We start from the raw sequence: 115343 nt of genomic DNA, 5'->3' as shown, positions 1-115343 counted from the left end.
TTCAGTTTTTGAACTTGAGCCTGGCGATTGCTTATCCGTTGAGAGTGAAAATCTTCTCGCTTTTCCCCTAGACCTTAAATACGATGTCCGCTTCATAGGGAGTGGAGTGTTGTCTCAAAAAGGCTTAGCAACAACCCTTCTCAGCAACACCTCAAATCAACCCCAACAAGTTGCCGTAGTAACAGATGGTAACCCACTCATGCTTGAAGCCCCCTGTGTGGTTGATCCTGATGCGATCGTGGCTTGGACAAGCGGGCCTAACGGGGGTGGAGATCCGAGTGTGGCCATGAATAATTTCAGCTGGAAGACTGCTATTGGACAAACATCCGGAGAATCTTATCAGTTCCAGTTTAGTCAATCTAACCAAATGGTTCTGGTTCAACCCTCGGAAAGATTATCCGGATTAAAGGTTAAGGTCGATTAGCATTATTAAGAGACATTGCTCTCTTGATTTTTAATCTAGTCAAGCCTGCTTTAAATTATAGCATTAATATACCTTCAACGTGTACTGAATCCCAATGAATTAATCAACGTTTCCATAAACCCAAGTAATATTGGACCAAGGTATCCAGAGGGAAATTTGATCATTTGTTCTATTGAGGTTTTACATCGGTAAATAACCTTACCATAATAAGGGTAGGTAATTCATGCATTTTGAATTACCTACCCTTATATTGTACTACGCAAGTTTTCTGCTCTATAGTTCGAAAACCTATTTACTATTTACTATTTACTATTTTCGCCACCCCAGAGCCCTAAAGAGAGCGGTTGCGGCCTCAGCTCGACTTACTGTTTCCGACGGAGCCAGCACTTGACCCTCCACTTTGAGTATTCCAGTGCTACTAGCTAAGGCAAAAAATCCCATATCATCAGGGTTAATTTGAGCGGCATCTAGGAACTTAACCTGATAAATATCCTTCAGCTCAGCAAACTTATCTAGTTGAATATAGCGTAACAGGACTTTAACTAAAATTTCTCGAGAAACTGGATCCCCAGGTTGCATTTCCTCTTTCAACCAACCTTGTTCTTTGGCCTTTTTAAGAATCTCAGTCTCCGTCAAGCCCGTATTTCCCCACTGACCAAATCGGTTGAGATACATTGCCCGCAATAGCGACCCCAAATTCATCTTCTCCAGGGGCTTAAAACTGTTTCCATAGTCGCCAAATAACCCGGCTTGCCCGAGGGCCGCAATCTCTGATGCACCGTTAACTTCCTCAAGATCCGTGAAATTATAAGGTTTTGGCCCTTTTTCCAGGGGCAGGCCCTGGTAATCAAGCAGTTCTCCGCTTTTTGCATCCACAATGTTGGAAATCGAAATACTGCGGTCTTGACTAACTGGGAGATAAACCAAGCGTAGATCTCCTGGCATTCCATTGGAATAGATTCGAACATAGTTCAGAGTTAGAGGACGTGCCTTCAGAAATGACTCTACAGCCCGATCTTTACTGAGAACTCCAGAAACACTTGGCAATTCATGTTCTGACCAGTTAAGTTCATAACTGGTAACCTTACCAGCGACAGGATCTACATTGACAATCATGCCATTATCCGGGAAATCTACCCCGTTGACAACTCTATGGTACGAGTAAGCTTGTATATTCCAAGGCTCCGGACTTATTTTATCCATTTGGTTACTGTTTTCAGTGTTAAACACGACTTGGCTAAACCGTTCAGGTTGTACTTTTTTTAGAAACTCTTCAGCCAGATTCTGTGCTGCTAGGCGGTCAAGCTTTGCCTCATTCTTCCCGCTCGGTTGATTAGAGATATCAAAACCATACAACTCACCGGTTGTGGCACTGACCCTAGCACTTAAATATTGAGGTGTGCCATCCCCTTTGTCCGACCCAGTGCTGTTCCAGTTAAAGCTCCAAATACGCTTGTCTGCACTACGCCAGTCAGTACCAAGATTTGCGCTACGTAGGGTTAGGTTAGCAGGTATCTCAATCCAGCGCTGTACTGCAGCTATGGCCTCATCCCGTTTAAGCAGCTTAGCATTGCTTTCCACTTCTAGTTGTTCCTGAGGGGTTAACACTGGAGCTCCATCTGAGATTGAGCCTGCCCTACCCTCTTTGACGTTCCCCATTCCTCCAGTTCCGAAGGAATCAGTCATAAGCCAATCTCCCTGATTGAGCTGAAGGGGTTCGCCTGTAAAGGCATCGATCGCCCCTCCATTTTGCCCTCTCAATTGGTAGACAAGCTTAGCAACCTGCTTTTGTCCTGCAACCAACGGTCTATAAGTCGAAGGAACCCAGTATTCCAGTTTAAAAAAAGGTGCCTTAATGAAAGCTTGCTTTGCCTGGGTGGGGTTGATCACGCCCTTACCTTCAGGTGCCTTCACTTCATTCCAGTTAAGAGTATAGGAAATGATGTGTCCATCAGTACTGGATACCTGCACATTGGCCCCATTGCTGAGAAAGGGCACCCCATCAATAAGTCGCTGGTATTGTAAATTATAATTGACAGGACTGTAATCTAAGGGCATAATCTCTGAATCACTAGGAATAAGTCTTAATTCCTCGCTAAGTGTGCCCAATAAACGCTTCAGTAAATTATCACCAATTTCTCTGGCTGCCAATTTAGTAATTGGAGGAATTGACGGGCTATTGCCCATTTGAGCGTCATTTTTCCAATAGTTCATACTCATAATAGTTCCGTTTATGGCACTAACTTCTGCAGCGAACTCTCCTGGTCGTTCCGTCGTTCCATTCCAACGCAGAGCCCATACTTGGCGATCATCGTAAGTGTTGTATGTAGAGTTAAAGTCTGTATACTCAATAGGCACATCGAAGTTGGATTTAACAATCAGAATAGCCTCTTCGAGGGTGACTTCAGGTACAGCCAAGCTCTCCATAGGTTTTGATAGCCTACTTTCTATAGGTTGTGGTAACGCACTTACTCCAGCTATTGCGACGGGAGCAGAAATCATGGGAGCTAGTAAAAAAGCAACAACGATCACGGCAAAGCTAGAATGCCACTTCTTCTTCATAATATTATCTACCTTCCTCTCTTCTATCCTTTTTCATTACGAAAGCTGCACCTCTTAATATCTTACTATATCACGCTCCCAACCTAGTTAATTTTTTGCTGGTCTCTTGGCTCATGGATTGTTAATTCACTTTCCATTCTATTCTATTTCCTACTTAGCTATAGACGTATAATAACTGTGTTAACTGACAAGAAAATTATTGACAAAGTTCTACATATTTCGCACTTTGTTCAAAAATAGGCAATCTGCATTACTTAAGCAGATTGCCTATACATGTTTTACACAGTAGTCACAGGAGTCGAGCCCTAGTAATAATCTTCTCGCCGTATTTCTCTTTCACTAAATCAAGGACTTTAGTGAGATTTTCGCGTTCCTGTTGAGGTTCTTCAAACAAAGACAATTGGTTGTCAATCTGATCAGTCAGGTTATGTAGGGTCACCCCAATTAACCTGAGGGGCTGTTTAAGCGATACCTCTCTTAAAAGGCTGCAGGCTTCTTGATAAATCACGTCTTCAAGATCCGTGGCCCGCGGTAAGGTACGAGAACGAGTTAAAGTACGAAAATCGTCGTACCTGACTTTCAAGGTGATGGTTTTACCTCTGAGGGTCTCTTTACGCAAGCTCCGACCAACATCAACTGCTAAGTCTAGCAAAGTCGTCTCCAACACCTCAAGATCGGCTATATCAGTAGCAAACGTAGTCTCTCGACCGATGGATTTAACCACCCTGTCGCTTTCCACGAGTCGATGGTCAATCCCTTGGGCCAAGTGATAAAGCTGACTTCCCAAAGTTCCAAACAGCTTGGTTAAGTACCCCAATTCCAAGCGACGCAAGTCCCTGACTGTTTTGACATTATAAGAGTGTAATTGTTCCGCCGTCTTTTCTCCGACACCCCAGATCCGTTCCACTGGCAGTGGGTCAAGAAACTCTTGAATCCTATCTGGTTGAACAACCACGAAACCATCAGGTTTTTTCAAGTCTGAGGCCAGCTTAGCCAAGAACTTATTGCAGGCCAAGCCAACTGAAGCTGTCAAGCTTAGTTCCTGCTGGATACGCTGTTTAATCGTTAAGGCAATTGTATCTGCAGGACCAAATAAGCTGGTAGAACCTGTAACGTCCAAAAAGGCTTCATCCAGAGATAGGGGTTCCACCATAGGAGTATACGTCAAGAATATTTGCCGAATTTGTAAGGATACTGCTCGGTATTTTTCTCCGTTTACTGGTAAAAAAACGGCTAGCGGACAGCGTCGGGCAGCCTCTGCCAGAGGCATTGCCGAGTATATTCCAAATTTGCGCGCTTCATAAGATGCAGCAGAAACCACACCCCGACTGTTAAGTCTGCCTCCCACCACAACAGGTTTACCCAGTAAGCAAGGATCATCGCGCTGCTCGACAGAGGCGTAGAACGCATCCATATCTACATGTACTATTTTGCGGCAGTTCGCCCAAACGTCCATTTTTCCCTCAACTCTAGGTGTTTATGATTCTTCCGATTCTTTCATCGGGCAAGAATTTGTTAAATCTATATCGGCAGTTATTTGCTTCCATTCAGCTTCTTTGATGTTGACGTTTTCGAGGATAAGAATAAGGTCTGCTCTGCCAAAATAAGCAGGTGCTCCCTGGGGATCTAAGGTCATGAGAACAATTGGCAGTCCTTTAAAGACAGGTAGCAATCCTTTGATAACCATAGAGGCATTAAACGAATTTTGGAATACCGTGGGCTGGACGGAAACAACGGCAATACTTTTTCCTTGTTCTGTTACAATAGCGCTTTCAAAATTAGTGTTCAAGAAATTCATCTCCTATTTCTAGTCGTTAACTCGTTTTCATTGAAGCTAAAACCCCTCAACCGCAGTAGATCATGAACCCCCACTTTGAGTAGCGGGAGTCTTTAATAGGGATAAAAACCCTCTTGGATTTAGAATTCGACAAGCACTCCCAAAACCCTGCAAAGGAAAGACTTGCTAAAGATGCGAGTATTAAGGTATTTATCCTCTGAAGTAATTAACTCCCCCCGCAAAAATAGGTTGATACTTATCCCCGGGGACATTTTTAGCTATATCCCGACCAGTCCTTTCCGAATGGGCCATTTTACCTAAAATACGTCCGTCAGGGCTGGTAATTCCTTCAATGGCTTCGTAAGCACCATTGGGCGTATAAATAACATCATTGCTCGGTTGACCGTCGAGATCCACATATTGAGTAGCAATCTGCCCCTTAGCAATTAACGATTGAATCACAGCTTGATTGGCTACGAATCGTCCTTCTCCGTGTGAGATGGGTACGGTATGAATGTCTCCCAGTTTCACCCCGCTAAACCAAGGGGATAAGACGGAAACGACTTTGGTTTCCACCATACAGGAAACGTGACGTCCGATTTTGTTATAGGTGAGGGTGGGAGAATCCTCCGTTAAATCAATAATTTCACCATTGGGAACGAGACCAAGTTTAATTAACGCTTGAAATCCATTACAAATTCCGAGCATCAACCCATCCCTTTGCTGCATAAGTTCCGCCACCGCTTCGTTAATCCTAGGGTTCCGGAACATGGTGGCGATGAATTTACCCGAACCGTCCGGTTCATCCCCGGCACTGAAGCCTCCTGGAAGCATGACGATTTGAGCCTGTTTTATCCTTTTAACCATCTCTTCAATAGATTGTTCCACATCTGTAGCCGTCAGGTTTCTAATCACCAAAGTTTCAACCAGCCCGCCGGCTTTCTCAAAGGCTTTCGCCGAATCGTATTCACAATTAGTGCCTGGAAAAACGGGAATAAAGATTCTTGGTTTAGCCACTTTAGTGGACGGTGCCTGATTATTCCTCAAGTTGTACCTCACTTTTTGTGGTTCAACAACCTTTTCCGTTTCAGTCGGAAAGACTTTTTCCAGGGGCTTTTTCCAAGCCTGTAAAGCCTCATCCAGCTCCACATCGACGCCATTAACTGAAATAACCTGTTTATCCTGGGTAACTCCCAGCAGCTGGTATTCCATATCGCCGAAGACCTCTGCTAAATCGATGGTTTCAGCAATTTCCAAGACTATTGAACCATAATCAACGGAAAATAGACTATGAATGTCCATCGGACTATTAAAGGTCATCCCGATTCGATTGCCAAAGGACATTTTGCTCAAAGCTGCTGCCAGTCCTCCCATCCTTACGGTATAGGATGATAGGACGCAACCGGAATGGATTAACTCATTAATTTTAGTATAGTTTTTGCTTAGCTGTTCAAAATTTGGAACTTCATGGTCATCCCGAAGGGCTTTGACTAAGACAACCTGACTGCCGGACTTTTTAAACTCCTGGGAAACAACCTTATCCGCCTCGATCAGATTGACTGCAAAGGCAACCAAGGTCGGAGGGACGTGCAGATCCATGAAGGTTCCAGACATGCTGTCTTTCCCACCGATGGCTGGAATGCCCAGTTTTTTCTGAGCATAAAAAGCCCCTAACAAAGCACTAAAAGGTTTCCCCCATTTTTCCGGGTCAGTTCCTAATCGTTCGAAATACTCCTGTAGGGTAAGTCTAACCTGGCGATAATCCCCACCTAGGGCTACTGTCTTAGTTACTGCATCAACAACGGCATATAAGGCACCATGAAAGGGACTCCAGGTGGCCAATTGCGGATTATAGCCATAGGTCATCATGGTCGCCGTATTCGTTTCTCCAGATAGAACCGGAAGCTTTGCCACCATACCTTCTGCCGGAGTGACCTGATATTTACCACCTAGGGGCATCAGAACGGAAGACATTCCGATGGTACTGTCAAACCTCTCCACTAACCCCTTTTGGCTACAGACGTTTAAGTCAGCTAGATTAGCCAGCCATGCCTCTTTTAATAATAGGCTTTCCTTCGTTTTATTTGCTAGATTTTCCGCAGCTATTTTTTGTTCCACTGCATCTGGCAGCTTACTAAAGTAGTTTCGACCAGTCTCGGGCAGAGTGACCTCAACCTTCATCGTCTGCTGAACTCCATTGGTATTGAGAAACTCTCGGCTGAGATCAACAATGGTCTGCCCTCGCCAAGACATTGTTAGTCTAGGATTGGCACTAACTCGAGCCACTAAAGTTGCTTCCAAGTTTTCCGCATCAGCATATTTAGCAAACGTCTCGAAATCATGAGCACGTATCACAACAGCCATACGCTCCTGGGATTCAGAAATTGCGAGTTCTGTCCCATCAAGACCTTCGTATTTTTTAGGAACTGCATCTAGGTTAATTTCTAAGCCATCCGTTAATTCTCCGATAGCAACGGATACCCCGCCTGCCCCAAAATCGTTGCAGCGTTTGATCAGTGTACTTACGTTTGGATTACGAAAAAGTCTTTGAATCTTCCGTTCGGTGGGTGGATTTCCTTTTTGTACTTCCGCACCACAGGTTAGAAGAGACTCTGTGGTGTGCTCTTTTGAAGATCCGGTTGCACCGCCACACCCGTCCCTACCCGTTCTCCCGCCGACCAGTACCACAATATCCCCTGGTTCAGGGACTTCGCGTACAACGTTTTTGCGAGGAGCTGCCGCGATCACTGCCCCAATTTCCATGCGTTTGGCTACAAAGCCTTGATCATAGACTTCCGTTACTTGCCCTGTAGCCAGGCCAATTTGATTACCATAGGAACTGTAACCAAAGGCCGCACCCCTCGTGATTTTTCTCTGAGGTAATTTTCCAGGTAGAGTATCCTCTAGCTTGGCCCTTGGATCACCACTCCCTGTAACACGCATGGCTTGGTAGACATAGGTACGACCTGACAAGGGATCTCGAATGGCACCCCCTAAACAGGTGGCCGCCCCACCGAAGGGTTCGATTTCCGTAGGATGGTTATGGGTCTCATTTTTAAACATCACTAGCCACTCTTCAGTTTGGCCGTTGATTTGTACATTCACAACAATACTACAGGCATTAATCTCATCGGATTCATCGAGGTCTGGTAATTGACCTCTCTTCTTTAACTCTTTCATCGCCAAAACGCCAATGTCCATAAGACTGACATCTCTATTTGAAGTGTTTTCTCCATAGACATAGCCCCGTGAAGTGAGATATTCCTGATAAGCCGTGTTCAGTGGCTCAGCAAAATCCCCCTCTGGAAAAGAAACTTCTTCAATCTTGGTATTAAACGTCGTATGCCGACAGTGATCCGACCAATAAGTGTCAATCACTCGAATCTCAGTGATCGTTGGATTTCGTTTTTCGGTATCTCGAAAATAGCCCTGACAAAATGCTAAATCCTCATAGCTCATCGCTAAACCGGCTTTTTGAAAGAACGATCTTAATTCAGTAGGGGTCTTCTCTAAAAAGCCAGCAATAATTTCAACATCTGCTGGAATCACAGGTTCAAAGTCTAAACTTTCAGGTTTTTCTAGAACGGCTTCCCGTGATTCAACAGGGTTAATGCAATAATCCTTAATTTTCTGGAAATCTTGTTCGGATAATTGACCCTTTAAAACGATCAGCTTTGCCAAAGCAATTATAGGCCGCTCTTTCTGAGTTAGGATCTGGACACACTGGGCAGCAGAATCTGCCCTCTGATCATACTGACCGGGCAGATATTCTATTGCAAAAACTCGGTCTTGAGAGGCAACTTCGAAATTTTCGTCATACACCAAATCTAGGGGAGGCTCGGCAAATATAATCGGGCGGGACTTGGCATACTCCTCATCCGTAATTCCTGAAATATCATAGCGGTTAATCACTCTTAAGCCTTGCAACCCTATGATTCCTAAATTTTCTATTAGGTCGCTGTAGATACCCTGGGCTTCAATATCATACCCCTGCTTTTTTTCCACGTAAATTCGTTTTACAGCTTGTGATCCCATATCGTCCTCCATAAGTTTCTTATTCCCATGCTTTATCTGCTTTAATGTAGGTACCAATAACCCTTCGCGTCCTTAAAATATGTATAAGGCCATAGCACTTGTCTATGGCCTTGTCGCGCATTTTAGTAGTTACTAAGAATTCTTTTATTATGCATAATATCATGATTTTGATCGAAATTAAAGAGTAGTGATAAAAGAATGCTGATTTATAGAGTGCCAAATTTGACAGCACTTTACTCTTCGCCATATAGCATAACCGCTGAACCTATGCTAAGCAAGAAGCTAAAATTGGCGGGAAGGCATCAATCACTCTCTGATCATACTCCCCCATTAAGCAAATCTGAAGCCAATTTCGCTTGAGCAGATAGGTGCTTCGATAGCTTAGGTTATAACATTGGGGGCAGCAAATTCATCTGCTGCTATAACTTTGATAAGTATATTGAGCTTCTCTGAAAGTTCAATATTGGTGAAACTACCATATTTTTCACTAATTTTCACAATTGCTTTTCTGACATCAGAATATTTCTGTATTTTGGTTCTTCTAGTAACCTCTTCTCGCGTAACACCAGCTTCTTTACATACAACATCGATAAGTGTATCATTTAACGTACATTTGCCCAAAAGAGAATATCTCAAGCCTGACCCCATTTGCCACTCTCTGCCTGTTATCACATTGAATCATATTTTAGATTTACTGGGTTTATTTTCCTGTCACCTAGATTGATCACGACTATTGCTACAATAACAAGTATCGCTCCAAGAATTTGATTGATAAACAAATTCTCTCCTAAAATGATTATGCTTAATATAACGCCCTCTATCGGTTCAAATGTGTTGATGATAGATGCTTTGGAAGCACCAATCATTTTGACGCCTGCCGATAACGCAATAATTGCAACAACAGTGGCAACCAATGCAATAAATACGATTCCCAGCCAAGCATTTGGAGTGATCTTAAAGCTATTTAAGTTTATTTCCCCTTTAATTAAGCCGTATGTAATAAATGTGAATGTGCTGAAGGTGTTTGTATATGCTGCAATGACGATTGAATTTACCTTTTTAATTTTCTTAAGCCCAAGCGCCAGAACATATGCACTATTGCAAACTGCAGCTAAAACGGATAATAAAATACCAATCATTTTAATATTTGAGTTTAAATCCGTAAGTACTAATAAAATACCTCCGAAAGCCACAAAAAGAGCAACCATTTGTTTTACTGACATTTTTTCTTTTAGGTAAATATATGAGAAGATATTGACCATGAACGGGTATGTATAAAAAATCATCACATGCAGTGATACCGGTAAATAATTGATGGCATCGAAATAAAAACTGGTTGTGAGGAAATAAAACAAGCCACCAATTAGAAACATGATTAACAATTGCTCTTTTTCGAGTCTATAGTCAATTTCCTTTCTTTTTACAATGATATATCCCCATATAAAAATAGATGCAATGAAAAACCGAACGGCTAACATAAAAATAGGTGGGATATCATAGGAGTAGAGAATTTTTGCAACCGGTGCCACTGCCCCAAAGCCAGCCGCTGCAATTAAGGTGAATAACGTGCCTTTAATCAGTTTTGTATCTTTCAATTTTTCTGTCTCCTCTTCTCAAGCATGAAAAGTAATAACGCTGTTCCAGTAATTATTTCATATTCAATATTAACACAATTCTACTCGTGGAATTAAGCAATTTACTCAAAATAAATTATTTATAAAAAGAAAGGAAAAGAAAATAAGCTAGGGGAAAACTCAACTCACCTAACTTTATAATATCCACATGCCTTTAGGCTAACGGCAATACGAAGATGATTTTATTCAAGATTTTGTGCACACGGGTAAGTTAGAGTACAATATAACTAATGGGGAGAAAAAATGAGTAAAAGGTTAGAAATAAATCAAGAAAGATAAAAAGGAAGGTATTTATGCTTGAGGAAAACGAAAACATTACAAGAATAAATTTAGATGGTAAGGAATTTATACTTATCGGAACTGCGCATGTCTCAAAACACAGCGCGGAACTAGTAAAGGAAGTTATTGAATCCGAAAGGCCTGACTCTGTATGTATAGAATTGGATGAACAACGATATAAGACAATTATTGAAGGCAATAAGTGGAAAGAGACAGATATTTTTAAAATTATCAAAGAAAAAAAAGCCACGTTGCTATTGTTAAATCTTGTAATATCCTCCTTTCAAAAACGTCTAGCAAAGCAATTTGGTATTAATGCTGGCCAAGAAATGATTCAGGGGGCTGAATCAGCAAAAGAGATTGGTGCTAACCTAGTCCTAGCTGATAGAAATATCCAGATAACCTTTTCTCGTATTTGGCATGGTGTAGGGTTATGGGGAAAAGCAAAGCTTCTGACGGGGATTTTCTTTAGTATTTTCGATGACGAAGACATCTCTGAAGAGGACCTGGAAAAAATGAAATCTCAAGATATGCTTAATTCTATACTTAATGAGTTCACCATAAACTTTCCTAAATTGAAGATTCCTCTGATTGATGAGCGAGATCAGTATTTATCCCAGAAAATCAAAGAGGCTCCAGGGAATAAGGTTGTTGCAGTCTTAGGGGCTGCACACGTTCCTGGAATAAAAGAAGAACTAAAAAAAGAACATGATTTAGCACGGTTATCTCAGCTTCCTGCTAAGTCCAAGGTTCTCAGTATCATTGGTTGGACAATTCCACTTCTTATACTTGCGGTAATTGCCTATACCTTTATTGCAAACCCTACTGCTGGAATCCAGCAAACCATAAGTTGGGTGCTATGGACTGGATCATTTGCAGCACTGGGAACTGCGCTTGCTTTTGGACATCCGCTTACTATTCTTACTGCCTTTGTGGTCGCTCCAATAACCACCTTACATCCCCTAATTGCAGCTGGATGGTTCGCGGGAATTGTACAAGCCTATATCCGTCGACCCAGTGTAAGAGACTTTGAAAATCTTTCTGAAGACGTTTTTAGCCTAAAAGGTTTTTGGAATAATAAGGTGACTCGGATTCTAATTATAGTAACGTTAGCTAATTTAGGGGGCTCAATAGGAACTATAATTGGCGGAGCCGATGTAGTCCGTTTATTCTTAGAAAATTTTTAGAGTCAAATAATGTCCGCCTCGACTTCGAACAGCTATCCATATTGTTCATGACAATAATCATAATTATTCGGTCCAAGTGCCTCTGGATTAATATTTATTCGCATAGCATCATAAGATTTAGGTCATCATAAAAAGGCAGTTATGATCGGATTGGAGTGAATATATTGGCCAAAACGGATAATCGGGCGGACTATGAGGCTCACCTGCAAGAACATATCAAGCACACTGAAGCTAATTTACAGGAAGCAGAGGAATACCCGGATGATCATGCAGGTGAAATTACTGCTGGCAAGAAGCATATTATTGAAGCTAAAAATTCTCGCCGCAAAGAAAGCATTAACGGTTTCATCGCGAGAAAAAATGGCGAAGCTCAACATTAAACACCTCATTCAATCTATGTTCCAACCACACAGGCAGCCCTTCAATTTAGGAAGAGGCTGCCTTTACTTTATCCTTCCCCTATTATTTTTTACATTTCTAAGGCGCTTAAACACTCAGGAGTAGGTACTCCTTCTTGGTCCCAACCCCGGACGATGTAATATTCTGGTAGCAACTCATCGAGGCGATGAACATGCCCTTTGGAGGGACCAGCTGAAATTGGCTCCTTAAAGAAGCGCTTCGGTAAGGTATCATCTGCTTTTGTATACCCTACACGCATGTTATGGAGCCGTTCGTTATTCCAAATCCGTTCGCCACAGGCCAGGAGTTCTTCATCCGTGTAATCAAAGCCTGTTATGGCATTGACCAATTTTTTGTAGTCGGATAATCCTAGGGCGAAGGACGAGAAGAGACATAGGCCAACAGAGTCTATTACAGCGCTTAGATCTTGGAAACTCTTAACCGATTGGGCTTTCCCTTCTATACTGAAGCGATCAATTTCTTTAAGACCTCCAAGAATTTCTGGGGAAACAACATAACCTCGGACATGACAGCCACCTCGATTACTGGTTGCATATGATAAACCCTGGCCTTGAACTCCACGTGGATCATAGGCAGGGAGTTCTTGTTTTTTGACACTCATGGAGAGTTCCACAGCTCCATAACTTTCAGCTAAGCGATAGGAGCCTAAGGCCATTTTCGCCCCTAGACCTTCCCGATAGGCAATCTTTCGAATCCACTCCACCATTCCTTTGGCATGACCAAATTCTAAGGGAGTACCATCGAGTTCTTCAGGCTTTATGTAGCCACGCTGGAATAACTCCATACCTGCTGCAATCGTGGCACCGACAGAAATAGTGTCCAAGCCAAACTTATTACACAAATCATTGGCTTGGTGAATGGCCTCATAATCTTGAACACCACAGTTTGAACCAAAAACCCAGACAGTCTCATATTCTGGTCCGCCACCTTCTCCTTCATCCCAATTACAATAGCGTCCACAAGCAATCGGACAACGATAGCAGGAATCTTTTTTCACAAGGTACTTTTCAGTCATGGTTTCTCCACTGATTTGATCGGCATTTGCGTCATACGATTCTTGGAAGTTGTTGACGGGATAGACTCCATTCTCGTTAATAATATTGACCAAGATTGCAGTTCCATAGGTCGGTAGACCTTGGCCCGTTACACCGTTTTCACGGATATTTTTAAGCACTTCCGTCAGAACTACTTTCAATGTATCAGGGTCAGCATGCTCAACTTTTCCTGTTCCTCGGACGATTACGGCCTTAATATTTTTAGAGCCCATCACAGCCCCTACTCCGTTCCGCCCAGCAGCCCGGTAAAGATCATTCATAACAGAGGCCATAAGAGAAAGGTTTTCACCAGCAGGTCCAATCGTCAAAACCTTTGCCTGATTATCTCCGAACTCGGCTTTAATAATTGAGGTCGTCTCATAGACGTCTTTTCCCCAGATATGTGCTGCATCTTTGATTTCAACGTTGTCATTATATATGGAGAGATAAACAGGGGCATCAGCCTTTCCTTCTAGCACTACCATGTCATAACCGGCAAATTTTAGTTGGGGTCCCCAAAATCCGCCGGAGTTTGAAGCTGCTATGGTTCCGTTGAGCGGTGATTTAGTAACAACCATAAAGCGACCGGATGTAGGAGCATTTGTACCCGTCAGTGTTCCAGCAGCAATAAACACTTTATTTTCTGCTGAGAAGGCTTTAACATTAGCAGGAACTTCGGCTGTAAACATCTTCCCTGCGAGCCCACGTCCACTTAAATATTTTTTTACAAGCTCAATATTAAGCGCTTCCGTCTTGATAGTTTTCTCTGATAAATTAACTCGCAAAATTTTTCCGATATACCCACCCATTTCATTATCTCCTCATACTATTTTTGACCAATAAACTAGGTTACTTCATTTCACACTAGATTATTCACTTCCCAGAGAGCTAAAGATAGTTCCAGAAGGGTAGCTAGGCCCAGTATTGTCCAGGATAACTAAGGTATCGCCAAGGCTTGGCGCCACCAAGCTCCCTTTAAAATAGACGAATTTTATAGCCTAATCCGGGAGATATTAATTTAACGTGTAATCGCAATCAGGAGTTGAAGCAATTGGATGACATCTCGAATCTAATCGATAAGTACCGTAGCAGCGATGGAGGTTTAGTACCATTACTGCAAGAAGCCCAGGACCAGGTAGGTTATCTGTCCAGGGAAATTTTGGAGCAGATAGCCGAAGGTATGAAATTATCCCTAGCTAAGGTGGTTGGCGTAACAACCTTCTACTCCCAGTTCCATTTAAAGCCTCGGGGCAAAAATATTATCCGCATCTGCATGGGTACCGCCTGTCATGTTCGAGGCGGAGCCTCCATTATGGCCAAATTAGAAGAGGAATTAGGGATTAAAACAGGCGAGACCACAAAGGATATGGACTTTACTTTGGAGTCCGTGGCCTGCATTGGCGCTTGCGGCTTGGCCCCAGTAATGTCGGTCAATGAGGAGATCTATGGGAAGCTAACCCCAGAAAAAATTCCCGATATCTTAGCCAAATACCGTAGGCAGGAGGCGGTCTCGTGAAAGGAATTCTCGTTTGCGGCGGGACCGGGTGTATCTCCAGCGGTTCCAGACTTGTCCACGATGCCATTGAACAAGAACTATCCCAACAAGGCTTGGAGGCCGAATTTGAACTTAAATATACCGGCTGCCACGGTTTCTGTGAACAAGGGCCGCTTATCCTAGTTACGCCGGAGGAAGAATTTTATTGCAGGGTAAAGCCTGAGGATGTGCCAAATCTAATCGACAGTCTCCAACAGGCAAAAGTCTACAAAGAGTTGCTTTATGTAGATCCGGCAACGAAGGTCAAGATAGTGACCCGTCATGATGTTCCCTTTTATAAGAAACAACAACGCCTGCTCCTTAAGAACTGTGGCATTATAGACCCGGAAATTATTGATGACTACCTAAGTTCAGGGGGATATAAAGCCCTGCAAAAAGTACTACTTAACATGCAACCTGAGCAGGTGATTCAAGAAATTAAGACATCGGGCCTCAGGGGGAGAGGCGGAGGAGGATTTTCAACAGGTACAAAATGGGAATTTGCCCAAAAAACCTCCGGTGATAAAAAGTACATAATTTGTAATGCCGATGAAGGTGATCCCGGTGCGTTTATGGACAGAAGTCTTTCCGAAGGTGATCCCCACGCAGTGCTGGAAGGAATGTTGATTGCCGGGTATGCTATCGGAGCTCAGGAGGGTTATATCTATATCCGAGCAGAATACCCCTTGGCAGTCAAACGTTTATCCATAGCAATTGAACAGGCTGAGTCAAGGGGTTACCTTGGGAAAAAAATATTAGGCAGTAATTTTAACTTTTCCATCAAGATTAAACAAGGTGCGGGGGCTTTTGTTTGCGGCGAAGAAACCGCCCTGATGGAATCAATACAGGGCAACCGGGGTATGCCAAGGCCGAGGCCCCCCTATCCTGCAGTTAAGGGGCTCTGGGACCGCCCCAGTAACATTAACAATGTGGAAACCTTGGCTAATGTTCCGGTGATCATCGAAATGGGAAGTGAAAAATACAGCCAGATCGGCACGGAGAAGAGCAAAGGCACCAAAATATTTGCTTTAACAGGTAAGGTTAACAATACCGGGCTGGCCGAAGTGCCTATGGGCATTACTCTCAGGGAAATTGTTTTTGATATCGGGGGCGGAATCAATGATGGTAAGAAGTTCAAGGCCGTACAAATCGGTGGACCATCAGGAGGATGTCTAACCGAGGAACATTTAGATCTCCCCATAGATTATGATTCTCTTTTAGAGGCGGGGGCAATGATGGGGTCCGGCGGTTTAGTCGTTATGGATGAATCCACCTGCATGGTCGAACTTGCTCGCTTCTTCCTCTCCTTTTCGAGGCATGAATCCTGCGGTAAGTGTACTCCTTGCCGGGAAGGAAATACCAGACTGTTGGAAATCCTTCAACGGATTGTAGAAGGCAAAGGAAAAATGGTAGATCTCGATCTGCTCCAAAGCTTAGGTGAAAACATTATTCTTTCCTCGCTTTGTGGCCTGGGCCAAACGGCCCCTAATCCAATCTTAAGTACCTTAAAATACTTTCGGCATGAGTATGAGCTGCATGTGGAGAAAAGCATCTGCCCAGCCGGGGTTTGCAAGGGAATGCTAAGTTATAAGGTCATTGAGGAAAAATGTAAAGCCTGCGGGATTTGTAAGAAACATTGCCCGGTCGAAGCCATCACCGGCGAAAAGAAACAGGCGCACAAAATCGACGTCTCAAAGTGCGCTCAATGCGGCGTTTGTATGGATAAATGTCCCTTTGACGCCATTATCAGGAGTTAGGAGCGTGATTTTCTGTGGTCTCAATTACGATGAACGGCAACCACTACAACGTTCCCGCCGACTATTCCATTTTAAAGGCGGCCGAGGAAAATGGAATAAATATTCCTACTCTTTGTTATGAGGAAGGATTAACGATCACCGGTGCTTGCAGAATGTGTATTGTCGAGGTTAAAGGGGCCAGGAAATTGCTTGCTTCCTGTGCCACTCCTGTGACCGAGGGCATGGAAGTGCAAACTGAGTCAGAACGGGTGGTTTCTGCCCGCAGGGATATTTTAAGGCTGCTCATAGCCAACCATGACCTTAGATGTCTGACCTGTGAGCGCAATGGGGACTGCAGGCTGCAGGACTACTGTTATCGCTATCAGGTAGAAGATACCCCCTATAAGGGGGATAAAAAGCATTATCCCATTGATACCGACAATCATTTTTTCATCAGAGACTATAGTAAATGTATTAAATGTGGCAAGTGTGTTTCCATCTGTGCGGAAGTTAACGGCGCTTATGTCTATGATTTTATGGAAAGGGGCTTTGATACTAAAGTCACCTCAGCCTTTGATGATAATCTCCAGGAGACAACCTGTACCGTCTGCGGGATGTGTGTTAATGTCTGCCCGGTGGGTGCTTTGGTGGAAAAATCTGTACTCTGGGAAGGCCGACCCTGGGAAGTAAAAAAAGTAACCACCACCTGCTCCTATTGCGGGGTAGGCTGTCAATTGAAGCTTAAGGTCAAAGACGATCGAATCATCGGTGTTGCAGCCGATAAATCCGGTTCTAATTTAGGACACCTTTGTGCCAAGGGACAGTTTGGCTGGGAATATGTTCATTCCAATGATCGTTTGACAGACCCCATGATTAAGCGGAATGGGGTTTTCGAGAAGGTCTCTTGGGATGAAGCGCTAAATTATGTCTCAAATCGGCTCAAAGCTATCTTGAGCGAACATAGCGGCCAAGCCTTTGCGGGCTTAAGTTCGGGTAAGTGTACGAATGAAGAAAATTATCTCTTTCAGAAATTTATGCGCACCATTCTGCAGACCAACAATGTCGATCACTGCGCCCGTCTCTGACACAGCTCCACCGTTGCCGGTCTGGCAACAGCATTTGGTAGTGGAGCAATGACGAACTCCATCAACGAATTGCTTTATACCGATGTAATTTTGTTAATTGGTGCCAATACCACAGAGGCCCATCCAGTTACAGGCTACCGCATTAAGCAGGCCGTCCGTAATGGACGGAAATTGATTGTGGCCGATCCGCGAAAAATTGAGCTCGTTAACTATGCAGATATCTGGCTGCGGCAGAGGCCCGGCACGGATATCGCTCTGATCAACGGACTTGCCCATGTCATATTTAGAGATAATTTATGGGATGAGCAGTTTGTCGAAGCCCGCTGTGAAGGGTTTGGCGGCTGGTGTGAACTAGTCGATGGGTATAATCCCAAGCGCGTAGAACAAATTACCGGGGTCAAGGCAGAACTAATTGAAGAGGCCGCCCATCTCTTCGGTAAAGCTGAGCGGGCTGCCATTGTTTATGCGATGGGCATCACCCAGCATACCTCTGGAACCCAAAATGTGCTTTCACTGGCTAATCTAGCGATTCTAACCGGCAATGTAGGCAAGGAAGGAACCGGACTCTACCCCCTAAGGGGCCAGAATAATGTCCAGGGTGCTTGTGATATGGGCTGTCTGCCTAATTATTACCCTGGCTATCAACTCGTCGATGCGCAGGAAAGCAGGCAGAAATTCTCTAAGTTTTGGGGCACGGATTTGCCGGATAAACCCGGGTTAACGTTATTAGAAATGATGGATGCCGCTTATTCTGGTGAGCTTAAAGCCATGTATATTATGGGCGAAAATCCCGTACTGGCAGACCCTGACTCTAACCACGTGGTTGAAGCCTTAAAGAACTTAGATTTTTTGGTTGTGCAAGATATTTTTCTGACTGAAACAGCGGAACTGGCAGAGGTAGTCCTCCCTGCCTCCAGCTTTGCAGAAAAGGTTGGTACCTTTACCAATACGGAACGCAGGGTTCAGCGGGTGAGACAAGCAATTTCCCTGAGGGGAAATTCTAAGGTTGACTGGGAGACTATTGTGGCTTTGGCTAATAAAATGGGCTACAACTGGACCTATTCCAGAGGTCCAGAAGAGGTCATGGAAGAAATAGCACGCTGTACTCCATCCTATGCCGGGATTAATTTTGAGCGGCTCGAAACTAGGGGAATCCAATGGCCCTGCCCGAGTCTAGATCACCCGGGAACCCCCTTCCTGCATAAAGACAGCTTTTCCAGAGGCAAAGGTAAATTCCACGGGGTTCACCACTTACCTGCGGCGGAAGAACCTGATCAGGATTATCCCCTCTTATTAACTACAGGTAGGAATCTTTATCAGTTTCACACCGGCAGCATGAGCCGGCGTTCAAAGTTAGAAAAGATGCGCCCAGAAGAATTGATGATGATTCACCCGGATACTGCTCGGGAATATAAGTTAAAAGATGGTGACTATGTTCAGGTAGAATCCAGAAGAGGTGAAGTTAAAACAAAAATCCAAGTAACGGACCACATCTCGCCCGGGATAGTATTCCTAACCTTCCACTATAAAGAAACTCCTACCAATCGTCTGACCAATAGTGCCAGAGACCCAGTCTGTAACATCCCCGAACTAAAAGTCTGTGCTGTCAAGATTAAGAAAGTTACTAACTCGACCGCCTCAATTATTTAATATGGCATTTTACTGCAACAGGGGAAACCAAAAGCAGGGTTTCCCCTGTTGCAGTTTATACGTGTTCAGATACCCCCATGAAGAGAGCAAGTCAACCAGTGGAGTTAGCACCAACCTATGTATATTTAGCCTCTGATGACTCAACCTATGTAACCGGCCAAATTCTTCATGTTAATGGTGGCGCTTTATAGGATCCAATATTAGGCCCCCCCTATTCAGTTCCCCTTGTACCCTTAAACGTTTAGGTATGAATCAATGACTTTCCATGAGATACTTCCATTATTAATATCGTACCTTAATAGCATATGATATTGAAGAACAACGAATAAAGAGATGGCTAATATTATCACTAGTAAGCCGATCCAGATGATTCGCTCCTTATTTTTCACATCCCCATCCCCTTCTAAGATGCATTAAAAAACTCATCCTCACATTGCTCATCTATCTAAGCAGAAGCCTGCTAGACCGTCCAAAACAACCTACTAAGTACGGGCTCAGCATTCGGAGCCATGACTTATGCTCAGCCAACTGGTTCTAAACTGTAATAAAAAATAATGTGAATGAGCTCACAAAAATATCTCATAAGAAACCGCATAATCTCGAAAGCCATTTTTCTCATATAATCTTCTAGCTTTGTTATTCCAAGAATAAGCATGTAATTTGTATTCACTTAATTTGACTGCAAAATCAATAAAAGTTTCTTTATCACTATTTACTGCTCTTCTAATGTTTACTTCCATAATTCACCTCACCCAACATCTCTTTCATTCGACTGGTTAGCCATGGACTGGATGTAAAACGCAAATGTCTCATCAACCAATCTAGCTAAATCCTCTATATAAAGCTGACTGAATCCAGCATCTCCCGATGGGGTTTGTCCCGATATATCCATCGAATACGGGTTAAAGGCGAGGGGTGAGAAGGTAGCTTAGGATAGCCTGACGAAGGTGATTAATGTAGAAAGTCAGCTAAAATATCAAAAAGTCACTTCACCCCCAATACTCCACCAACCATACATAGACCAAGATTCATTATTACTCCAAGTAATTGACCTTCCCATTTTTCAGCTTGTCTACGGGAAGATACCCATACTCCAGAAGCTGTCGTCCGATAAGCTCGTTGTGAAATTCCTATTCGTGATGAAATAGCATCAATAAGGGTTAAAGTTATTAAGCCAACAGTTCCAGAAATCATACCCAGATAGATCCGATCGTTAATTTTCCTCATTAATATGATCACATCCTTTTAACATATGATTTCCACTTGAAATAAAATAACACTGGAAATATTCGGATTAAAATTAAAAGGAATCCCGGCTTATACTTATAAGTATCTCTAGAATTTCGTTAAACCAATGTCTCACCCCGACCTTCAAGTCGTTTACCATCTCTTGCTCCAACCCTTTCTTTCGCACTTCACGAGTACTATCAAAGCGTTTACTCTTTAGTGATAGTCTAAACAATTTGGAATACTAAAGAGTCTTTGCTTAGAACTGGGAACTTCTGCTTTTGTCATATCAAGGATGAGGAGTGAGCCAATTAAAAATTGAAGGGATGTACTACTCATAAGATAAAAACTCTGAGATGACCAAACGCGAATGATGCTACTTACGAAATTTGAAAACCCAAGGTCTTTTACTCTTTCTAGGAATTTCACTTTATGACTGTTATTCAATTTCATAAATCGTCTTCCTTCACTATATTATGGCTCAATAACCGATGGCCCTACTAGATTCTCTTAACTCATAGTATGTGAATTTCCTTCCTACGTGTTTTTGAGTTTGCCGAACCTCATTAAAAATATTTGCAGCCTACAAAATAAGCCTAACCAAGGTGAACACTCACCCCAGTCGGCTTACTTTTTTGCTTTATACAAGCAGTGTAACTTTCAATTTTACTATTGGCAAACGATCTCTGGTAAACCTCTAATTTTGCTCAGCAAAAGTATCTTTAACGAAAAAGGTTCCTGTACCCTTGGCGATGATCTTACCTTTTTCATCCTCCAAACATGCTTCAGTAAAAAAAGCAGTTTTTCCTGCCCTAATGACCTGCCCAACAGCAATAATCTTATCGCCTACTTTTCCCGCCGCTAGGTAGGAGACATTGATGTTGCCGGATACAACTATGCTGCCCTTTGTAAAACAAGCCATTCCCATACATACATCGACCAGAGTCGCAGTTGCACCACCGTGTAATGTTCCTGCCATGTTTGAATTATGTTCTTCTACGACCATTTCGGCAATCAATTTGCCTGGTCCCATGGCAACGATTTTTATACCTGTTAGATGTGCATAACTGTTATCCTGGTATAACTCCAAGATTTTATTAAAAATGTTCGGATCTATACCCTGGTTTTCTGTTTTTGAATCGATTTCCTTTTGCGAAATACTCATTTTTTCCCCTCGCTTAATTTACTCCCAAGAAATAATAGTACGCTTGGAAACATAATAACCCATCAACTTTTTGAGGGATACTAAGTATCTTTCTCTTCCGTGAGAGGACTACTAAAGCACCCAGATTGTTCCACTCTAGCATTTCTACATTTTTCCCTCATATCCTTCTTGATATAGCAAAACTATTCTATTCCATAGCCAGCGAGAGGACAAAGCCGCATTCATTGGCGTCCATGCCCAGATGGTCATTTATATTATGGAGATAGAAAAAGGTCCCTCCGGCATTAAACGGAAGGACTAAGAACTTAACTACATGAAAAAGACTAAAAGCCTTTTATAACATATAATACATTTTTTCGCTATTTTTTGAGGGGGTTAGAGCTTTGGTAATATTTCGGGAAACATTCACTATAGAGCCTCAGATATACCCATCTATATCGTGCAAAGAAGCACTCCATTGGGCGATCAATCCTCCCCCCTCCTTAGCGTAAACGTACAAGCAAGCTAATTAGCCCATTGACAGCCCGTTCTGTCATACTAAAGATATCTCCGACAATAGTACGCAAAAGGCTGAATATTCTGCCTAGTATTGACAGTTGGTAAATCCTAGCGTACGATAAAAAATAAACAGCAGAAGGGGGGATCCTGGTTCTCTGCAGCAGAATTTACAAAACATTATAATAAGAATACTGCAAGAGGAATCCAGGTTATGCAAGTGAGAAATTTAGACGTTGTATTTAATCCAGCTAGCTTAGCTGTAGTCGGAGCAAGCCCTGATTCAGGTAGGATTGGTTATAATATATTGCAAAGTATCCTCGAGGGGGGCTTTCAGGGCGAAGTATATCCAATCAATAGTAAATACGAGCAGATCATGGGATTAACTTGTTATTCTGGATTAGCAGAGTTACCCGCTGTGCCGGAGTTGGTAGTGCTAGCGGTCAATCAATATGTGACTGTTGAACTTGTAGAATTATGTGCCCGCATAGGTGTTAAAGGGGTTATATGCTCGGCCGGAGGTTTTAAAGAGATGGGATCGGAGGGACATGCTTTAGAAAAACGTTTAATAACTGTGGCCAAGAATGCAGGAATTGCCTTGGTCGGGCCCAACACCTTAGGTTTGATTAATACAGCCTCGCCCCTTTATGCTACCTTTTATCCTATGACCTTAAACAAGGGATCTGTATCTGTGATTAGTCAAAGTGGAGGAATTGGACTATCCTTATTGGCTGAAATGCAGGATGAAGGGGTTGGGGTTGCTAAGTGGTGTGGGGTTGGCAACCGAGGAATTCTAGAATATGCTGACTACTTGGATTATTTGGCAGAAGATCCGGAAACCAAAGTTATTGGTATTTTTATAGAGGGAACGGATAAAGGAAGAGAATTTATTGAAGCGGCTAACGCTGTTGCCCGCAGTAAACCTGTGGTTATCTTCAAAGCTGGTCGAGGAGAGGCGGCTGGGCAGGCGGCACGAACTCATACAGGTACTTTGGCAGGATCCTATCGACTTTACCAAGATATTTTTGCTCAACACAGTTTATTAACAGTAGATAGCATCGAGGAAATGGTCCATATGCTGAAGGCCCTTTCTGTAGTTCCCAATGGAGTAGGAGGAGGCTTGATAGAGACGATAAATGGAGTTGGACTAATTACCCATACTGCGGGGCCGGCTATCGTTGTGGCCGATATCCTAGAAGCGGTCGGGTGTAAGCTGCCGGAAATGACTGCGGCTACGTTGCGAAGAATTGAAGAGACTATCGGTCCTAATCCACCTGTAATTCTGCGTAATCCCCTTGATTTAGCAGGCTCCGGGTTCGACGCACTTATTTATGGCCAGTGTATGGCGGCCTTAGCTGCTGACTCGGGTGTAGATGCCTTGCTGGCTATTTACTGTCACCATCGTAATTGGGCTTTCCCAACGTTAGAATTGATTAAAGTTCAAGCTAAATGCCAGAAACCAGTAATTGCATGCTATATTGGAGAAAGCCAAGCAGTTGTAAAGGAACGTCCCCTTCTACAGGAAGCGGGAATCCCTCTCTACCACTCAATTGCGGCAGCTGCAAAAGGCTTAGTTGCTCTTAAATTCTATGGCTGGAGGGTAAAGCGATGACCGAAAATTCGTCGTTATTGAGTTGGTCTGAAGCTCAGAAATTGTTGGGGTCATATGGTATTAACCTGAGCGGTGAGGCAGTTGTAGAAGATAGTGTGTGCAAAGTAGCTGGTCAATATGCTTTTCCTCTTGTACTTAAGGGATATGCTACTTTTAATTCTCATAAAAAAGAACAAGGGCTTGTTCGCTTGGGCATAAATAATGAGGAAGAACTTACTAGGGTTTACACAGAGTTAGATGTCCAGCTGAAAGGTTGGTCGGGTCAAAACGAAATAGTTTTACAGCCTACAGCCTCTTCTGGAATCGAATTAGTAGTGGGGGCCCGCCGTGACCCAACCTTTGGGGCTGTCTTGATGTTTGGTTTGGGAGGCACCTTGGTCGAAGTATTGAATGAAGTTGTGTTTGCTTTAGCACCTTTAGACCATCAGGCAGCATTGGCTATGATAGAACGCTGGCCACTTCGCCAACTTTTTGATGGATACAGGGGTTGGCCCACCGTTAATCGCCAAGAATTAGCAATTCTTCTTATTAAATTGGGTCATTTGATAAGCGAGCATCTGGAAATTCAAGAGATCGATCTTAACCCGGTTATTGTAGGACATAAGGGTTTGGTATTAGTTGATGGACGAGTGACAAAGCTTCTGCTTGAAGAATTTGATTAACTAATATTTAATGCGTTGATTGAGAAGATGAAATAAAAAACACCGAAAATAAAAACAAAGGCCACGGATACTTCTATTCTTTCTATGAAATTACCGATATTAATCCTGCCTACAGCTGCATAGGAAGGGAAATAAAACTTATTAAGCATATTCCCTAACACTGTAATGTTTCTAAGTGTGATAACAATTATAATGCTTTCTGAACACTAGCATACTAATAACCCATACAATAAGGCCTATGAGTACATCCAAACAAACACCTCCATTGAATTTCTAAGAACCATACAAGGTGAACGTATAAATAATCTTCCAAGGTCCTAGGAGCAATTTCCCATTAAAATCACCTACGTGGTACAGTTATACAAAACCCTGTAGTTCCTGCTAAGGTTTAACAGTTTTCGAATAACACCTAGGTCCATAAATAGACTGAGTACTATTCAAATTGGATTATTGGACCCGGCTTTCAATTAAGGCTAGATTTCGTTTCTTAAATTGAATAATTATGGTTGTACCCAATGAACCCGTTTCAACCTTTATCGTTGCATCATGCCTCGCCGCAATACTATAGCATACCGCTAAGCCTAATCCAGTCCCAGTATCTTTCGTTGTTATAAAAGGTGCACCTAATGTCTTCAAGGCTTCGGAGTCAATGCCAGGGCCTTCATCTTTAATAGACAAGATCACCAAATTATCTTGTGAATATGTTTTTATGATAATGCATTTTTGGGGTGAATTTGCCTCTAACCCATTACGGACAACATTTATAATCAATTGATTTATTTCTTTTGGATTTAACCATAATTCTTCAATTTGACCCTCTTCGAATATCAGGTTCTGATTAAGTAAAATGGCATCAGCCATTAGCAAGGGATAAAGCTTTGATATTAAAGAATTTAGATCAATTCTTACATAATCAAACTCTGATGAAGTTTTCGTTTTAGCTAAGGACAAGAATTCCGTCATGATTTCATTCGACCTATCTAACTCTTCAATCATTAAATCAAAGGATAATTTATCCTTGACGTATTCTTGTCTGCTACCGAGTAATTGTAAGAAGCCTCTTAAATATTAAAAACATCTGCTAAAAAAATTGTTTCATTTATGCAATTTTTAGGAAGCCTCTTCGAAACCAAATCCTTACCTTCTTTCATAAGAAGTACATGTGTCAGAAGCGAATGCCACCGATTCGTACTATAGTAACTATATTCTAGACTGAATGCGAAACATGGCGAAATACTGAATTACGACAAAAAAACAACCCTACACTTCAATAGTGCAGGGGTGATCATTTCAGATTAGACAAGTATGAATTTACAACTCCAACCCACCCAGCAAATCACTTGACCGCTTCAGTTCCACTTTACCAAGCCGGTACAACCTTTCCCCAATCTTGGGATGACTTGCGACCATTCACGAAATTCCCCCTGTGTTACGTAATAGAAAGAAGGGATATTTTATGCCGTTTCTAACGGACAAGATATTTTTGTCCATGTATACGAATATGTTAGACAGGGGTTCATTTGAAGAACAAGCTCTATTATGGAGATAATCTAGAATGGACATTTGAAGCAAGTTCGATTCGAATTCCCTATCATGGGACTGGTGGTTATCAGACAAGTGGTCGGGGGGTTAAAAATAAAAATGGACGTACATATCATCCCAACCCCGAAGGAAAGGTTCCCGAAGATTGGTGGGATATCCCGGCAATTCCGCCTATGTCTCAGGAGAGAATTGGATACCCTACTCAAAAACCCTTAGAATTACTTGAACGGATTATCAAAGCATGTTCCAAAGAGAACCAAATTATTCTAGATCCTTTTTGTGGTTGTGGTACCGCTATTGTTGCAGCGGAGAAACTAAACCGTCGTTGGATCGGTATTGACGTTACCCACCTTGCTATTACTCTGGTAAAAACGAGGCTTGAGCAATACTTTGGCTCGCGCTTACACGAGTTTGAGATTCTCGGAGCTCCAGTAGACTTAGAAGGCCTTAGAGCCACCAACTCTTAATATGAATAAAGAAGCAGCATGTGAAGGAATGTTTACTTGCTTATTAGACGGAAACCTGTACCCTAGAGTCCAAATAGTGACCATCGAACAAGCCATCAATGGTCACTATGTTCAATATCCCAAGGTTTATACATAACTTTGAGATATCATGTCCTAATACACTGGGGTGGTGGGGGCATTTCACCATCAACCCGCTTAGAATATTTTCATACACTCAAAGGGCAACTCTCCTCTCGGGTACAGCACCCCGTTATACACTACCTCGCACTCCACGTGCCCTGTCACGAAATATTAAAAAAAGGCCATATAATTAAGGGATATAACGGAATCATGATAGAAATAAAAACTGGTTTAAACCATTGTCCCTTCGCCAGTGACTTGGGTTGTGTCTTAACAAAGGATGCCATAACTCCTCTGTGCCGTTTATTTATATGCCGGGAAGCGGCTATCTTTGGACCAGCCATAATTGAAGAAAAATTTGATGAATACTTTTTAAGCAAGGAATATGACTTTAATATTTTTTTAAATAGTAAATTGAGATATGACAAGGGATTTAATAGGTCAAGACTACACAACTTTATAGCTGAAATTTCTCAAACCGTAAACACCATGATTTCATCAATTAATAGAATTAACCCGGTTATTGAAACTTTCAAGAGAGAAATAAATATAGAGGATTTTGGATAACTCCAAAAGCGAGCTTAATTGGTCAAAAAACAGGACAGCCAAAGCTGTCCTATGAGATGTCGAATAATTAATTATGACTAGGATTTGTATTTTCATTAGTTGGAACATCCAGCTTTTCTGCAATTACTTTTGACTTTGGTGTTATTATTCCTGGTTTAGGGGTATTTCCTTGTGGTAAGAAATTTGTATTGTTGCCTTTACCTAAGGTTGCCATCTTTTAATCTCCTTTACATTAATCTAAAATTAGTGTCTGCAAAAGGCAGAATTCTAAAACGTTAATTTATGCCATTAAAGCGAGAGTAAAAAAGTTCGTTACGCCCACTTACGATAATTATTAGTAAAAAAGAGCGACTCTAATGAGCCACTTAGTTATAATTTATCTATCATCCTGACGATTGTTGTCTCCACCATTTCTACCGTTATCTTTTGTACGATCTGTCTGTTTATTCCGGTCATCTATTTGTTCAAAAGTACCGTTATAAAAGTCGTCTCGCATCAGGCAGGTATTAAAAGCAACTGCCAAATCTGCATCATGGCACATCTTAACCCCAGTCTCCATCGTCTCCCAAGCGGACTCTTTTCCCATAAAGCCATTAAAAGCGTTGGCATCAGGACTGTGTAGAGAAAACATAATAGCGGTTACAGCCAACTCTTTAAGTTCTACAAGCTTCTCCCTAGTCATTCCAGCACCCGTAGAATTTATTCAGATCTCCGATTTGGAATCAATCGCCTCGCAAATCTGCTTCAAGCGCTCATAGGCAAAAAAGGGTTCTCCACCCTCGATATTGAAGAAGGCAATCCCCAGCCAACCCGCAATTCCTGTTACAAAAGCGTAATATAACCTCATTGATTTGATATAAGCTCTCATGAATTTTAACACTTTAATAAACCCCGCCCTCTTCTGAAAGCTCTCTAAGCCTTTTTCCAATATAATCCTCATCTAAGGAAGAGCAAATCCTGCGGTCCTGTCCATCGAGAATCCGAAAGTGTCGCGAAATGATATTCTGCTGGATTCTAAACTGATTCGTAGACTCCAGATTAATCCACCACAATTTTCCGCCCATGGTTTTTTCGTTGCTTTCATAAGCGGTAAAGGCTAAAGAAAGAATAATATCTTGCGGATCTCCTCCAAAGGTCATGGCTAGAACTTCACTATCTCTGAAAATAGTACACAAAGTTACAGAACCTGCCCAGCCGAGGGTAGACCGACCTTTTTCAATCTGAACTAAGGTCTTCTTAGAGATACCCAGTAAAAGACGATGCTCGAAGCACCCTTTTTTAACAACTATTTATTACATACCTAGTTATCAATCGCTGTCAACCGATAACGTACCTGCCGATTGACCTGCTGCAACAACCCTATCTTCTTTTGCTCCGAAAGTAAGGAATAACCGTTGGCAGTAATGAAATAAGAATTATCGCAAAAATTACAAACGTAAAATTATGTTTAACCGCGGGAATGTTCCCAAAGAAAAACCCAGCGAACATAAATAGCATTACCCAGCTAACTCCACCGACACAGTTATAAAGAAAAAACTTAGAAAAGTTCATTTTACCAAGACCCGCAACAAAAGGCGCAAAGGTTCGGATAATCGGTAAAAACCTGGATAAAATTATGGCCTTGCCTCCATGCTTCTTATAAAAGGCTTGGGTTTTGTAAAGGTATTCCTTCTTTATGATGCGGGAGTTTTTCATAGCAAGCAGCTTATGCCCGATCATTTTGCCAATAAAATAATTTACTGTATTTCCAACGACCGCTGCAAAAATTAGCAATACAAGAGCCAACTTAAAGTTCAAGGCACCTGAGGCTCCCAAAGCCCCAATTACAAACAGTAATGAGTCACCAGGAAGAAAAGGGGTCACCACAAATCCTGTTTCACTAAAAATGATCATGAAGAGAACTAAATACGACCAAGTTCCGTAGTCCTTAATTATTTCGACTAGATGTCGATCGATATGAAGTATAAAATCCATTAAACCCATTACTAATTCCATGATTGCTCCTTTAATTTTTTATTTTGGTATGACCGAACTATTCTATTCGCCAGAGTTCTCAAAAATTCCTTTAAATTTGGCTTTTAAGGATTCACTACACTATATTATATTATACGATGCCCTGCCCCTTTCTAATAATTATTATCGAAGGTCCATTTGTAAAAACTCCAAAGGACCTTCGATAATAGTCACCAGCCTCCTTTGGCTAAAACCATGCTTTATATTAATTTTTTATCTTGGATAAATTCCATCAGCAACTTAGCTGTACCTCCAGTGAGTTTTAGACAGCGTCGCAAGTGTTCTGGCGAATCAAATTCATGCGGATTTAAGTTACGACAACAAGTCCTCCCAAATTCCAGAGTAAAGCGATCGTGAAAGCCACGAGCCAGTTCATAGACTTCTTCTCTTGATTGTGCCGGATCATTGCGACCCCTAAATAGTCCTAGTATCATGATTGATCCGGTCAATGCTCCGCACTGACAACCAGCATGCCCTAATCCGCCTCCAAAACCAGTGGCAATTTTTAAGCATTCTGGACTCAGTGGATAGTTGAGGATTTTGTTAAAAGCATGCAGTATGGATTCAGCACAGTTTAAGCCATTCTTAAAATTGTTACCCGCTTGCGATCGAGCCTCCAACGCTAGTTCGTCCATTATGTGCCCCTTTCTTTTTCCGGATAATTACTTGTCTAACATAATTAGTATATTAATTCTACAACAGGCACTCAATTCCTACTATTACCAATAATTTAATTAGAAGTTAGGGTATCTCCTACATAGGATAAGGACCCTTGACTTGTTAAGACAAGGGTCCTTATCCTATGTGAATCTTAAATAACTAAAGAACGTCCTAAAAACTAAGCTTAATGAGTAACCTCTAACGTTCCTTTATCCAGATCATATTTAATACCTAGGACTTCAACTTCTTTGGCATTAACCCTTTCCATAATTATAGGACTCTTCAAAAGATCTTTTAGGGCATTCTGAATGTTAAGATCTGTACTGGCTTCGATTAATTCTTTTCCGGTAGTGCCCATCGCCCGAGCGTCATCGACTGCAGGTTTAATTTTTTCCATGATAGCTCCGATACTACCGTGTGGTTCTCCTCCTTCTACAGCAGCGGTGACCGCTCCGCATTCTTCATGACCAAGAACTACAACTAAGGGCGCCTTGAGGTGGTCTACTGCATATTCTACACTTCCTAATTCAACAGGAGTAACAACATTCCCAGCCACGCGAACAACAAACAAATCTCCTAGGGCTTGGTCAAACAATAATTCAGGCGAAACTCTCGAGTCTGAGCAACTCACTATTACAGCAAACGGGTGCTGTCCGTTCTTCAGTAAATCGCTTCGCTTTGTAAAGCTGAGGTCCTTACCTAAGAGCTTGCCAGCAGTAAAACGCTCATTTCCGTCCATTAAGAGTTGTTTTGCCTCATCTGGTGAAGAGATCACTTCAGCTCGTTTATAGACAGTCGTTAGAGCCATCGCCTCTTGGACAAGTGAATTATTAGGGTCTAATGTCTGTTTATCAGTCGTAGGTGTAATCTGACTTCCGCAGCCGCTTAAGACTACCGCTAAGCTAAGTAATGTAGCAACGAGATAACAGATTGGTTTTCTCACAAAATCTCTCCTTACTATTTCGACTCTAATAAATATTATACCTTTAAATTCAATTTTACCAATAATTCCTTGTATTAGTCCTATTTCCTAATCATTGTATACATTCTTTTCAATTCTTATGTAATATCGTCAATTCAATCGGCTAGAGCGAACATCAAGGCTTCAGTCCGATACTCTCCATGAGAAATCACAAACCATTTAAGAAGAGTGGCTGATATCGATAAGTATAGGGCTGGCAACTTTTGCCAGCCCTATACTTAGTTTACATTGCAATTTGAGCATTTTCCGGAACATCCACCACTAATAGGTTCTCGGCACCTTGGGCAAACAAGGGTCAAACCCTCTATCGGGCAACCACAGTTTGGACAAGTTTTAATCGAACATCTCTCAGCATGTTCCTTCTTATTTTTTGGTTTTAAGAGTGACCATTCCATGATAACTCCCCCTTTACACTCTTTCAATTTATGCTTGTAAAGACAGCCGTTTCCTTATTGGCCGACACTTGACGGCTTAGCACGAGATAGACTATTTTGATATAGATTTAGCCCGACTATGGATATACCCACGATTGCCCATATGACACCAGCCACGATCAGTGCTTCAAGTGAGGTCTCGCCGCCACCAATCAGATGAGCTAATTGAGCAACAATTCCTCCCACCAGAAAGGCAATGATCCAGGTACTTAACCACATAACAGCCGCTTCCTTTTTAGAGCGTTCTTTAAAGATTACGATAATCGAGGCTATGCAAGGTACAAACAAGGTAATAGTGATCAGAGATATTACGGTTTGTAGTGGAGTAAGCATCAAATCTGATAATCCAGCTGCTCCAAAATCTCTTCGTACGATACCCATAATAAAAGCTGTCGAGGTTTCTTTTGGTAATCCTAACCAACTCACGGTTAATGGAGCGAGGGCATTTTGTAAATAAGTTAGTATTCCTCCGACTTGGAGTATGCTCACAATAAATGCACCCAGGGCAAAAAGTGGAAATGCCTCTTTAATAAACTGATAAGTTTTCAGGGAGGTTTTTGTGATTACATTTTTTAGGCGTGGAAGACGTAAGGGTGGAAGGTCGATTAACAGGTCAGATGATTGCCCTTTAAGCACTGCGTTCATAATCTTTCCTACAATTGCCAGTACCGCTAAGATCACTAAGGCGTAAAGTGCGACATAGGCCGGTCCTACAAACGCTAACATACCAGCAATAACTCCTAGTTGGGCCGAACAAGGTATAACTAACCCTAGTAAAAAAATAGCAATTCGTTTTTCCCGTTCTGATCCAAGCATCCTGGTAGTGATCGTCGCCATAGTTACACACCCCAGCCCCAGAATTAACGGGATTATTGCCCGTCCATTCAGGCCAATACTCGTAAGCATCCGATCAACGAGGGTCGCAATTCTAGGTAGATAGCCGGAGTCTTCAAACAACGCTAAGAAGAGGTAAAAACCAGCGACCAGAGGAAGTAACAAGCCAAAGACATACGTAAATGTCATGGTTAATACTCCGAACTCTCCGATTAATATGGTTCCTAAAATAGAAGAATCTTCGATAAAGCTCCCAATCAGCGAACGCATAAACGCTTCATAGTATCCGATCATAATCGTTTCTTCAGTAAAACCAACGACTGTGCCAGCCACAAAAACACCAACAATTTGATACATTGCATAAAGTGCTATTAATAAAATAGGTATGCCTGTTAGTGGTTTAATCATCAATCGACTCAAGGTACTAGAAAGCTTAGAATATGTTCTAACATCTTGGACCGAATGTTCTACAATATCATTGACGCGCATACGACGCTTAGCATAAATGTCTTCACGCTGATCCATGGGCTTTAGACCATGGCGCTGGGCAATTGTTTCGTCTCCCTCTAGGATTAATAACGCTTCACCGCGGCTGATTTGCTGATTGACTAGATCCAATTGTTTCTGAAGATCTGGATCGGATAGTCCTGGACGAGCCTGATAAAGGTTTGCCTTAAGATCTTCTAAACCCTTTTTCTTGATAGCGACAGTAGGGATTACTGGAACTCCTAGTAACTTACTCAAAATCTGATGATCAATCTTCAGGCCCTCTTTTTCCGCTTCATCCGACATGTTCAAAGCCACGATAACTGGGACCCCTGTATCAATCACCTGCTGAGTTAAGAATAAATCGCGTTCGAGGTAAAGTGCATTTACAACATTTAAAACTATGTCCGCTGATAAAATCACATCTCGGGCTACTCGTTCCTCATCATTAAACGATGAGATTCCATAGACACCCGGTGTATCAATAATCCCATCTTTTTGATAAAGCCCGTGTGAGATTTCCAGGGTTGTTCCAGGATAGTTTGAAACATCAACATAAATACCCGTGAGATGATTAAAGAAAACCGATTTACCTGAGTTGGGATTTCCTACTAAAACAATGCGCTTTGCGCCTTCCGGTAAATCTATTTTAACACTGCAACTATGACAATTTGACATTTTTCCATCCCCTACTTCCTAGTTTAAATCAACTTTGATTTCTTGAGCTAAATTTCTTCCCAAAGCGATCAACTGCCTATTTTTGCGGATCACAATTGGGCCAGCAGGAATGACTTCTTCACAGGTAACGCACTCTCCAGTAGCGATCCCAAAACGGATGGCTTGAGACCTAACACTTTCACTTGGTATTTGACTGATTGTAAAGGATTGTCCTCTTTTCACTTTATCCAATGTCATATTGTCTACCTCTTTTCTCATTTATTTATGCAGCGTGATTTCTCAGTGATTTCTCAGTGATTTCTCAGTGATTTCTCAGTGATTGATAATGATTATCATTTCCTTAAACTAATTATACAAAATCCTCTTTAAAGTGTCAACTATTATTTTCTCGCACTTTGGTTTCGAGCAATGTAAGGTGATCAAAGAATGCTAAAATCCCGGCCACACTTGGCCGGGATTGAGAGGATCATCCTAATTCACTGATAATTGATATCCATTCCTAATATTATTATAGTTCCTTATCTAGGCGAGGTCAATATTGTAGGCTTGAGCTTTCAAGAGCACGTACTCCAACGCAAAGAGTCTCCATTCTCTTTGCCAAAGAATAGAGACTCTAACCTTATTATCGAACTGTGAACTTATCAATGGATTGCCGTAACTCGTTGGCAAGCTGAGATAACCCTTGGCTGGCATTAGCAATTTCATGCATAGATGCAGCTTGTTCCTCGGATGCAGCGGAAACTTGCTCAGTACTAGCTGCATTGCTTTCAGCGATACTAGCTAAAGTCTTTAAAATCTCAATAATATGATCTTTTTTCTTATCCATTTCATTCCCAGAGTTATTTAAAGTGGAAATAATGATTTTTGTCTTTTCGATCGCAACTGCTATACCCTTAAACCGTTCAATGGTTATTGTTATACTTTCCTCTTGTTTCTTCGCAATCGCAGAACTTTTAGCGATGACGTCAACTGCATTTTGAGAATTTGCTTCTAATTCTTGAACGATCCTCTGAATTTCTCTTGTCGATTGAGCTGATTGTTCTGCTAACTTCCTAATTTCTTCAGACACTACTGCAAAGCCTCTTCCCGCCTCACCTGCGCGTGCCGCCTCGATCGCTGCATTCAAAGCCAATAAATTGGTTTGATCTGCGATCGCTTGAATCATCTGACTAGCGGAATGAATTTTTACTGCACTCTGATTAGTTTCGATAATACGTTCTTGGATTCGTACCGTATAATGATCTCTTTCTTCTGTCCTTTCCGTTAAATTCTTAATGGCAATACTGCCTTCATCCTTCATCGTCTCAACAATCTCAATAGAATTATTAAGATCGTATAAATTCTGCTGATCCTTGTGGATTATTTCCCCTAATTCAATCATTTGCTGAACACCATTTTCTGTATCCCTAACCTGATCAGTGGCACTACCAGCGATTTGTTCAATCGTCTTGGCCACCTCTTCAACAGCAATGGCCGATTGATGAGAAATAGACGTCAGTTCTTCAGAAGTATTGGACACTTGACGAGCAGTTTGAGATAAGTGCTTTAAAATCTCTCTTTGGTTCATATTTGCGGCATGGATTACTTGGCCGAGGATTCTAAACTCATTATTTAGTTTCATGAAAGATTCCATACTATTCTCAACGTTAAGTTTCTTGAATGGGTTGTCATAAAACACCACATCACTTTGAATCTCTTTAACTTCTTTCAATTCAATATCAGTCCCTATTGTGCCTACGAATTTCCCCTGTATGATAATAGGCAACATAATACTGGTCATCAAAATAGACTTCCCATTTAGCTCATATTCATATGGCTCCAAAATTGAAATCTTACCTGTCTTTTTCGGGATGGAATACCATGCTTCATCATAGACATTTTTGAGAGCTGTCACTTCAATCTCGCCATTTTCCCAATATATGTAGGAAGTAAAACGACCGTTGTCGTAAAATTCATTATTTCGAAACTGATCATCGCATCCGTCAAACGCATTAGGTTCCCAGAAGGAACTCAAGGCTAAGATCTGTTCGTTTTGACTTAAAAGCCTTTTTTGTATTTCAATAACCGTCAACCTGTCAGTATTCCCACTTTTTTTAATCCGGGTTAACTCTTCCAAGAGCATTCTAACTGCAGTAACTCCCTTCTCCAAAATCAAATAATCCCCTAAGGATCCCCTCTTTAAAGTTTCAATGGATAAAGCTAGTAGTTTGGAGGTTTGATGGGCTTGATATAAGAGAATTGCAAGCAAGCCAAGCATACTCAAAAAAAATAAGCTAAAAGCATAACTGGTATCCTTAAATACAAAACCGATGGCGACCATAATAACTGCATAAATCAATGGCAACATATTTCGCCAATTACGTGATCTCAAGTCTCTACACCTCTCTTTACTTTTTCTAACATTATTCTTAAACATGCAATTTTCTAGCCAATTATCATACGGGTATTAACCTCTCGATTACTTAAATGTAACATGGCTAGATCTTGGTAAATATTCAAATATTTCTAATACTTAAAATGTTATTAAGTTAAAATTGACTTCGTCAAGTTATAATTAACTTATAATCACTTATAAAGAAAGCGAGCATTGAGCTCACTTTCTTACGATTAAGATAATTTGATTTTAGAACCCCGCTGAAATTCCCATTCGTCCGAGAGATTGAAGGATTACAGTTCCACCAAGAAAGATGATTAAGAAAGCAGAGACCATGGCTAAGCGATTGACAACCTGCCATCGTTCCAGTTTTTTGATGGTATGACTGGCGCGCACCACAAACACTGCGATTGCGACCATTGTAATAGCACCGCCGATCGAAAAGGCACCTACTAGTCCTAACCCTAAGGGAATCTTGTCGGCCGAAATTGCTGCTAGTAGAATTGCTAAGGCACTTGGGCAAGGGATGATACCGGTAAAAAAACCTGTCAAAAACAGATTTGAGCGTGAGGAAGGAACAGCATGAGGCTCTAAATGATGATGGTGGTTGCAATGGCTCGAGCATTCATTTATTTGTGACTTACTTGTTTTATGTCTTGCCTCTTGATAGTTAAAAAATCTTCGCATCATAATATTTAGTCCAATATAAATGACGACAATCCCAGAAATAAGTTGGAACCAATGAATTAGATTTTCAGGCACAATTACCTTTACTGCCGACGAAGCTGAAACGGCTATCAACGTAATCGAGAGTGTATGAGCCAGCGCTGAAATTAAACCTATCGCGATGGCATCTTTGATTTTCGCACCTGATGAAATGAGGTATGCCGTGATAATCCCTTTACCATGACCAGGTTCTAAAGAATGCAGGGCCCCAAGAGCTATTACAGCTGGTAAAGTATACATAAAATCCATTAGAGATTCCTCCTCCACAATGCTAACTATATATATGCAGGCATGTCTCATAACTTTCCATTCTACATGTTAAGTTAACAAGAGGAAACATCCTTCTGAACTAATCAGAAAAAGAGCCGCAATTCAACTATTGCAACTCAATTCACTGCAATGGCAACCTAATCTCTATTACCGTACCCTTATTAAGTTCACTCTGTACAGAAACCATGCCATTTTGAAGCTCTATCAAGTGCTTGGCAATTGCTAAGCCTAGTCCTGTACCACTCCCCTTCCTAGAACTATCGATTTTGTAAAAGCGATCCCAGATCTGTGGCAGTTGATCTGCATCAATTCCATATCCTTGATCTCGAATACTAAATAATAAAGTTTTACTCTCCGGTAAGCTCGTATCAATGGAAACTTTAGTGTCTTGAGGAGAATATTTAATGGCATTGTCCAAGAATATCACAAACAGTTGCCGTAAGCGATCATAATCCCCATAAAATGGTGGGAGATCTTGGTTAGAGAGAGACTCAATCTTAATACCCTTTTTATCAGCAATAGTCTGTAGACTCTTAACGACATCTTCCAATAGGCTGGGAATATGAATCCTTTCTTGATTGATCGTAATTTTACCTGATTGAAGCCGAGAAAGCTCTAATAAATCCCCCACTAAACGTTCTAACCCACGTGTTTCGGAAAGCATCCTCTCGTGGTAACGCATTATCTCTTCGTTTTTTACAACAGTTCCATCGACCATTGCTTCTAAAGAACCACGGATGACGGTTAGTGGCGTACGGAATTCATGGGACACATTAGCTACAAAATCACGGCGAAATTGATCAAGGCGCTCTCTTTCACTGATATCTTGAACCAACGCCACAATTCCGGTTATTGTAGCGTGATTGTCCACAATAAGAGAAAAGGTAAAGACCAGCTTTTTGCCCTGCCAATCTTTGTGGACTTGTAAAGGCTTCTTTTCCTCCATGGCTCTGCTAACTTGTGTCCAAATTCCTAAATCCTCGAGGTCCTTCTTTAGCGCTTCTATGGAATAAGGATGAGGTCGATTCATAATCTTCGAAAGTGCTGTATTAACGCTCACAGGTTCAAGGATTGTGTCGAAGGCAATAATCCCTTCTGAAATACTCGATATAATATCCTTAAGCTTTCCTTTCTCCTGAAAAAGCTGGTTAATCGTAGAACCAAGCTCTAAAGCCAAGAGATCAAGGGAATTTCCAAGCTGTCCTAATTCATCCTTCCGATCCACACCGGTTCGTGCCAAATAATTCCCCCGAGTTATTTCCAGAGCTGTTTGATTCATGGCTTTCAAAGGACGGGTAAAGAGCAGGGAATAAAAAATCCCTAACCCTACTGCCAGAAACAACGCCAAGAGAAGACTTAACGAGAGAATACTTATTGCTCTGTTTAGTGTATCTGTAACCCCTGTGACTGGAGAATGAAGCAGCACTGAGCCAATAATTTTGTGGTTAGAATCTATCATGGGGACACCGACAGTTATGGTAGCTTCATTATAAACACTGCTAAAACTTTCACTGACAGATTCATTTCCTGCTAAGACCTCACGGATAACGTTTTCTGCTTCCTTCGGTAAAGGCTCTGAGTTTTTCGTGAAACCCTTTCCGAATTCTGCCTCCGTGCCTTGCCTAAGTCCGGCCCCCATACCTTGTCTCATATTAGGCCCTATACCTTGTCCCATACCTTGTCCCCGGCCAGACATCATCGATAGATTTCCCTCACTGTCAGTAATCCAAACATTTGACTCAGTCAATGTATCAAGCGAGCGCATATAGCCATTAAAACCCAGCATCTTACTATTCCCTTGTAAATAATCGGCCGCTACCTCTGAGATACTACGCGCATTGGAGAGCATTGTTTTTTCCCTACTGTCAAAGGTATATTGTTTAAACATTTGAATAAAGAATATCCCAATGGCAAGCATGGATATGAGTACTATAACTACAAATCCCGCTGTTAACTTGTAGGCAATGCTATTTTTCAACATGCTTTACCTCAAATTTATACCCAACACCCCAAATGGTCTTTATATCCCAGCTATCTATTTCAGAGATGTTTAGTTTCGATCTTAATCTCTTAATATGGGTATCTACGGTACGTGCATCTCCAAAATACTCATATCCCCAGACACTGTTTAATAGATTATCCCTTGAAAACACCTTCCCAGGGTTGGAAGCTAAAATCCAAAAAATCTCAATTTCTTTCTTAGTAAGGTTGACGGGCTTATCAGATACCATCACTTCGTAGTCTGTCAAATTAATCGTCAAACCAGGATACACGATAATATCCCCTCTTTGTTCTTCAGGTAAATCGAGGCGCCTTAAAACTGCTCGGATCCGAGCCATCACCTCACCTGGACTAAACGGTTTTACGATATAGTCATCGGCACCAATGTCCAAACCCATAATGCGGTCTCCATCCTCCCCTTTAGCGGTGATCATAATAATCGGAACATTTGAAGTTTTACGGATTTCCTGACAAACAGCGAAACCATCCCTTTTAGGCATCATGACATCCAGCAACATGAGTATAGGCTTATATTCCTCAAATTTCTGGACAGCCTCTTCTCCATCATGGGCAATAATCGGAAAAAAGCCTTCCTTGGTGACATAGGTTTTGAGTATATCCAGAATTCCCTCATTATCATCGGCAATCAATAGATACTTATTCAAAAAGTCCCACCGTCCTCTCATCTCTCTTAGTTTATCATTGCTGCTTATAATAATTGTGACATGTTTATGAACAAAAATTGTCTAGTAGAATCGTTCATTATCTTCTAATTTTACAGCTTACAAGCGTGTTATCAATAGTAAGTAAGACTTTAAAGCAAAATAAATGAATATAAATTCATTTATTTTGCTTTAAAGTCCAAATAGCATAGATTTTTCTGTCAAAATAGATTACAGTACAAGTTAAGTATACTAAAATTTGGGGGATGGGGGAAATAAAATGAGCTATGGAAATTATTTAGCCTTTAAGAGAGATGGGGAAATCGGCATCATAACCCTGGATAATGCTCAGGGCTTTAATTTGGTAGGCACCAACTTCCTTTATGAATTAGAGGAAATCCAAAAGGAGATCACTTCAGACCGCACCTTGGGGGGAATCGTTATCAATGCCAACGGCGAAAACTTTTCCGCCGGGATAGACCTCAAGTTCTTGAAGGGTGTTAGTTCTGAATTTATTATGGATAATCTAGTCTGGCTACAGAAACTGTACTCCTTCTGGCAGGATCTCCCCATCCCAGTAATCGCAGCCGTAAACGGTCTGTGCTATGGATCTGCTACAGAACTTATTCTTGGCTGCGATATACGCATAGCCGCTGATAATGCAAGATTTGCTCTTCCAGAAGTGCGTTTTGGTTTATCACCCGATATGGGGGGGACAACTCGCTTAACCCATCTGGTAGGTATTGGCCAAGCTAAGCGATTAATTATGGGTTGTGAAGAGATTGATGCCGAGGAAGCCTTGCGGATTGGTTTGGTAGAAATAATGGTTAAGAAAGAAGATCTTAATGAGCGCGCGATGAAGCTGGCCAATAAAATGGCCTGTTTTCCTCCAGCAGGGATTCGCTTTGCCAAGAAAGGGATCAATTTAGCCAACGAAAGCAGCGTTGAAGCAGGATTACTCTTCGAACAGGCACAATCAACCTATTGCTGCGGTACAGAAGATTTACGTGAAGCGGTTACTGCCTTTCTAGAAAAGAGAAAACCTGAATTCAAGGGAAAATAACTCTCAGAAACCCTCTCCACTCAGGTGTGTACGTGGGAAAATATCAAATTCTCGGCGAGCGAATGCATAAACAATATGGAACGCTGCGGCAAATAATAGCCCAAACGCGCCCAGATAATGAAGGTTAATGGTGATAAAATAATCGCCGAGCCATAGTGCTCCTGGTAATTTTGTAACATTGTACCGAGTGTACAGCGGTAGTTGCCCTAAACCTGTGATAATAAGCAGTGTAACTGAGAGGGCTGTTGTCCAGTGGACAAACCGATTGGCCATGGTTTGTCTTATAATTTTGCTTTGCTTTGGATTATTCAATTCCTTCGCCATTGTTATGCTCCTCTCGTTGTTCGTTCTGGTGATTCTGGGATCGTATTGCTTTATCCCCTTTCATAATTCGATATGCCGTAATTCCAGCAACAGCTGCACCTGCGAAGGTCGCCATTATTGAACTCAAAAACATACCTTTGCCAGTGGAAAGATAATTTTCTACATTAACAGGCATACCCGGTCGGCCGGGAGAAATATCTTTCTTGCTCGCTTTGTCAGCCTTGATCGCAACATCAATTTTCTCGAATGGAACCGCAGAAATATATAAGGTGGGAGTCCCTCCGTTTTCTTTATCCCCGTAAATATAGCCCTTAACTTCTTTTGCCTTTTTATAAGCCAGGGTTCTCACCTCTTCTCTTGGACCAATTGAGATGGCACCCTTCGGACAAGCGCTCACACAAGCAGGTTTTTTACCCTCTGCTAAAAAGTCTACGCACATATCACACTTATACATGACCCCCCCACCGGCTAAATCCGGCGCAATATCTAGGTAGATACCTACTCCAGCCTGGCGTTGAGGGATACCCCAAGGACATACATCCCGACATTTAGCCCCTCCGAAACATAGTTCATCGTCGATGGACACGGCTCCCGTTTGATCTTTAGTGATCGCACTAAAGGGGCATAGCTTTGAACAGGTCGGATTATCGCAGTGCATACAACGTCGTGGAACATAAACCTCTTGTTCAATACCATTATGCTCAACTTTAACATGGTCAACAAATGTCCAGTTATAGGGAGTTAGGCGACTTTTTAGATCTCTTTTGTTGGACCAGTCTTCTACTTTCTTCTGTGGCCAGTAATTTTTTAGTGGTTTTTGCGGTTCAGGAAATCTTGCTTGATTATGCTTGCCACATGCTTCAACACAAAGTGGTGTTTTATAATTTTTACACCCGTCACACTTCGTTAAATCAATCAAGGTACCCAATTTTCATTACTTAGTCCTGCAGCCTGAACAGGTTTGCTTAGGCCAGTAGCGGCCAAAGCTCCAAGTAAGCCAGCAGCAGTAGTTCTCTTGAAGAATGTTCTACGCGAAATACTCTCGCTCATATGCCCCCATACCCCCCATACGTATTATTTTTATATGTATATATTTATCATTTTTTTAGAGAATTTACAAAGGTAATTTCTTGTATACCTTATAGGGGTATGGGGGTTTATGGCGGGCAATGATTTCCGGATAGTAATTCTTGCTGACTAGCACAAAAAAGGCTTAGGCACACTTTTTAATGGTGCCTAAGCCTTTTAAAATTCTGCGTTAAGATTTAGCGGAGGTAACCGATTGGATTGACTTGACTTCCATTAATAATCACTTCTAAATGTAGGTGTGAACCAGAAGAACGACCCGTTGAGCCTACCAAGCCAATTGTCTGACCTTTTGAAACAGAATTTCCTGCAGAGACCAGCAGCTTAGAAGCATGAGCATAACGAGTCATAACTCCATTTCCATGATCAATGAGAATCGTGTTACCATAGTTCCCATTCCATCCTGCACTTACAACGGTACCTGATCCAGAAGCTACAAAGGGATCTCCCTTGTCACCGTCAATATCAAGACCTGTATGGAACTCCGATCCACGGTATCCATAATAAGACGTAATTCTTCCCCTAAACGGCCAAATAAGTCCTGAGGTAATGCTTCCACTACCCCGAGAGTAGGCAACAGCTACATTAGTACGTTGAGGCCCTTTCTCAATCACTTGAGAGACTGATTCCTTTAATATTTTTTCATCCTGAACAGTCTGAGAAACCACTTTATCATTTTTCTGGACGTAAGAATATTGAACTTCCTTTTTTCCGTCGCTTCCAGCTTGTTTGACTGTTGTTTGACCATACGGTAAGCTCGTATTCGTCTTTGTCACTACTTCAAAGGGAATTGTCTCCGTTTCAGTTCGAACTCCTTTACTCACTACCGTTATGTAGGGGGTAACCTTGTCCAAGACAATTTTTTGACCCAGTTTAAGTATGGTATCCTCAGTGGTTCCTGGATTACTAGCAAGTACTTCTTTCGTTTTCATGTCGTTCTTTCGGGCAATGAGCCACCAAGAATCATTAGCCTGAACTGTATATTCAACTTTTTGTAAATTTCCTTGTTTAAGTTTGTCTAAGGCCTGCTCATAGGAAGTGACCTGGTCTAAGGGGACTTCCACTGGTTGCGTCTCCACTTCGTCTTCAAAGGAGACTGAGGAAACTTGGTTTTTATCACTGGGTTGAGCGATGAAATCTTGAAAATCTTTAAGTAATTTCTCTCCATCTTCCGCTTTAGCCAGAACTAAGAGAGGTTCCTTGTTAACCGTCAACATGACTCCATCAACATAGTAAGAAATGTCCTCAGCTAACGTTTCTTTAGAAAGAGCACGATAATCAGCATTCTTAATTCGAACGGTTGAGTACGTAATATCATCATGGGTCTTAGCCTCAGTACTCAAGGGAGCTCCCTTTTCAGAAAGAATCTGCTTTATCATTTCTCCAGCTTTATCTTGATTAGCGACAAGACCAACCTTTTCGCCATTTACGACAACATAGACTGCTGAAGTTGTAGAATTAAGATAAACCATTCCACTTCCCATCAAAAGTAAAAGAACGATGGATCCTCCTATGACTTTTGGAGATTTCCATGATTTGTTCTTCTTTGTGAATATCTTAGCTTTTAGGATTTCGAGATATCTCATTGGTAAATCCTCGACCTTTTTCATAGAACCCCCCTATAATATTATATTCTTTTTCAAAAACACTTCGTTTAATTGGTTACCTTAATCCAAATTACTTTTTTAATTATCTAACAATTATAGTGATTACTTATCCCCTACTATTTTCTATTATTCTACCTTGGTTGTCAACCTAATGTGAAAATACTCAATGGATTAGTCGAAATTAACTAAGTGGCAAGCAAAAAAGAGACCAACCTTTACTGGAAAGTTTCTCTCCCAATTTAAGATCCGTCGTACTAAAAATCACCTGTCTGGTAGGGGATAGTTTATAAAGATATTCTGTAACTTCTCTCCAAAAATCCTTATCCACAATCTTTACCTTTCCAACGGAGAAGAACAAGGGGGTCTCGGTGTTGTCACGAAGCACTAATTGGGCGACGGCCATACGATAAGAAAAATAATTCCTTTTGGCTAACGTCTCAGCTTCTATGGACTTTGGAGTCGACGCAGAGAAACTATGCTCAAAAATCCACTGTTTTTCTATGCTGAGTATCTTTTCGTGCTTTGTTTGCCATTCACTCCAGGATAATTCCAACAAGGTATACGCGTCATCTAAGGCATGACGTAAGTCCTCATACGCCATCCACTGGTGTTTCATTGTATCTATCTTCTTCTCTAGAACAGATAACGACTGAGATGTCTGGGTACTCTGAAGACGTTGTTTGGCAACTGCTAGGCGTTGGCGAATTTCCTTCTGTTCTATTTGCCAAGCAGATATTTCTGCCAGCCTTTCTTCATTCGGAAGACGTATTTCGCGTTCCAATTCTGCCAAAGGTTCCAAAACCTTGGTAAGTTGTTCCATATTCCTATCACCAAGTAAGCCATAAAACCTCTTCGACAACTCGGCAACTTCTGTTTCCATCTCATCCTTATCCCTTAGTAGACTAGCAACGTTTAATACTGCCGCAAGTACTTCCTCTCTGTCCGTCGAAGGTATTCGCCAATTCTGTATCTTATTGCGCAGTTGTTCCGCGCAGTTGAGTAATTTTATTTCTTCTTTTTGTTGTTTTTCAAGTTCAAGCTGTAACTCATTAAGTTCTATGGATAGCTGATGTTTTCTTTGTCGATAGTCTTCCCATCCCCTCAGCCATTCCGAAAAATCTTTGGTATGGACCGCAGTAAACGCTCGTTGCAAGACTTCATTGCGCCTACGCACAATTCTATGTAGATTTTCCTCTTGCCTCACTTTGTTTTGTAGCTTTTCTACCTGTTTCTTCACGCTTTCAACCCGTTTTGTTTGGTCTCGAAATTCCTCCAGTTGATTCGTGAATTCCTGATAGTTTGAGGCCTGGTATCGTTTGTAGTAATCGAGAAGACGAGACGATAACATTCCTGCAATACCTGTCAAACCTAACCATTTACGCATCGTTCGATCCAGAGTGTTAGCAAGTTTGGAGCTTCGCCACAGTTGTAAATACTTTTCTCGTTGGGCAATTCTAATTTCATCTGCCTCTGTAACATCGTCCATTACTACAAAATTCGCCAATCGAGTACTTTCTTGTGAGAATATCACTTGAAGTTTATCAAGTCCACGTTTTGTAATAATGAGTTTATTCAGTTTCTCCTGAGCCACATCCCTAGCTTCTAATGACCTTCTCAGAATCTGATCTTCGTCCTCCAACAATCCCTTATATCCCGATGTTTGGAGGTAATTTTGAGTCTCGGCAATTTGTCTGGTGCGCAGCTGAGTACCAGCAACTAAGAGATCTACGTTTTTCTGCAGACATGCCCACTCCATGCACTCTTCACGCAAGCTCTCAATTAACGCCCAATCTACACATGATTCAGAAGAAATGGCCCACAAATTTGTCTCTGTACCTTGCAGCCGTTCTGCCAACCGGTTTAACTCATCTTGCAGTCGGAGCAACTCACGATAATCAGGGTTTTGAGAATGAACCTCTAAGCGCTTCTGAATATTGGCAGATGACGTAATTTTCTCAGTTAAGATCATTTCTTTTTCCAATAAATTTTTGATATCGATTTGAAGCAATCGTTGATTGTCTTGTTGGCGGTAAGCTATTTCCCATTCATGCCTTAGAGCATCATACTCGGTCTTAAGAAGGGCCATACTCTCGCTTTGCTCTTTCACTCTCTTTTGCGCCCCCAGAATGGAAGCCCGCACTTTCGTTAAGGAAAGTCCCTCCTCCCCTCCTTGGCGAAGGTTGTTAATGCGCCGGAATAGATAATCATTGTGGTCAGTTTCCGGCCAATCCACTATCCCTCCCCGCAGAAAATCATGAAGCTGTACCTTGAATACATACTCTCCAATAGTCATTGATTCCGGTAGATTAACAGGCTGTTCTGTTTCATCCATTAAGGTTGAAAGCTGCTCCAGTGCATCATCCTTTTTGATGAATTCATGACGCAGATAAAAGTGATGACTTTCTCCAGACATCCACACTTCGATTAATCCATTTCGGTTTTGCGTCAAGAATGGAGCGGATTTTTTTTGATTGTAGAATAGGGTCAGCAGTAAGTCACTAAACAATTTCTGAATACTTTTATTCTGAAATAAAAGCAGAAATGGACCTGAGGAAAATATCCAGTCGACATTCCCCAGGCCTACTAAATTTTCACTTCTGATTCGGTCAATCCTCATCGAATCCCCGTCCCTGCCCCAGCGCTGTTAGTCCAATTTTTCGTACTAGTTCCCAGTATTGAGAGTTCTCCGAGCCCTTCACGTCAACCAAGTGCATTTGTAGTTTCTGCACGAATATTTGGGCTAGAGAAGGATATCCTTCACTATTCTTCACTACCGAAACCCCGCGTTCAAATTGAGACGACGATTTTCGTTCTAAGGAGAGAACTTCAGCGTAGCGAAACTGAGTCTCTAGAAGATTTTTTACAGTTTGTAGCATTCCTTCAACTTCGAATATTGTTCCTGATAATTTAAACCTAAATAAATTCTTCTGCCGATCTTCTAGGCTCGTTTCTGCCAGTAATATCGCAGCAACCCTTTCAAAATCTGCTTGGGATTGAAAAGTTAGATCCTTTTCAATATAACTACGTTGTCCAAGTTCTCGGAATTCAAATCGAGAAGATTCTTTCCCTATCTCCCCTAGCAACACACCATGAGGACCATTATCCTGAAAACCTCTGGCTTCAGGCGCACCACAATCTGCCCAGAATGTTTCCCCGGCTTGCTGAATCCCGCTCCAAGCTTCTCGCTTTCCCAAGGCTAAGTAAGATAAACCACTTGAAGCGATCTCCTCTTGCCGAATCGGAATAAACCCTTCAGTATTCTTCTCGGAATCCACCTCAGCATGGAGAAGCATAAGCTGAAGTGAACCGTCACTCGTCGTTTGAAAACCGTTTAGAAAAGGTCCTTCCTGATGATAAGTTGTCCAGCCCTCTCCAAAAACTATGAGGTTATGGGAAGGAATTTTTATACTACTAACTCCACTTGAGAATATATGCACGTTCCTCGGCCAAACCGCTAGGCGGTAAGCAGACGTTAAAATCAGAGGGTCCCGCCTACCTGGAGTTATAAAAATTCTCGCCCCTTCTAACTGAGCAAACGACCTAGCTACCCGTTCGACGGTCTCTTTGCGCACATACTCTTGTTCAAATAAATCTCCGGTTATAAAAAGAAACTCAATTTTTTCCGATCGACAAAGCGAGAGAACCGCTTCAAAGGTCTGCCATAAATCATTATTTCGCAGAGCTGTCCAGGTCTCCGGTCCTTCCCACGAGGAGCTGTCAAATCGAAACCCTGCACATTGCAAGAAACGAACACACGAAGCCATAATCATCTTCACCTCACCAGTAAAGGAACCTATTTCGTGTTCTACTCCATCTGAAATCTAGTTGAACTTGTCAAGGGAGACTCAATGAAATTCGACACTGTTTTTTAGATCTACTCTGAAGAACTCACCCTTATTCATCATATAATGCCCAGACGAATACGGATTTCCTTCAATAGTTATATAGACCTTGTCGACCCCGTAATAGGTTCCTAGTGTATTGGTGATACTCTGTAAAATCATGCTTTCATAACCAGAGCCTGCGTTCATTTCGCTAACCAATTCCTTAGTAAAATCAATATAAACCACGTCGTCTTTATTTAAGTACAGACTCTTAATCTTAACATTCGGGCCCAAAACCTTAGATATATCCCCTTTAGGCAGTTCTTTAAATGTCTTCTCAAACACAATTTTTGTCAGATCATTCGTCATAAAAGAAAGCTTCTTATTAAGATAATTGAGCTTATCATTATTTAGATTTGGATAAAAGAATTTTACCGTTTGAGTTAATGGAACATTATTCTCTACTTTGCTTAAAGCAGAGTAAACTACATATCCGTCTGATGTAAAAATTGTTTTTACGAGACCAATATTTGGGGCATAATAGTCTTGGGTCTTATGATCCTTACCTTCGGTCGTAACCTCTAGGGTTTTATAAGTACCTGAAGGGGTGGTTATCTCTACCTCTAGATTAGTAATTGATCGCTTTCTATCATCCGCCAAGACCCACGAAGTTCCTTTTTCAAGCGGTTCTTTCAAGAGGATTTCCTGATAATTACTCGGGCTACTGGTTATATTCTCTCGATAATTGGCTTCCCCTCTCACTATTGGTTGGGTCAGCTCACCATCTTTGTTTTCTAGTACCTTAATCATCTCAGTTCCACCGTTATTAGACCTTATCTGAACACGATTTCCTGCGATATAATCAACCATAACGTTGTATGAAGCATATTCATTCCCTTCTCCCTCATACACATAGTTCGTATTTTCTTTGTAGGAAAAATAATCTTGAATAGTAAGTGGTTGCTTAGTTTCTTGTGGTTTAGTTTCCTCAACAGGTGGCTTAATATCGTTCTTATTAGCGCAACTGCTTAACAGAACAAGCGTCAATAATAAGCTAATAACAATGAAAAGTTTTTTCAAGTTTACCCCTCCTATGGTGATTTAGATAATAGTATAGCACTTCTCTCAATAATTACACAGCCACGATGCCACAACAAGTTCTTAGAAATAACAAAATACACTCCACAATAAAGTTGAACTAAGCAAACTATGTGCAGGAATCTCGTAGGTTACAGTCGAATAACGTTAAAACGAGCGAGGAGGTCAATGCAAAATGTTTGTACTTATTTTATCTCTTATTTGTTCCATTCTGATTGCAATCTTTGCTGTACAAAATGCTAGCTTAGTTACTATTCAGATTTTATGGATAACCAAAGAAGTTCCTTTAGTTCTAATAATCTTAGGGTCTACATTTGCAGGAGCTATTATAATGCTTCTCTTAGCTATATGGCGAGAATTACGCTTAAAGCTCAAACTTAAGCAGCATCAAAAGGATGACAGTGTGAAGAACGACCTTCCTGTTCAATCTGTAACTCCAACTTTAAAACAATCTGATGACTCGGATTAGTAAACAAGTAATAAACTATACAAGCAACGAAAGGAAGTAAGATGAATTGGCAAGCGTAATTGCAGTTAGAGAAATACCAGGAGTAGCTGATATTGGGGAAAAATTCGAAGTATATGCTGTTGAACCTCACATTTTCGCAGAGGATTCTAAGTTTTTAATATTTACGCCTGAAGGTTGGAGATGGGCTTTTGCGTTTAACTTCCAACCCTGCAGCTAAACTTGAGATTACTATTACTTTGCGCCGGATTCTGTTTGATATGGCCAGTTATTGATACCCCCTAGATTGTGGACATTGGTATAGTTCATCTTAGCAAGTGTTTGAGCGGCTATAGTGCTTCGACTTCCACTGCGACAGTAAACGAATATGACAGCATCCTTGTCTCTAAGCTTTTCTGGCGCCTGTGAGTTGATAACCTCGACTGGGATTAACACACTACCTGGAATACGTTTTTCATTGTTTTCTGCCACAGTCCTTACATCAAGTAGTACAATCCCTTTTTCTGCATCTAAACGTTTCTTAGCAGTTTCAGCTGAAATAGTTTGGACGGTGACTTTTTTTTCAGTGTCAGATTGAACTTGAGCACACCCAACAATGCTGAGGAAACTTACGACAACTACAAAGATAACCAAAAATACGCTTTTTTTCATAATGCTTTTCTCCCCATAATCTTTAATTTCGATAATTTTCTTCTTATTAATCTTATCTCATTTCGCTAAAAAAGGCTACGAAACAATAAGAAGATGATTCCTGAATTGAACGGGAGTCATCTTTGACAATGCGAGCAAAAAAAGGCATTCCTACCCCCGACCTCCATCTTTTGAATCACTTCATTGCACGACAGACACGCTTTTCCGGCCCGGTCATACGCTTGAAAATGTGGATTATAGCCTCCAGTAAAATCATCCCAAGGAGCAAATCGTTCTTCCATGTCTCCCCCTAGACGTATAGAATCCTTAAGAACCATAATCAAGGAGTGATACAAGCCTACTTTATCATCCCTACTAAGCGAAGAAATTAAACGAGTCGGTAAAATACCCGCCCTAAATAACCCCTCATTAGAATAAGCATTGCCCACACCCGCAATATTTTTTGGATTCATTAGCCAAGGCTTGATCATACCCCTTTTCCCCTCTAGTAGTTGCATAAAATCTTCTGCACGGAAGTTTGGATCTAAGGGATCCTTTCCGAGTTCCTCTAATTTCTCATTTAGTGGGTCCTGCCCAAGATAATGCAAATAGCCCAATGTAAGAGAGCAAAAAAAGAGCACCGAACCGTCCGATAAGCCAAAAACAACACTAGCTTTTCCAGGTAACTCTTTAATACTTTGTTTTAATTCCTCCGCATCACTGTGGAGAATCTCAAATTGTGAAAGTGTTTCGATGTTTTCCGCGGGTAAGTAATAAAGCCTGCCATCCAACATCATGTGAGTCAGAAGATAATGATCGTTGTCAAGATGAAAAATTAGGTATTTACCTCTCCGGGTGATGTCTTTTATAAGTTTACCTGTCATACGCTGACAAAAATCTGTACTTTCCAGGTTAAGACTTTTTGCTCTTAGGACATTACTTTCAATAATTCGTTTATCCTTAACCCACTTAGTTAAATAATTCTTGTATATTTCCATTTCGGGAATTTCAGGCATTCTATTACCTCCATGTCAACATTGGTTGAACGAGTTCACTTCTGTAGAAACTTAGGAGGTTAGCTTTGCTAACCTCCTAAGTCTAAGCATATTAATTATCTACATACCACCGACCGGAGGAGAGAAAGCAACGGTATCTTGGTTTTGCAAGACTTGCTCTAATTGGGCTCCTCGACTATTGACCATACAGATTGCCACTTGTTCTAACGGCAGATTGTGCTTTTTGATGATATCTATTACCCGACTGTTCTCTTCTAATTGTGTCTTTTCCTGCATAAATCTGCCTTCACGAAGATCTCCAAAAAGCTTAACATTAACTTCCATAGGTTTTACCTCCTTAGTTTGACTAAACTGCCTCCCTGTTTTCTTTTCTCCTTTATTAAATTTACGACTTACTTATAACTGAAGCACTTGATCAAGCTCTTCGCCCGTGAAATCCCAAATAGCATTATGGGGAGGCACTGGTTCACTAAAGAATTCCGGTAAACGGTCATCCTTGTTGGTAAACCCAGCCGCTGCATTGAAAGCCCTTTCCGTCTTCAGTATCATTCGTCCCATGTTGAACCAGTCGTCAACAGACCAATTCGTTCCATACTCGGCATTAATCATTTCAACTAAAGCATGCGAAACCGGTTCATAGTCTAAGATGGCAAATGCAGTAAAAACGCAAAGACCAGCAGAATCGATAGAGGCCGTAGCAATTTGCAAGTTCCTCGAAAGCTCAATCTGTCCATCTTTAAGCAATGGGTCTACGTGACCACCAACTTTCAAGATATTATGAGTCACCGAGTACCCTGCAGTATGGTCAGCACCCATTGGAGTAGTGGCATAGGTCACCCCAATACCCTTGACAGATCTTGGATCATAAGCAGGTATGGTCTGATGTTTAACCGTTGGAATCCGGGTTACCCCGTAGGCTTTACCCGTGAAATCCGCTCCATTTCCCAAGATGCGGCCCAGAGAAGTGCCTTCTTTAAGCTCTTCTTTAAATAATTTCAACATTGCCTTTCCATCACCCCAGGGGAGGATGCCTGCTTCCATGGCCACCATCATAGTTCCAGCGCTCTCAATCGTATCAATTCCTATGTCATCGCAAATCTGATCGACCTCTGCAATAATATCGAGATCGTCTACTGTGCAGCCTGCCCCAAATCCCCAGATCGTTTCATATTCAAAACCAGAGGTTAAGTATTTTTCGTCTTTGTCATTATAGGTCTGAGAACAACGAATGACACACCCGATATGGCAACCATGAGTAGGATCACCTTTTCTACTCATGATCGTGTCATACATGGTCTCGCCGCTAATCTTTTCTGCCCCATCAAATTGCCCCATTCGGAAGTTCTTAGTTGGCAGTCCACCAGCCTCATTAAGAATGTTAATCAGCACATTAGTTCCGTATTTAGGTAAGGCATTTCCACTGACAGGGTGATTAAGCAACCCCTTATTGAAAAGCTGTGCTGCATTTTTGAATTTCTCACGGTCTTGAATCTCAATGCCTTCTCCGTCATTATCATCCAGCGTTATGTATTTAATCTTCTTAGAACTCATAACAGCACCAAGTCCACCCCGACCTAAGCTGCGAATATGCCCTTTGGGGTCTTTAACCGAAATATTAGCCGCTGACATTTTAAATTCCCCTGCTTGCCCAATCGTGATAACCCCTGTATTTTCGCCATACCTAGAGGTTAGAGTATGGATGACTTCATAGTTGCCCTTACCCAGAAGTTCTGTCTCTTCTTTGATTTTTACTCCTTCTTTATGAACATGGAGATTGTACCATTTATCGCCTTCTGGAATGTCCTCAATGATCAAAGCCTTTACTCCCAGCTTCGCCAATCTTTGGGCCGCCGTCCCTCCAGAATTACTTTCTTTGATCCCACCAGTTAACGGACTTTTGGCACCGGCTGATAAACGTCCTGCATTAGCAGCCATGGTGCCAGTAAGCATCCCCGGTGCAAAAACTAATTTGTTTTTATTGCCCAATGGATGACACGTTGGCTCAACTTCTTGAGCTATGATAACCGAAGTTAGCCCCCGGCCTCCAAGCAGCTTCCACTCTTCTGGTACTTCCTCCGCGACAAACGTGAGTTGAGCCATGTTGACACGATAAATTTTCACAAATACACCTCCAAAACCTCTTTTTTGTGAACTCGCCCTGCTTCACTTACAACTATTATTTGACATGTGCTCTTTAGCTATACATAGGTGACCAAAAGCAGACTAGTTCAAATGCCACGCTTACCCAAGCGTGGCATTGAGAGTTTCAGATCAATTAAAAGAGTCGACCTTCAGAGTAACCAGTATAACCTACTCTACCCAAATTAGTTTGATAGCCTTGGTCAACAACAACGTTTCTTGTTATCGTCTGATAATAATGCTGGGGAACATCAATAATATTCTGGCGGTTAATATTCACTATAGGATGAATTACTGGGACAATTCGCTGAGTGTAATAGTCTCGCACGCAATATTGTGGGGGACAACAAATTGGTTTACCAACACAACCATACATCAGATCAAACACCTCCTTCTATTTGTTACATTATATTCACATAAGCCTATTTGGGAACAATTTGTATTTATGGTATATTATTTATGTGCATGTTAGAAATAACTCCCTTGATCAGACAAATCCCCAATTTAAATTCTTTTTTAATAAAAATGTTTTGAAAGAATTACTTATATATGGTATATTCTAAATGAATAGCTATTCATGTTATGAATTGAGGGGGGGGGAGGAGATCACTATGAGTGTGACTGCTGAACTAAATGCACTTGTGGAGAAAATGAACGCAAACCCAGAGCATATCAAGGAAGAAAAAGACCGCGTGTTTCAAATCAATCTTGAGGAAAGTGGTTCATTACAAATAGTCCTTAAAAGCGGTCAAGTGGAAGTAGTAGAAGGAAATGTACATAATGCAGAGGTAACCTTAATCCTCAATGAGAAAAACTTCTCAAAATTACTCAACGATAATCTTAATGCCACGATGGCCTTTATGACTGGTAGTTTAAAGGTTGAAGGTAAAATGGGATTGGCTTTGAAGCTCCAAGAGATCGTTAAATCCTATCAATAATATTTTAAGCATGTAAAATTAAAGAAGAGCGGGTTTTTGCCCGCTCTATTTTTTATACTTGTCAGAAAGTATAACTCTAAGTTGTATACTTTCTGGAAGCATCAGTGCAACTAAGACTTGGCGTAAGCCAAGTTTTGTTTTTAGCCATATGTTGCATCAATATCCACCATTGTCTTCCCATCCAGAGGTCGCTTCCAAACATTACTGTGATCACTACAGACTAGAATAGCTAATGGTGCGCCATAGACGTTAGCAGCCTTCTTTAGCTTTTAGCTTCGATTGTTTAACCTACGGTTATTGATTTCTTCTTCTCCGTCTGGCATTTTCACAGCAAAGTGGGCACCCTCAAGAATTTGTGTCAAAACGTTGAGTGGGGTAGTTGCCACCTCTCGGTACATCCTGTGGGTGTAGACGTGTCGAACGTTGGGAAATTCTTGCTTAAACAAACGCCGAGCTTTGTTGCCAGCATCATCGGCATCCAAAAGTACGCAGACCTCATCCTCACTATATTCCGCAATCAATTCTTCTAACTTATCAAGCCCCAACGTCCCATAGGTGCAGACAATCTCCACAGGTTCATCCAAAATTCGTTCCAGCTGCTTTTTGTCAGTTTTCCCTTCTACAATAATAACTCTATTCATTATTTCACCTATACTTTCGGTCACTCTGCTGTTCTGTCATTTATTATACCTACCATTATCCTCTACCCATTGTCCCCGAACTATACTCAGGGATTTATTATTCAATAGCTAAACAGAGCTTTAAATTGTTAATTTTGTACCAGTAGCGAACATTTTCCTACATACTGCTGAATCATTCTTTGCACTACAGTCGAGTCGAGCTTGCCATGCATACTAGGCGTTTCGAAGAAACGTTTTGGTAATTTCACCTGCCGAGGATCAAAACCTAGTTTTTCTTTAATGCGTAGCTTCGTTGCCAAAACCCTTTTGCCGATTGTTGTGAGATCGTCGTCTGTAAGTTCATAGCCAACAGCCTTTAGCGCTTTCAGGACTGTTTCTCGGTTATACAATTTTCGAGCGAAGAGACAGATAACAAGGGAGTTTAGAACACAGCGTTCGAGTTCTTCTTCGAATAGAGTATCGACGGCTTTGTTCTCGTCAAATAGTTTTATCGATTGGTCAACTGCGTAACCAGCATTACATAAATGTGAGTGCCGAGCGCCTACGGTAAGCCCAACTATGTTTCCATAGCCCGTGTGATAACCTGGGATTTCATTGCCGGCAACCTGAAGGGCAAAGTCTTTGCCCCCATGCTTCTCTCCAGCAGATCGTGTCCCCTCTCCCAGAACACGATAAAAATCATTCTCACGGTTCCCTAGATACATGACAGCCCGATAATACTTATTCGTATCTCCAAAGGCTAGCGGAAGAAGAGTTTCTGCTTCCGTCACAATCCCTTTCATTAAGCTTTCAGTTGCCCAAGCCAAGGAGACGCCAGTCGATATGGCATCCAAGCCTGTCTTTTCCACAGCTTCGATAAGATGTAAGACTTCATCCGTCTTGCTAATGCCGAGTAACGTTCCCAGAGCATAAATTAGCTCATAATCGTAAGCAACGCTCACTGATTCATAATCATAACCCTCGTCAAAGACTCGTCGAAATTGGCCAATATGAATACATCCAACCGGACAACCCGTACAAGCCATCTTACGGACGAGATTATTCTTGACAAAGGATTCTCCGCTGATTTGATCAGCCCCATCAAAGCGGTTATCCGTCAGATTTTTAGTAGGCAAAGCTCCTAATTCGTTGATTGCTTCCACATTGATTGAGGTGCCCTGGTCATGATATTTTGACATGAGATCCGTCTCAGTGACCGATTTAAAAATCGATTGATAAACACGAAAATAGTCTTTAGGGTCTTGGATTTTCGTAGTCTTGTCTCCAGTAACCACAATAGCCTTCAGGTTTTTGCTCCCCATCACAGCTCCTAAGCCAAGCCGACCAAAATGCCGATAGGTATCCACACAAACGCTGGCAAACTTAACCATCTTCTCTCCAGCAGGCCCGATTCTCATAATGCTACGCTTACCGCTTCCTTTTTCATGATCTCGAATAAATTGGCCAACGGTATCCGAATCCATACCCCATATTGCACGAGCATCTTTGATTGCGATGTTTCCGCCATTAATCGTAATATAGGAAGGTCGAGAGGCTTGACCATGAATTACGACCGCATCATAGCCTGCCATCGATAACGTCAAGGCCAGTCTTCCTCCCGCATAGCTTTCCCCTAGCTCACCTGTCAAGGGAGAAATAAACATCCCTACAGTCTTGGTAATCAGGGGGTAAATTCCAGAGATTGCGCCAATCGCCAGGACCATCGGTTGTTCAGAGGCTAAGGGTGGAAGTTCTGGTCGCATAGTTTCCTCGAGCAATTTAGACGCCACACCAACACCACCGAGATATTCTGTCAAATCAGTCCTCCGCGTGATTTTAATTACGCCCGTAGCGAGATCTATGTCTAAAACCCGAATCGCTTTTTCGTATAACATCACCGTACCCCCTCTGTTAACTGTAAACATCCATGTGGACAAAATCGCGCACAGACCCCGCAATGTTTACAGACAATAGGTTTTTTGGTGTCAGGGTCGAAATAAATAGCATCGACTGTGCAGGCAAGAACGCAGCGTTGACATCCGACACAGTTATCTTTGTTTAGAATAACCCCTCCACCTTGGCGCTTGACAAGGGCTCCGGTCGGACAAACTTCTGCACAGGGAACGTCCCCTTGGCAGGCTTGGCAGACTATCGCTATAAACTTGCCCGATAATCCTCCACTTGTTTTGATGCGAATAGCACTTTTTAAAATGGAGTGGTCCTGCTGATTTACGCTAGCACAAGTTATCATACAAGATAAACAGCCTATACAACGATTCATTTGCATGGCTTTTAATACTTTCATGGTCGAACCTCCCGATTATGGTCTTCTTATTATGCATAGTCCATTATATCTGCTAATCGAATTATATTAAAGCTGCGGTTCAAGTAAAAATGCTTAGATAATAAACGTTCTGTCTTATATATGACACTTCTTATATAAGACAGAAAAGCCACCTCAAAGGTGGTTTTCTTTAGGTCCCAATTCAGTTAATCTAATCATAAGATTCGATGTTCAACTTAAGTTAACCGAGTTTACTGGGGATCTCCTGAGTAAAGAGCCAAGATTTTTCTTTCAGATCTCTTCCTTTTATAACCACCTTATTGCCATAGACTTCTATATATAAGCCCTTAATAAGAGGTTCTCTTGTTCTAGATTGACCTTCAGCACGACGTACGATGGTATAATGTACTGCGCCAGTATGAACTTTAGTGTAAGGTTGGTTTAATACCACACTATTATCCGACAAATCAGCGTGAGTGTGGGAATTAAAGAGTATCGCTTCAGGATATTGGGCAAGAATTTTCTTAATCTCCTCACTTTGCTCAGATCCAACCCATCCGTTATTCGGATTACTATTGAGTGGTTGATGAAGAAAAACAAACATTGGTTTACCTGAGACATGATTTTCAGCTAGTTTTTCCTTTAACCATTGCTGTTGTACAACCGATATATATGCCCTTATAGAATCAAGAGTGTAGGAATTGCCATCCTCAGACCCTAACGAAATAAAGTGATAGCCCTTAAGCCAACGATCGTGATAGACCTTTTCTTCACCCGCGAATTCGAGGTAGCGATTGATAAAGACCTCCACATCCTTGGGAGTATTTATCTCGATTTCATAATTAAAAAATTCATGATTCCCAATATTTTTGATGATTGTTTGAGGTAATTGGGACCTATTTTTTAATAGAGTCCATTGTAGTGCAGTGTATTGTCTAGTTATCCCTTGATCCACCGTATCTCCATTTAGGACCAGTGCGTTCATTGCAGGATTAATACTATGCAGATCATAGATCGCCTTTTGAAGGCTAGCATTGTTGCCATGAACATCTCCTAAAACCGCAAAAGCAAGGTCTGCTTGAGTTACCTGTGGGTTAGAATTTGTGCCGGACGGTACAATGGGTTGATGACTAAAAAGAGATAGCCCCAATACCAAGAGAACACTGAGTATAAAAATAGCCTTCTTCACATCTGTCGCTCCATCCTCAGATTTATAGTCGAATTATTGGGATGACATTCGACTATAAAATAATAATACCTGCAACCCTACCTGCTTTTCACTTTCTGGTTATAGTTTTCACTTCCAGAAAATGTATTGCTCAAAATTTGCACTTCAGTCATAATGGTAACAACGATTATATCATATCAATACCACCGCTTCTTCTAAAAGCGATCTTAATGAGTTAGGGGAATTAGAGTAATTATGATGATAAACGTGAAAAGTATCCTTATGTTAGTCTTATGTTTGATCTTAACCGGCTGCGCCACTGTCCCTACCCTGTCATCCTCATTGACTCCTTCTGAGGTTACTGGAGTCGTACAGAAACCCTCAACTAATCCAGAACCCAAAGCTCTTAAAACAGAAGCGATCACACTGGTCGCGACAGGCGACATTTTAATGCACAACACTCAGATTTGGGGAGGCCAACAACTGGAAGGCTCATACAACTTCGATTCTTTCTTCTCTCCAGTGGAACACTTGATTAAAGTCGGCGACTATGCCTCAACCAATTTTGAAGCACCCATGGCAGGACCGGACTCTGGGTATACTGGCTACCCCCTGTTCAACAGTCCAGATGCTATAGCCGATACCTTTAAAAAGTCTGGATTTGACCTAATAGTAACCGCCAACAACCATATCCTAGACAGGGGGTATAAAGGTGCGCTTCGAACCTTAGAAGTTCTACGAAACGCTTCCTTGGATACCATCGGTTGCTTTTCAAGTCTGGAAGCGCATAACTCACCGCTTATTAAATCAGTTCGCGGCATTAAGATTGGATATATTGCTTATACTTACGGCGTCAACGGCATCCCTCTCCCAGAGCATGCCCCCTACTTGGTCAATATCATCGAACCTGACAAAATCATGGCAGATATCTCTACTCTGAGACCGAAGGTGGATGTTTTAGTCTTGGTACTGCACTGGGGCGAGGAGTATCGTCAACAACCCACAGAACAACAAAAGGAACTCGCCCAAAAGTTTCTTGAAGCAGACGTTGATGTGATTTTGGGAAGTCATCCTCATGTCATTGAACCCATGGAAATTAAGAAAATTAATGGCAAAAACAAATTCGTCATCTATTCCATGGGCAACTTCATCAGTGCGCAGAACGGCCTGGAAAGAAATAGCGGGCTAGTACTTAATCTGAAGTTTGTTAAAGACTTTGACACTAATACCACAAGCCTGAAGAAGATTTCTTATGATGCTACTTATTCTCACGCTTATCGAAGCAACGGCAAACTCCAATATAGGGTTGTACCGATCTTAGAAACCATCCAGAAAATCAAAGACGGCACCGAGCAAATTCTAACACCTCAAGATCTGCCTGTTTTAGAGAAAGCTCTAGAACAGACAAGGAAACAGTTAGGCGCTCCTATGCACGAGTTCTGATGGGTTCTAATGTGTTCTAAACTCTACGGCAAGAACAAATATGTCAAAACAAACGCGTTCACTCTATTGAAGAACGCGTTTTAATTATTATAACCCATGTTTATTTATTTACACTAAGTTTACCAGTGCAAGCCAGAGCACAAACAGCATAATGGCAATACTCCAACCCGTATAGAAGAAGCGAATAAAGCTGGTTTTCTTCTGACGCCAAAAGTAGATAGTAGCCAATATCCCTAGAAATCCTACGCTTGAAATACCACCACTTAAAACTTTTAAGTGTATCATTAGCTGCATTGTATCTACACTGATAGATGAGAGAGTCAGACTACACATGAAAGCAGAAAGGGGGAAGAGGACGATTCCTGGTAGAGTTACAAGTATTGCCGGGATTACATTCTGACGTTTTCTCTTCTTTAAGACTCAAAAGGAGATAAATTGACGATACAATAAATCCGACGCTCGAAAAACCAATAAAGAATACTACGACTAACGTTTGCCATCCTCTGTATTCATACCAAGATGTACGTAAATAGGAAGAAGAAGTATTACTAGAAAGGTACGCCTTTCCCTCTTTTTCTATAAATTTGACATAACCAAGCTTAGAACGGTAATAATCCTTGCCCACAGGAATAAACGCTTCTCCATCAAGTTGAAACCCTTCTGCTATACTTCCTGTAATATGAATTGTCCTCTCCGGAATAACTATATTTAAAAATTTTTCAGGCTGATTAAATGTCGACCAGGTTAAGACGTAGTAGCCACTTATATCATTTAGAGCCTTGCCGTTGTAGAATTCTTGTTCTTTTTCACTTCCCAAAAGATGCTCTGTTACTTTATTCGAGATACCCTCTAAACTTCGCATGGGTGGTGGAGTATTAAAGGATATGAAAACACCGGTCTTTTGTTCAGGATAGATTATTATCCGAGAATAGAAATTAATGGTTTCTCCTTTTTTGTCGTAATATAGACTCCCATTCCGACTATAACGGTTCCACGTATACCCGATACCTTGAAATACTGGGTCCATTGTAAAGTGCTTAATCATATAATCATCTGCACCAAGTCCTAATCCTAAAATTTTATCCATATCCTCTCCCCGAGCAGTTAAAAAGATGACCGGAATTTCACTCGTTTCTCGTATCTTGCGTAGTAGATTAAAACCATCTAATTTTGGCATCATGACGTCGAGTATAGCAAGATCAATCGAATGTTTTAGAAAGACTTCGAGAGCTACTAAACCATCAAACGCATCATAAACATGATATCCTTCCTTAATAAGCAGCAGCTTTAAAAGCTCACGGAGATCTTTCTCATCTTCGGCAATCAAGATATTCAAAACATCACTCCTCTTGTCTCTTTAAGGAAATTTGTTCCATATGTTTTCTTCCCTTTCCATCTTTAAAAATCCTTTTTTATATGCAAAAAACGAACACCTCCTAGACCGAAGTACTAGGGGGGGTTCGTTTTTTTGGCAAGTCCGATCTCCAATTAACAACCGACTCTGTTAAAAGCGATATCTAAGGCCTCTTTAACCGTCTGAGCATAATCAAGCTTTAGGCTCTTTCTTTCATCTAGATAGGCTTCTTCATAAGCCATGCTCCTCACCTTTTTGGCCCAACCACCCGATGGTTCTAGGATCACGACTGGTTTAAGATTAAGATACGCGGCAGATAATTCCCCCAAGGTGCCATTCCCACCTGCAACCATAATCAGAGCATCCGAAGAATGGACAAGTATTAAGCTCCTGTAATCAAAGCTTAGTCCTGTCGAGATAGGAATATCTATATATTGATTGGCCCGATCCAACGAATCTCCCGGTAAAATTCCAACGACTAGCCCATTAGCCTCCTTGGCTCCCCTAGAAGCACACTCCATCACACCATTCGTCCCACCAGTTAAGAGAACCGCTCCCCTTAGGGCAATTTCCCGTCCAACATCATGAGCCAATTGTTGAAGTTCCTTCGGTATATCCCCTGATTGCCCAATCACCCCGATTCGTATCACTAATCACTCACCCTTTCTGCATTGACAATGCTCAATAATTTTTTATCTTAATCTATAATAATCCAATCGATCTAAAAATAGTCAGGATAATAAGTATTATAGCTGATGAAATTATGGCATATAATCCATTCCAACGTGGCCCTACCTGGAGCGGCGACTGACCTGTCAACCCAGATATGGCGATAACAGTGGCCGAAGAGGGGGAAATGGAAATTCCCATTGCCCAACTAATAGCTAAAATCAGGGCCAGATAAGTCGGACTTACACCGTAAGCAGCAGCTTTAACTGTTCCTCCGATAATCGTGACGGAAACAATGGGGTGAATACCTAGAGACGATAACGTGAGTATGAAGAGAATAATTACGACTGCAAGTAATAAGGCGTTTTGTCCGACCAAAATGGATAAAATCTTTGATATATTTGTTCCTAAGTGAGAGAAATTGATACTGGATGCAAACAGGCCTGCACCCACAAAAAGAATTATTTCATTTTTTAATTTTGGCAAATTTTCTTTAAAGTAATTTCCCTTAAATTCAGTGATCAGCACTTCAAAGCGACCAATCATTCCCAGCCAGAGGGCAGGGAATATTAAGCACGCCATGGAAACCACGATGACTGTATGTATTCCTGTAATAATTGATACTGCTGCAATGGAAAGAATCAAGATTATACTAAAAACACTTAATTCCACTACTTTTCGAACATCAAGATCCACTATTGGTTCCTCAACCACGCCTGTAAAAGCATTACCAATTCTTCTCTCTTCATCCATGGTCACGAAATATCCGACCAAACCAGCGATTACACCGCATAAAATTCCATAAGGAAAAAATAATGGCCAACTTGCTTCACTCAATTGTATAATTAAGGCTATGGCCGCAGTCGTAGGAGCCCAGATTGTGCATGTAGCAAAACCACGGACAATTGCAGCGCTTAACAGCTTTTTGTTAGAACTTATACTACTAGCCTGACTAATTTGAAGCACAAGCGGAACCACTGCTAAATTGACCAGTACACCAACAAAAGCAGAAATAAAGCTCACAAGAAGGTAAAAACGACTGTTGTTATACACATAGCGCCTAAACACACCTTGTAAGGCCTCAAAGTAACCTCCATGCTGAATGGGAATACCTAACAGAGGTACTAGAGTGAACATGACGACTAGATATATGTTTTCTTGTAAAGCTTGCTGCCATACGCTTAGAGGAGCATGATAATACAGGAAAAGAAACGTGCTTAGAGCAAACGTTATGACTCCAATGATCAAGGTTGTGCCCGAAATGACCATGAAACTGAGCGCAATTATGATAACCATGATTACTAAGTTGAAATCTTGAATCAGACTTGACTTGATAAACAGGTTAACTAGAAAAACAATCGCAATGCTAAAGGTGAGTGTGCTGCGAATCCGGGACAAGATTTCCGACATTTCTTAACTCCTCGAATCATCAAATTGAATTCTACTTTACAAATGAAAAAACTTGTACATTAACATATCTTTATCGACCCAATTATAGCATGCCTAATCACAGTAAAACAGGGGGACAGGTTCCTTGTTTCCTCCCCGAACAAGGAACCTGTCCCCTTTACCCAAGTTATTAAGTTAGTTAAATGACAAGCATTTACAAGTCAATTTAATCCTTAATGGTTATCTCTGGGATGGTCAACTCGTTATTGTTGTCGTTTAAACTGAATCCACGAATATAGGATAGGCTCGACAGCAGCAATGAGAACTAAGGCAAAATAGACGACCGCGCTTCCGGTGCCTGGCAAGAATGCCAGAATACACATTAAGAAGCCAATAATAAACCATACGAATCCACCGTTGACGCATACCCAAAGAATAAGTACTTACTTTGTCATTGACACGATGCTGGAGGCCTACCATTTCCACCACATCTTTAATTCGTTGTCGACTAATCTTTTTGTTCATGGCAGCAAATTGTAACAAATTTTCCATTCCTGTTAAGTATTTGTACATATCGGGGCTCTCGATAATGCAGCCGACATTTGATAGGGCTTTCACAAAATCATGAGCTACGGAATAGCCACAGATGCTGACTGACCCTCTTGACGGTTTTATTAATCCGACAATCATGCGGATGGTTGTCGTCTTTCCTGCGCCGTTTGTAGGAATTGCTCAGGCCATCATAGCTAAGCCTAAGCTTTTAATTCTTGATGAACCTACGAATGGACTCGACCCAAATTTGTTTCAGGCAATGTACAAATCTCTTCAAAAGCCTTATAATCAATATACCCCCCCTACCCGGGATTGGTTATATTTGAAAAAAGAATGGAGTATTTTGATGAAACAAATTTGGATGAGATATTCATACTTGTTTACAATCTTATTTTTTACCATAGGCTTTTTTAATATTATCTTTGCCTGGATCGGTTTTTTTTGCCTTATTATGCCCTTTGTATTTGTAATCAAAGACAATAAAAGAACTTGGTGTCAAAGCAACTGTCCCCGATCAAATCTATTTACCAGACTGTTCGCAAAAATTGGGGCGCACCGTCAACCTCCAAAATGGCTGATAAACGGCACAGGAAAAAAAGTTATGCTAACCTACTTTTTGTTAAATTTTCTAATGATATGTCTTTCTACTCTCATGGTATTTCTAGATATCAGAGATCCTCTAGAAAAAATAAGATTCTTAATGGCTTTCCAACTTCCCTGGAATATGCCAAACCTTCTCTCAATTGGAGCAATACCGGATTGGGCCGTGCATTTGGGGTATAGGGTTTATTCCATGATGTTTACAACAACAATTATTGGCCTCTTGCTTAGTTACATATACAGAGCCAGAACCTGGTGCGCCATATGTCCAATGGGCACGTTATCAGGCTTGGCTGTAAGAAAGCCAAATACCTTAGTGACTAACGAACATGTTGCAAAATGAAAACAATAATTAAGTAACAAAAAAGCAGTCACCCTGGCGCTCAGCCTTGTGTAACTGCTTTTTCTCATCAGCACTTTTTCATGCACGTTTTGTACTGTCGTACAAATCCCCTAAAGAGTTCATCGTTGGCCTTTCCCCACAATGGCCGCATAAGAGCCAAAAACCATCCAGAAACAAACCATTTTAGGCCTTCTAGATAATCGCAAAAGTCCTTTGCAAACTGTCGAACTTTTGTTGGGCTGTCAAAAACAAGAAGGTTTACATCCGAAGGAGGTAAACCCATCGGAGATGTTTGAGCTGCTTCTATGACTTTTTCAATAAGCTCTTTTTCAACAGGAAGCGCTTTAAACTCGCGAATACTGCGGCGGCGTTGCAAGAGGTTCAGCACTTCCTCATAAGAGGCCTTTCCCTGTAGGTCTGCCAGAGCCAATAAATCTTCCGGAATGAGACATCGTCCATATATCTTAATTGCTTCATGCTGGCAAATCGCCATACAATGCCCACAGCCGATACAACCATAAACAGAATCCTTACTGATCACTTTGCCGTTTTTCTGAGTGAGATTAAAGCTCTTACATACTTCGATGCATAAACCACAGCCTGTGCAAAGGCTAATATCGATTGAAATTTTAGCAGATTCTTTGGTTCTGGAAGTGGGTATGGCCATTTGTTAGCAACCCCCTCTAATTAAAATCCAACGTATTTCCAGCCATTGCCCAAGTGAAGATGCTAGGGAATTCTGTTGCTAACTTACTCAGCATCCCCATACCAGTACAGTGATTTGGCGCTAAACAATCCAAATTGAGTCCTCGCAAATAGTCCATCGTTTGTTGCTGTTGATCCGGAGTAGCTGGGCCAAGATGAGTTCCTCCAATGATCGCTCTTACTTTACGCTCCCCGGTCACCCTCTTCGCATGTTCTACAATGTTCACCAAGCCTGAGTGGGCGCAGCCGAGAAGTATGATTAACCCCTGGTCTGATACATAAAAAAGGCTTAGATCATCTCGAATACTGTCTTGAACAACGCTTCCTGCTTTGTTCTCAATTAACTTATCGTCAATGCGTTCAAAAGACGTTTGTCGTGGGATTTCACCACTTAGCCAAAGTCCCGGACTTAATTCTAAAGGCTCACTATGCCAGTGAAACTTTGCTCCAGCACTCTCTAGCAGCTTCTGACAGTGTGGTACACCGATATATCGGTCTGCTTGCCCTTTAAGTCCCCGACCGTAGTGCCCTGTAAATAAATCAGGATGTGCATACACTGAAATTGTCCCTCTATATTGAAGGAACTTAAGAAGTCCGCCAGTGTGATCATAATGTCCGTGGCTTAAGATGACACGATCAATTCGCCGCAGATCATGCCCCAATATCTGAGCGTTGCTGACAAGACTGCCCTGTTCCCCAGCATCGAATAAAATTTGCTCATCGCCAAAATCCAAGATCATCGACAAACCCCACTCCGATAAGAGCCCTAAAGGGGCTCCTACAGTGTTTTCTACCAAGATCGTTATTTTAAGCTTTCTCAAATAAAGTCCTCCTTCATGTATGATCATTTTTTTGTCAAAAGCTTTACTGTTCTGTAATCAATTCAATATGAACAACCTTTAAATCCTGCCTAAAAATCTTTTAAACTTGTTTTATTTTCCCTGATTTCTATGAGTAGCAATCCTTTTGCGTAACCCCCCTTTCTCCTTCGCCATCTAAAGCAATTTTTTGCTCCTGTTTATTGCCATCTCCTAGATTACCTTTCAGAAAAGAGACATCGCCTAGTTAGTTGAAATTGTTGTTGGCTGATCTGGGTGGAGAGTAGCGAGGGAAAAGAATTAGTTGCTAGCCTCTAAGTCGAATAAAACGTTTTTAAATGGCATTTATTTGAGTGGTATTTCCTGCTATAATTTAGAGGGCTTAAAAATACTTAAATGGAGGATTAATTAATATGAAGTTTTTAACTCAATTAAAAGGCGAGGACACTTGGCAGGAAATTACTTTGGAAGAATGCCTTCTCAAAACAGAAAAAGCTGGTTTTTATACACCAGGAACTGTTCAGAAAATGTTAGAAGACGGTAAAGCTGTCGATACGCCTTGGTCCATTTTCAAGAAAGCAGAGTAGCAACTTTGATTATCTCACCAAATGATTGAAAAGAGCCCGTAAGTTCCGATGACAACACCTCTAAAAATAATGTCTATATCCTAGATCAAGCCCTTCAACTGACTGGAAAGATAGAGGATATTGCACCCGGAGAAAAGATCTATACAGTTCGTTTTATGGGGGATCGGGGCTACATGGTTACCTTCAAAAATGTTGTTCCCTTCTTTGTTCTAGATCTTAAAGACCCTACTTCGCCTAAAATCTTAGGTGCTTTGAAAATACCAGGATTCAGTGATTACCTCCACCCGTATGACGAGAACCATATCATCGGCTTTGGTAAAGAAACCATCGAAGTAAGCCAAACGAACCGGCAAGGAATTCTTCCTGGCACGCCCATGGGTTCCAATGCCTTTTATCAAGGAATGAAACTTGCCGTCTTTGATGTGACCGATGTCAGCAATCCTGTGGAGCTGTTCAAAACGTCCATTGGTGATCGAGGGACTGATTCTGAAGTACTTCGCAATCACAAGGCCCTACTCTTCGATAAAGAAAAAGGTCTATTGTCTACAGGAGAAAAACCGCTTGATTCTTAATCCCTAAACCATGCTTATCTGGTGCTACTTTCTTAAACTTGTCCCTTTCCATCACGACACTTTGTCATGGCAGGTAAGGCTCAAACACATCCAGTTGTTTGAGCCTTACCTGCCACTAGTTTGTCCGTTTTCAGATCCAAAGTTAATACTTTCTATGTAATTACAACTCAATTCCTTGATGGCACACTTCGGAGGCACGACTAAAGGCTGCGTTTTGCCTCATTGATACCACCTTAATTCTTTGGCATAATGAATAAAGCCATCTCCTTGCTTTAACTGTCAAACGCCAGTTTAAATCAAAGGATGGCTTTCATTATAATAAATCTGAGTTAAGAGCTATCTGTTGATGTTACATTGAAGGATCTTTGGGCTTTTTTCTGAAAGATAACCGGCGTTTTAAGTTAGTAAATAGTGACCCGCTATTCTCAACTTTTTCGGCTGAATAAATGCCATCAATTTCATTAATATCTTCAATAAGATTTTCGATATTAATTTTTCGAAAGGGAGTTCTTAATTTGTACTCAATATAGGTTCTATTTGCTTCTTCTTTTAATAAAGTCATAGAAATATTTTGAGGAATTATGCTATGGGACTCTATAGTATAGTTAATTTCTTTGAGTTTACAGGTGCCATTGACCGCAACGACTTTTAAAGTTTGACTATTTCTAAAAAAATAGGTTTCAACGGAGCGCTCTAAGGTTAGGAAAACCAATACAGTTGCGACGAATGCTGAAAAATAAAATCCGGCTCCTGCCGCCAATCCAATTGCGGATACCACCCATAGTGATGCAGCAGTGGTTAATCCTTTAATTGATGTTTTATCTCTTAATATTGTCCCTGCCCCTAGAAAACCAATGCCTGAAACAACTTGGGCGGCTAATCTTGCCGGATCTTTATTCACTGAATCAAAATCAGAAAATCCATACATAGATATGATCATAATCAAAGCGGCACCTAATGAGACCAAAATATGAGTTCTAAACCCTGCTGGACTATCGTTTCGTTCTCTTTCAAGCCCCACTACTCCACCAAAAACACAAGCCAAAAATAATCTAAGAGCCACCTCATAATCAGTTATGTACATACTTTCACATCTTTCACTGTTATTTTTGCGGAAAGTTATACTGTTGAAGACATTTTAAGAGGGTTGTGACTGGAGAGTTATTACTATCACTATTTATTTCATTATTCGTTGAATGCATGGATAATTCCTTTTCATTCCTAGAGCCTTCTAATTATAATTTTTAATAATAAATTCACTAGAATTAGTCTATATGGATAATAAAGACACTTAGAGGGTGTGTCAAGGGTTTGAACATCCTCTAAGTGAACTCGTGATCATAAAAAGAATACATACCGGCGAAGGATAGACTAGAAATCTTCTACTTCGAGTAGATCTAGGAAAAATAGGAAAAGTGGAATTCCGAATAATAATCCCCATATTCCCAAAAAATGTTCTGCCATAATTAAAACTACTAAAGTGAAAAAAACAGGTAGTTTTGTTTTTACGGACATTAGTTTAGGGTTTAAAAAATAGGCTTCAATTCCATGTAAGACCGCGATCATAACTAACACATATAGAATCTTCATTAATCCTCCTAATTTGAAGGCTATGATTGATAAAGGAATCAACGAAAAGATAACACCTGCTACAGGTATTATTCCTAAAATAAAAATCATAAAACCTAGACCAATCACTTGATGAAACCCCATTGCACTCAAGATAATGGCGGATAAAATGGAGTTGATTAATGAAATCAGGATTTGAGTTTCCATTACTTTAGCAAATGAATTAACGAAATTTCTACCCAGCTTTTTATAGTATTTATATATAAACCCTATTTTACTATCTGCAAACTTGTTTAAGAATTTTATCGTTTTATCCTTTTCTAAAATAAGAAACAAACTAAGTATAAGGGCAATAAAGATGTTTAAACTAAATTTCCAAATGTTTGTTACCGAATGAATAAGGTAAGTACCACCCTCAACAACATAAGATTGAATGTTAGTACTAATTGCTTCCCTTACATTAGGATTTATTGCATCTTCATAATTATTGATATCAAAATTGCTGAGTTGAATTCCGATATATAATAACTGTTTACTTAAGATAGGTATATATTTATAGATAAAAAATACCATGGCAGAAGCCAATATTATAAAGATAGCAAAGGTAATCCCGGTTCGATTAATGGGCATTAGTTTAACAATTTTCTTAAAAATGTAATTTTGAATTCCGTATAAAATAAAAGAAAACATGAAAGTTAATAACAACAAATTCATCATGGGTTTAACACTAATTAAAATTGCAAATAAAAGTAACAAAGATATAATCTTTTTAAACAATTTACTTTCAAAAAAATTCTTATAATAATCCATTAATATTGTTATCCTCCCGATTTAATTCTCAATTTCTTTTCAAATTACCGCATTATATTACATAATATCACGTTATATAAACCGTATAAAGGGCTTATCCTCACAATCCAATTGTGCCCGATATATTGGTGCTTCAACTAAGGATATACCAATATTAAGCCAATACACTCATATGAAAAAGAAAAATCCACTCCAATGAGTGGCCTCCACTACTCAGTTTACATTACGTTAACTGCGTTCAATCAAGCAACTGCATCTTCAAATAACAAATGATTAGGTAGCAGATCACCGATTCATTAAGGAAGGAACTTTGCTGGAAATCTTTCTAATAACTACAAAAACCACCCAGCTAGGTGGCTCCAGTTCTCCGAAATTCAGCATTTGTTAACTGATTGCAATGCTTACTTTCGATGAATCGAAACAATGCCTAGCACGCGACCAACAACTTAAATCTGAATCTTGCTTGTATTTGATCTTCCTTCATTATACCTGAAATCTTCTTCCTGTCAACAACCCAGAACTGAAAAAGACCGAGCACCTTCGAAGACTAGTGGGACCTATTCAGCAAGAAGTTTTAGTGCAGTATGCATAAAGATGTTAATACCCTTTTGCATAGCGTCCTCATCAATATTGAAGCAAGGGTGATGATGCGGATAGACGCATCCTTTTTCCTTGTTCCCTCCTCCTAAGAAGAAGAACGCACCCGGAGCTTTTTGTAAATAGGCGGAAAAATCCTCTGCGCCCATGCTAGGTCGGACAAACGCAATCACTTCGTCCCCCATCACTTCACGTACTGTCTCTTCCAGAACCTGAACGATCCGATCATCATTGATCACTTGTCTGTAGCCTAAGATAAAGTTTAAATCATAATCTGCTCCGTGAGCTGAGGTAATTCCCTTTACTACTCGCTCAATTAAAAGTGGAACCTCTTCGCGAAGCTTAGGATTCAAGGTACGGATTGTACCGTCTATTTGCACAGTGCCTGGTATAATGTTATTTTGAGTACCACCAACAAACCGACCTACCGAGATTACCACAGGATCTAATGGATCTATATTACGTGACACAATATGCTGCAGGTTAACTACCACTTCTGCCCCAATGGTAATGGCATCGATCGTCTGATGGGGCATTGCACCATGTCCACCCTTTCCCTTGATCGTGAGATAAAACGAATCCGGTGAGGCCATCATTGGACCATACGCCAAGCCGACTTTACCGGTTTCTAAAGCTGCCCATATATGCCCTCCGATGACGGCGTCTACACCTTCCATTACCCCTGCTTGGACGAGTTCTTCAGCACCCCCTGGTGGGAACTTTTCCTCAGCATGCTGAAATATTAAGCGTAACTCTCCTTTTAACTGGAAATACAAGCTACTGAATAGTTTGGCTACGCCTAGCAGCATAGCAGTGTGTGTATCATGCCCGCAAGCATGCATCACTCCAGGATTTTGAGAAGCATAATCTACCAGAGATTCTTCTTGAATAGGCAAAGCATCAATATCCGCCCTTATGGCAATCACTTTGCCGGGCTGCTTGCCAATCAAACGAGCCATCACACTAGTTTTCGTCGGACGTGTTACCTCAAAATAACCAAAGGACTGGAGCAAGTGAAAAATAAACTCTGAGGTTTCTTCTTCATGATAAGATAACTCAGGATTTTGGTGCAACTGACGTCTCCAAAAGATGACTTCATCCTTGATTGAATCTACCAAGCTATTCAAATTGCCAATTTTCATAATAAACTCCTCTGAAAACCTTGAGTAAGTACTTTATCTGATGGCTAACCGCCGCTAGGCCTCTGGATAATTCGGACGGCAAGCCATCCTTAATTAATAAGCAATAAAATCCTGAGGGATACCCTTACCTTTTAGATAAAGCTTCCTCCGTCGACCACGACTGTTTGTCCGGTCATAAACCCTGCATGGGCGACCAAGGAATAGACGACCTCAGCAATATCTTCAGGATCTGCAATTCGCCCCAGTGGTGTACCTGCAGCAAGTCGAGAAATATGCTCTTCCTTCCCTTCCACCCAACGGGTTTGGACAATTCCAGGTGCAACACCATTAACTCTAACTTCAGGAGCTAGCACTCGAGCTAACGACTTTGTAACACTTATTGCTGCCGCTTTAGAAGCAGAGTAAGCGATAGAACTACCTAATCCAGTTAAGCCTGCTATCGATGTGATGTTCACGATGCAGCCTCGACTTTTCTTAAGTTCGGCAGAAGCCGCCCTGCAACAAAAGAACAATCCCTTTACATTGACTCCCAAGATATCATCCCAATATTCCTCTTTCATTCCCTCAAGGTCTGAATGATCAACGAAATGGGTCGTTCCAGCATTATTTACTAATATATCCAACTTACCAAAATCCAGGGCTACTTGACTAATCATTGCCCTAATTTCAGCATCCCGCGCAACGTCCGCTTTATAGATTAGGCAGCGAACTCCTAAATCCTTGATTTCTTGACAAGTTTTAAGCGCTTCTTGCTCAGATCGAGAGTAATTAATCGCAATATTAACTCCAGACTGGGCTAGTTTTAAGGCGATCGCTTTACCGATCCCGGTCCCGCCTCCAGTGATCAAGGCTGTTTTATCGTTTAACATTATAATCCTCTCCTTGTAAGCAAGTATTATGTACTACCTTCGTTTTTCTAGTATAACCCACAGGTTTATCCTAAACAAGGAATAATCGGACCAGAATGAGCATCGTCTCGATGTTCGACTTTAGCTAATGGAGTTGACTATCTAATAAGTTCCTTTAACTGCTTGGACGCCATTCGAATGTCTTCTTCTGCCAAAATGGCAGATACGACTGAAACCCCCTCAATCCCGGTAGCCATAACTCGCTTTAGGTTCGTCAGATTAATTCCACCGATCGCCACGACAGGGATTGAGACTGTTTTCCGAATAAGTTCTAACTGCCCGAGACTGACTTCTGGGGCGTCAGTCTTAGTCGATGTGCTAAATACAGCTCCGACTCCTAAATAGTCAGCACCCTGTCGTTGGGCAAGAATGGCTTCTTCTAGAGTACTGGCAGAGACCCCAATGATTCTATTGGGGCCAAACAACTCTCTTGCTTTTAGCATAGGCAGATCTTCTTGACCGACATGTAATCCCTCGGCATCGACCGCGAGGGCAATGTCTAGACGGTCATTTATAATCAGGGGAATTTGGTAGCGAGAGGTTATCTCTTTTACTTTAATGGCTAGTTGTAAGAAATCCTTGGTAGAAAGGGATTTTTCCCTAAGCTGCACCAAGGTTACCCCACCTTGTATGGCTAGCTCAATACTCTGAGCCAAATCCCGCTCTCCGAGAAGTTTTCGATCTGTGACCAAATACAAAGTGTAGTCGACCTTAACTTTACTCATAACTAATTTTACCTTCTTTAGCTAGGGTTTCGGGAGTCAAATTATAGATGCTATCCAACAATCTGGTTCTAAACGTTCCGATACCTTCCCCATGGCGCAATGAAGCCTGGGCGATTTCTCCTGCCAAGCCCATACTAATAATTCCAGCCACGGCCGCCGTATAGTAATCTTTAGTGACGCCGCAAAAGGTTCCCACGAGGGAGGTTGTCATACACCCTGTTCCCGTAACATCTGCCAAAATTCGGTGGCCATTATCCAGCAAGCACACTTGACGTCCATCAGAAACAACATCCGTTTTACCGGTTATGGCAATCACGCAGCCTAATTCAGAGGCTAGTTTTTTGGCAATCACCGAACTATCTTGTTCGTCCGCTAGCGAATCGACTCCCTTTATAGCTACATTTTGGCCAGCTAATACTTTGATCTCTGACATATTCCCCCGGATAACCTCAGGTTTTAACTCCTTAATCAACGTTTCTGCAGTGTTTGTTCTCAACTTCGTGGCCCCTACTCCTACCGGATCTAGGATCACCGGGACACCTAACTCTTTCGCCCGTAAACCGGAGACTCGCATGCTTTCAATCGTTCTGGAATTAAGAGTGCCAATGTTAAGAACTAGGGCAGAAGCAAAGCCAACCATTTCTGCCACTTCCTCCAGATCATCCGCCATCACAGGGGAACCTCCGATGGCTAGGACAATATTAGCACAATCATTCACGGTAACATAGTTCGTGATATGGTGGATTAAGGGACTTTTTTCTTTAACGAGCCTTAAGTTTTCAAAGATTATTTCACGTATTTCCATTTAGCAGTCAACCTCCATGTTATAGAATGTAAGATGCTGATAGTCAGCATAACAGGTATAGTAGCGCCCAGAACAAAGTCTAACTTGATAAACCAATAGTATAAAGCTGTACCCACTCCACATAGGAGTACGGTACCCCAGTTTACCAAAAGCTCAGGTTGGATTTTCTTGTTATTTAAAAGGAAATAATCCGTCAAGAGAATCGCAAATAAGGGCGCAAACACCGATCCAATGGCATAAAGGAAATGCTCATATTGCTCAATATTGACGATGATCGCTAGTCCGGTTCCAATCCCAGTCATGACCAAGGCCACCGTTTTCTCATTCAATTTAGGGAAAATGTTTAGAAATGTAACCCCAGCCGAATAAGCATCCAGGAAGGTTGTCGTTACCGTAGCCAAGACAATAATTCCTAAGGCTACTATACCGAGATTAGCAGCTAATAACATTGCGGCAGGGTCAGCGTCCGAGGCAATGATCGCTGCACCCAAGCCGATAATGTACATCCAACTGCTGCCAAAAAAGTATCCAAGCCAGCTGCCCCAGGCACCGTCTCGCCTTGACTTAGCAAATCGTGTGTAGTCGGAGATCAATGGTAACCAGGATAAGGGCATGATTACAGCTAATTCTATACCAAAGCCAAAAGACATATCTCCGACAACCTGTTTGGTAAACAGTTCATGGTTGCTGAAAATGATAGTACTCAAGATTATCGTTAACAAGAACAATAACACCACAGCTATGTGGTTCGCCTTTTTCCAGCCGCTATCTTTTCCAAGCCATACCCAAACCATGATAAAGACTCCAATAATCAGACTCCAAACCGTCAGATGATCAAAAGCCCATAACGTTTTGCTTATCTGGTTAACCGACCTGGCCCCAACGATAATCATCACAGCCGTCCAACCCAGTAATTGTAAAACATTCAAGACGGAAAATAGATAGGAACCGTATTTTCCAAAGGAAATTCGAGTTGATACCAGAGCAGGAATGCGCTCATCGGTTCCGATGATTCCTGCTAACACCAAAAGTGATGTTCCAACCAAGTGTCCAATCAGGATAGCCAAAACCCCCATTTTAAATCCTAGGGGAGCCAACAGTCCACCGGTTAAAATTTCAGCGACTGAAATAGCTGCGCCAAACCAAAGAGTTGAAAAATTAAACATACTTAAATTATTTTTTGAAGCTATACTCACTCTATTAATCCCGCCTTTTTGTATAGTGTGTAAAAGTGATGAGTCGGTCCTATACCTTTTCCGATCGATAAAGACTGTTGAATGGCAATTGTGATATATTCCTTGGCTAAGGGGACTGCTTGATTAAGGCTGTACCCCAACGCCAGATTTGCAGTGATGGCCGATGAAAGAGTACATCCTGTCCCATGAGTATTCTTAGTAGCAATCCTAACCGAGCTAAAATAACTAAATTCCTGACCGTCAAAGAGGATATCTACAGAGTCATCCTCTAAGTGCCCTCCCTTTAACAGTACATTCTTAGCCCCCATCTGATAAATCACCTTTGCAGCCTCTTCCATTTGCTTTAGCGTGCCAATGGACCTTTTGGTCATGACCTCAGCCTCTGGAATATTTGGGGTGACGATCATTGCCATGGGCAATAATTCCCTAATCAAAGTTACTTCCGCCTCCGGGTTTAACAAGTGGTAGCCGCTCTTAGACACCATGACTGGGTCTAAGACAATCGTTTGAGGCGCATAGTGTTTCAACTTTTCTGCAATCACCTCGATAGTTTGAACTTGGGAAACCATACCGATTTTCACTCCGTCGACCTCAATATCGTCGAAAATTGCTTCGATTTGTTGACCAATAACCTCTCTAGAGATATCCTGAACAGCAAAAACTCCTTGGGTATTTTGGGCAGTGACTGCGGTTATTACGCTCATTCCATAGACACCATGAGCACAGAACGTTTTTAGGTCAGCTTGAATCCCTGCTCCTCCACTAGAATCTGAACCAGCTATGGTAAGTACTTTTTTCATAGGTTACTACCTCCTCCATTATTCAATATTCTCTCTTAAAAAACTAAAAAGAGCACAGATCCCCAGAATAGGGTTTGTGCTCTTTCATCTTCATAAAAGAGTAAAAACTGCTTACCTACGCTGGCATTATCCAGATCAGGTTAAAAGGGTCTTAGACCTTATCGGGTCTAAATCTCAGCCAGCCTTTCTAGCTCCCCTGCCCACATCATATATATTTTGTTAAAAATAACATGGAAAATGGGATTAGTCAATCCTATTGAACACGATTCCTACACCTTTCTCTAAATGCTTTTTACTAATTATTTTGTTCTCTCCACTTTCCATGCTACTCATTGAGTAGATCTTCCTCCAGTCTAGGCAAGATTAGCCTATCGGACGGATCGACGATTGATCAATCCTAAATACTTTAATAAATATAGGTACTAATTTAGGGTCAAATTGAAGCCCGCTGTTTTCCATCAATTCATTAAAAGCTTGCTCTTGGCTCATGGCTTTTCGATACGGGCGATTACTTGTCATGGCATCGTAGGCATCCGCAATTGCCAAAATACGGCACTCTAAGGGAATGTCGTTTTCCTTAAGTCCTAAGGGGTAACCCTGACCGTTCCACCATTCATGATGTCTCAAAATGTGATCGGCAATGGGCAGTAGATCCGGGGCAGATTGTGCAATCCGATGTCCAATTTCACTATGTCGCTGCATTTCCTTGAATTCTTCAAAGGTTAAACGCCCAGGCTTGAAAAGTATACGATCAGGAATACCCACTTTACCGATATCATGAAATTGTGCCAACAATCGTAAATCTGCGAGAGTTCGCTCCGATAATCCCATTGCTTCTCCAAGGGTAAGGACTATGTCTTGCAGACGATCGGCATGCCCTTCCGTGATAAAATCTCTAGCCTCCATTGCTTTCATAAGTGCCTGAACTATGGCACTGCGAGTGCTTTTACTTCGATGTAGTTTTTCACGATACATGCCATCATCAGCTTCTTTGAAGACCACGTCAACGTTCACATTTGTTTCCTCACTCACAGCAAATCCTATTGATAAGCTGAGTGGAAACTCCACATTCTCGATATTGTACTCTTCAACAGCCTTACGAATTCTATAACAAGCTTGTTCAACAATTTTCATGTCGCTTTTTGGCAAAAGGATGGCAAACTCATCTCCGCCAATCCTAAATAATAAATCATCCTCGCGGAAACACTTCTTAATAATACCAGCAGTGAGCCAAAGTAACTTATCACCAGTGCTATGTCCTAACGTATCGTTGACAAGTTTCAAGCCATCAACATCGCAAACAATCAAGCCTATCGGCGCATAATCATCTCCCCTAAGGAGACGCATTTTTTCTTCAAAGAACGTGCGGTTGTAGAGATCGGTTAGGGCATCATGAAAGCTCATATGCTCGAGTTTTTCCTGAAATTGTTTTCGTTCGGTAATATCTTCGCCAATACTGGCAACCCCAGAGACATTCCCGTCTGCATCAAATAAGAGAGTATGATTCCAATTGACATATCGTTTTTGGCCATTTTTAGTTTGAACAGGATAGACATTATGAACTATTATCTCCTTACTGTTCAATACCTCTTTAAACCAAGCATATGTACTCTCACGTAATTCATTCGGGACAAAAATATCAAAAAAGCTTTTTCCAATCACTTCTTCCCTTTTAAAACCAGCTAACTCTAGTATAAAGTCATTACAAAAGAGTATTCTACCGTCCTTATCCATAATTCCTGTAATTAGTTTAACATTTTCGAGGATCGAGCGTAAGCGGCGTTCTGATTCCCGCAATAATTTTTCCTTTGATTGGAGTTTTTCGTAATTGAATCTCAGTTCTTCCTCTGCAGCTCCAAGTTCTTCGTAACTTTTCTCCAAATTTGCTTGAACCTTTGTTTTTTCAATAATTTCTCCCTTCAAGTGTAGTTTTGAGTTTTCTAGTTCACGAAAACTTTCCTGAAGTGCTTCGACCATCCTCTGGAAATTAGTTGCCAGGGATTGAACTTCTAAAACTGGGCTATTCAGCTGATAAGTATCCACACGTTCATGAATTTTATGATTGAGCTCCGTCGTAAACTTTGTCAACGTTGTAAGGGGGACGACTAGCCAACGACTTAATAAAAAAACTAAAAAAACGCCGAAAATAACTGTTAACCCGATAAAGTAGATAGGCAAGTAACTCAACTGATTCGTAATATAGGTTAATGGAACCGTGACCCCTAAAGACCATTTGACCCCTGGAACTGGAGTAAAGGCAAGGTATTTGTCCTCGTTTTCATACGTGTACCTAGTAACCCCTGTTCCCCCCCTAACCATTTTATGGATGGCACCTTGATAACTTTGAGAGACATTGTTTTCTTTGAGCACATTATATTTCATAATGAATTCTTGGTTCGGGTGAACGATCATCAGTCCATCTTGCTGAACCATAAAAGCATCCCCAATCTCTCCGACTTTTTTTGATGTAACAAGTTGGCTAAGTTCAGCTAAGTTAACACTCCCCCCTAAAAGGCCAACCACTTTGCTTTCTATAATAACTGGAGCCGCTACAACAATGGTGTGATTGCTACTCCCCTTGGAAATTACAGGATCTGATATCACACTATTGCCCGTAGCTATAACCTTTTGAAAATATTCACGATCAACAATACTGCCAGTAAGACCCGAACTCAGAGAGTAATTTCCCAAACTATCGGCAAAGAAAATATCCTCAAAGTCTTTGTTACGCAGGACTTCTTTGCTTAAATAAGAAACAATTGCCTCCTTGTCTCCACTTTTGACAAGTGGAGTATTTGCCATAATCTCGATTTCTGTTTTATGAGCGTCTAACCATAAGCCGACTTCAGAACCCGAAGATAACGTCAGCGAGGAGATATGCATTTCTAAATTAGCAATTAAAAGATCTTTCGTCTGTAAATAGGCCAATAAGGATAAACCACCTAGGCCAAATATTAAAGCAATAGTAATAAGAGAAGTTACATTTATCTTGAATTTTTTCATTGATACCTCCAGAATAGTTATGATAAAGAAACGTCAATTCACTTTTTAAAATTTTACTCAATTAACATTACCTTCTCTTTAATAACCCAAAAATCCTCTACAAAAAATGGATTAGCTACAAATATAATAATAAACTCCTATATTTTATTAACTTCCAAAGTTTTGTCTCACCAATATGATAAAGTGTTTATAGGAGCAAATACATTTTAGGAGGAACCATATGACAGACCCTTTACTCATCGGTTTAATCATTATCTTTTTTGTTATTATCCTGATTTTACTTGTTATTTTATTGACCCGCTCGTCGCGTAATCCCTTTATCTTATTTGAAAGTAAACTTGTAGCTTTAGAGAAAAATCTGGAGCGCAACGAGCGACTTGTAAATGGAGAGATCGCCAAGAACCGAGAGGAGTCCAATACGAACGCCAGACAAATCCGCGAGGAGCTAAACCAATCCGTCCGCTTGTTTAACGATTCTGTACTGGCTCGTATGGCAGAAATCGCCAATCTCCAACGCAACCAATTAGATATTTTCGCAACTCAGTTAGGCTCTTTAACCAAAACGAATGAACAGAAATTAGAGCACCTGCGCAAAACGGTTGAAGAACGCCTGCTACTCCTTCAACAGGATAACAGTCAGAAATTAGACCAAATGCGCTCCACTGTGGACGAAAAGCTCAGTGCTACACTAGAACAACGCCTCGGAGAATCGTTCAAACTGGTCAGTGATCGCTTAGAGGCTGTGCACCAAGGGCTTGGAGAAATGCAAACCCTAGCATCTGGAGTCGGGGACTTAAAAAAAGTACTGACCAATGTAAAAACGCGGGGCATGTGGGGCGAAATCCAACTAGGCAACTTATTGGACCAAATTCTCACGCCCGAACAGTACTCCTCGAATGTCATAACTAAAACTGGCAGCAACGATCGTGTCGAGTTTGCTATCAAGCTTCCCGCCAGGGACGGACAAGACAATGTTATTTGGCTTCCCATCGATGCCAAATTTCCTATGGAAGATTACGAGCGCTTAGTCGAAGCACAAGATCAAGCTAATCTGGCACGGATTGAGGAACTGGGTAAATCTTTAGAGCAACGTATTAAACTAGAGGGGAAAACCATCCGAGATAAGTATCTTGATCCCCCTAACACGACAGATTTTGGCATCTTATTCTTACCAGTCGAAGGATTATACGCCGAAGTGTTGCGCCGTCCCGGTCTTTGTGAAATTCTCCAACGAGAGTATAAAATCGTGATTACCGGGCCAACCACCTTGGCGGCACTTTTAAATAGTCTCCAGATGGGCTTTAGAACTTTGGCAATAGAAAAGCGCTCCAGTGAAGTTTGGAACTTACTGAGCGCCGTTAAAACAGAATTCGGCAAGTTTGTAGAAGTGCTAGAGAAAACACAGAAAAAACTCCAGGAAGCAAGTAATACCATAGATACTGCAACTAGAAAATCACGAACGATTGTACGAAAGCTAAAAAATGTCCAAACACTTCCAGGTAATGAAGCGGACTTAATCTTGGAACAAGGGTTGGAGAGCGAAAACTAACACACGATCAAAAATCTATTGAAGAATTGCTTGATCATGATCTATACACTCTCTATATACAATCTATACAGTATCTTTAGCGTTGCTAGGACGAACATAGCCCTAATTAAAAACCGTTGCTGTCTCCCACATCTTATGATAGAGCCCTTTTAGTCGTAGTAGCTCTTCATGCTTTCCCCGTTCAACGATCTGCCCCTTGTCGAGTACGAGAATCTCATCCATTTTCTCTAATCCAGGAAGGTGATGCGTTATCACTAATGTGGTGCCCCCCTCCATGAGTTGATAGATTTCATCCATAACCTCTCGTTCGGTTAAAGGATCAAGTCCAGCCATGGCTTCATCAAGTATTAATATCGGGGCGTTTTTTAACAGCACTCGAGCAATTGCCAAACGCTGTCTCTGTCCCCCTGATAATTTGAATCCCCCTTCCCCGACGAGACTGTTATACCCTTGGGGCATTGACAGAATAAAATCGTGAAGTTTAGCCTGCTGAGTTGCTCCAATTAGTTCTGCATCCGTTGCCTCGGGTTTCGCCAAAAGGAGATTTTCTCGAATCGTCGCGTTAAAAAGATGGGTTCGCTGAGTCACGACTCCAAAGAAGCCCCGAGCACCCTCCTGAGTGTACTCTCGTATAGAATGCCCACCCAAGTCAATCCTCCCCTCGTCGTATTCCCAAAAACGAAGGAGAAGGTTCACGATACTTGTTTTGCCAGCTCCACTCTGTCCAACTATCGCCACCTTGCCTTGTTGGGGAATCCGAAACGTCAGACTATTTAAAGCCCATGATTCGTCTTGGTCATACCTAAAGCACACGTCTTGGAAGGAAAAATCCACTCCCTTCGGTCTGGGAGAATCTGCGCCATCATCTTGTACAACAGGTTCAGTCTCGATCAACTCCAGCAAGCGATCCGCAGCGGTACGGTTTTGCTCAAGATGATGAGGGACAAGGGCCAAAGGATATAGCGCTTCAAAACTGCTGAAGGTCCCCAGAGCCAACATCCCTAAGTTCAATCCACTCAATTTACCTTTTTCCACGAGTAGTATCCCGAGAACGAGCACGAGCCACAGACCTAGATTGGCGATCATCCCCATCAGGGCAGAGGAAAGTGCCGCTAACCATGCGATTCGACGCTGCTGATTGATCAATTTTTTGTCTGTTCGTTGAATTTTGGCCAAATGCGCTGGGGCTTGACCATAGGCCACTAATTCCGTAATTCCCAAGAGGCTATCAGCAACTTGTGTATTCAGCTCTGCTTTTAAAGCGACCAACTGACGCCCAATCCCTTGACTCAGACCTTTTATTCCCCACGGTATCCCAAGCCCCGCTAGCAGAAAACAGGCGGCAAGAATGAAGGAAAACCGTACATCATAACGGGCTAAGAAAAGTCCATACCCCAAGAGAACCAATAATGCGACAAATGGCGGCGCAAAAACTCGCAAAAAAAGATTTTGCTGGATTTCCACATCCGCTACAATCCGACTAAGCAGATCCCCACTCCGAAAGTTTAACAACCGTGCCGGGGCGAGAGGTTCTAACCCTCGATAAAACTTGACGCGTATTTGGCTCAAGACCCGAAACGTTACGTCATGGGAGACATAGCGTTCTAAGTAACGAAAGACAGCGCGGGAGATTCCAAAAAAGCGAACTCCAACGATGGTAACCATTAAATCAAGTATTGGTGGATGAAGGGCAGCGCGGGCGAGAAGATAGGCAGACGTCGCCATCAAGCCTATATGACTCGTGATCGTAAGCGTACTTAAAAGTAGAGCTAACAGGATTCTCCGCCAGTAAGGTACCATCAAATGAATTAACCACGTCATACTCTTCATAGGGAGTTCCCTCGATATTCTGAGACCAGTCGGCAATAGAGCCCTTGCTCTCTCATTAATTCTTCGTGATTACCCTGTTCTACAATCTGCCCTTGATCTAAAACTAGAATTCGATCCGCTTGACGAACAGTACTTAGCCTATGGGCGATGATTAAAGCGGTCTTTCCCTGCAACAGTCTCATCAAGGCTTGCTGAACTGCGTATTCACTGTCTGGGTCCAAAGAAGAGGTTGCTTCATCTAAAATGAGTAAAGGAGCATCTTTCAGTATAGCTCGAGAGATTGCAATTCTTTGGGCCTGTCCACCACTTAAGCGAGTACCTCCTTCTCCAAGTAGCGTATCATAACCGTTAGGAAGACCTAAAATAAACTCATGGGCTAACCCCTCTTGAGCAGCACTCCTAACCTCTTCGAGGGTTGCAGAAGGCCTGCCGAAGAGAATATTCTCCACGATGCTCCCTGCAAAAAGATAGGGGGTTTGGGGAACGTAGGCAATTTGTTCACGCCAATTTTTTAGCGAAATGGTCTTGAGTGACTGTCCGTTGACGAAAACATCCCCTGTGGAAGGCTCTATAAAGCGAAGCAAAATCTGAGCAATCGACGTTTTACCTGCACCACTCGGGCCGACGAGAGCAACTCTCTCACCAGAAGATAGAGATAGGTTGATACCATTCAAGGCTGGCACCTCTCCCGCCTGGTACGTTAAGCTAACGTTTTGAAGGGAGATGTGAAAATCAGAGGATAACGTTTGATCACGGTGCTCCTCTCCACCCATCAATGGGAGATCCAGAATCTCAAAGATCCGCCCCGCCGCATTCAGCCCAGACAACCCAGCGTGAAAATTTAAGCCGAGTGTTCTTAATGGGGTGTAAAATTCGGGTGCCAAAAGCAAGAGAAATAGCCCCGTAGAAAATGAGAGAGTTCCATAGATTAGCCTTAACCCAATAGTTACGGCAACGATGGCTGTGCTGATCGTTGCTAAGAACTCCAACATTAGTGCTGATAAAAAAGCAATCCGCAGCACACTTAGTGTGGTTTTACGAAACGAATCACTGACTCTCTCAATCACCCGTGTTTGGTCTTTAGCCCGTCCAAAGACTTTGAGAGTCGCCATCCCCTGTAAAACATCTAAAAAATGTGCGCTCATCCAACTTAGACTTTGCCACTGTTGAAGGGATTTTTTCTCAGCCAGCTTTCCAATCAGAATCATAAAAACAGGAATGAGCGGTCCTGTTATGAGAAGTATTAAGCCAGATTTCCAATCTAAGGGATACACAAATCCTAAAATAAGCAGGGGTATTCCTGCAGCCAAAAGTAACTGAGGAAGGTACTTGGAAAAGTATTCCTCGAGAGATTCGATCCCATCCACCACCGTTGTGATTAACTCTCCTGTCCTTTCCCCCCGAGCATACGCAGGTCCTAAAGAGACAATATGGCTCATTAACCGTTTACGCAGACTTGTCTTGATGAGCAAAGCCGCTTCATGAGCGCTTATTTCACTGACCCATTGAAAGACCGCTCGCAGCACGATGATTCCGAGTATGATCAATAGAAAAGTCCAGACTGAGCTAAGGGTAGCCCCTTCTAAGAATACCCCAGCAACAATCCTAGAGAAAAACCAAGCTTGGGCCACGGCCAGCAAAGCAATTCCAATGCCCAGTCCAACCGTGAGCATCAGATACCCCCAAACGGGTCTCCCCTCTCGAACTAATCTCTTATCAAACATTGATTCATCTCCTAATTTCGTCACATGCAAGTCGGGGACGTTCTTAACTTGTATCTACTTCTACGTAAAACGCTACGAAATATAAGCAAAATTAGGGGCAAGATATATCTTGCCCCTTCATTCTAAAGGATACTAACTTAATAGTGAAGGTCTTTTTCTGTCACGCGTTTGCGGAAGACCCAATAAGTCCAGCCCTGGTACAGAAGAACGATCGGAACCATAGTCAGAGCGATTATTGTCATAAGCTTCAGTGTGTACGGACTAGACGAGGCATTATAGATGTTAAGACTCCACTCTGGATTGAGACTGGAAACCATCACTCTTGGGAAAAGTCCCCAAAACAAGCCTACGGTAAACAAGAGAATAGTCAAACCATTCACAATAAAAGCCCAGCCAGGCTTATGGAAACGTATCAACACATAGGCGATGATAAGGGTTACTCCGGACCCTATCAAAGTGATGCCTGCCCCCAGACTTGCAAAGAGATCAGTCTGGAAATAGGTTAAACTTGCCAACAGTAGAACTACCGGAATGGCTACTAATCCGATGCTTCGGGCGGCATTCGAAGCACGCTCAGCCAGTACACCCGTGGTTTTGAGGCTGAGGAACAAAGCACCGTGAAACATGAAAACGAACAGAGTGGTTAACCCGCCAATAATTGCATACGGATTGAGTAAGGTAAAGAAGGTTCCTGCGTATTGCATATTGGCATCAATAGGTACTCCCCTTATCAGATTCGTCATGGCGACTCCCCAAAGAAATGCGGACAGGAAGCTACCAGTGAAAATCATCCAATCCCATGTACCGCGCCATAGAGGACTGCTGTCACTACTGCGAAATTCAAAGGCAACGCCACGAATAATTAAACTAACTAACACCAGAAACAAAGCGAGAAAGAAACCACTAAACAAGGTCGCGTACCAATTTGGAAAAGCTGCAAAAATAGCTCCGCCAGCCGTAATCAACCAGACCTCGTTGCCATCCCAGTGTGGTCCAATCGTATTGATGATGACGCGACGTTCTGTATCGTTTTTACCTAGGAACGGAAGCCAAATCCCTACTCCGAAATCAAATCCTTCCAGAAAAAAGAATCCAACAAATAGGACAGTAATGAGTATGAACCAAAGGATGTTTAAGTCCACAAAGACGCCCCCTTTATTTCACGATGCAACGTTTCGTCCGTGCTAGCCCCTTCCGGTCCTTTCTTTATAACCTTGGTCATAAGGTAGATGTCCGCTACCGCTAAGATTGTATAAATCAGAATGAAGCCTACAAAGGCAATCAGCATACTAAGGGCAGAAACAGAGGTTGATACACCAGCTTCAACTCTTTGCAATCCATAGACTATCCAAGGTTGACGTCCGGTTTCAGCCAGGAACCAACCCGCAGTATTCGCAATATAGGGTACAGGAATCGTCCATAGCGCAAATTTCAGAAACCAAGCCTTATCCTCTAAACGATTGGTTTTATAGAAATAGAGACCTAGCAATGCGATCAAGATTAACCACATACCGGCTGTTAGCATTATCCGGAAACTCCAGAATAACGAAGAAACCGGTGGGACATAGTTTCCTTCCCCATATTTCTGGACTGCAGCAGCCTGAAGCTCATGAATTCCCTTGACTTCCCCCGTAAAACTATTGAAGGAAAGGAAGCTCAACATTCCAGGAATCTTAATTTCAAAATTGTTTTTCTGACCCTTCTCATCAATAGCGGCAAATAACGATAAACCAGCCGGATTTTCAGTCTCCCAATGTGCTTCAGCAGCAGCCATCTTCATGGGTTGGGATCCAACAAGATGCATTCCTTGTAAATGACCTACTCCAGAGACTCCCAAGGAACTGATTAAGCCAAAAACCACTGCTATATAGAATGAACGTCGAAAAACTTCCAGATGATTCTTTTTCAATAAATGATAAGCACTAACTCCCATGACGAAAAACGCCCCAGTCACAAATCCACTCAGTACGGTATGAGGAAACTGATATAGTACATGAGGATTTGTAATTAAGGCCACAAAATCGACCATCTCCGCTCGGCCATTACGTATTATAAATCCGACCGGTTCTTGCATAAACGAGTTAGCGACCAAAATCCAAAACGCAGACAAATTCGAAGCGATCGCCACCACCCAAATAGTCATTAAATGAACTTTCTTAGACAGTTTATCCCACCCAAAAACCCATAAGCCTAAAAAGGTAGACTCTAGAAAAAAGGCTACTAACGCCTCAATGGCTAATGGCGCACCAAAGATATCCCCGACAAATCGAGAATACTCAGACCAGTTCATTCCGAACTGAAACTCTTGGACTAAACCTGTCACGACACCCATTGCAAAGTTTATAAGGAATAATTTCCCCCAAAACTTTGTCATTTTCTTGTACGTTTCATCTCCCGTTCGCACATACCAAGTCTCCATCATCGCTACGAGAACACCTAACCCCAAGGTCAGTGGCACGAATAGAAAATGATATGACGTGGTTACTGCAAATTGTAATCTGGACAAGATGAGTTCGGTCATCGTTGCACCTCCAATTATTTAGTATAAGGCCCTAATATGCTTTCAATGTTTAAAGTATAACGAGTTATGATATTGCACATTTTCCTTTCTTTTCTAAGTTGCTTGTACCTTTCTTGGTAAATTAAGATAGGTATTTTTTTATGTAATAAATTCCCTTTGGTCTATTTATTATTATACTAATTATTATTTAAGGCGTCAATTAAAATATTGTTGCATAGTTTGAAAAAATCAACAGGATATTCTATTAATCCGAATTCTACCATACACAATATCTTTGTTCCCCTTAGATCTTATGCGTTTAAACATTTTGGAATCCTTAAAAATCCGTGCGGAGAAATCCTGGACAAAAGTTTCTCAACCAATTCTTAGTAATTCATCAACTGCCATCAAGATCTTTTCAAATTCCCTCAGATCGCCACTAAACAACTGGCTGGGTTTATTCGTCAGGATCCTTTCCGTTTGAGCTGCAAAATCGGTTTAAGGATTTCGTTCCTGTCTTTATAAACATCAAGTACTTGCCTAACGGAGTTATTGATATCTTTGAAAATGATCTTATTTCTATTTTAAGCACAGTGGAGGAAATTCCTCATATATTGTCGAATGGAACAAGAAAGAATGGGCCTTTAAATAACTAAATGGAGGAGGAAATCGCATTGAAAAATCTTCGTAATCTAGCTCTGATGATCTCCATTGTTACCTTACTTTTCTCAGTGATTATCTTTACTCCCTATCCAATTATACTAAGTGCTGCGCACCCGCCCATTTACGTTAAATCTGATCTTACCCATTCTACTTCAATTGGTTATTCTCCTGCCCAGATCAAAGCTGCTTATGGAAGTCCTTTTATCATAAATACCTTTTTTTCTAAGCACTTTGGTCTTCCTCCAACGAACCTAATCATTGCTTATCTTAAGGTCAAAACTGCCTTTAACGCCGATCCTAATTCTAAAATTCCAGTTAATCAATCGGAATGGTTTGAAGTTGGAGGTACTAGTTTTTCAGTTCCAGTATGGGCTGCGCTGATCGCTCTTGCAGACCATCAAGAAGTGAAACCAAAAGAAGCTGAGACTTCAACTCTTACTCAAACCTTAAAGAATCAAGATATGCCCAAAACGATCAAGTTTCCTGAAGAAGGCATTCCTGTCCTTATGTATCATTCTATCAGTACGATTCCTGGCAATTCTCTTGGCGTTCCGGTAAAACAATTTACTGAAGAGATTGAATGGCTTCACCGCCAAAATTATCATTCTTTATCCCTTGATGAGTTTTATCAGGCTTTAGCTAATAAGACTCCTGTCCCTGACAAGCCCATCTTACTCACGTTCGATGACGGATATTCAGACAATTATACTGAGGCCTGGCCAATATTACGCCAAAATGGCTTCAAGGCTACGTTTTTTATTGTTACAAATTCTGTAGGTCCTGGAATGATGAACTGGGATCAACTTAATGAACTTACCCGTGAAGGAAACTCGATAGGCAGTCATACTTTACATCATTTGGACTTAGCCACCCTTTCTAATAAACAACAAGAAAGTGAACTTGCCATTTCAAAGCAGGAAGTAGAGAACCATCTAGGTATCATTGAACAGGCCCTTTGCTTTCCTTCCGGTCGCTATAATAAAACTACGGTTAACTGCGGTCGAATTTTATTAAATAGGAGAATTGAGTACTTATGGAAACAGTCAAGCCAGTACGCCCTTCCCCAATCTTGGAATGATCCGGGCGAGTGGATTCGTAATATGGTACTTTGGGTCTCTATCATTCTATATTACAAGACTAAGTTCTTTCGACCAGCCTTTTGCTGATTCTAACAGGACTCCTGTAATTATTACCTATAACTGTTTATTTATATATTAACATAATGATAACTATATCGTATATAAGAATATATTGTAACATGGTTATATTTTATGCTGATTTTTGAGTTGGGCTTATGCCTTTTGCAAGAAAATCACCTACACTCTTCTCATATAAAACTAACTATTGTATTGACCATAAAGGGTTCCCGCTTTAAGCATTGCAAAAACATTGACCGGCAGAGTCCATAAATACTCCCCTTATATCTATAACTAACTAAATTTAGCTACTGCATGGCATTCAGCAATAATACTCTGATTCACCTTCTACATACTCATAAAGGCCTAGCCCATGTTTATTCCCTTTCTATACAAGAGCATCCCTTAATAAATTTTGCAGAATAATCACAACCACCCGCTCAGCGGGTGGTTTGCTCTAGCCCTATAAGGGCTGGGTACAGGCTGAGCCTAAAGGCTCGCTGAAAGTTTCGCCAACCGCACCCTGTCCCGAACTACCCCTAAAGGGGTTGCGGGGCTATTTTTTCTTGTTCTTTTCTACTGGCTCACCCGTAAACGGGTCAACAAACTCTTTGATAGTTAGCTGATCTGCCGCGATATCCTCTTGTAATTGTTTACGGATATATTGTTCTATTGCCTTTTTGTTCCTCCCTACTGTATCTACATAATAGCCTCTGCACCAGAAATGCCTATTCCCATACTTGTACTTTAAGTTCGCATGCCTATCGAAGATCATCAACGAACTTTTTCCTTTGAGGTATCCCATAAAACTTGATACACTTAGTTTCGGAGGAATAGACACTAACATATGAATGTGGTCTGGACATGCGTTTGCTTCTATGATTTCTACTTTCTTGTAATCACACAATGTCCTTATTATCTTTCCTATATCCCCTTTGATTTTTCCATAGATTATTTGCCTACGATATTTTGGGGCAAACACTATGTGATATTTACAGTTCCACTGCGTATGTGCTAAACTTTCTGTATCCATTGGGATCTACCTCCTTTGTCTTAGTGCGGCTGACGAAACCGGCACTATTTTAACAAAGGTAGGTAGTTTTTTCTACTCATAGCTAAAGCTTTTTGGAACCACCTGCATAGCAGGTGGTTTTCGTTTAGACAAAAAAAACTCTTCCTTTTCAGGAAGAGTCAGATAGCCCTAACTAAATAAATGTCTTTAATCGCAAAAATCTGCCCAGTTAGCAGGGTAGGTAGCATAGAAGACTTTACAAAACGTCGGAGAGGAAAAGACCACTTGGCTTCCCTTAGGAATATAAACTACATCTCCAGGTTGAGCACGGAAGACTTGCCCCTCAACTTCCAGGACAAACTCTCCCTCTATGACATAATCGACTTCATCATAATTTAAAAACCAAGGCAATCTGGAATGATCAAACGTCATAAAACCCGAGGCGAGGTTACCCACCCGTGAGTCAATCACATCAACGAGTCCCACCTTTTGCCCAGGAGGAGCTTCTAGAAAAGGCTGGATCACCACGGTTTCCCCTTTGACATGAGTCGCTTTGGGGTTCTCACAGGCTGGCTTGAGCACCTCACCTAGAATCTTTTGCACCGCTTTTTTCAGGTCATCACTCTGGTTTCCTAAATCTGTAACGGTTCCAGAGGAAACACTGACTTCTCTGACACTAGGCTTTTGATTCACCAGGGGTTCGGTCGATTGACCGACAACACTGTGACTGACAATTTCTTGTCTCCCTTTGCTAATCGTGATCCCTAATTCTTTAGCGAGATCTTTGGCAGAGGGTGTTAGAACACTATCTTCTTCTATGACAATATTTTTATCTAACTTGGCCAAATCTCGTAATACGGCCGCCGAAATAAATCGTCCCATAGTACACCTCCTTATCGAGGCTCGAGGTTCGATGCTCGAGGCTCGATTTTTTATTCGATGACCGATGCTCGATGTTCGATGCTCAATTTTTAAGTTTTAGTGGTTCGGTATTCTTATTCTTCCGTTGGTATTCACTACATTAGACATTAGACATTAGACTTCATACTTCGTATCTCGTGTTCTTCGTCTCGCGCTTTGCGCCTCGTATCCACTAGTTCATTGCCCTAGTTTCTAACTTCGTGCTTCGCGCCTCGCGTTTCGCCTACACTAGGCTTTCGATGAGTTGCTTCGCGGGTCTTGGGATGACAACTTGACGAATGAGGAGGCCCTTTTCACTAGCTATGGCGCTTCCCTCTTCGACCGCTGCTTTCACGGAGGCGACTTCTCCTGTGAGTACGGTATAGCTTTTGCCCCCGATTCCAAAGGCCAGATGGATCAGCATAGGCTCGACATCTCCTGCTTTTACGGCTGCATCGGCTGCTTCGATTAAGGATGCCACGCTGTACGTCTCGATAATCCCTAGGGCTTTAATATCATATAGCCTGTTGGCGTTGCCGATGGCTGGTAAGATGGACGGATGAACATTGGGGATCACGAAAGAATCCACCACGGTCTCCGCACCTAAGTCGATGCCAGCGTTCACTGATTGCTGGACTCCCGAGACATCTCCACTCACCATGACGATATACTTTCCAGGGCAGATGGTTTTCGCTACCAAAATGGTCACATCGGCTGTTTTGACCATAATATCGGCACATTCGATACCTTGTGCTATGCTTGTTAATTCGACTAGCCCTATGGCATGGATCATTTGGCTGCACCACCTTTCCGTATCGTTATGGTTTGAGGGGTCATCTCTATTACGGTTCCCCCGATGCTAGCGTGGACTTTTGCTCCTAGTGCTCCTGCTGGAATTTCTCCGATGAGTTGTCCAACCTGAACGATGTCTCCAACTTTAACGATGGGGGCTGCAGGTGCTCCAATATGCTGTTGGAGCTTGAGCGTGACTTCCTCTGGTTGATACACGTCTAAGGATAAGGGGGCTTCTTTATACCAGGGCCTTAGTCTCAAGCGATCCATTAAACGTGACGATGGAACTAAGCGATGCTTGGCCATCGGGTCAACCTTCCCGAGTTCCCCTTGATATTTGATGCCTTTGGCTCGAAGCTCTGCTTTCAGGGCCATATTCACTCTCAGCGGTGAGATTCCCACTGGACAAGCATAGGCTTCACATACGCCACACTCTGAGCAGGTTAGGGCGCTGGTGACTAGTAACGGGTCTGCCATGGTTTTATAATTGACCGCTCGAATCAGGCGATGGGGAGAGAGTTCGTGACCGATGATATGCCTTGGGCAGAGCTCAGTACAGAAACTGCACTGTTCGCAGACGGTTTTAGCGATTCTTAAGATCGTTTCAACGGTCATGCTTTTTCGTTTAATGAGTGGATGGTCCTTAGGAAGGCCGATCAATCCGCCAGTGGTTTTGGTCACGGGGCTCGAGAGGTCGGTGATCAACGTCCCCATCATGGGTCCTCCGCTAAGATACGCGAGGTCCTGGTCGATGCCACCGGCTAGTTCGAGTACGTCGCGCAGGGAGGTTCCGATCGGGACGGTGACGGTCTTCGGTACTTTGACGGCCCCTGTGACGGTGAGTGTCCTTGTGGTCACGGGGATTCCAACAACGGCTCTTGCTACATTGATCAGGGTTTGGACGTTATTAACGACAACTCCGATGTTTAAGGGTATCCCACCTGGTGGGACTCGCCTTCCCGTCGTTAGCCAGATGGTGATGACTTCGTCTCCGGCAGGATAGATATCCGGCATAATGGCGATCTCTAGGTTATCCGTGTTCATAATATAGGGCCCTAAGGCTGCTATCGCGTCCTTATATTTAGCTTTTAAAGCGATGATTCCTTTTGGGGCACCGGTCGCCTTCATGGCTAGAGTTAAGCCTTTAACAAGAAGCTCTGGATAGCGTGCTGCCAATTGTTGGTCGGTTTTTAGTAAGGGCTCACATTCTGCTGCGTTGACGATGACGATCTCGGCCTTTGCTGAAAGCTTGACATGGGTCGGAAAACCGGCTCCGCCTGCGCCGACTACACCTGCATTCCGTACGTAGGTGCTAATTTGGTCTGCGTTTATCTCGCTGATATTTACGTCATCCTTATTCACGTTGTTTTTACCTACATCGTTCACTTTTACGTCGTTCATTTATCTTTCACCTACTTAAGCCTACACTTCAAAAGTATCTTTATCGATAATGCCTACGATGGTGGCATCGACAGGGGTGTTATGATTGGTCAGTCCTTGCCGAGCTGAGGAGCCGCTGGCGACCATCACGATCTCGTCTTCTCCCGCTCCGATTTGATCTGCGGCAATCAGGGAATTTCCGAATTCTCTGAGCTGGGGTAATCCGTTTTCGTCGTAGGTGAGGGTAACGGGTTGGACGACGAGAAACTTCAGGCCACGTAGGGATTCTTCTTTACGAGTTGACCATACATTTCCTATGACACGGGCTAGAATCATCCCTGTGCTACCTCCTTCTCAACACACAACTCAATTCGGCGCAGTTTTAGGGTATCCCGAGCTAGCGGTGAAATGACGGTCCCTGGTTTGACGAGGATCTTGGTGTCTTCTGGAAATTCGTAGGCTTGTTTATCGCCTAAAAAGTTCTTCGTGAAGCGAATTTCTCCTCGTATAGAGTCACTGGGTTCATAGGAGGCCGTTTTCAAGGAAGCTGCGGTCACTGCTCTCTGCTCATAATGGTTAATGTTTAGGGTCTGACTGAGATTTGAGGAGCATTCATCGTCAAGAGTGGCTCTCACAACGACGCCGTAGGTCTGTACTTTTTGGAGATAACCTTCATAGAGTTCTCGGTAGGCTTGAGGGGTTTGCGCGGTAAAACCAAGGTGCTCTGTGACTAACTCTAGGGCTTTTCCCTCGGTAATCCCTCTTCCGATGACTTCACTCATGGGGTTATCTCGGATTCCTAAGGCGGCTTTGGCGAGGATATTGGGTGAACAAGTAGGGAGGATTAGTTTATGCCAGTCTCTCTTGGTTAAGGCTTCTTTAGCGGTAATCCAAGTCATTCCTTCGGGTAGTTCTGGTTTGGCTAGAGAGACTTGGTCACTGGGTAAGACGTATAATGTGTAGTCGGCTTGATAGCGATTTTTGACGGCGCTCAAGACTCGTCCGAAGTCTGGAACATAGTTTAAGAGGATGAGTCCGTCCCGTTTAATCGACCTAGCATCTCCGTTTCCGGTCAGACTTTCCTGTAAGAGGGCTTGCAGGGCTGGGTCGGAGAGGATTCGACGCACGATTTGGTTGATGAGGTCTTCGTTCATGGTCTGTCTATACCTCCATGAGCACTCCATGGCTCTGTGGATCGATGAGCGCCGCATTAGCTTCATCTAAATCCAAGTGCATTTCTTTTTGGTATTGGTCACTGACTCGGATTAACACGTCTTCTAAGACCATGGGGCGCTGGCTTTGTAGTTTTACGCGCACTCGGTCTCCATCCTTAAGGGACCACTCTTGGGCATCGTTAGTATGCAGGTGGATGTGTCGACTGGCGACCATCACTCCGGTTTCTAAGGCAACACTTCCTTGCGGCCCGACGATTTGTAGACCGGGGGTTCCTTCATGCTGGCCAGAGTCTCTTATGACAGGTTTGATCCCGAGTTTAAAACAATCCGTCACGCTGAGTTCGGCTTGGGTGCTTTTTCTCACGGGTCCTAGTACGCGTACATTCTCGACTTGTCCTTTGGGGCCCACGAGTGTAACTGTTTCTTTCGCGGCGAACTGCCCGGGTTGGGAGAGGGCTTTTTGGGGAGTTAATGTATAGGTTTCCCCGAACAGGGTGCTTAAATCGTCCTGAGAGAGATGAATGTGTCGATTCGAGGTTCCAATAGGGACTTGCTTCTCTGCTTGGACTTGGTTTATTCGTCCCCGCACTTCACAGGCCAGAATATAAAAGGCACTGGATAGCCGGTTTAAGGCCTGGATCAGATCTGTTCGGCTACAGGCCCCAGTTTCATCGGTGAAGGCTCGATTGGCGTAAAGTTCAACTTCTCGTGACTTGGCTCTTAAATGGTGAAGTTTTGACACTATAGCTCCATGAGTATAGCTCAGCGGGGTATGATCGATCCCAAAATATTTTTTGGGATGATGGGATCGGTCCCGCAGTTCTTCTGGCGTCAGCCCGATTAACGTGGTCCATTGAAAGGGCTCTTGCTTTACTTCACTGACCATGAGTTGTCGGCAAAAGACGGAGATTTCTTCTAGTTTTAGAATAAGTCCGTCTTCTCCTTCGCGTTGAAAGTAGCTTTGGGCTTCAACGAGTTCACATTGAAAGAGGTCCAGTTGTCCTCGATAGGCAATCACCGGATGTGTCTTGGTGACTAAGGCTCCTGTGCGCAAATGGGTCATGTGTTCGGGTTTAACTCCTGAAGGAATATTGGTATTGGTATTAGTATTAGTATTAGTATTAGTATTAGTATGGGTATGGGTATTAGTCTTAGCTTGTGTTTCCAAAAGGGTATTCGATTCGAAGGATTTGGGGTTATATCTTCCCATGCTTTGAGTTGCAGTGGAAAAGATACTCCTGTTGAGGTCCTGAAGCCCATTTCCTTCGATTTGGACCTCGATTCCCTTCGAGCGAATAAAATCCCTTGCCGATGGGGTTATCACACTTCCGGGCGGTAATATAATTAGTTTATCCTTGGTTTTGTGCCAATTGGCTCTTAGTTCATACTCTGTGACGATCAAGTCCTCACCTACAATCTAGAGAAGTCGGAGATCAGATGCCAGAGAGCAGAGGATGCTCTTTAGACTTCTGACCTCGAACATTTGAAGTTTGATTATTTTTCTCCATAACTTTTGTTATCACCCACGGGTAGAATGAACTCAACATCTTGGTGGGGACGCGGGATGACGTGGACGCTGAGGAGGGCTCCCACTCGTTGGGCAGCTGAGGCTCCTGCATCGACGGCCGCTTTCACCGCTCCGACATCTCCTCGTACCATAACTGAGACCAGTCCACCGGAGACGTGTTCTTTTCCGCATAAGGTGACATTCGCTGCTTTTAACATTTGGTCGGCTGCCTCGATCGCTGGGATTAATCCTTTAGTTTCTATCATTCCGAGTGCTATTACACTTCGATCTTGTGCCATTTTGTTCCCTCCTGTATTCGAGGCTCGAGGTTCGATGCTCGAGGCTCGATATTAATTAATTTTAAGTGTAAAATCGAGGATCTATGAAGCAATGCTTGAGGTTCAATCTTAATCAATCACGGTTTTACCCTAGCATTTCATGCCGTTTAAATGCTGCAGGACTTGGTTGATGATTTCTTGCACGAGCTGAGCATCGACTTGCGGCGTTTGTACTTGGTTTTGGTTCTGGGCTCTCTCACTGCTTCCCTTGGTTTTCATAGGTTCAACGGGTTTGCGTTCGGGTATGCCAAGATGCCAGGCGACTCGTTTGATGTTGAGGAGGTGCTGGGGGGTGACGTTTTCTGAAACGCTGGAGCCTGCCCAAGTTCCGCAACCCAGAGTGAACGAAGGGGCTAGGCCGGTGGTCGCTCCGACGCCTCCCATAGCGGCTGGGGTATTAACGAGGATTCGGTTGACGGGTTTCTTGAGCGCAAACTCTCGGATCACTTCTTCATTATTGCAATGGATGGCCAGGCTATGACCCACTCCACCCGCTTCTAAGAGTTGAAAGCAGCGTTCGCACCCTTCATGCCAATCGGCGACTCGGTAAAAGCCTAAGACCGTGGTGAGTTTTTCGTACGATAAGGGCCATTGTGGGCCGACGCCGGTTAAGGGGGCGACTAAGCATCGAGTTCGCTCGGGGATACTGATGCCTGCCATTTGGGCGACGAATTTTGGGTCTTTTCCGACAACTTTGGGGTTGACCCCTCCATTGGAGAGCATAACGACTTTGGAGACTTTGGTGACCTCTTCAGGGTCGAGGAAGTGCGCACCAAAGCGTTTGAGGTGGTTAATGAGTTCGTCGGCGATGCACTCTTCGGCGACGATGGCTTGTTCCGAGGCACAGATGGTTCCGTTGTCAAAGGTTTTTCCCATCACGATGTATTCGGCGGCTTTGGCCAAGTCGGCACTGCGTTCTACGAAGGCTGGTACGTTGCCAGGGCCCACGCCGAGGGCAGGTTTTCCGCTGCTATAGGCTGCTTTGACTAAGGCGCTTCCACCGGTGGCTAGAATCATGGCGATGCTGGGGTGTTTCATGAGTTCGTTCGTGGCTCCCATGGAGACGTTCAGGATGCAGCCGATCACGCCTTCAGGAGCTCCCGCAGCCACAGCCGCTTGGTGCATGATTTTCGCAGCTTCATTCGTACAGCGTACAGCGCTGGGATGCGGGGAAAACACGATCGCATTGCGAGCTTTGAGGGCGATCATGGCTTTGTAGATCACGGTTGAGGTGGGGTTCGTCGTGGGGATGATCCCTGCGATGACGCCCACAGGTTCGGCGATTTCCCAGAGTTTTTGTTCGCGGTCTTCTCGGATGATTCCCACGGTTTTCATGGGTTTTATAAAATCGTACAGGGTTCGGGAAGCAAAGTAGTTTTTAAAGCATTTGTCTTCGTAGTTTCCCATGCCCGTTTCAGAGACAGCCATCATGGCTAACCTCGCTGCATTGGCTTCACCAGCTTCACGCATCAGGTCGATAATGTGATCGACTTGTTCTTGCGTGAAGTCTTTGAGGGCTTCTTGGGCTTTGCGCGCAGCTCGCACTAAATTTCGGGCTTCTTGTAAGGAACATAGGTCTCGATCGAGTTCCATTACGAGCGGCACCTCCCTTTTGCTAAAATTTCAGGCCGTTTTCACAGACGTCGATGACCGCTCTCTGGAAGGCATCACAGGCGGATTTGCAAGCGCTTTGCGAGCCGGTTAAGAGCCCGCCACCAAAGTTGGTTTCGGTCGGTGGGCCGTAAAAGGCTTTCATGGTGACTTCCGCGGCTTTTAAGGCGGCGTCTAAGCCGTACATGGCTTCAATCGGCGGCGCGATCAGGTAGGATAGCGCTTCGCCTTCTGGAATTCCTGCCAGTTTGGAGAGGTAGCTTCCAGTTCGAGAGACAGTGTGTGGGAAAAATGCGGTTTTCCCTCCGTCACAGGTGTAGAACCAGCATTCGTTTTCGAGGTGGTCGATGCAGGCATCGATTCCGGCTCGCACTTCGGCTGGGTTCGGCCCGGCTAAGATTCCGATGATTTCTCCGGATAAGGGTCCTGAGGCTCGTGCCGCTCCACAATAGAAGCTTTTGGCATAGACGACTTCGACTTCGGCTTTTTTAGTGGCTTCGTCTAAGGCGACGTAGGTCGAATCATCGATGTCGGCAGTGATCATACCGATGGAACGCTGATAGCCCGTGAGGCCCAATTTCTCGGCGAGATCTGGGGCGACATTGGGGATTAATCTGACGGCTAATACTTTTGGCTTAAGGGGCTCTATCATGGTAACCCTCCCTATTAATGCCGGACGTTTATTTTAGTTCCGACGATTTATTTGGTGTTCTCGACGTTTTTAGTTTTTGGCTTTTCTTCGATAACTGGTAATTTAGGTAGGATGGCTTCAAGTTCCGGATGCGGGCGCGGGATCACGTGACAGCTGACGAGTTCTCCGACTCTCTCGGCTGCGGCGGCTCCGGCATCAACCGAGGCTTTTACGGCTCCGACATCTCCTCGGACCATGACCGTGACTAAGGCGCCTCCTACTTTTACTTTCCCGATTAGGGTGACATTCGCTGCTTTGACCATGGCATCGGCCGCTTCGATGGCTCCTACGATTCCACGGGTTTCTACCATTCCTAGTGCTACGAGATCTGCTCTTATAGCCATTTGTGTTTTTCCCCCTTTACTCTCTCGTTTATAAATTTTTGTTAATATTATTTACACTACTATCTTCATTATATAGGGACAACTAGAAATTAACTATACTCCCTTTTGTCGCCGCCTAAGCCGCCAAGTTAATCATCGTAGTTCGCAATAATTATAATAAAGGGGTGCGTGTCGCTACCCTCTACTCTAGATTAACACCCGACGCTTTAGCATCCAGGATCTTCTTAATTAAGCTAGCCAGATGCGCGCCTGCTTCTGCTGCCGGAGTCCCACCTTTGTGAATATTACTGATCACGGTTCGCTCACTCTCGACCATACCTAGTCTTGGATTATAGCCCATATAGGCACTCATACTCTCGGCAGTTCCCAAACCTGGGCGTTCTCCAATTAGGATCACAGAAACCTCAGGTTTTAACTCTTCACCAATGGTATCCATCACAGCAACCCGACCATTTCGTACAAAGATTGTGGTTCCCAGTTTTACACCCATTCCTTCGAGGCCCTGGATTAAGGCTGGAAGAAGATTAGGAATGTTAGCTTCAACTGCTTTACTAGATAATCCGTCGGAAACGATAATTTGGACCGTAGCACCTTTTGGGCAGCCATTCGTGAGAATCTCTAAATTCTCGTCATTAAGTTTTCTTCCTAAGTCCGGCCGGGTAAGATATTCATCTTTTGACTGGCAAAGGGTCTGAACGGAAACCATATTATACTTCGCTGGGAATTCTTCTGGAACTTCACCGAGCACTGAGTCTTGCGCAACAGCGTGATCTGCGCGAAAACGAAGTAATGTATCCGTCAAAGGACGGGGTCCACTTCGCCAAACTCCGATTCGAGCGGGAGTAGAAAGCTTCATCTCTTCATAGAGTGCCTTATTGACTGGATTAGGTACCTGTAAATAACGTTGCAAATTGATTTCTGCTAAATCTGTTATCTGACATTCGTCTACAATCGATGAATTTGCTAAAGGTGAAGCACTGTTGGAACTTTGATTCTTTCCCTTCTCCATTCCTTTAAGCAACTCTTCCACGATCAGGCGAACACTATCTTCCAAGCTCATCTTCTTATCCCCCCTTACCTTGTGAATATAGTGGCATCGCCAGCACGGGCCGTAAGTCTACCCTTGGCTAGGATTCCCATGGATTCTGCCCAAGCCTCAAACTCGGGTAGCGGTCTCAAGTTAAATAGTTCTCTTAAGGTCGCAATGTCATGGTAGCTAGTACACTGGTAATTTAACATCACATCATCCCCCATAGGGATCCCCATGAAATACGTACAGCCTGCCGCTGCAAGGAGAGTCGCCAGATTTTCGATATCATTTTGATCTGCTTTCATATGGTTGGTGTAACAAGCATCAACCCCCATTGGTAAGCCCGTAAGTTTACCCATGAAATGGTCTTCAAGACCTGCCCTAGTCACTTGACGAGTATCATAGAGATATTCTGGACCGATAAAGCCAACGACGGTATTCACTAAAAAGGGGTTATAACGACGCGCTAACCCATAACAGCGTGCCTCTAAGGTAACTTGGTCAGCACCATGATGTGCCTCAGACGAAAGTTCCGAGCCTTGTCCCGTTTCGAAATACATAATATTAGGTCCTGTTGCGCGACCCTCTTTTAATCCTAGGGTATACGCTTCGTCTAAAATTTCTTTGGTGACTCCAAAAGCTTCGTTCCCAACCTGTGAACCAGCAATCGATTGGAATAATAAATGAACGGGAGCCCCTTTTCTCAAGGCCTTCATTTGAGTAGTGATATGCGCTAATACGCAAATCTGAGTAGGTATCTTCCATTCCTCAACAAACTGATAAAGGGTTTCCAAGCTCCGGATGGTAGCAGGTACGGAATCGTCAACGGGATTAAGTCCTAACACAGCGTCTCCTACACCATAGGACAAGCCTTCACGTAAACTGGCTAAAATCCCATCAACCCCATCTGTGGGATGATTCGGTTGAAGCCGAGACGCTAGGCATCCTGCTTTTCCTATCGTGGTATTACAATGCGCCAGATTTTGAATTTTGGCAGCACCTAATATCAAGTCGAGGTTGCTCATAAGTTTAGCTACGGCAGCGACCATCTCTGAGGTGAGACCGCGACTGATCCTATGGAGGGCAGATCCAGTGGTTTCAGTTCTAAGAACATACTCTCGAAACTCTGCAACACTCCAGTTCTTAATTGTGTGATAGATCGGTTCGTTGACATCGGCATCAATAATGCGTGATACTTCGTCTTCCTCAAGCGGAATGACCGGATTCCTCCGTAAATCTTCTAAAGTAAGTTCCGATAAGACTCGTTTTGCAGCGATCCGCTCTGCAGCATCTTCGGCCGCAATTCCGGCTAGAATATCTCCTGACTTAATTTCGTTCGCTTTCGCCAGAACATCTTTTACATCTTTAAATTTAAACGTTTGACCAAAAAGTCGTGTCTTGAGATTCACGATTTCACATCCCTTCTATCGAGACTATTAACGGGCAAATACTAACGTTTTGACAATCACAGGCACCGCATCTTGATGGGGCAATGGCCTATTGATATCCAGAAAATCTCCAAAGGCAAGTTCGATACCATCCAAACAAACCAATGGCATAGCAGGAAGAAGTCTTTGCAGAGTTTGTCCAAGCACTTTAGCAATATCCTGTTGGGCGATGATCACTTTAGGCTCTCCCTTTATTAAAGGAAGTTCACAGGCTAGAGTTTCTGCAAGGGTAAGAATCGTTAGAAAGTCTGTATTAGGCATGGGTGGAACTATTAGCGCAACCGTACGATAGAGAGAGTCGATATAATTCTCGGAGGATTTAAGCCACGTAAACCTACCAGATGCCTCTACTTCCGGGAATACTGCTGGTACATTTCGTAACGGTAGTGTATTTTTGCCAACCGTAATTGTGGATCCTGATACATTCACCGTGTGGGCTCCTGCCCCAAGCACTGTGGCATGGATTGTCTCTGACCCCTCGTGTACGGAAAGGGATGAATAGATTCGACTTTCATGAAACGCTTCTGCCAAGAGTGGCCCAACATCCCCATGGATCCACCATTCCTTGATCCCAGGAAGATAGATATACTTTGCGACCCCTCCAGAAAAGACCACTCCTTCGATTTTGACATCTGGCAACAAATTCGTCATTACTAAGGGCTCGTCCTGTGCGAGTAGAGGTTCCTGAAAGATGATCCTTTCAACGCATTCTACCATACTTCGTAAGCAGGTTTGAATCAAAGCCAATTCGTCCCCACTTTGAGTTTGGGAAGTGTTCGAATAACAATAATTCATTATCTTCTGAGCAGGTGGGGAAATGTATGTTAAGCGGTGGGACATGGGATCAACTTCGAATAGTCTACCTCCAACATTGATACATGCCGTCCCTATGCACTTACCACGATCAAAAAAAGCAATATTCGTAGTCCCTCCACCGATGTCGATGTTGGCAATACACGCCTGTAAGCGCTTGGAGAGCGCCTCAGCTCCCGATCCTTTTCCAGCGATCACACTTTCGAGATCTGGTCCAGCCGTCGCTACGACAAAATCTCCCGCATAATCTGCTAAAGAATGGATAATTTCTGAGGCATTCTCCTTTTTAGCGGTCTCCCCAGTAATAATAATGGCCCCAGTGTCAATCTGTTCCGGCTTCACGCCCGCCTTCTCATATTCCTTCGCAATAATTTTGCGAAGTGCAGCACCATCAACATGCTGTCGATCTTCAAAGGGCGTGAAGTGAACATTACCCATGTAAGAGATACTTTTATGACTAATTTCTACTTTTGGCACTTGACTACCAGGCATTACATTGACTAAGGTGAGCTGCGAAATGACCAACTGAGTCGTTGTTGTTCCGACATCGATCCCCACACTGACTAGTGTCATCTCTTTAGCCATGATGTTTCTTTAACTCCATTCTTTTAAGAAGGCTCTTCTCACTGGATACAGATTAGGCATCCAGTTCATCTAAAACGCCAAACTCTTCTTCAAAGGGTCTGATGTTCTTGTTACCCCAAACAAAGTAGTAGGCGATAGCAATGGCATAAACAAGCGCTGTCCATTTCAAAGCGGGTATACTGGAAACTAAGACACTTATCGTTAGAAAAATGCCCGTAATAAAGCTAATGACTGGGACTATTGGATACGATACTTTAAAGGGTCTTTTGAGATTGGGTTCTTTGGAGCGTAAGATAAACAGACTGATTAAGCTAAGCATATAGAGGGCAACAGAACCAATAACTGCAATGGTAATCACGATTGCAGTCTGCCCCGTGAGAACGACACCTAGTCCAACAAGTCCAGGGACTAACAATGCCCAGACTGGAGTATGACGTTTAGGGTCGACATACGCCAAGAATTTAGGCAAATACCCAGTCCGAGCCATCGCATAAGTTTGACGAGAGTAACCTACGATAATCCCATGCAGGGAAGCAATTAAGCCAAACAAGCCAATGATATTGACCAAAACAACAATAAAGGCATTTTCGCCAAAGACTTGAGCTAAAGCGATAGGCAACGGAAAGTCCACCGCTGAAACTAAGTTGTAATCTGCAATACCTGCCGTCAAGAAAAGGGTTAGGAAGCCCATAATCATTAAGGTTCCCATACCGCTTAAAAAGCCTTTAGGGATATCTTTCTGCGGATTGACCATTTCTTCCGCAGCCATGGCTCCGCCTTCAATAGCGAGATAGAACCAGATGGCGAAAGGAACGGCTGCCATAACACCTTTCATACCGAAAGGAAGGAGCGGCTCTGCCATAACTCTTGTCATCGAAAAGTGAGGAGCCGCGGCAACCCAGAAAATAACTAAACCAACAAGAGCAATAACGGTGACCACCAACTCTACCATAGCAGAGGTTCTCATTCCTAAGTAGTTCACAAAGATAAAAAATAAGAAAGACGCAACCGCAGCAGTCAAGGTTGGGACGGAGGGAATGAGAAAGTTAATATACCCACCGACAGCCAAAGCAATAGCTGGAGGAGCAAACACAAACTCAATCAAACAGCTAATACCATTCATGTACCCCCAAAATGGACCCATAGCTCTGCGTGCATAAGCCGAAGGACCACCAGCATGGGGTATCGCCGTTGCCAGCTCAGAGTAAGACAAGATAAAGGTTACATAAAAGATCGTGACTGGAATTAAGGCTAAGGCTAATCCCATAGGCCCACCTGCCCCAAATCCATAGCTCCAGCCAAAATAGTTTCCCGAGATAACTAAACCTACTGCGAGAGCCCATAAATGAATTGGTTTTAGTACTCTGGATAAATGTGCGTTTCCATCAGTTCCGGGTGTCACTAATTTAGTCTCTGTTGTCACACAAAAACCTCCTCTAATTTATTCGATGGGACACTTGATACCTACCAAGGGATTATCACCTATATCCAATATCTCCTTTCTTAGAAAAAAATTAATGCCCTTTATCACACCCCAGAAGGTCCAGGCTGTGATAAAGGGCATTATTGCCCACTATTCCTTTGTATAAACGGACATAGCTGATAGGTAGAGCTGTTTCCATCTTATAAATATAGGTAGTTCGCTATCCGATAGATTTTCTCCTTCTTAAATAAGCTCAATTTAATAATAATTTATCGGAGATTCAAATTTTTTCATTTACTATTTGAGCTGCAAGTTTTATGACAGTAATTCGAAGATCCATAGCTTGATGAATAAGCAATTGATGTGCTTCATAATCACTAATCCGATTACGTCCTGCGAGGATAGAACGGGCTCGGGCAATCAATTTTTGACTTTGTAATTCCAATTGGGTGTTTTCCAATTTCGCACGGACAGCTTGCATCTCTCTCCAGCGAGCATAAGCAATTTGGATGGCAGGTAGAAGATCTCGTTCAGTAATAGGTTTGACAAGATAGCCATACACGCTAACTTTCTCTGCCCGGTTAATAAATTTGGTCTGACTGTAGGCAGTAAGCAATAAGACGGGAATGTTCATAGAGTGCAAGCTCTTTGCCACTTCCAGTCCATCTAGCCCTGGCATCATTACATCGAGAATCGCTAAATCAGGAGCTAAAGATTTAGCCAATTCAACCGCTTTCAGGCCATTGTTTGCTTCAGCGCAAACAATATGTCCAGCCCCTTGCAACATTTCTTTAATATCTAAGCGAATTAATGCCTCATCATCCGCAATTAAGATGGATAGTTCGCTCATAACTGTCCCTCCGAACTATGTTTTGGAAAGCTAACCGTTACAATCGTCATTCCTTCTATACGTTCCATTCTAAACTCTCCACCCAATTGATCTCCTACTAGTGAATCAACGATCTGCAAACCCAAGCGCCGTTGTTTCACTTGATCAAAAGGCACATCTATATCCGATCCATTGTCTCTTACTGTAAGGTATATCGTTCCTCTCTTTTCAGTGATTGACAGGATGATAACACCCTTTTCTAAGAAACGAACCCCATGTTTAAAACTGTTCGTCAATAGTTCATTAATGACTAAAGCTAAAGGAACAGCTTGGATACTCGGCAAATGAAGAGTTTGTCCTTCGACATGAGCCTCAATGCTCTGCTCAGGCGACATGGAGCTTTCTAATAAACTACTAAGGATACGCTGGGAAAGTTCCCTTAGATCAACCGAGTCACGGTTATGACAGGCAAAAACATCATGGACCATTGCAATGGATATAATTCGATTGATGCTTGCCGAAAACTCTGCTTTGACAATGTCTAAATCCGACCGTCTCATTTGCAATCGAAGCAAAGCTGCAACATTTTGAAGATTGTTTTTGACTCGGTGGTGAATTTCCCGAATAACCGTGCTTTGCGCATTAAGTTCTTTTTCTTTTTTTCGAAGGTCTGTTATATCTCTAAATGAGATTACACAACCACTTAAGTCTCCGTAAGTCACTAAAGGATACGACTCAAAGAGATAGCTTTTATTAAGAATGCAAAACTCCGCCGGGTTTTCCAGCCTATCTAACAGTTCATATAATGTAGAACAGTTAAACATGGTAAACAGGAAATCTTTCCCAAGAGCCTCGGAGCCAAAATACTCTCGATAAATTTCGGCTGCCTTTTTATTGACATAGGTAATTTTACTATGTTTATTCAAAACAAATATTCCGTTTCCAACCCAATTTTCGAACTGTGAACCAGTCATTGACAAATACATCAACGTGTTACTCAGTCGTTCGGCCGTTTGGGTCAAAAACTCAACTTGCTCCTCCTGGCGTAATTCTTCGGAAATATCTCGTTCCATAATTAGAGTACCAATTACGTCGTCTGCTGAGTTACGGATCGCGACCACCGTTTGGGCAATAGGGATCCCCTCTTGGCTAACCCCTCGCACATTACGACTGGTTTCACCAGTTTTGAGCGTCCGATAAACCGCTGGCTCACTGTTGGCTAAAGCTAATTCACCCACGACACTATGCCCATATAAGGACCGATTTTCTGGGCAGGCCCAAGCTAATACCACGGCATCTACCCCGTCTCTCAGCGGAGCGTCAATGAAGATATCTGTCCCTGTCATTTCGGCTGTATGGGGGATCTGCAGGGCCATAGTTTCTAATATCTTTATATCTTCTTCAGTAAGGTTTGTGTATTTAATACATAAGCCCTTAATGGTTGCGCAATCCATTCAACTCCTCCAATCGCCTACGCAAAGGAGCAACTCCTTCCCCAGCCATGATCGATGTCGTATAGAAAGGTTCTTCAATTCCTGCATAGTTTAAAAATGAACCCGCTTGTTTGATATCTGCTTTTGGCAAATCCACTTTCGTGATAATCCCAATAATGGGTTTCCGGAAAACCTTTGAAAATTTTGGCGGATAGAAGGTCCTTTGTATCGTAGCGTCTTGAAGCGCCCAAATCTCTGAAACCTGATGGCTCGCATCTATTAGAACATGATAAAAACGGGGGATCTCGAGATATTCGCCTGGACAATCGATAAAGAGGTGAGAAAAATCTAACATTTGCGTTTTGCGATAACTAACCTGCTCATTCATAAGCATTTGCTTCAAAGTGGTTTTGCCGGCACCAATTCCCCCAATAAGAAGTATTCTACCCATTAACTTCTCGTCACCTCAGCCGCTGAAAACCCTAAAATATTAACGAGAGTATTCACAGCAGCACGTAACGCTGCTTCGACACTAGAAACATCCCCGGTAATTACCAGTGAACCAGTAAAGCGATCTAAAAACCCAAGTTCTATATCCCCAGCTTTGCAGGCAGCATCTGCAGCGATAATAGCTGCCTCACTAGGGGTAATCGTCATAATCCCAATAGCCCCAGTCGTTACGATCCCTAATCGCTCATGAATATCTCCTTGAGGATTTGGGATTATATGAGCCATTGTAACTTGTTTTCCCGGTACGTATTCTTGAATCACGCGCTGTTTTTCCACCAAGCTAAACACCACCATTTCATTTGCTTTCAAAGATCTAAAGTCAATGACTCTGTAGTTCGTCGAAAATTGAGAAAGTCCTTCTTATTTATACCCTGCTTCTTGAAAGTAATTTTTTCGAATGACGAGATCTGCAATATCAAGTCCATTAATTCGATTAATTTGTTCTGGACTGTTTTCAGCTTCTCCAATGTACTGTCGGTTGGACATAACGGCGAAATCCTTTTCGGTGTTTAGTAAATTACGCCCAAACACAGTTTTATCATAACGGTCTTCGTTAACTCCCATTAGATAGGCTACAGTGGGCATGGTATCAATTTGCCCTCCTGTAATCGCCAGCTCTTGTCCGCTCATTCCTTTATGATAGATTATAAGTGGGATTCGTTTACTGTCATCGTGACACCAGCTTTCCTGCGGTTGAACTTCTTTGACTTCATCATTATAGTATTTGTGCACTCCTGTATGATCCCCGTAGATTACAACCACTGTATTATCCAAAACTCCGCTTTTGTCGAGCGATTCCAAAAAAATGCCGATTTGTTCATCCGTATAGCGGATGCTTTGGCTATAACCGCCCAGCTTTGTCTTATCAAAATCCTTACTCAGAATCAGTGATCGATACTGATCAGGTAAGTCAAAAGGATTGTGACTTGTTAAAGTAACCATAAAATTATAGAAAGGCTGCTTCTGTTCTGAAATGATGGGCACTAGTTGTTTAAAATAGCTGCCATCACTGATCCCCAAGCCGATTTTCTCATCCGTATTGAATCTCATTTCATCCATCGTCTTTTCAAAACCGATGGCCGTCAGGGCAGGCATCCAATTCCAATACGATCCTTTATCTGGATGAATGGCTAAGGTACTATACCCATCCTCTCTCAAGAGCTTGGGCAGTGAATTGTAAGTGTTGTACGGGAATCTAAAAAAGGTAGCACCGGTACGCACCGGATATACTGAAGTGTTAGCCAATAAATCGGCATCCGAGCTTGAGCCATTATGGACTTGTTCGTAGAAATCAGAAAAGTATAAACTATTGGCTAGAAGTTTATTTAGATTAGGAGTGATTTCTTGACCATTAATTTTTTGGTTTATAACAGATGTCTCGAGTGACTCAACTTGAATCATAATAAGATTTTGACCCTTAAACATCCCCTGATACTGATTGGCTGGTAAGTTCTCTTGGTTTTGGACAAACCAATTTTCAATGTTCTGATTCTCCTCGAGGGTTAGTTTAGGAGCCTTACTATCTTTAAGATAGTTATAAATGTCGTAACTATGATATCCTAGCGGCGAAAGGTTAGACATTGTCTGATTTGGAGACCAAGCAACTCTAAACAGCATCGTTTCGCCATTCCCTCTAAGATCCATTTGAACATGTTGGTAATAGATATACGAGACTGAAAGCACAACAAGGATAAACAGGGTAACAATATTTCTTTGTGTCTTAACATAGAACGTCTTATGCTTAATACCGATACCTAGTAATACGATCAGATCGACGATAAACAAAAGGTCAACTTGACGCAACATTGATATTATACTACTAAAAAGATTGTCCAGATTCGTTGTTTGACTTAGTAAATAGGGAGTAACGAAGCTACTGTAGCCACGATAATACATTAAATCTGCAACGATTAAGAAGGAAAACAAACTATTACAACTTACTAGAAACCAAAAACGGGCTCTGCCCTTAAATAGAAAAGCAAAACTTAAAATAATAACAATAAAGGCTACGTAAACCTCTAACGGCGGCGAAGAGCTAAAACTATAAAAAGCTTTTATATGACTATACCTAGTTGCATTTTCATTATTAATTAGCCCGATAAAAAGAATTGACTTTAGCAACATTGCTAAAGTTGTGAATAAAAACACACTGTCTTTCAGCCACCCTAATCCATAAGAAGTAAGAACGCGTAACCCTTGATATAAATTTTCAGGAACATAAGCAGGATTACTTAGCTTCGAATTAATATTTGTGAGATCATTATCCAAACGATCCAAATTCCACCATTCCTCTACTTGTAATATTTTTAACTGTAAATAATTCGACAAAAGTATCTATATTTCCTTTGAAAAACCAAATAAAAGTTAGAAACTTTTATTTCAAATTTCTACTTTAAAATTTAACCAATATGGTCAAAAGACTTTAAACTTATAAAATAAATGATAAACTAAAAGAAAAATTAGAAAATTCTGATGATAGGCTGTAGGTATAAATATGCTTTACACTAACACCGACACTAATACCACCCCAAAGCCAAAGCTACGAGTATATCTTGAATTACTAATTGCTTGTGTTATCTTTCTATTAATTTTGATCACTCTGCCAGGAAATCTGTCTTGGTCCCTCCGATCTACAATTGGAATCACCGGGGCCTCGGTTTGGTTATGGGTATTAGAACCAATCCCTCTAGCACTCACTTCTCTTTTAGTGATTGCTGCTCTACCTATCCTGAATGCAACTTCCCTAGATACTGCTTTGATTGGTTTTTCCAATGGGTCTACCTTCCTAATCATGGCTGGATTTATGATGGCCCAAGGGGTAAATAGTACGACCCTAGGAAAACGTTTTGCAAATTACGCCATCATCCGATTTGGAGGAAGTATTCATGGAGTTTTGCTGGGAGTATTGTTAGCGCCCCAGGTATTAAGCTTATTCATTCCAGCAACAGCGGTACGGACAACACTCCTCTTACCTGCTGTTATGGCAGTCATCATCTCGATGAAACTCTCGAATAATTCGAACATAGCCAAGTTATTAATCCTTGGCCTTGCTTTTGGAACAAGTATTAGCGGTGTGGGTTTACTTCCTGCTGCTCTGGCTAATGTATTAACTGCTGATCTTTTACGAAATATTCTCGGCCAAGAGATCTATTATTTTACTTGGATAAAAATTACCTGGCCAATATGGTTATTCATGATCCCGATTACCTGGTTGATCCTGCCAAAGTTATTCCCCCCCGAATCAGAAAAATTAGAGATCAATCAGTTACGCATTGAACTTATGGAATTAGGACTTTTTTCAAGCCAAGAAAAGAAATGCCTCATGATCCTAGCTCTAACAGTCGGTCTTTGGATGACTGAATCATTCCATAAACTTCCAACTGCAGTCCCTGCAATATTGGCTACAGTCCTCATGGGTTTACCCGGCATTGGAATTACTGGTTGGGATAAATTAAAAAACATTGAATGGGGAACTGTCATTATGATAGGTGCCAGCCTATCTATGGCCTCCGCCCTCAATAATTCGGGTGCCGCAGATTTCCTAGCCGCGAAACTGTTATCTTTTCCCGGACTACAAGCAGGATTATCTAACCCCTTACTGCTAGTATTTCTTCTTATCGTTCTCACTCACTTTTATCATCTAATAGTTACCAACATTTCTACCGTAGTACTGACTTTAATACCTATCATGCTGCAAATCGCTCTAAAACTAGGCTTAAACCCCCTCTTAGTAGCCATGACTATAAACATCGCTACATTATTTGGACTTCTCCTCATTGTACAAACCCTTCCCGGTATCATTACCTACACCACTGGGGTATATACCCCTAAGGATATGTTACGAGCGGGCTTTTGGCTCACTTTAGCCTCCCTGATTGTTATGGTGATCACCTCTTTAGTCTGGTGGCCAATTATTGGACTTAATTAAGGGTCTAATTTTAAAATAAAGAGGAGTTAAATCTGATATTTGAGGATTTGGACTTCTGACAGTACTGTTATAAACCTCGATCACAGTGTCATGAATGTGAAGTTACTAAACTAGGGCTATAGGCGCTCCGCCAAAGTTCTAAATAATTGGTTTGCTCATGTTCCCACTTTGTATCATCCCATCCTAGTTCTGGCTGTACGATTTCACGGATGCGCTGCACCATTTCAGCACCTCCGTTCGGAACCAATAAACCCAAGCGGACTCTACGTAATAAAAGGTCTTCTAAGTGAACGACTCCCTCATGGCGGGCTGCCCAGCTCAGCTCGGCCCACATAATATCAGTCCCCGGGATAACTTCCCGTTCTCTCTCATTCGCCTGTTGTAGCATATCCGTCACATTATTATAACCATAGCGTCCCACTATCCGTTGATAAAGAACTCCATCTTGGTTGTCGATAATTAAACGGTCAGCTCTCTTTGACATTTGATGACTGTTTCCCTTAGCAGTCTGGGGTGTATGTATATGCTTTCTTACCTTGTTCAAGGTTTCTCTGGCCAGTAAGCTGAAAGTGGTCATTTTCCCGCCGGTTACCGTCACTAATCCATTATCATTCCAAATAACATGATCACGTGATTCTTTAGAAGGATTTGTTTTACCCGTGTTTATTACAGGACGCACCCCAGAAAAGGTGGATATGATATCCTTGGCTGTTAGGTTAAGAGACGGGAAGTTTTTTCTAACCCCTTCCAAGAGGTATTGCCCTTCACTTTTACTGATGTGGGGTTCCTCAGCTAGAGATTGATCGTGGTCAACATCAGTCGTTCCGACCAGGGTTATCCCTTCCCAGGGGAGTACATAAACCGATCGGTTATCGGCCGGATGGAAGAAGCTCACTGCTTGAGACAAAGGAAAACGCCAGCTCTGGAATATTAAATGACTTCCCCTCAGTCGGCGCATGCGAGGGGATCTGTCCATCTGAGAACGCAATTCATCCGCCCAGACACCAGTTGCATTGATTACCAGTTGCCCCCGTAACTCTATGTTTTTTTTACTTACTTCATCTCTCAGGGTTACACCTTGTACTCTACCGGTCTTATCCTTACATACTTCTTCTACCTTCACGTAATTAAGAGCTATGCCTCCTAAACTTACGCCTTCTTGAATTACTCTCAACACCAAGCGGGCATCATCTGTTCGAGCGTCCCTAAAACGAACTCCCCCAGTTAATTCCTGCCTATCTAGCGCGGGAACCTGCATGCCAAAACTCACGGTATCTAATTGACTGTGGTCATATCGAAAAGCCATAAGGTCATATACTGTCAGACCCGCGCCGAGCAAATAGGGAGTGAATCGGTCATTTTGATAGTAAGGGACAAGAAACCCCATCGACTCAACCATTCCCGCATAATCCCGCAACAGTTTTTCTCTCTCTCTAACGGAATGCCAAGTAGTTCTAATTTGCCCCTGCCCTAAATAACGTAAACCACCATGGACCATCTTACCAGACCGGCTGGAAGTACCCCAAGCAAAATCGCGTTGTTCCTAAAGCAGACAACGAAGCCCTGCCCGCGCCCCCTCACGAAACACCCCAGCTCCAGTTATTCCTCCTCCAACTACAATAATATCCCATGTATTTTTCAGTTCTGACAAAATCTGATCACGTTTCACGATATCCTCCCCCCTATTTGACTAATTTTCCGGGATTCATCATGCCCTCCGGATCTAGAGTTCGGCACAGAGAAGAAATCATCGTCATTCCTAGTTCACCCTTTTCAGCAAGCAAATAGGGTTGATGATCAATTCCCACACCGTGCTGGTGAGTAATAGTTGCTCCCATTCGCACTATTGCTTCACTGGCTGCTTTTTTTAAGGCCTGCCAGCGGGACATAGTCTCAGACGGGGAATCTGCTAGCCTAAATATGTATGTAACATAGAGACTTGTACCATGAGGATAGACATGAGAAAGATGAGTAAATACGTGAACATTTTCATTTAATCCGTTTAACCCATTACGTAAGCCTTCTTCAATTGCTTTTCTTGTTAAAGAAGCCTTCTTCCAAGTAACAGCCGTTTCTAGCGTATCAACTGCGTAGCCCAGATCCCAAAGATTATTGCGTATATAAGGCAATTTAAAACGGCTTTTGTACCAGTGTTTGCCAACCGACGTACCAACATAGACTCCTTGGTGTTGCTTGATTATTTCTTTAGCCTTACGCAATGTCCAGTTAACTTTTTTCTGGGTACCCGTAGCCCCATAAAGAAGCATGGTTTTTTCTTCATTAATACCATGCCAAGCAAGCCAGCGGTATAACAGATCCATTTGCCACCCATGCTTAAGACTTAGGGTTGTTGTTGTCTCCTCGGGTAAGCTTAGCCTTAGCATAGAAAGGGGAATTCCAGCTTGGGCCAGTGCTCGTACAGCTGTGACGCCTTCTTCCCTTCCTGGGAAAAAAGCTGCGGGAAAGATCTCTGCCTCGGGTAGCACAGTCACTTTAACAGTGCATTTTGTGACAATTCCCAGTCTGCCCTCGGAACCCATAATCAATTCTCTCAAGTCAGGTCCAGCAGCGGAAGCTGGAAAAGCAGGTATCTTTACTGTTCCAACCGGAGTTTCCATCTCACCTCCCACAAATAAACGTTCAATTCTCCCATATCCCATGGAAAAATGTCCTGCAGAACGTGTAACCACCCATCCACCCAAAGTCGATAATTCAAAAGACTGCGGATAGTGACCTAAAGTAAATCCCTCCGCCCTTAAAGCAGCCTCTAAGTCCGGTCCCCGTACTCCTGCCTGAAATGTTGCAAGGCATCCTTGTTTGTCAAGTTCCAGTAGCTTACACATTCGCCCCATGTTGACCGTGATTACACACTGCTCGCCCTTTGGCACGGTCAGGTGACCGACGACACTAGTGCCCCCGCCGTAGGGAATTACTTGAGCCTTAATTTCTTTAGCAAAACGTAGTATCTCGCGTACATCGTGATCAGATTCTGGAAAGGCTACTCCATCAGGAAAAACCGGCACTAAACCACCTCGGAAATATATCCAATCTGACATACTTTGTCCGGTACAATGGCGGACACGTTCCTCCTTGCCAGCACTTACCAAGCGATGCTCCGGCAGACGTGATGTTGGTACCATCGCCAGCATTTCTTCTAAAGAAATATGTTTGGGCCGTGTAGCCGGTCCTATCAACTTAGCCAAATACTCACTCGCCGCTTGGGGAACCTCAAAATCGACGGTATCATCCCCCCATCCGTTCCATCGTCTCATAATGAAAACCTCCCTCCTACGCTTCCCTTACTTTATCTGCTTCTTATAACAGTAAAGAACTGCTTCCATAACCTCCTTGGTTTCCTTTTCAGCCCCTTGATAATCCGAGGCCATAGCCACAGTCAAGAGGTCTTGATAGAATTGTCGAGATAGAAGACGATTTTCGCTTACCATAAAGTAGCGTCGGGCAGCTTGAATATAGATAGCTCCAAAACTATTTAAGATAAGTCGATAAATGGGGTTTTTGGCCAAATCCACAAATCTTTTTTGTAACTGCCAATCAAATAAGGCAAATACTTCAGCATTATCTTGAAGTTCATCAATCTCAGTAAGTGCTGCTACTACCTTAGCCGGACAACAAAATACAGCATCTTTTACGTAAGCCGGAGCCAGAACTGCCCTTACCTCCAATAAGTTAATAATAAAATCCTCAGGAACTTCTTCAGAACTTTGCACAATATTTACTAGAGTATTCAGGTTTCCTTCACGCCAAAAATCCTTAACTAGCGTATGTTGGCCCTTGCGGACAGTAAACCACCCGTCCCGCTCTAGGCGTTGAATAACCTCGCGCAAAGTTGGGCGCCCAACTCCCAGCTTAGCAGCTAGGTCACGTTCAGGAGGAAGTTCGCTTCCTGGTGGGAACTCTCCAAAAAGAACTGCTCTAATTAATTTGTTTTCTACAAGATCCGATGAGCGTACTGGCGACTTTAATGCTTCTTCCATGTAATACCTCTATTCCATTCTGGTAATATATATACCATTTCGTGGTATTACCAATATGATATATTATTCAGTATATTTTGTCTAGTGAAAAACCCAAGCATCCTAAGTAACTCGTTCAACTAAAGTTGAACGAGTTACTTAGGTGATACTCTTTCCTACACGCTGTAAGTCTTTCGAAAGCTACGTTAATAATTGAATTTCTTTAACGGAAGTATAACCATTCAGTTTTCGCAACTATAAAACGGTCTTATTTACAATGGCCAAAAAAAAGGAGTGTTGGGGATCATCATCCTCAACCACTCCGAATAAATTCTATTTTCCTGTCAACATATTGTTAAGGTCAGTCTTGACATCCCCAGTGAGCTTAAGATTAAAGTTTTCTTGGAGGACACTCAAAACACCAGGCGTTATAAATTCCGGAGCCTTTGGTCCCACATAGATGTTCTTAACTCCTAAGCTAAAGAGTCCAAGTAGGATGGCAACGGCTTTTTGCTCAAACCAAGAGAGAACTATACTCAGTGGAAGGTCGTTTACCCCGCAACCAAAGGCATCTGCCAAGGCTAAGGCTATTTTTACTGCTGAACCGGAATTGTTACATTGACCTAAATCTATATAACGAGGAATTCCATCGATCGTGCCAAAATCATGGTCATTGAAACGGAACTTACCACAGGAAGTAGTTAGAATTACACAATCTTGAGGCACCGAGAGGGCCAATTCACGGTAATAGTCTCCACCTTTTCCTGGAGCATCACAACCAGCAATAACAAAGAAGCGTTTTATTTTCCCAGTTTTTACGGCCTCTATGATTTGAGGAGCGATACCTAAAACGGTGGTGTGGTGGAATCCAGTTGTCAACGTTTTATTAGATTTAACATTTGCGACGGGTAAAGAGAGGGCTTTTTCAATAATTGGTGTAAAGTCATCATCAGCAATTTTTACGACCCCTTCTAAACCAGTTATATCGTAAGACCAGAATCGATCGCTATAGCTTCCTTTGATTGGCATAACGCAGTTGGTTGTACCAAGAATTGCCCCAGGAAACTCCTCAAAAAGTTTGCGCTGATCAAACCAGGACTTGCCAACGTTACCTTTTAAATGAGCATATTTTTTAAGATGAGGATAACCATGAGCCGGTAACATTTCGGAATGTGTATAAATATTAACGTTTTTGCCTTCGCTCTGTTTTAATAGTTGTTCAAGGGCAAATAGATTATGCCCGGTGACTACAATACAGTGACCCTCGATTTTGTCTTCGGAAACAGTTACAGGTGTTGGGGTTCCCAGTAAGGCTGTATGTGCGTGGTCTAAGACATCCATAATCTTTACTGTGGCAGTTCCAACTTTAAGGGCCATGCCAATAGTCTCTGCAAGATTAAAATTAGCGTTAGTCAAGGTTGAATACAAAGCCTCTTGAGTTATTTTATCTACTTTTGGGTCGCTATAACCCAGTTGCCTTGCATGTGTGGCGTATGCCGCAACCCCTTTTAAACCAAAGATTATGGTATCTTGTAAACTGGCGATATCTGGGTTCTTGCCACAAACTCCGAATTTGGTACATCCGCCACTCGGAGTTTGTTCACATTGATAACAAAACATAGTATTAATCTCTTTCTCATTTCCCTTTTTGTCTTGAGAAAAATCGGCAAAATTTGATAGGAATCCTTTTAATGACATTGTTTAGCTCCCCTTTTGTTTACGTTCTCTAGGTATATGATACTTTAAGAACAGAGAGGAGAGCTGTGACAGATAAGCTTTTTTAAACGTGATAAAACTCACACTTATACTCTAAACATGAGATTTTGTACTCTTTCATTAGGTGAGTATCGCCGAGCCACCCACCCCAAAGAAATACTTCGTGGCGACGGAACGAGCCTATCGCCACACTGCGTCCCATGACGAATTCTCCGGCAGTGTGACGAAAGTCGGATGAGACTTTCGCCACATTGCGACTCGTAACGCAAACTCCTGCAATGTGGATCCGAATGGGTGGAACCCCGGTGCTTCCTTTTT

The 115343-nt window shown here is 42.3% G+C and carries 102 protein-coding genes, 6 pseudogenes and 1 riboswitch (1 of these 109 running past the window's edge); of the genes and pseudogenes, 22 read left to right on the top strand and 86 right to left on the bottom strand.

Features of this window, described 5'->3' with window-relative positions; genetic code table 11:
• Positions 1-424 carry the 3' portion of an AIM24 family protein gene (locus ACYQ3Q_RS15390; RefSeq protein WP_459929419.1) on the top strand. The gene continues 257 nt to the left of window position 1, outside the view, so the window shows 424 of its 681 coding nt (coding positions 258-681); its start codon lies beyond the left edge, outside the window; the stop codon is at positions 422-424.
• Positions 425-733: 309 nt separating this feature from the next.
• Here the strand turns inward: ACYQ3Q_RS15390 and ACYQ3Q_RS15385 are convergent, their stop codons facing one another.
• The 6 genes from ACYQ3Q_RS15385 to ACYQ3Q_RS15360 form a co-directional block, all read right to left on the bottom strand.
• Positions 734-2986, bottom strand: coding sequence for a YcdB/YcdC domain-containing protein (locus ACYQ3Q_RS15385; protein WP_459929418.1), 2253 nt, complete (start codon positions 2984-2986; stop codon positions 734-736).
• 289 nt (positions 2987-3275) lie between these two features.
• Complete coding sequence (gene dinB / locus ACYQ3Q_RS15380; protein WP_459929417.1) at positions 3276-4442, bottom strand: DNA polymerase IV; 1167 nt, start codon at positions 4440-4442, stop codon at positions 3276-3278.
• Between the two features lie 21 nt (positions 4443-4463).
• Positions 4464-4784, bottom strand: coding sequence for a hypothetical protein (locus tag ACYQ3Q_RS15375; protein ID WP_459929416.1), 321 nt, complete (start codon positions 4782-4784; stop codon positions 4464-4466).
• 189 nt (positions 4785-4973) lie between these two features.
• A complete protein-coding gene (locus tag ACYQ3Q_RS15370; RefSeq protein ID WP_459929415.1) occupies positions 4974-8798 on the bottom strand; it encodes a phosphoribosylformylglycinamidine synthase in 3825 nt (1274 codons plus the stop codon).
• A gap of 381 nt (positions 8799-9179) precedes the next feature.
• The gene (locus tag ACYQ3Q_RS15365; protein WP_459929414.1) at positions 9180-9470 is read right to left on the bottom strand and encodes a hypothetical protein; all 291 of its coding nucleotides are present in this window, start codon (positions 9468-9470) and stop codon (positions 9180-9182) included.
• The gene (locus tag ACYQ3Q_RS15360; RefSeq protein ID WP_459929413.1) at positions 9467-10393 is read right to left on the bottom strand and encodes a DMT family transporter; all 927 of its coding nucleotides are present in this window, start codon (positions 10391-10393) and stop codon (positions 9467-9469) included. Before ACYQ3Q_RS15360 ends, ACYQ3Q_RS15365 begins: the two co-directional genes overlap by 4 nt.
• 332 nt (positions 10394-10725) lie before the next feature.
• On the opposite strand from ACYQ3Q_RS15360, the gene ACYQ3Q_RS15355 reads away from it, so the two are divergent.
• Together ACYQ3Q_RS15355 and ACYQ3Q_RS15350 are read left to right on the top strand one after the other, a co-directional pair.
• On the top strand, positions 10726-11898 hold the full coding sequence (locus ACYQ3Q_RS15355) for a TraB/GumN family protein (protein WP_459929412.1): 1173 nt from the start codon (positions 10726-10728) through the stop codon (positions 11896-11898).
• A 155-nt stretch (positions 11899-12053) separates the two neighbouring features.
• Entirely contained in the window at positions 12054-12278 is a 225-nt protein-coding gene (locus ACYQ3Q_RS15350) for a small acid-soluble spore protein Tlp (protein WP_459929411.1), read from the top strand.
• A gap of 89 nt (positions 12279-12367) precedes the next feature.
• Here the strand turns inward: ACYQ3Q_RS15350 and ACYQ3Q_RS15345 are convergent, their stop codons facing one another.
• Positions 12368-14161 carry an aldehyde ferredoxin oxidoreductase family protein gene (locus tag ACYQ3Q_RS15345; protein WP_459929410.1) on the bottom strand — a complete coding sequence of 598 codons (1794 nt, stop codon included), beginning with the start codon at positions 14159-14161 and terminating at the stop codon, positions 12368-12370.
• 242 nt (positions 14162-14403) lie between these two features.
• Between ACYQ3Q_RS15345 and nuoE the strand changes: the two genes are divergently transcribed.
• From nuoE to ACYQ3Q_RS15325, 4 genes and pseudogenes are all read left to right on the top strand, one after another.
• Entirely contained in the window at positions 14404-14868 is a 465-nt protein-coding gene (gene nuoE, locus ACYQ3Q_RS15340; protein ID WP_459929409.1) for an NADH-quinone oxidoreductase subunit NuoE, read from the top strand.
• Positions 14865-16643, top strand: a complete 1779-nt coding sequence (nuoF, locus tag ACYQ3Q_RS15335) for an NADH-quinone oxidoreductase subunit NuoF (RefSeq protein ID WP_459929408.1) — start codon at positions 14865-14867, stop codon at positions 16641-16643. The genes nuoE and nuoF overlap by 4 nt, the downstream gene beginning before the upstream one ends.
• Positions 16644-16672: 29 nt before the next feature.
• On the top strand, positions 16673-19357 hold the full coding sequence (gene fdhF / locus ACYQ3Q_RS15330) for a formate dehydrogenase subunit alpha (RefSeq protein WP_487247260.1): 2685 nt from the start codon (positions 16673-16675) through the stop codon (positions 19355-19357).
• A 65-nt stretch (positions 19358-19422) separates the two neighbouring features.
• A pseudogene (locus tag ACYQ3Q_RS15325) lies at positions 19423-19548 on the top strand (SDR family oxidoreductase); the annotation flags it as partial.
• A gap of 375 nt (positions 19549-19923) precedes the next feature.
• Here the strand turns inward: ACYQ3Q_RS15325 and ACYQ3Q_RS15320 are convergent.
• From ACYQ3Q_RS15320 to ACYQ3Q_RS15305, 4 genes are all read right to left on the bottom strand, one after another.
• Positions 19924-20097: a GNAT family N-acetyltransferase gene (locus ACYQ3Q_RS15320; protein WP_459929406.1), complete on the bottom strand. Its 174-nt coding sequence runs from the start codon at positions 20095-20097 to the stop codon at positions 19924-19926.
• Between the two features lie 8 nt (positions 20098-20105).
• Positions 20106-20249, bottom strand: coding sequence for a hypothetical protein (locus ACYQ3Q_RS15315; protein ID WP_459929405.1), 144 nt, complete (start codon positions 20247-20249; stop codon positions 20106-20108).
• Positions 20250-20341: 92 nt separating this feature from the next.
• Positions 20342-20584, bottom strand: coding sequence for a hypothetical protein (locus ACYQ3Q_RS15310; protein WP_459929404.1), 243 nt, complete (start codon positions 20582-20584; stop codon positions 20342-20344).
• A gap of 697 nt (positions 20585-21281) precedes the next feature.
• Positions 21282-21749, bottom strand: coding sequence for a PaaI family thioesterase (locus tag ACYQ3Q_RS15305; protein ID WP_459929403.1), 468 nt, complete (start codon positions 21747-21749; stop codon positions 21282-21284).
• Between the two features lie 709 nt (positions 21750-22458).
• On the opposite strand from ACYQ3Q_RS15305, the gene ACYQ3Q_RS15300 reads away from it, so the two are divergent.
• Positions 22459-23856, top strand: coding sequence for an acetate--CoA ligase family protein (locus ACYQ3Q_RS15300; protein WP_459929402.1), 1398 nt, complete (start codon positions 22459-22461; stop codon positions 23854-23856).
• Positions 23853-24518: an acetate--CoA ligase family protein gene (locus ACYQ3Q_RS15295; protein ID WP_459929401.1), complete on the top strand. Its 666-nt coding sequence runs from the start codon at positions 23853-23855 to the stop codon at positions 24516-24518. Before ACYQ3Q_RS15300 ends, ACYQ3Q_RS15295 begins: the two co-directional genes overlap by 4 nt.
• A gap of 447 nt (positions 24519-24965) precedes the next feature.
• On the opposite strand, the gene ACYQ3Q_RS15290 is transcribed toward ACYQ3Q_RS15295, so the two are convergent.
• Positions 24966-25514: an ATP-binding protein gene (locus ACYQ3Q_RS15290; protein WP_459929400.1), complete on the bottom strand. Its 549-nt coding sequence runs from the start codon at positions 25512-25514 to the stop codon at positions 24966-24968.
• Between the two features lie 524 nt (positions 25515-26038).
• Between ACYQ3Q_RS15290 and ACYQ3Q_RS15285 the strand changes: the two genes are divergently transcribed.
• Both ACYQ3Q_RS15285 and ACYQ3Q_RS15280 read left to right on the top strand, forming a co-directional pair.
• Positions 26039-26527: a DNA-methyltransferase gene (locus ACYQ3Q_RS15285; RefSeq protein ID WP_459929399.1), complete on the top strand. Its 489-nt coding sequence runs from the start codon at positions 26039-26041 to the stop codon at positions 26525-26527.
• A gap of 330 nt (positions 26528-26857) precedes the next feature.
• On the top strand, positions 26858-27214 hold the full coding sequence (locus tag ACYQ3Q_RS15280) for a hypothetical protein (protein ID WP_459929398.1): 357 nt from the start codon (positions 26858-26860) through the stop codon (positions 27212-27214).
• Positions 27215-27281: 67 nt separating this feature from the next.
• Here the strand turns inward: ACYQ3Q_RS15280 and ACYQ3Q_RS15275 are convergent, their stop codons facing one another.
• From ACYQ3Q_RS15275 to ACYQ3Q_RS15220, 12 genes and pseudogenes are all read right to left on the bottom strand, one after another.
• Positions 27282-27428, bottom strand: a complete 147-nt coding sequence (locus tag ACYQ3Q_RS15275; protein WP_459929397.1) for a hypothetical protein — start codon at positions 27426-27428, stop codon at positions 27282-27284.
• A gap of 228 nt (positions 27429-27656) precedes the next feature.
• Positions 27657-28061: pseudogene (locus ACYQ3Q_RS15270) on the bottom strand (radical SAM protein); the annotation flags it as partial.
• Positions 28062-28095: 34 nt separating this feature from the next.
• Complete coding sequence (locus ACYQ3Q_RS15265) at positions 28096-28389, bottom strand: hypothetical protein (RefSeq protein ID WP_459929396.1); 294 nt, start codon at positions 28387-28389, stop codon at positions 28096-28098.
• A 184-nt stretch (positions 28390-28573) separates the two neighbouring features.
• Entirely contained in the window at positions 28574-29209 is a 636-nt protein-coding gene (locus tag ACYQ3Q_RS15260; RefSeq protein ID WP_459929395.1) for a DedA family protein, read from the bottom strand.
• A gap of 218 nt (positions 29210-29427) precedes the next feature.
• On the bottom strand, positions 29428-29862 hold the full coding sequence (locus tag ACYQ3Q_RS15255) for a C-GCAxxG-C-C family protein (RefSeq protein ID WP_459929394.1): 435 nt from the start codon (positions 29860-29862) through the stop codon (positions 29428-29430).
• Positions 29863-30071: 209 nt separating this feature from the next.
• The gene (locus ACYQ3Q_RS15250) at positions 30072-30830 is read right to left on the bottom strand and encodes a carbonic anhydrase (RefSeq protein WP_459929393.1); all 759 of its coding nucleotides are present in this window, start codon (positions 30828-30830) and stop codon (positions 30072-30074) included.
• Positions 30831-31318: 488 nt separating this feature from the next.
• Positions 31319-33301: a ferrous iron transport protein B gene (gene feoB, locus ACYQ3Q_RS15245; RefSeq protein WP_459929392.1), complete on the bottom strand. Its 1983-nt coding sequence runs from the start codon at positions 33299-33301 to the stop codon at positions 31319-31321.
• Positions 33302-33319: 18 nt separating this feature from the next.
• Entirely contained in the window at positions 33320-33538 is a 219-nt protein-coding gene (locus ACYQ3Q_RS15240) for a FeoA family protein (protein ID WP_459929391.1), read from the bottom strand.
• A 385-nt stretch (positions 33539-33923) separates the two neighbouring features.
• A complete protein-coding gene (locus ACYQ3Q_RS15235; RefSeq protein WP_459929390.1) occupies positions 33924-35672 on the bottom strand; it encodes a methyl-accepting chemotaxis protein in 1749 nt (582 codons plus the stop codon).
• A gap of 252 nt (positions 35673-35924) precedes the next feature.
• The gene (locus ACYQ3Q_RS15230) at positions 35925-36650 is read right to left on the bottom strand and encodes a HoxN/HupN/NixA family nickel/cobalt transporter (RefSeq protein WP_459929389.1); all 726 of its coding nucleotides are present in this window, start codon (positions 36648-36650) and stop codon (positions 35925-35927) included.
• A 142-nt stretch (positions 36651-36792) separates the two neighbouring features.
• Positions 36793-38652, bottom strand: coding sequence for a HAMP domain-containing sensor histidine kinase (locus ACYQ3Q_RS15225; RefSeq protein WP_459929388.1), 1860 nt, complete (start codon positions 38650-38652; stop codon positions 36793-36795).
• A complete protein-coding gene (locus tag ACYQ3Q_RS15220; RefSeq protein ID WP_459929387.1) occupies positions 38639-39337 on the bottom strand; it encodes a response regulator transcription factor in 699 nt (232 codons plus the stop codon). The genes ACYQ3Q_RS15225 and ACYQ3Q_RS15220 overlap by 14 nt, the downstream gene beginning before the upstream one ends.
• A 277-nt stretch (positions 39338-39614) precedes the next feature.
• On the opposite strand from ACYQ3Q_RS15220, the gene ACYQ3Q_RS15215 reads away from it, so the two are divergent.
• The gene (locus ACYQ3Q_RS15215; protein WP_459929386.1) at positions 39615-40397 is read left to right on the top strand and encodes an enoyl-CoA hydratase/isomerase family protein; all 783 of its coding nucleotides are present in this window, start codon (positions 39615-39617) and stop codon (positions 40395-40397) included.
• A gap of 3 nt (positions 40398-40400) precedes the next feature.
• Here ACYQ3Q_RS15215 and ACYQ3Q_RS15210 read toward each other — a convergent pair whose 3' ends face one another.
• The 6 genes and pseudogenes from ACYQ3Q_RS15210 to ACYQ3Q_RS15185 all read right to left on the bottom strand — a co-directional run bounded on the left by ACYQ3Q_RS15210 (position 40401) and on the right by ACYQ3Q_RS15185 (position 48318).
• The gene (locus ACYQ3Q_RS15210) at positions 40401-40721 is read right to left on the bottom strand and encodes a cytochrome b/b6 domain-containing protein (RefSeq protein ID WP_459929385.1); all 321 of its coding nucleotides are present in this window, start codon (positions 40719-40721) and stop codon (positions 40401-40403) included.
• Positions 40702-41771: pseudogene (locus ACYQ3Q_RS15205) on the bottom strand (4Fe-4S dicluster domain-containing protein). The gene ACYQ3Q_RS15210 and the pseudogene ACYQ3Q_RS15205 overlap by 20 nt, the downstream one beginning before the upstream one ends.
• A gap of 215 nt (positions 41772-41986) precedes the next feature.
• Complete coding sequence (locus tag ACYQ3Q_RS15200) at positions 41987-43417, bottom strand: peptidoglycan DD-metalloendopeptidase family protein (RefSeq protein ID WP_459929384.1); 1431 nt, start codon at positions 43415-43417, stop codon at positions 41987-41989.
• 178 nt (positions 43418-43595) lie between these two features.
• Positions 43596-46031 carry an AAA family ATPase gene (locus ACYQ3Q_RS15195; RefSeq protein WP_459929383.1) on the bottom strand — a complete coding sequence of 812 codons (2436 nt, stop codon included), beginning with the start codon at positions 46029-46031 and terminating at the stop codon, positions 43596-43598.
• Complete coding sequence (locus ACYQ3Q_RS15190) at positions 46021-47184, bottom strand: metallophosphoesterase family protein (RefSeq protein ID WP_459929595.1); 1164 nt, start codon at positions 47182-47184, stop codon at positions 46021-46023. Before ACYQ3Q_RS15190 ends, ACYQ3Q_RS15195 begins: the two co-directional genes overlap by 11 nt.
• Positions 47185-47259: 75 nt before the next feature.
• Positions 47260-48318, bottom strand: a complete 1059-nt coding sequence (locus ACYQ3Q_RS15185) for a GerMN domain-containing protein (protein ID WP_459929382.1) — start codon at positions 48316-48318, stop codon at positions 47260-47262.
• A 193-nt stretch (positions 48319-48511) separates the two neighbouring features.
• Between ACYQ3Q_RS15185 and ACYQ3Q_RS15180 the strand changes: the two genes are divergently transcribed.
• Both ACYQ3Q_RS15180 and ACYQ3Q_RS15175 read left to right on the top strand, forming a co-directional pair.
• Positions 48512-48805, top strand: a complete 294-nt coding sequence (locus ACYQ3Q_RS15180; protein ID WP_459929381.1) for a LapA family protein — start codon at positions 48512-48514, stop codon at positions 48803-48805.
• Positions 48806-48851: 46 nt separating this feature from the next.
• Positions 48852-49022, top strand: a complete 171-nt coding sequence (locus ACYQ3Q_RS15175) for a hypothetical protein (RefSeq protein ID WP_459929380.1) — start codon at positions 48852-48854, stop codon at positions 49020-49022.
• Positions 49023-49036: 14 nt separating this feature from the next.
• Here ACYQ3Q_RS15175 and ACYQ3Q_RS15170 read toward each other — a convergent pair whose 3' ends face one another.
• The 5 genes from ACYQ3Q_RS15170 to ACYQ3Q_RS15150 form a co-directional block, all read right to left on the bottom strand.
• Positions 49037-49453 carry a rhodanese-like domain-containing protein gene (locus tag ACYQ3Q_RS15170; RefSeq protein WP_459929379.1) on the bottom strand — a complete coding sequence of 139 codons (417 nt, stop codon included), beginning with the start codon at positions 49451-49453 and terminating at the stop codon, positions 49037-49039.
• Between the two features lie 116 nt (positions 49454-49569).
• Positions 49570-50448 (bottom strand): Fpg/Nei family DNA glycosylase, encoded by an 879-nt coding sequence (locus tag ACYQ3Q_RS15165; RefSeq protein WP_459929378.1) that lies wholly within the window; start codon positions 50446-50448, stop codon positions 49570-49572.
• Positions 50449-50547: 99 nt separating this feature from the next.
• The gene (locus ACYQ3Q_RS15160) at positions 50548-50772 is read right to left on the bottom strand and encodes a MoaD/ThiS family protein (protein ID WP_459929377.1); all 225 of its coding nucleotides are present in this window, start codon (positions 50770-50772) and stop codon (positions 50548-50550) included.
• A 72-nt stretch (positions 50773-50844) separates the two neighbouring features.
• On the bottom strand, positions 50845-52569 hold the full coding sequence (locus ACYQ3Q_RS15155; RefSeq protein ID WP_459929376.1) for an aldehyde ferredoxin oxidoreductase family protein: 1725 nt from the start codon (positions 52567-52569) through the stop codon (positions 50845-50847).
• A gap of 154 nt (positions 52570-52723) precedes the next feature.
• Positions 52724-52963, bottom strand: coding sequence for a spore coat protein D (locus ACYQ3Q_RS15150; RefSeq protein WP_459929375.1), 240 nt, complete (start codon positions 52961-52963; stop codon positions 52724-52726).
• A 235-nt stretch (positions 52964-53198) separates the two neighbouring features.
• On the opposite strand from ACYQ3Q_RS15150, the gene ACYQ3Q_RS15145 reads away from it, so the two are divergent.
• A complete protein-coding gene (locus ACYQ3Q_RS15145) occupies positions 53199-53525 on the top strand; it encodes an SCP2 sterol-binding domain-containing protein (RefSeq protein ID WP_459929374.1) in 327 nt (108 codons plus the stop codon).
• Positions 53526-53794: 269 nt separating this feature from the next.
• Here ACYQ3Q_RS15145 and ACYQ3Q_RS15140 read toward each other — a convergent pair whose 3' ends face one another.
• The 4 genes from ACYQ3Q_RS15140 to ACYQ3Q_RS15125 all read right to left on the bottom strand — a co-directional run bounded on the left by ACYQ3Q_RS15140 (position 53795) and on the right by ACYQ3Q_RS15125 (position 57618).
• A complete protein-coding gene (locus ACYQ3Q_RS15140) occupies positions 53795-54166 on the bottom strand; it encodes a toprim domain-containing protein (RefSeq protein WP_459929373.1) in 372 nt (123 codons plus the stop codon).
• Between the two features lie 128 nt (positions 54167-54294).
• Positions 54295-56040 (bottom strand): aldehyde ferredoxin oxidoreductase C-terminal domain-containing protein, encoded by a 1746-nt coding sequence (locus ACYQ3Q_RS15135; protein WP_459929372.1) that lies wholly within the window; start codon positions 56038-56040, stop codon positions 54295-54297.
• Complete coding sequence (locus tag ACYQ3Q_RS15130; protein WP_459929371.1) at positions 56040-56450, bottom strand: 4Fe-4S binding protein; 411 nt, start codon at positions 56448-56450, stop codon at positions 56040-56042. The genes ACYQ3Q_RS15135 and ACYQ3Q_RS15130 overlap by 1 nt, the downstream gene beginning before the upstream one ends.
• A 220-nt stretch (positions 56451-56670) precedes the next feature.
• Positions 56671-57618 carry a metallophosphoesterase family protein gene (locus ACYQ3Q_RS15125; RefSeq protein WP_459929370.1) on the bottom strand — a complete coding sequence of 316 codons (948 nt, stop codon included), beginning with the start codon at positions 57616-57618 and terminating at the stop codon, positions 56671-56673.
• Positions 57619-57852: 234 nt separating this feature from the next.
• Between ACYQ3Q_RS15125 and ACYQ3Q_RS15120 the strand changes: the two genes are divergently transcribed.
• Positions 57853-59040 (top strand): CapA family protein, encoded by a 1188-nt coding sequence (locus ACYQ3Q_RS15120; RefSeq protein ID WP_459929369.1) that lies wholly within the window; start codon positions 57853-57855, stop codon positions 59038-59040.
• 108 nt (positions 59041-59148) lie between these two features.
• On the opposite strand, the gene ACYQ3Q_RS15115 is transcribed toward ACYQ3Q_RS15120, so the two are convergent.
• The 5 genes and pseudogenes from ACYQ3Q_RS15115 to ACYQ3Q_RS15095 all read right to left on the bottom strand — a co-directional run.
• Positions 59149-59334 carry a hypothetical protein gene (locus ACYQ3Q_RS15115; RefSeq protein ID WP_459929368.1) on the bottom strand — a complete coding sequence of 62 codons (186 nt, stop codon included), beginning with the start codon at positions 59332-59334 and terminating at the stop codon, positions 59149-59151.
• Positions 59335-59365: 31 nt separating this feature from the next.
• Positions 59366-60376: a response regulator gene (locus tag ACYQ3Q_RS15110; RefSeq protein WP_459929367.1), complete on the bottom strand. Its 1011-nt coding sequence runs from the start codon at positions 60374-60376 to the stop codon at positions 59366-59368.
• Between the two features lie 152 nt (positions 60377-60528).
• A complete protein-coding gene (locus tag ACYQ3Q_RS15105) occupies positions 60529-61044 on the bottom strand; it encodes a TIGR00725 family protein (protein WP_459929366.1) in 516 nt (171 codons plus the stop codon).
• A gap of 52 nt (positions 61045-61096) precedes the next feature.
• Positions 61097-62473: a C4-dicarboxylate ABC transporter gene (locus ACYQ3Q_RS15100; protein ID WP_459929365.1), complete on the bottom strand. Its 1377-nt coding sequence runs from the start codon at positions 62471-62473 to the stop codon at positions 61097-61099.
• A 393-nt stretch (positions 62474-62866) separates the two neighbouring features.
• Positions 62867-63172, bottom strand: a pseudogene (locus ACYQ3Q_RS15095) (ATP-binding cassette domain-containing protein); the annotation flags it as partial.
• A gap of 91 nt (positions 63173-63263) precedes the next feature.
• Between ACYQ3Q_RS15095 and ACYQ3Q_RS15090 the strand changes: the two are divergent.
• On the top strand, positions 63264-63947 hold the full coding sequence (locus ACYQ3Q_RS15090; protein WP_459929594.1) for a 4Fe-4S binding protein: 684 nt from the start codon (positions 63264-63266) through the stop codon (positions 63945-63947).
• Between the two features lie 67 nt (positions 63948-64014).
• On the opposite strand, the gene ACYQ3Q_RS15085 is transcribed toward ACYQ3Q_RS15090, so the two are convergent.
• The gene (locus tag ACYQ3Q_RS15085) at positions 64015-64614 is read right to left on the bottom strand and encodes a nitroreductase family protein (protein WP_459929364.1); all 600 of its coding nucleotides are present in this window, start codon (positions 64612-64614) and stop codon (positions 64015-64017) included.
• A 16-nt stretch (positions 64615-64630) separates the two neighbouring features.
• Positions 64631-65473, bottom strand: coding sequence for an MBL fold metallo-hydrolase (locus ACYQ3Q_RS15080; RefSeq protein ID WP_459929363.1), 843 nt, complete (start codon positions 65471-65473; stop codon positions 64631-64633).
• A 410-nt stretch (positions 65474-65883) separates the two neighbouring features.
• On the opposite strand from ACYQ3Q_RS15080, the gene ACYQ3Q_RS15075 reads away from it, so the two are divergent.
• Both ACYQ3Q_RS15075 and ACYQ3Q_RS15070 read left to right on the top strand, forming a co-directional pair.
• Positions 65884-66057 carry a hypothetical protein gene (locus ACYQ3Q_RS15075; protein ID WP_459929362.1) on the top strand — a complete coding sequence of 58 codons (174 nt, stop codon included), beginning with the start codon at positions 65884-65886 and terminating at the stop codon, positions 66055-66057.
• A gap of 44 nt (positions 66058-66101) precedes the next feature.
• Positions 66102-66602, top strand: a pseudogene (locus ACYQ3Q_RS15070) (beta-propeller domain-containing protein); the annotation flags it as partial.
• A gap of 376 nt (positions 66603-66978) precedes the next feature.
• Here ACYQ3Q_RS15070 and ACYQ3Q_RS15065 read toward each other — a convergent pair.
• From ACYQ3Q_RS15065 to ACYQ3Q_RS15025, 9 genes are all read right to left on the bottom strand, one after another.
• Positions 66979-67713, bottom strand: coding sequence for an MgtC/SapB family protein (locus tag ACYQ3Q_RS15065; protein ID WP_459929361.1), 735 nt, complete (start codon positions 67711-67713; stop codon positions 66979-66981).
• Positions 67714-68000: 287 nt separating this feature from the next.
• Positions 68001-69008 carry an AI-2E family transporter gene (locus tag ACYQ3Q_RS15060; RefSeq protein ID WP_459929360.1) on the bottom strand — a complete coding sequence of 336 codons (1008 nt, stop codon included), beginning with the start codon at positions 69006-69008 and terminating at the stop codon, positions 68001-68003.
• A 557-nt stretch (positions 69009-69565) separates the two neighbouring features.
• Positions 69566-70747, bottom strand: a complete 1182-nt coding sequence (locus tag ACYQ3Q_RS15055) for a M20 metallopeptidase family protein (protein WP_459929359.1) — start codon at positions 70745-70747, stop codon at positions 69566-69568.
• Between the two features lie 131 nt (positions 70748-70878).
• Entirely contained in the window at positions 70879-71616 is a 738-nt protein-coding gene (locus ACYQ3Q_RS15050; protein WP_459929358.1) for an SDR family NAD(P)-dependent oxidoreductase, read from the bottom strand.
• 137 nt (positions 71617-71753) lie between these two features.
• Complete coding sequence (thiE, locus tag ACYQ3Q_RS15045) at positions 71754-72380, bottom strand: thiamine phosphate synthase (RefSeq protein WP_459929357.1); 627 nt, start codon at positions 72378-72380, stop codon at positions 71754-71756.
• Positions 72373-73185, bottom strand: a complete 813-nt coding sequence (gene thiM, locus ACYQ3Q_RS15040) for a hydroxyethylthiazole kinase (RefSeq protein ID WP_459929356.1) — start codon at positions 73183-73185, stop codon at positions 72373-72375. The genes thiE and thiM overlap by 8 nt, the downstream gene beginning before the upstream one ends.
• Positions 73167-74381: a putative hydroxymethylpyrimidine transporter CytX gene (gene cytX, locus ACYQ3Q_RS15035; protein WP_459929355.1), complete on the bottom strand. Its 1215-nt coding sequence runs from the start codon at positions 74379-74381 to the stop codon at positions 73167-73169. Before cytX ends, thiM begins: the two co-directional genes overlap by 19 nt.
• Positions 74378-75181: a bifunctional hydroxymethylpyrimidine kinase/phosphomethylpyrimidine kinase gene (gene thiD, locus ACYQ3Q_RS15030; RefSeq protein WP_459929354.1), complete on the bottom strand. Its 804-nt coding sequence runs from the start codon at positions 75179-75181 to the stop codon at positions 74378-74380. The genes cytX and thiD overlap by 4 nt, the downstream gene beginning before the upstream one ends.
• A 95-nt stretch (positions 75182-75276) precedes the next feature.
• Positions 75277-75389: riboswitch (TPP riboswitch) on the bottom strand.
• 155 nt (positions 75390-75544) lie between these two features.
• Positions 75545-78184, bottom strand: a complete 2640-nt coding sequence (locus ACYQ3Q_RS15025; protein ID WP_459929353.1) for an HD domain-containing phosphohydrolase — start codon at positions 78182-78184, stop codon at positions 75545-75547.
• A 220-nt stretch (positions 78185-78404) separates the two neighbouring features.
• Here ACYQ3Q_RS15025 and ACYQ3Q_RS15020 point away from each other — a divergent pair, with 220 nt between their 5' ends.
• Positions 78405-79733: a DNA recombination protein RmuC gene (locus ACYQ3Q_RS15020; protein ID WP_459929352.1), complete on the top strand. Its 1329-nt coding sequence runs from the start codon at positions 78405-78407 to the stop codon at positions 79731-79733.
• Positions 79734-79835: 102 nt separating this feature from the next.
• Here ACYQ3Q_RS15020 and cydC read toward each other — a convergent pair whose 3' ends face one another.
• From cydC to ACYQ3Q_RS15000, 4 genes are all read right to left on the bottom strand, one after another.
• Complete coding sequence (gene cydC / locus ACYQ3Q_RS15015) at positions 79836-81563, bottom strand: thiol reductant ABC exporter subunit CydC (protein ID WP_459929351.1); 1728 nt, start codon at positions 81561-81563, stop codon at positions 79836-79838.
• On the bottom strand, positions 81560-83287 hold the full coding sequence (gene cydD, locus ACYQ3Q_RS15010; RefSeq protein WP_459929350.1) for a thiol reductant ABC exporter subunit CydD: 1728 nt from the start codon (positions 83285-83287) through the stop codon (positions 81560-81562). The genes cydC and cydD overlap by 4 nt, the downstream gene beginning before the upstream one ends.
• A gap of 137 nt (positions 83288-83424) precedes the next feature.
• Positions 83425-84429 (bottom strand): cytochrome d ubiquinol oxidase subunit II, encoded by a 1005-nt coding sequence (cydB, locus tag ACYQ3Q_RS15005; RefSeq protein WP_459929349.1) that lies wholly within the window; start codon positions 84427-84429, stop codon positions 83425-83427.
• Complete coding sequence (locus ACYQ3Q_RS15000; RefSeq protein ID WP_459929348.1) at positions 84420-85808, bottom strand: cytochrome ubiquinol oxidase subunit I; 1389 nt, start codon at positions 85806-85808, stop codon at positions 84420-84422. Before ACYQ3Q_RS15000 ends, cydB begins: the two co-directional genes overlap by 10 nt.
• A 653-nt stretch (positions 85809-86461) precedes the next feature.
• On the opposite strand from ACYQ3Q_RS15000, the gene ACYQ3Q_RS14995 reads away from it, so the two are divergent.
• Positions 86462-87616: a polysaccharide deacetylase family protein gene (locus tag ACYQ3Q_RS14995; RefSeq protein WP_459929347.1), complete on the top strand. Its 1155-nt coding sequence runs from the start codon at positions 86462-86464 to the stop codon at positions 87614-87616.
• A gap of 526 nt (positions 87617-88142) precedes the next feature.
• Here the strand turns inward: ACYQ3Q_RS14995 and tnpA are convergent.
• The 20 genes from tnpA to ACYQ3Q_RS14895 form a co-directional block, all read right to left on the bottom strand.
• Positions 88143-88619: an IS200/IS605 family transposase gene (gene tnpA, locus ACYQ3Q_RS14990; protein ID WP_459927517.1), complete on the bottom strand. Its 477-nt coding sequence runs from the start codon at positions 88617-88619 to the stop codon at positions 88143-88145.
• A 186-nt stretch (positions 88620-88805) separates the two neighbouring features.
• Positions 88806-89480, bottom strand: a complete 675-nt coding sequence (locus tag ACYQ3Q_RS14985) for a cupin domain-containing protein (protein WP_459929346.1) — start codon at positions 89478-89480, stop codon at positions 88806-88808.
• 262 nt (positions 89481-89742) lie between these two features.
• On the bottom strand, positions 89743-90291 hold the full coding sequence (locus tag ACYQ3Q_RS14980; protein ID WP_459929345.1) for a BMC domain-containing protein: 549 nt from the start codon (positions 90289-90291) through the stop codon (positions 89743-89745).
• The gene (locus ACYQ3Q_RS14975; protein ID WP_459929344.1) at positions 90288-91691 is read right to left on the bottom strand and encodes a 4Fe-4S dicluster domain-containing protein; all 1404 of its coding nucleotides are present in this window, start codon (positions 91689-91691) and stop codon (positions 90288-90290) included. The genes ACYQ3Q_RS14980 and ACYQ3Q_RS14975 overlap by 4 nt, the downstream gene beginning before the upstream one ends.
• Positions 91692-91712: 21 nt before the next feature.
• Positions 91713-92006, bottom strand: a complete 294-nt coding sequence (locus ACYQ3Q_RS14970) for a EutN/CcmL family microcompartment protein (RefSeq protein WP_459929343.1) — start codon at positions 92004-92006, stop codon at positions 91713-91715.
• The gene (locus ACYQ3Q_RS14965; protein WP_459929342.1) at positions 92003-92824 is read right to left on the bottom strand and encodes a flavoprotein; all 822 of its coding nucleotides are present in this window, start codon (positions 92822-92824) and stop codon (positions 92003-92005) included. The genes ACYQ3Q_RS14970 and ACYQ3Q_RS14965 overlap by 4 nt, the downstream gene beginning before the upstream one ends.
• Positions 92825-92831: 7 nt before the next feature.
• Positions 92832-94247 carry a phosphate propanoyltransferase gene (gene pduL / locus ACYQ3Q_RS14960; RefSeq protein WP_459929341.1) on the bottom strand — a complete coding sequence of 472 codons (1416 nt, stop codon included), beginning with the start codon at positions 94245-94247 and terminating at the stop codon, positions 92832-92834.
• Positions 94248-94339: 92 nt separating this feature from the next.
• Positions 94340-94651: a BMC domain-containing protein gene (locus ACYQ3Q_RS14955; protein ID WP_459929340.1), complete on the bottom strand. Its 312-nt coding sequence runs from the start codon at positions 94649-94651 to the stop codon at positions 94340-94342.
• 129 nt (positions 94652-94780) lie between these two features.
• Positions 94781-96283 carry an acetaldehyde dehydrogenase (acetylating) gene (locus ACYQ3Q_RS14950; RefSeq protein ID WP_459929339.1) on the bottom strand — a complete coding sequence of 501 codons (1503 nt, stop codon included), beginning with the start codon at positions 96281-96283 and terminating at the stop codon, positions 94781-94783.
• Positions 96284-96305: 22 nt separating this feature from the next.
• The gene (gene eutL / locus ACYQ3Q_RS14945) at positions 96306-96953 is read right to left on the bottom strand and encodes an ethanolamine utilization microcompartment protein EutL (protein ID WP_459929338.1); all 648 of its coding nucleotides are present in this window, start codon (positions 96951-96953) and stop codon (positions 96306-96308) included.
• A 47-nt stretch (positions 96954-97000) separates the two neighbouring features.
• Entirely contained in the window at positions 97001-97336 is a 336-nt protein-coding gene (locus tag ACYQ3Q_RS14940) for a BMC domain-containing protein (RefSeq protein ID WP_034145001.1), read from the bottom strand.
• Between the two features lie 181 nt (positions 97337-97517).
• Entirely contained in the window at positions 97518-98396 is an 879-nt protein-coding gene (gene eutC / locus ACYQ3Q_RS14935; protein WP_459929337.1) for an ethanolamine ammonia-lyase subunit EutC, read from the bottom strand.
• Positions 98397-98410: 14 nt separating this feature from the next.
• Positions 98411-99775: an ethanolamine ammonia-lyase subunit EutB gene (locus ACYQ3Q_RS14930; RefSeq protein ID WP_459929336.1), complete on the bottom strand. Its 1365-nt coding sequence runs from the start codon at positions 99773-99775 to the stop codon at positions 98411-98413.
• Between the two features lie 27 nt (positions 99776-99802).
• Positions 99803-101212: an ethanolamine ammonia-lyase reactivating factor EutA gene (locus ACYQ3Q_RS14925; RefSeq protein ID WP_459929335.1), complete on the bottom strand. Its 1410-nt coding sequence runs from the start codon at positions 101210-101212 to the stop codon at positions 99803-99805.
• 52 nt (positions 101213-101264) lie between these two features.
• A complete protein-coding gene (gene eat / locus ACYQ3Q_RS14920; protein ID WP_459929334.1) occupies positions 101265-102635 on the bottom strand; it encodes an ethanolamine permease in 1371 nt (456 codons plus the stop codon).
• Between the two features lie 280 nt (positions 102636-102915).
• Positions 102916-103485: an ANTAR domain-containing response regulator gene (locus ACYQ3Q_RS14915; RefSeq protein ID WP_459929333.1), complete on the bottom strand. Its 570-nt coding sequence runs from the start codon at positions 103483-103485 to the stop codon at positions 102916-102918.
• On the bottom strand, positions 103482-104918 hold the full coding sequence (locus ACYQ3Q_RS14910) for a sensor histidine kinase (protein WP_459929332.1): 1437 nt from the start codon (positions 104916-104918) through the stop codon (positions 103482-103484). The genes ACYQ3Q_RS14915 and ACYQ3Q_RS14910 overlap by 4 nt, the downstream gene beginning before the upstream one ends.
• The gene (locus ACYQ3Q_RS14905; RefSeq protein WP_459929331.1) at positions 104899-105348 is read right to left on the bottom strand and encodes a EutP/PduV family microcompartment system protein; all 450 of its coding nucleotides are present in this window, start codon (positions 105346-105348) and stop codon (positions 104899-104901) included. Before ACYQ3Q_RS14905 ends, ACYQ3Q_RS14910 begins: the two co-directional genes overlap by 20 nt.
• Positions 105348-105701 carry an ethanolamine utilization microcompartment protein EutS gene (eutS, locus tag ACYQ3Q_RS14900; protein ID WP_459929593.1) on the bottom strand — a complete coding sequence of 118 codons (354 nt, stop codon included), beginning with the start codon at positions 105699-105701 and terminating at the stop codon, positions 105348-105350. Before eutS ends, ACYQ3Q_RS14905 begins: the two co-directional genes overlap by 1 nt.
• A 66-nt stretch (positions 105702-105767) precedes the next feature.
• Complete coding sequence (locus tag ACYQ3Q_RS14895; protein ID WP_459929330.1) at positions 105768-107735, bottom strand: LTA synthase family protein; 1968 nt, start codon at positions 107733-107735, stop codon at positions 105768-105770.
• Positions 107736-107901: 166 nt separating this feature from the next.
• Here ACYQ3Q_RS14895 and ACYQ3Q_RS14890 point away from each other — a divergent pair, with 166 nt between their 5' ends.
• On the top strand, positions 107902-109335 hold the full coding sequence (locus ACYQ3Q_RS14890) for an SLC13 family permease (protein ID WP_459929329.1): 1434 nt from the start codon (positions 107902-107904) through the stop codon (positions 109333-109335).
• An 88-nt stretch (positions 109336-109423) separates the two neighbouring features.
• Here ACYQ3Q_RS14890 and ACYQ3Q_RS14885 read toward each other — a convergent pair whose 3' ends face one another.
• From ACYQ3Q_RS14885 to ACYQ3Q_RS14855, 7 genes and pseudogenes are all read right to left on the bottom strand, one after another.
• Entirely contained in the window at positions 109424-109819 is a 396-nt protein-coding gene (locus tag ACYQ3Q_RS14885; RefSeq protein WP_459929592.1) for a glycerol-3-phosphate dehydrogenase C-terminal domain-containing protein, read from the bottom strand.
• Positions 109820-109921: 102 nt separating this feature from the next.
• A pseudogene (locus ACYQ3Q_RS14880) lies at positions 109922-110866 on the bottom strand (glycerol-3-phosphate dehydrogenase/oxidase); the annotation flags it as partial.
• A 12-nt stretch (positions 110867-110878) separates the two neighbouring features.
• The gene (locus ACYQ3Q_RS14875; protein WP_459929328.1) at positions 110879-111004 is read right to left on the bottom strand and encodes a hypothetical protein; all 126 of its coding nucleotides are present in this window, start codon (positions 111002-111004) and stop codon (positions 110879-110881) included.
• Between the two features lie 13 nt (positions 111005-111017).
• Positions 111018-112607 carry an FAD-binding oxidoreductase gene (locus ACYQ3Q_RS14870; protein ID WP_459929327.1) on the bottom strand — a complete coding sequence of 530 codons (1590 nt, stop codon included), beginning with the start codon at positions 112605-112607 and terminating at the stop codon, positions 111018-111020.
• Between the two features lie 27 nt (positions 112608-112634).
• Positions 112635-113330: a GntR family transcriptional regulator gene (locus ACYQ3Q_RS14865; RefSeq protein WP_459929326.1), complete on the bottom strand. Its 696-nt coding sequence runs from the start codon at positions 113328-113330 to the stop codon at positions 112635-112637.
• A gap of 312 nt (positions 113331-113642) precedes the next feature.
• Positions 113643-114929, bottom strand: a complete 1287-nt coding sequence (gene hcp, locus ACYQ3Q_RS14860) for a hydroxylamine reductase (RefSeq protein WP_459929591.1) — start codon at positions 114927-114929, stop codon at positions 113643-113645.
• Between the two features lie 160 nt (positions 114930-115089).
• A partial coding sequence (locus ACYQ3Q_RS14855) for a hypothetical protein (RefSeq protein ID WP_459929325.1) occupies positions 115090-115343 on the bottom strand: 254 nt, incomplete at its 5' end.

It is taken from the genome of Desulfosporosinus burensis, assembly GCF_054657535.1.
This window is presented reverse-complemented; position numbering and strand designations above follow the sequence as displayed.

Bases quoted from the DNA above. Each gene is read 5' to 3' on its own strand.
- ACYQ3Q_RS15385 (WP_459929418.1), bottom strand. From the start codon at position 2,986: ATGAAGAAGAAGTGGCATTCTAGCTTTGCCGTGATCGTTGTTGCTTTT.
- dinB (WP_459929417.1), bottom strand. From the start codon at position 4,442: ATGGACGTTTGGGCGAACTGCCGCAAAATAGTACATGTAGATATGGAT.
- ACYQ3Q_RS15375 (WP_459929416.1), bottom strand. From the start codon at position 4,784: ATGAATTTCTTGAACACTAATTTTGAAAGCGCTATTGTAACAGAACAA.
- ACYQ3Q_RS15370 (WP_459929415.1), bottom strand. From the start codon at position 8,798: ATGGGATCACAAGCTGTAAAACGAATTTACGTGGAAAAAAAGCAGGGG.
- ACYQ3Q_RS15355 (WP_459929412.1), top strand. From the start codon at position 10,726: ATGCTTGAGGAAAACGAAAACATTACAAGAATAAATTTAGATGGTAAG.
- ACYQ3Q_RS15345 (WP_459929410.1), bottom strand. From the start codon at position 14,161: ATGGGTGGGTATATCGGAAAAATTTTGCGAGTTAATTTATCAGAGAAA.
- ACYQ3Q_RS15320 (WP_459929406.1), bottom strand. From the start codon at position 20,097: ATGGAAGTAAACATTAGAAGAGCAGTAAATAGTGATAAAGAAACTTTT.
- ACYQ3Q_RS15315 (WP_459929405.1), bottom strand. From the start codon at position 20,249: ATGGATATATCGGGACAAACCCCATCGGGAGATGCTGGATTCAGTCAG.
- ACYQ3Q_RS15310 (WP_459929404.1), bottom strand. From the start codon at position 20,584: ATGAGGAAAATTAACGATCGGATCTATCTGGGTATGATTTCTGGAACT.
- ACYQ3Q_RS15305 (WP_459929403.1), bottom strand. From the start codon at position 21,749: ATGAGTATTTCGCAAAAGGAAATCGATTCAAAAACAGAAAACCAGGGT.
- ACYQ3Q_RS15300 (WP_459929402.1), top strand. From the start codon at position 22,459: ATGCAAGTGAGAAATTTAGACGTTGTATTTAATCCAGCTAGCTTAGCT.
- ACYQ3Q_RS15295 (WP_459929401.1), top strand. From the start codon at position 23,853: ATGACCGAAAATTCGTCGTTATTGAGTTGGTCTGAAGCTCAGAAATTG.
- ACYQ3Q_RS15290 (WP_459929400.1), bottom strand. From the start codon at position 25,514: ATGATTGAAGAGTTAGATAGGTCGAATGAAATCATGACGGAATTCTTG.
- ACYQ3Q_RS15280 (WP_459929398.1), top strand. From the start codon at position 26,858: ATGATAGAAATAAAAACTGGTTTAAACCATTGTCCCTTCGCCAGTGAC.
- ACYQ3Q_RS15275 (WP_459929397.1), bottom strand. From the start codon at position 27,428: ATGGCAACCTTAGGTAAAGGCAACAATACAAATTTCTTACCACAAGGA.
- ACYQ3Q_RS15260 (WP_459929395.1), bottom strand. From the start codon at position 29,209: ATGGAATTAGTAATGGGTTTAATGGATTTTATACTTCATATCGATCGA.
- ACYQ3Q_RS15255 (WP_459929394.1), bottom strand. From the start codon at position 29,862: ATGGACGAACTAGCGTTGGAGGCTCGATCGCAAGCGGGTAACAATTTT.
- feoB (WP_459929392.1), bottom strand. From the start codon at position 33,301: ATGTCAAATTGTCATAGTTGCAGTGTTAAAATAGATTTACCGGAAGGC.
- ACYQ3Q_RS15240 (WP_459929391.1), bottom strand. From the start codon at position 33,538: ATGACATTGGATAAAGTGAAAAGAGGACAATCCTTTACAATCAGTCAA.
- ACYQ3Q_RS15230 (WP_459929389.1), bottom strand. From the start codon at position 36,650: ATGGATTTTATGTATACTTTACCAGCTGTAATAGCTCTTGGGGCCCTG.
- ACYQ3Q_RS15225 (WP_459929388.1), bottom strand. From the start codon at position 38,652: ATGTTGAAAAATAGCATTGCCTACAAGTTAACAGCGGGATTTGTAGTT.
- ACYQ3Q_RS15215 (WP_459929386.1), top strand. From the start codon at position 39,615: ATGAGCTATGGAAATTATTTAGCCTTTAAGAGAGATGGGGAAATCGGC.
- ACYQ3Q_RS15210 (WP_459929385.1), bottom strand. From the start codon at position 40,721: ATGGCGAAGGAATTGAATAATCCAAAGCAAAGCAAAATTATAAGACAA.
- ACYQ3Q_RS15200 (WP_459929384.1), bottom strand. From the start codon at position 43,417: ATGAAAAAGGTCGAGGATTTACCAATGAGATATCTCGAAATCCTAAAA.
- ACYQ3Q_RS15195 (WP_459929383.1), bottom strand. From the start codon at position 46,031: ATGAGGATTGACCGAATCAGAAGTGAAAATTTAGTAGGCCTGGGGAAT.
- ACYQ3Q_RS15190 (WP_459929595.1), bottom strand. From the start codon at position 47,184: ATGATTATGGCTTCGTGTGTTCGTTTCTTGCAATGTGCAGGGTTTCGA.
- ACYQ3Q_RS15180 (WP_459929381.1), top strand. From the start codon at position 48,512: ATGTTTGTACTTATTTTATCTCTTATTTGTTCCATTCTGATTGCAATC.
- ACYQ3Q_RS15170 (WP_459929379.1), bottom strand. From the start codon at position 49,453: ATGAAAAAAAGCGTATTTTTGGTTATCTTTGTAGTTGTCGTAAGTTTC.
- ACYQ3Q_RS15165 (WP_459929378.1), bottom strand. From the start codon at position 50,448: ATGCCTGAAATTCCCGAAATGGAAATATACAAGAATTATTTAACTAAG.
- ACYQ3Q_RS15160 (WP_459929377.1), bottom strand. From the start codon at position 50,772: ATGGAAGTTAATGTTAAGCTTTTTGGAGATCTTCGTGAAGGCAGATTT.
- ACYQ3Q_RS15150 (WP_459929375.1), bottom strand. From the start codon at position 52,963: ATGTATGGTTGTGTTGGTAAACCAATTTGTTGTCCCCCACAATATTGC.
- ACYQ3Q_RS15145 (WP_459929374.1), top strand. From the start codon at position 53,199: ATGAGTGTGACTGCTGAACTAAATGCACTTGTGGAGAAAATGAACGCA.
- ACYQ3Q_RS15140 (WP_459929373.1), bottom strand. From the start codon at position 54,166: ATGAATAGAGTTATTATTGTAGAAGGGAAAACTGACAAAAAGCAGCTG.
- ACYQ3Q_RS15135 (WP_459929372.1), bottom strand. From the start codon at position 56,040: ATGTTATACGAAAAAGCGATTCGGGTTTTAGACATAGATCTCGCTACG.
- ACYQ3Q_RS15130 (WP_459929371.1), bottom strand. From the start codon at position 56,450: ATGAAAGTATTAAAAGCCATGCAAATGAATCGTTGTATAGGCTGTTTA.
- ACYQ3Q_RS15120 (WP_459929369.1), top strand. From the start codon at position 57,853: ATGATGATAAACGTGAAAAGTATCCTTATGTTAGTCTTATGTTTGATC.
- ACYQ3Q_RS15115 (WP_459929368.1), bottom strand. From the start codon at position 59,334: ATGCAGCTAATGATACACTTAAAAGTTTTAAGTGGTGGTATTTCAAGC.
- ACYQ3Q_RS15100 (WP_459929365.1), bottom strand. From the start codon at position 62,473: ATGTCGGAAATCTTGTCCCGGATTCGCAGCACACTCACCTTTAGCATT.
- ACYQ3Q_RS15090 (WP_459929594.1), top strand. From the start codon at position 63,264: ATGTACAAATCTCTTCAAAAGCCTTATAATCAATATACCCCCCCTACC.
- ACYQ3Q_RS15085 (WP_459929364.1), bottom strand. From the start codon at position 64,614: ATGGCCATACCCACTTCCAGAACCAAAGAATCTGCTAAAATTTCAATC.
- ACYQ3Q_RS15075 (WP_459929362.1), top strand. From the start codon at position 65,884: ATGAAGTTTTTAACTCAATTAAAAGGCGAGGACACTTGGCAGGAAATT.
- ACYQ3Q_RS15065 (WP_459929361.1), bottom strand. From the start codon at position 67,713: ATGTACATAACTGATTATGAGGTGGCTCTTAGATTATTTTTGGCTTGT.
- ACYQ3Q_RS15060 (WP_459929360.1), bottom strand. From the start codon at position 69,008: ATGGATTATTATAAGAATTTTTTTGAAAGTAAATTGTTTAAAAAGATT.
- ACYQ3Q_RS15055 (WP_459929359.1), bottom strand. From the start codon at position 70,747: ATGAAAATTGGCAATTTGAATAGCTTGGTAGATTCAATCAAGGATGAA.
- ACYQ3Q_RS15050 (WP_459929358.1), bottom strand. From the start codon at position 71,616: ATGTTAAACGATAAAACAGCCTTGATCACTGGAGGCGGGACCGGGATC.
- thiE (WP_459929357.1), bottom strand. From the start codon at position 72,380: ATGAGTAAAGTTAAGGTCGACTACACTTTGTATTTGGTCACAGATCGA.
- thiM (WP_459929356.1), bottom strand. From the start codon at position 73,185: ATGGAAATACGTGAAATAATCTTTGAAAACTTAAGGCTCGTTAAAGAA.
- thiD (WP_459929354.1), bottom strand. From the start codon at position 75,181: ATGAAAAAAGTACTTACCATAGCTGGTTCAGATTCTAGTGGAGGAGCA.
- ACYQ3Q_RS15025 (WP_459929353.1), bottom strand. From the start codon at position 78,184: ATGAAAAAATTCAAGATAAATGTAACTTCTCTTATTACTATTGCTTTA.
- ACYQ3Q_RS15020 (WP_459929352.1), top strand. From the start codon at position 78,405: ATGACAGACCCTTTACTCATCGGTTTAATCATTATCTTTTTTGTTATT.
- cydC (WP_459929351.1), bottom strand. From the start codon at position 81,563: ATGAAGAGTATGACGTGGTTAATTCATTTGATGGTACCTTACTGGCGG.
- cydD (WP_459929350.1), bottom strand. From the start codon at position 83,287: ATGTTTGATAAGAGATTAGTTCGAGAGGGGAGACCCGTTTGGGGGTAT.
- ACYQ3Q_RS15000 (WP_459929348.1), bottom strand. From the start codon at position 85,808: ATGACCGAACTCATCTTGTCCAGATTACAATTTGCAGTAACCACGTCA.
- tnpA (WP_459927517.1), bottom strand. From the start codon at position 88,619: ATGGATACAGAAAGTTTAGCACATACGCAGTGGAACTGTAAATATCAC.
- ACYQ3Q_RS14985 (WP_459929346.1), bottom strand. From the start codon at position 89,480: ATGGGACGATTTATTTCGGCGGCCGTATTACGAGATTTGGCCAAGTTA.
- ACYQ3Q_RS14980 (WP_459929345.1), bottom strand. From the start codon at position 90,291: ATGATCCATGCCATAGGGCTAGTCGAATTAACAAGCATAGCACAAGGT.
- ACYQ3Q_RS14975 (WP_459929344.1), bottom strand. From the start codon at position 91,691: ATGAACGACGTAAAAGTGAACGATGTAGGTAAAAACAACGTGAATAAG.
- ACYQ3Q_RS14970 (WP_459929343.1), bottom strand. From the start codon at position 92,006: ATGATTCTAGCCCGTGTCATAGGAAATGTATGGTCAACTCGTAAAGAA.
- ACYQ3Q_RS14965 (WP_459929342.1), bottom strand. From the start codon at position 92,824: ATGAACGAAGACCTCATCAACCAAATCGTGCGTCGAATCCTCTCCGAC.
- ACYQ3Q_RS14955 (WP_459929340.1), bottom strand. From the start codon at position 94,651: ATGGCACAAGATCGAAGTGTAATAGCACTCGGAATGATAGAAACTAAA.
- ACYQ3Q_RS14950 (WP_459929339.1), bottom strand. From the start codon at position 96,283: ATGGAACTCGATCGAGACCTATGTTCCTTACAAGAAGCCCGAAATTTA.
- eutL (WP_459929338.1), bottom strand. From the start codon at position 96,953: ATGATAGAGCCCCTTAAGCCAAAAGTATTAGCCGTCAGATTAATCCCC.
- ACYQ3Q_RS14940 (WP_034145001.1), bottom strand. From the start codon at position 97,336: ATGGCTATAAGAGCAGATCTCGTAGCACTAGGAATGGTAGAAACCCGT.
- eutC (WP_459929337.1), bottom strand. From the start codon at position 98,396: ATGAGCTTGGAAGATAGTGTTCGCCTGATCGTGGAAGAGTTGCTTAAA.
- ACYQ3Q_RS14925 (WP_459929335.1), bottom strand. From the start codon at position 101,212: ATGGCTAAAGAGATGACACTAGTCAGTGTGGGGATCGATGTCGGAACA.
- ACYQ3Q_RS14915 (WP_459929333.1), bottom strand. From the start codon at position 103,485: ATGAGCGAACTATCCATCTTAATTGCGGATGATGAGGCATTAATTCGC.
- ACYQ3Q_RS14910 (WP_459929332.1), bottom strand. From the start codon at position 104,918: ATGGATTGCGCAACCATTAAGGGCTTATGTATTAAATACACAAACCTT.
- ACYQ3Q_RS14905 (WP_459929331.1), bottom strand. From the start codon at position 105,348: ATGGGTAGAATACTTCTTATTGGGGGAATTGGTGCCGGCAAAACCACT.
- eutS (WP_459929593.1), bottom strand. From the start codon at position 105,701: ATGGTGGTGTTTAGCTTGGTGGAAAAACAGCGCGTGATTCAAGAATAC.
- ACYQ3Q_RS14890 (WP_459929329.1), top strand. From the start codon at position 107,902: ATGCTTTACACTAACACCGACACTAATACCACCCCAAAGCCAAAGCTA.
- ACYQ3Q_RS14885 (WP_459929592.1), bottom strand. From the start codon at position 109,819: ATGTCAAAGAGAGCTGACCGTTTAATTATCGACAACCAAGATGGAGTT.
- ACYQ3Q_RS14870 (WP_459929327.1), bottom strand. From the start codon at position 112,607: ATGAGACGATGGAACGGATGGGGGGATGATACCGTCGATTTTGAGGTT.
- ACYQ3Q_RS14865 (WP_459929326.1), bottom strand. From the start codon at position 113,330: ATGGAAGAAGCATTAAAGTCGCCAGTACGCTCATCGGATCTTGTAGAA.
- hcp (WP_459929591.1), bottom strand. From the start codon at position 114,929: ATGTTTTGTTATCAATGTGAACAAACTCCGAGTGGCGGATGTACCAAA.